The organism is Arthrobacter rhamnosi, from assembly GCF_054510855.1.
Window position 1 is genome coordinate 56,409 of the sequence record NZ_JBTNDT010000008.1, and the last position, 115,343, is coordinate 171,751.

The window sequence follows — 115,343 nt, forward strand, 5'->3', positions numbered from 1 at the left end:
GCCCCTCGGGCTGGGGATCCAGCTGGTGCTCGCGGCCGGGCTGCTGGTGGTCGCCCGGCGCAGGCTCACGATGCCGGCGAGGCGCCTCGCGCAGGGGACGCGCATCGCCTAGCTCCTCGAGATCGTCCTCGTCTACCCCGTGCAATCTGCGATCGGGACAGGGCGTGATCAGGACATGGCGCGGCGGCCCTCGAAGGCGCGGCCGAGGGTCACCTCGTCGGCGTATTCGAGGTCCCCGCCCACAGGGAGGCCGGAGGCGAGGCGGGTGACCGGGATGCCGATGGTCTTGAGCATCCGCACCAGGTAGGTCGCCGTCGCCTCACCCTCGAGGTTGGGGTCCGTGGCGATGATGATCTCCTGGATCTGCTCGTCCGAGAGCCGGGCGAGCAGCTCCCGGATACGCAGCTGGTCCGGTCCCACCCCGGCGATCGGATTGATCGCACCTCCGAGGACGTGGTACCTGCCGCGGAAGGACCGCGTCCGTTCGACGGCGATCACGTCCTTGGACTCCTCGACGACGCAGATCATGGTCGGATCGCGGCGAGGGTCGCGGCAGATCGCGCACTTCTCCTGCTCCGCCACGTTCCCGCAGATGGTGCAGAACTTGACGCGTTCCTTGACCGTGGTGATGGCCGTGACGAGGCGCTTCATGTCGTCCCCGTCCGCCTCCAGGATGTGGAACGCGAGGCGCTGGGCCGATTTCGGACCCACGCCGGGCAGGCGCCCGAGCTCATCGATCAGCTCCTGCACTGCGCCTTCGTACACGGTGGTCCCTCTTCTACTCTCAGGTGATGGTGCCGGCGATACAGCCGGCCGCCCTACTTCTCCGGCGCGGTGGCAGGGAGTGTCCCCTCCATTGTCCGCCCTACCGAGCCGCGGATCGGTCGCCGCGCAACGCGGCGGTTAAGCCCTCAGCGTTGCCCGCCTGACTGCCCGTCCGGGCAGGGAGGTCACTGGCCGTCGAGGCTTCGTTCCTCGATCAGGCGCCCATTGAGGATGCGCTCGATCGCCCTGCGGCCGACCAGCCCGGACTCCTCGATGGTTTCGTCGTCGGCGCTGGGCTCGTCCTCGACGAAACGGAGATCGGCGGTTCCCCGGGCAGCAGCAGCCTCCTCGGCCCGCTTCCGTTCGGCCTCGTCGAGAAGCTGCTGGTAACGGCTGACGGGCTTCTGCCGGACATTCTCGGCTGATGCGGGGCGATCCGGCGCAAGCACGCCGGGCCCGGCAGGTGCCGGGCTGCCGGAGCGAGGACCCGTAGTGCTCCCCGGACCGGCAGGAGCCACCGGCGATCCGCTCCCGCCGACGCCGAGTGTTGGACCTGTTGGACCTGCTGGACGTGTCGGGGACGGAACCGTGCCGGCTTCCGGGGCGGAGGGCACCGACCCGATGGCGGGGCTCCACACCACCGACCGGGACGCGTCGGGCTCTGGAACCTGCGGCAGGACCGCGGGTCCGGGACCCTGGGACACGGCCGTCTGCGTGGGAGTGCGGACGGGCGCGGGTGCTGAACCGGGGACGGACGTCCGGTCAGGCGTTCGGCCAGGCGTTCGTTCAGGCGTTCGTTCAGGCCGAACGGAGGGGCCGGCCGTTGCTCCAGTGGAGGGTGCCGGCACCTGCTGGCCGGAGCGCCGGGGCGCCCAAGCTGTCGGAACGGCTCCACCGGCCCGATCAGATGCTGGACCGCCGGCCGGAGGGACTGGTGTTCCCTGTGCGCCCGAGTTCCGGCGCTCATAGGGATCCTCCGGTACTGCGTTCCAGCCGGGACCCGGGTCGAAGGCCTCTTCCGGCGGCTCGACGAGCGCCCATGAGTCATCCGACATCGACGGATCCCAGGCGCTGACCGCTTCGGTCGTCGGGTCGCCGGCTGCAGGGGCTCCGCCGGCACTACGGGGCTTCCCGATGGCCGGCGCTGCAGAGCGGGATCCCTGCAGTCGGCGCCCGCCGGAAGGGCCGTCCGAGGGGTCCGAAGTCGGCGCAGGTGTTCCTGCCGGATGGCTGCCGCCGCGCGACCGCTGGGGGCCCGGCGTGCGGGCAGGGACCGGGCCGTCGGACCCGGAGGAACCGGGCGTGCCGGCAGGTGCCTGGACATCAGGCCCGGTGGCACGGGGTCCAGCGATGACGGGCATTCGACCCGGCCCAGGTGTAGCTGCTCCCGGCAGGGCGGAGGCACCGGTGTCCCCGGCGGGGCTGACTACCGGCTGCCGGACGCCGGCGGTTGCGGACACAGCGGGGCCGGCCGGCCCACCGGCATCGGCGCCGAGGGCTGCAGCGGAACCGCCGGGCTGACTACCGGGCTGGCCGTCGGAATGCGTGCTGGGCCGAGGGCCCGGCTGGGCGTCGGGGTTCCTGCCAGGGGCAGCCGTAGGGCCTGGCTGGCCTGCAGGACCTCTGCCTTCCGGAGGCTGCGGAGAACCGGGGGAACCGCTCGGCGAGCCGCCGCGGAGTGCCGAGGGCGCCGAGGAATCAGGGCCCGGGGTGCTACCCGGGGCCGTCTGGCTGGCCGGTACTTTTGGGCCCGACTCACCCGCCCCGCCGGCGTCGTGGACCGCCTCGATGGAACACGTGAGGCCCAGGACCTTGTGGATGGCCTGCTTCAGGTTGTCCACGTGGGGCCCGCGCTGGAACCCGATGGCGTTGCCCTGGTTGGCGAAGGCCAGGACCAGTTGATTGCCCTCGAACGATCGCGGCTTGGCAGACACGTTGACGATGAGCCAGGTGGCCCGCTTGATCCGGGCGACCTCGTCCATGATCTCCGGCCATGCCCGGCGAACCATCTCGACGTTGCCCCCGGAGGCAGCAGGCCGGCCTTGCGGGGCCGTGTCGGGCCGACGGACCTCCTGCTGCCCCTGGCCGCCCTGCAGTGGTCCCTGCTGTGGGGCGTCGTCCTGGTCCGGTCGCCGTCCTGCTGCGGGCGCTGCGGGCTGCTGCCCCTGCGCCATCGGCTGTTGCACCGCCGGCTGCCGTTGCTGAGGTGTAGCCGTCGTGGACTGCACCGGCGGACCCTGCTGGCCGAATGGAGCCGTGGATCCGGGACGGGGGGATTCCTGCGGGCTCGCCTGCGGGCGCTCCGTCGCGGGAACGTCCGCTACCGGCGGGGCCTGCCCCGCGGGGTTCGCCGGGCCGGCTGCTGCCGGCTGCCCGGACGGCTGCGTTGAGGGCTGCTCGGACGGCTGCGACGGCACCGGGTCGGAGAACGCCGAGTCCGTGGACACGCCCCAACTGCCGCCCCAGTCGGGGGACGAGTCCCGGACGGGCGTGCCGGAGGAGGGCTGGACGCGGGAGGCGGCCGGTGCCGCGGGGGAGGGGACGCCGGGCACAGCAGCCGGAACCGCAGGGGCTTCCGCTGCCGGCTCCGCAGGGGGAAGCGACCAGCGGGCGGCGGCTTCCTCAGCGGTCCGGGGTACGCCGTCGAGTCGTGTGCGTGCTGGTGCCTTCGGTGCGTCGTCCACCTCCGCCGCCGGAGCGCCGGCGGCGTACTCGAGGCGTCGCTCGATGCGGTCCACGCGCGCCAGGGTGCCACGCGCGGTGGCGTCCGCCGCGGGCAGCAGGAGCCGTGCGCACAGCAGTTCGAGGTGCAGGCGCGGGGAGGTGGCTCCCGTCATCTCGGTGAGCGCGGTGTTGGTGACGTCGGCCGCCCGGGAGAGTTCACCGGCGCCGAGCTGGTTCGCCTGGGTGCGCATGCGGTTGAGCTGGTCGTCGGGCACGCCGCGGAGGATGGACGCGGCGCCTTCCGGCACGGCGTTGATGACGATCAGGTCCCGGAACCGTTCGAGGAGGTCCTCGACGAAGCGGCGGGGATCGTGGCCCGTCTGGATGACGCGGTCGACGGCATTGAAGACGGTCGCGGCGTCGCCGGCGGCCACCGACTCGACGACGTCGTCGAGGAGCGTCGCGTGGGTGTAGCCGAGGAGCGAGACGGCGAGTTCGTAGTCGAGCCCGTTCTCACCGGCCCCGGCCATCAGCTGGTCGAGGACCGAGAGGGAGTCACGGACCGAGCCGCCCCCGGCCCGGATCACGAGCGAGAGCACGCCGGGCGCCACCGGCACGTTCTCCTGGTGGCAGAGCAGCTCGAGGTACGCCAGAAGCGGCTCCGGCGGGACCAGCCGGAAGGGGTAGTGGTGCGTGCGCGAGCGGATGGTGCCGATGACCTTGTCCGGCTCCGTGGTCGCGAAGATGAAGAGGATGTGCTCGGGCGGCTCCTCGACGATCTTCAGCAGCGCGTTGAAACCCGCCGACGTGACCATGTGCGCCTCGTCGATGATGAAGATCTTGAAGCGGTCACGCACCGGGGCGAAGGTCGCGCGTTCGCGGAGGTCGCGGGCGTCGTCGACACCGCCGTGGCTGGCGGCGTCGATCTCGATGACGTCGAGGCTGCCCGACCCGTTGCGCGCCAGTTCGACGCAGCTGTCGCAGGTGCCGCACGGCGTGGAGGTGGGGCCCTGGGCACAGTTGAGGCATCGGGCGAGGATGCGGGCGGAGGTCGTCTTGCCGCAGCCACGCGGGCCGGAGAACAGGTAGGCGTGGTTGATGCGGTCCTTGTCGATGGCCGCCATCAGGGGTTCGGTGACATGCTCCTGACCGATGACGTCCGCGAAGGTCTCGGGACGGTAGCGGCGGTAAAGGGCTGTACTCACGAAGAAACCTTATCGGTTGGTACTGACGGTTTGCATGCCGGTGCAGGCGACGGAGGGAACAGTGCTGACGGGTCCACCACCCACGGCTCACGGGGCATCCGGCCGGGATCGAACACGGCCAGGGCTGCCTCGAACGACCCGCCAGGAAGGCCGAGGGAGGCCAGGATGACGTCCAGCACCGCAGGCGGCGCCCAGCCCAGCCGGGCAAGGTCCTCCAGTGTCACAGCGCCGTCCCGTTTTGCCAAGCGGCGCCCCTCCTGCGAGACCGCGAGGGGAACGTGGGCGTAGACGGGGACCGGCAGGCCGAGCAGCGAGGCGAGGTAGGACTGCCGTGGGGCGGAATCGAGCAGGTCGTTCCCCCGCACCACCTGGTCGATGCCCTGCGCGGCGTCGTCGATGACGACCGCGAGGTTGTAGGCGATGACGCCGTCGTTCCTCCGGAGTACGAAGTCGTCGACCGGCGCGGAGACGCGGCCCGCCAGCAGGTCCTCGACGCTCCAGGACTCCACGCCGGACTTCAGGCGCAGCGCCGGACGTCGCTGCACGCGCAGCAGGACGCGTTCGGTCTCACTCAGGCGGCGGCAGGTGCCCGGGTAGAAACCGGGCCGGACGTGGGGCGCGCTTGCCGCTTCGGCCACGTCCCGACGTGTGCAGAAGCACTCGTAGACCAGGCCGCGGTGAAGGAGGCCGTCGAGGGCCTGTGCGTAGCGGTGGCCCTGCTCGCTCTGGCGGATGACGGGTGCATCGGAGCGGATCCCCAGAGCGGCGAGTTCGGCCAGCTGGTCGGCCTCGGCACCGGCACGGACGCGGTCCAGGTCCTCGATGCGGATCAGGAAGTCCCGGCCCGTGGAGCGGGCGAACAGCCAGGCGAGGACGGCGGTGCGGAGGTTCCCGATATGCAGTTGCCCCGACGGGCTGGGAGCGAACCGGCCGGCGCCCTGGTGTGCCACCTTCCGACCTCCCACTGAGTGCGCCCTTAAAGTGAAGACCCCCCATGCACCTGCCAGAGCCCGCTTACCCTTGCTACCTTCCGGTCCTGGGGGAGTTCACAGGATGACACCACATGAGGGGCCGGGAAATAGTCTACACAGTCGGATGGGCCGCTTTCGAATCGGCGGGAACCGCCCCGAAAGGACACGATTCGGCAGTATCCGCTTGTATGGGTATTCTGGTATCTGCTCCAAATGAGGAGGATTCGCCTAGCGGCCTATGGCGCACGCCTGGAACGCGTGTTGGGTTAACGCCCTCGGGGGTTCAAATCCCCCATCCTCCGCCTTGTTGCTACAGACAGCAGGACCCCGGCTCCGGCCGGGGTCCTGCTGTTTAAGCGGACGCCACCCCGGAAGTGCCGTCGGCCGCAGCCCCCGTCACGCGGCGGATGCGCCGCTTCGCGGCCGCCTCGGCCGGCCCCTCGGGTCCGAGGCCCAGCCGGATCATCCCGAGCACCAGCCGCACCGCGCTCCGGAGGGGCAGGGCAATCGGTCCGAGGGACGGCACCCTCAGGCCGAGCATCTCGCGGTGCCTCGGTTGGAGCGTCGCCACGGCCCCGGCGAACAGCACCTGGTACCCGAGGCGCTGGGACCACGGGAGCGGCGGACGGCGGATGTAGGTCAGGGCCTCCCGTACCTGGTCGCTGGTCGTGAGCTCGCCGTCGAACGCCGCGAGCTGGGACCGCAGTTCGGCCTCGGAGCGCGGCGGGTCCTCCAGCCCCATCAGCTCCCCGGCCTGCGCCCACTCGGCCACGTACTGGTCCACTCCACCCGGAATCGGTCCGCCGTAGGAGGCATGGGCAGCCACGAACGCATCGGTGAACGCGAGGTGCACCCAGCGGATGAGGTCGGGGTCGGCCGCGGAATAGGGTTTCTCCTCACCCCGGCTGTCGACGTAGGTGCCGTGCACCCTCGTGTGCAGCCGCTGCACGAAAGCCGAGCCCTCCTGCGCCGCGACCCTGGAGCCGTACGTGACCGTGAAGATCCAGCGGATGGTGTTGGCGAGCCGGCCGAGCGGCTCCTCGCGGAAGCTCGAGTGGGCATGCACCCCCGCCATGGCTCCGGGATGCAGGGCCTGGAGCAGCAGGGCACGGATGCCGGCCACCGTCGGCGTCATGGAGCTGTGCACGGTCCAGACGGCCGAGCCGACCGGGAAATAGCCGGCGTCATCGCCCTTCTCGAACTCGAACTGCCACTGGGGGATGGCGGGATCACCGTCCGTGAAGGTGGTCCGGAGCTGTGTCTTCCACGTGCCGATGATTCCCATACGGTGACCCATCCTGTTCATGACCTGCGGCCGGCCAGGCGCTATGCGCTCGCGGCCGTGCGGCCGCCGTTCCTTCCAACGCATCCCCGTGCCGATTTGCTCCGTAAGCATTCGCTCCGCGCCATAGCAATACGCGTCACAGCCATCCGCGATACGGTGCGGTACGAAGCAGGAGCACACCGACCCACCAGGAGCAGCCATGTCCTCGTCCGACCTGTACGGCATCGACCTCACCATGAATGACGGCAGCCGGAAGTCCTTCGGCGATTTCCGCGGCCGCCCGGTCCTGGTGGTGAACGTGGCATCGAAGTGCGGGTTCACCCCGCAGTACGCCGGCCTCGAGGAGCTGTACGGCAGGTATGCCGAGGACGGGCTCGTGATCCTCGGGATGCCCTGCAACCAGTTCCTGGGACAGGAACCGGGGAACGACGACGAGATCGCCGCCTTCTGCTCGACGACGTTCGGCGTGACCTTCCCGCTGCTGGCCAAGGGCGATGTGCGGGGCAAGGACCAGCACCCGCTGTACCGGCAGCTCACCACGTTCAAGAACGGGGCCCTGCCCGGGCTGGTGAAGTGGAACTTCGAGAAGTTCCTCGTCGGGCGCGACGGCGAGATCGTGGCGCGCTTCGCCCCGAACGTGGAGCCGGACGCTCCCGAGGTCATCGCCGCGATCGAGGACGCACTGGCGCGCGCCGCTGCCTGAGCCTCTCAAGCGCTCCGCGTGGAGGAGCCGGCCTCAGCCCAGCAGGGCGACGCAGCGCGCGAGGAATGCGGCCCCTGCCTCCTCGTGGATGAGCGAGCCCTCCGTGAGGATCTCGTAGGGCTTCGCGGGCACTCCGTCCGCGGGCCGCACGTCGACGTGCGCGACGTCGAAGCCCTGCCCGTGCAGGTAGTCGGCCATCGCGTAGTCCGTGCGGGAATCGCCGACGGTATGCCAGGTCCGGGGGATGTCCAGGAGCGGCGCGACGAGCGTCAGCGCGCGCTCGGCCCCCAGGTCCTTGCCCACGCGCACGGACTCGATGTCCGTGGAGATGATGGTCGGGTCGACCCGGTAGTCGATCTCCCCGTTGCTGTCCGGCTCCTCGCGGTCCAGTCGGCGGGCCCCCATGTCGTGGCTGTGCAGAATGTCGAGGGCGTCGTCGTCGAACGAGCGCTGGGCCGCGAGGTAGTCGGCGTTGGTCGCATCGAGCGACTGCTCCACCGACACCATGGAGAGCTTCGTCTCGTCGAAGAACATGAGATCCGAGTACTTCTCCTCCACAAGGTCCCGTACGTCGTCGGCGAAGCTCCTCGGAAGTGCGAGCTCGCGGTCGACGAAGACCTGGCCGGCGCCGTCTTGCGTGAAGGAGAACCAGGTGGCGCCCTTCTCGCAGACCGCATGGAAGGTGATCCCGGCCGGAATGCCCGTGGCCAGCATCGGCCGCATCACCTGCTCGCGGATGAAGGCGTCGGAGCGGCCCGTGTTGAACACGACGGGCCAGCCGGCGGCGGCGAGCGTGAGCAGGTCGGCAATGATCCCGGCCGGGACCGTCCGGGTGAGCGGGCTCGCCACGGGCCCGTCGACGTCGAGCAGGAGTCCCTGGACGGGCTTCCCCCGCTCGGCGGCAGGGGCGGTGGGGGCGTCGGGCAACAGGTCGATGGGGGCATCCGTAGGCATGGTCCCATTATGTTCCGGAGGTGCGCACTCCACCCATTCGAGCCGGTCGTCCCGGCTGGTCGCCACGTCGTATCGGATCAGCGCATCGACGAGGTGGCGGCATGGCCTGCCGCCGGTCAGGCGGTCCTTACTGCGCGCGTCATGTACGAGCTGTGCGGATCATCCGTGTAGGAGCCGAAGGGTGGGCACGGCTCGAAGCCGTGCCTCGCATAGAGTGCCCGGGCGGATGCGAAGAACTCCATGCTTCCGGTCTCCAGGGAGATACGACCGACGTGGCGTGCTCGGGCATCCTCGAGCACGTGATGCAGCAACTCGGACGCTATTCCCCCCCCCCCCCCCCGCAACGCGGGCTCGGTCCGCATGCTCTTGAGCTCCTCATGCCCTGGCTCCAGCGCCGCCAATGCGCACGTGCCCGCTATCCGCCGTTCGAGCCGGGCGACCCACAGCCTCACACCCGGCTGCCGCAGGGCAGCCAGGTCCAGCGCGTGCTGGCTCTCTGGTGGCGACTCCGGTGCCATATCCGCCAGGTGGTCGTTCAGGAAGACCTCGAGGGCGGGATCTTCGAAGTCGGCGGGCTGGATGGTGCACGTCATGGGAATCAAGGATAGTGGCCCCATTTCAGGAGCATTTCAGTGTCCCCCGCGGACGTCCTTCCAGGGAGCCCCGAGCCCCCCGGATTCACGCCTGCGCGTCCCCGTCGCTGCGTAGGGACTGGATCATCCCGGTGAGCACCCTGCGGGCGGCGGACTGCTCCTCCGGCGTCATGCCGCTCAGCATCCGGACCTCGACGGAGCGGACAGCGGCGGTCGCTCTCTCAAGGCTCTGGCGACCACGGGCGGTGAGCTGGGTAGGGGACACCCTTCCGAGGCGGGCCTCGACCGGCCGTTCCACGTATCCGTCCCGCTCCAGAGCCTGTAGCAGCACGTTCATTGATTGCCGGGTCACGAAGGCACCCCGTGCGAGCTCGGAATTCGACAGACCTGGGCGCTGTGCCAGCAGCTCGAGGCATGAATAGTGCGTCACGGTCATGCCGAGCGGTCGCAGGACTGCTTCCATGGCGGCTCGGAGCTCACTCGACGCCTCCTTCAGCAGGTATCCGAGGGATGTCTCGAGGTTGATGCCTTCTTGACTCATGTCAGAAGTCTGACATACCGTACTTTTTGTCAGATAACTGACACTTACGGAAGAAGCTCCTGATGCCCGTTACCGGCCCCGATTTCATCTCGCTCCAGGTTCGCGACCTGCACGCATCACAAGCGTTCTACGAGCAGTACCTCGGCCTCGTCCGGACCCATGCCGGCCCGCCCCACGCCGTTGTCTTCGAAACGACCCCGATCGCCTTCGCGCTTCGGGAGCTCCTGCCGGGTACCTACCTCACCTCCGCTGTCCAGCCTGGTATCGGGATATCGGTCTGGTTCCATGCCACCGACGTCCAGACCATCCACGATGCTCTCGCCTCTGACAATCACCCGATCGTCTCACCGCCGATCGACGGACCCTTCGGCCGCACCTTCACCTTCTCCGACCCCGACGGCTACTACATCACCCTCCACGACCGGGGCTGAACCCGACAACGCAGGCTAGGACGGTGAGCGGATGCGTTGCGGGTGGCCGGACCGGCAGGTCACCTCTTGTTCATCAGGGCACCAGCGAGTATTCATTAGGGCACCAGCGCGCGGCGTGGCTAGCTTGAAACCTACGCCTACCGTGGAGGCCCGCTGTGAATGAACTCCCAGAACTGCCCGATCACCCATACCGGACTGATGTGCACCTTGCTGTGGCAGGTAGAGCCGCCAGTCGACGCCAGGAGTGGTCTCCCACTCCACCGCGGCCGCGGTCCCATCAGGGGAGCGGGGGACACGGCGAGGTGCCGGAACCGGCGGGATGGCGCGCTGCACCCGGGCCCGCCATCGGCCCGAGCCAGATGAGTCCCGGAGATTTCTTCCCCTCGAGCCTGCGGATGCTCGGTGCGATCGAGCTGGCGGTCTTGCACAGCAGGGCACAGCGAGCCGTGGATGCGGCGACGGATCACGGAACACTGGACCAGGAAATCGCCTTCCGTCTCGAGGAACTCCGCGAGGAACTGGACCTGCGGGATGCTGAGCATGCGCACCAGCTTTCGTGGGTGGATGTGGGCAGCGGCAGGAGTCGTGTGGCGCAATCCGGGCGCCGTCAGCTGGTCGCGTCAATAAACCGTGTCGCAGCAAGGGCAGTCCTTCTGGCGATCGTCTCGGTCGCCCGTCCGGGAGTTCGGAAGCGCCCTCAGCGAAGGCCCGGCGGTTTCGGCACGCCCTGATGTCCGGGGATCAATTCCTGGTCGTATCGTCGGCCGAGCCGGATTTCACCAGCCGGCGAAGGCCGCCCTGGGGAGGTACTGGAACCGGCACGGGCCAGCGGGGCCGCAGGTCATCACCGAGTGTCACGCCCTGGAGCTTCCTGTGGACGAGGGGCACTATCCAGTCATTGATCCAGCGCCGCTGTGCCTGCTCCCACTGCACCAGGGTTCTCGACTGAGGGGGCTGCCAGTCCAGCAGGGTCATGGAGTGCCCTACACCCAGGATGTCGAGGACCTTGGACGCCAGGTATTTGTGGCCGGCCTTGGACATGTGGAGGCGGTCCGGGGCCCACATGCGCGGGTCGCGGTATGCCTCGAAACCCCAATAGTCCACCAGGACGGCGTCGTACTTGTCGGCGATGCGGCGGACACCGTCGTTGTACAGATGGTTCCGTCTCCGGAAGATCCGTAGCGCCGGGGTGACGTCGACGTCGTATCCCGTGAAGAGGAGCAGCGTGGCTCCGGTCGTCGCGAGGCCGGCGACCAGCTCCTCGTAGTGCTGGAGCACACCGGTGATGTTCGTCCGAGCGTCCAGGATGTCGTTTCCACCGGCATAGAGCGTGATCAGGGTGGGCTTCATGGCGAGGGCCGGATCGAGTTGTTCGGCCGCGATCTGCCGCAGGCGCTTGCTGCGGACCGCGAGGTTCGCGTATTCCCATCCGGGCTGGTTCTTGGCCAGCTTCTCCGCCACACGGTCGGCCCAGCCTCGCACGCCGTTGGGGAGATGCTTGTTCGGATCTCCTACGCCTTCCGTGAAGGAATCTCCCAGCGCCACGTACCGGCCGGCCGGCAGGCTCCGTCCCGGGGTCACAGGCGAAGCAGGGCATGGTCGGAGATGGTCTCCTCGTAGTGCTGGACGAGCGATTCGCAGAGCACGGGCCAGGTCCGTCCCTGCACGCTGGCGAAGGCCGCCTGGGAGAATGCGGCACGTTTTGCGTCGTCACCCACGAGGTCGACCACCTGGCTTCGCAGCTGCGCCAGGTTTCCGGGGTGGTACAACCATCCGGTCCTTGACGAGTCGACCAGGTCGAGAGGGCCACCCCGTCCCGTGGCCACCACGGGAACTCCTGAAGCCATCGCCTCCTGAATGGTCTGGCAGAAGGTCTCCAGCTCACCGGGATGGATGAAGAGGTCCAGGCTGGCCACCGCAGCGGCCAGGCGCTCGCCGCCGAGGAAGCCGGTGAAATGGGCACCGGGAAGGGCGGATTCGAGAGCCGGCCGGAGGGGGCCGTCACCGATGATCACCAGACGGGTGTTCTCGATATCCGCAAGGACCCGGAGGTCATCGACCTGCTTCTCAGCAGCGAGCCGCCCCACGTACCCCAGAAGCTTCACTCCCTGCGGTGCGATGCTCTCCCGGAAGGAATGGCTCCGTTTGCCCGGATGGAACCGGGAAGTGTCCACTCCGCGCCGCCACAACCGGACATTGGGAATGCCGCGCACCTCCAGCTGGCGTATGGCCGATGTCGAGGGTGCCAGGGTGCGGGTTGCTCCGCCGTGAATGTGCTCGACCCTCTGCCAGGCCCAGCTTTCGAGGAGAGGTAGGCCGTATCGTGCTGCATACCCGGGGATGTCCGTCTGGTAGACGGCGACCACAGGGATACCGAGTCCTGCGGCCGCGCGGAGCGCACGCCATCCCAACTCGAACGGGGAGGCAAGATGGACGATGTCCGGCGCGAAATCCGCGAGGATCCGCCGAACCCTGCTGACTCCGCCGACAGCCACCCGCACACTGCTGTAACCGGCCAATGGAATCGACGTCAGCCGTACGACGCGGATGTTGTGCTCCAGGCCGGATTCGACCGGGTCTGCGCTGGACGGTGCGATCACCAGCACGTCATCCCCGCGGTCCGTGAAATGGTCGAGCATTCTCTGGATCGAGTGGGTGACCCCGTTGACACTGGGCAGGAAGGTCTCGGCGACAATTGCAATCCTCACCCGTCCACTGTTCCAACCGGTGTTGATCGTCCGGCAGCAGACAGGTATCCGCTCGCCGACAGGTCGGTGAACAGGAAACGCCGGGGAACCTCACCGCCCCCATCGACCCTGCGGTCTAGAACCAGGACTGCGGGAGTGAGGCCCGGAACGGCTGGGACATCGTTTTCAGGTACGTGGCGGTGACGTGGTTGTCGTCCTTGTAGACGATGACATTACCGATCACAGCGGGGCAGCGGTCCGACGGACAGAAGAAGTCCGAGAAATCGAGAAGGTGCAGGCCCGGGACATCGTTGCCGAAGTCCGGCGGCATCGAGTTGTCGGCCAAGGTCGCCGACCTGCTGTTGCCGCACTTCGGATCATCTGGGCCACGCTCTTCGATACAGGAACGGACGTTTCCAGGCATTCTCGGTGTGTCCCGAATGGCGAGAACCTCTATTCCCGCATCCGAGAACTGCCGGATGATCCCGATCCAGGTGGGATCGAGGACTTCTCCTCCACCCGGCAGTGTCTGCGTGCTCGTGGTGACGACCACGTCCGGCTTGCGCTCCAACACGGTCGCGATGAGGTCGCGATTGTGCGCCAGGCAATCCGATCCGACTTCGGGATCGAGGCTCAACGGGCAGAAACCGCGAGTCACCGCTTCTACCGCCCACCCTTCCTCGGCTGCCACCTCGAGGACCGGGGTCGCCCAGACGTGTGCATGTGAGCTCCCGACGACCATCAGGCTGCGCGGTGCCTCCGGCCCGACGGAGTTGTCGCAGATATTGACTGCGGTCGCCACGTCGCTCTGGCAACCGCCGGCGAACACCGGCCAGTCATCCCGGATATCCGAGAGCTCCGGGAGGAGCGCGGCGTCCGCGGCAACTTCATCGACGTATCCGGGCAGAAGCGACAATGCGCCGGGATTGTCGGTGTCCGCCCGAGCCGACGCCTGTTCGGTCTGAACGCGCAGGCTCTGCTGCCAGAACGCCACGGGCGCCGCGACGAGAGCCACGCACACAGCGAGGACGACGACGGCGCGGCGGCGCTTACGATCCGCCCAGCTCAGGGCCCGCATGGGCTGTTCCACGAAACGCGTGGTCAGGTGTGCCAGGACCAGCGACACCCCGATCACGAGGAATCCCCCGACGAGTCCCGGGGATCCACGGTCCTGCCAGACCAACGCCAGCACCAGCACCGGCCAGTGCCACAGGTACAAGGCGTAGGACAGATTCCCGACCCTCACCAAGGGTCTCGACGCAAGGAACCGGTCCGCGCCGAAGCGGCTGCCCGTCTGACCCGCGATGATCACGAGGGCAGCGGCCGTAAGCGGCCACAGTGCCACGTACCCCGGGAACTGCCCCTGAACGTCGAGAACGACACCCGCGCTGAGCATCAGGACAAGACCGACCCAGCCCGCTACGACCCGCAGGAACCGCGGCAACCGGGCGGACGGCAGGGCAAGAGCGAGCAGCGTCCCGAACGCGAACTCCCAGAGGCGGGCCCGGGTATCGAAGTACGCGTATGCCTGACTCGTGGAGGTCTCCCACACCGAGAAGGCGAGCGAGACCACGAACAACCCGCCGAACACGAGCAGGACGACACCACGGAACTTCAACCGGTACCGTCGGGCGACCACGGCACTGAACAGGAACAGGAGGGGCCACAGGATGAACACCTGACCCTGGACGGAGAGCGACCAGAAATGCTGCAGCGGACTCGCGAGGCTGTCGTCCTCCGCGTAGTAATCGACCGCGTTCGACGCAAGCACCCAGTTCTGCACGTAGAACAACGACGCCCACGACTGCTCCAGGATGTCCGGCCACCGGGACCTCTGAACGAGCAGGAACGTGGCAACGAGGACACCGATGATCACGACGACCACAGCGGGCAGCAACCGCTTGAACTGATGCAGCCAGTGCCGCACCAGATCGAAGGGCTTCCCCGACTCGACCTTCCGCATGAAGGAAAGGGACAGCAGGAACGCGGAAATCAGCAGGAAGACATCAACCCCACCGGACACCCGCCCGAACCAGATGTGGTACGAGACCACCATCAGGACGGCAAGCGCACGCAGCCCCTGAACCTCAGGACGGAATCCGCGCCCAGCACTGCGGGACCTACTAGGGGGGAGAGCAATGCTCGCTTCAACAACCGCCACGAACGGCTCTCAGGGTAGACACGAGGAAAGAGTCTATCGTGGCCGGCCCCTCGATCTTCGTAAGCCGGCGCCCGGGCCGCGAGGGCGGGTCGTCTCCTAAGGGGAGACAGGGGCCCACCGGCCTTCCGCTGGGACTACGCTCGGCGCTATGACGACCAACCAGCGCCTCGAGCCGCTGCTCGAGCAGTACGACTGGGCGACGGAGCGACTTCTCAGTCGCCTCGCCGGGCCCACCAGCAACTCAGGTGATGGCAGCGACGTCGACGTACCGGTGCTGACGGACGCCGAGTACCTGTGGGAGCCGGTCGACGCATGCTGGTCGGTGCGGAGGCGCGCCGACGGGCCCGGACCGGGCGCCGTCAAGCTCATCGGCGCGGGGGAGTGGGGGCGGGACGGCGCCCCCGAAAGCCCGTGGCCCCCGCCTCTCACGACAATTGCCTGGCGGCTCGACCACCTTTCCGAGACACTGCTGGGCCGCTCCAGCCACCTCGGGGGCGACCGGACGTTCGATCGGGCGACGTACGAATCACTGCCGGACGCAGCCGGCGCCATCGAGAGGTTCCGCGGGGCCGCGGCCGACTGGCGTCGGGTACTGATCGGTGTGGACGAGTCCGATTACGACCGGACCGGGTTGAGCAGTTACCCGTACGGCAGCGACGCCGAGGAGACATTTCCGACGATCGTGTGGTGGGAGAACCAGGAGATCCTGCACCACGGAGCTGAGATCGCGCTCCTCCGCGACCTCTACGTTCACCGAGCCCGGTAGCGACAACCTGAGGCCCGATGCTGAGCCGCCTTCCTCGGCTGTCGAGCATCGCACCCCGGCTCGTCCGGGCTGGGTCAGTGCAGCTGGGGAGTTTTCAGGAGCTGCGTGTAGAGGGCCAGATGATCGCTGATCATGCGGGGGGTGCTGAACCGTTGTTCGGCGGTCGCCCTGACGCTGTGCCTGTCCAGCTGGGCGGCCCGGCCCAGGAGGAGGGGGAGTTCTTCAGCAGTGGGTGCCAGGTAACCGGTAATGGCGTGTTGGACGATTTCCGGGGCGGCTCCTCGGCACGTCGCCACCACGGGCGTGCCGGTGGCCATGGCTTCGATCATCACCAGGCCGAAGGGCTCGGACCACTGGATGGGGTTGATCAGAGCCATTGCGTTGCCCAGCAGGTCGTACTTCTCCTGCCCGCCGACCTCTCCCAGGAAGTCCACGTCCGGGCCCAGCATCGGTTCGATGGTGTCGCGGAAATACTGTAGTTCTGCGGATTCGTGCATCTTGGCGGCGATCTTCAGGGGGACCCCTGAGGCGCGGGCAACGGTGATCGCCTCGGCGACGCCCTTGTCCGGGCACATCCGGCCGAGGAAGCATGCGTAGCCCCCGCTGCCGGGACCGAGCGGGACGGCGGAGAAATCTATCCCGTGCGGGATCACGGCAGCCACACGTAACCCGGGAGTGCGGCTGACCTGGTCATGGGAGATCGCCACCAGGGCTGTGTCGGAAGCTGCTCGATAGATCTCCTGAAGGTGTGGGGTCATCGGGCCGTGAATGGTCGCAACCACCGGCACGTCGGCTGGGCGGTTCCGGTAGAGCGGACCGGACAGGGTGTGGTCGTGGATCAGGTCGACCCCTGCCAACCCCGCATAGGCCCGCACGATGTGGCCGAGCTCGGACCAGGTGGTCTCCAGGCGGGCCAGGTCCGAGGCGTCCGTGCCCGGCAGCTGCGGAACGGGGCAGGTGCTGTCGGCGGCTGCAACCAGAACCACCTCGTGCCCGGCGTCCGCGAAGCCGCGAGCCAGGGTATCGACCACCAGTTCGACACCCCCGTACCCCGGGGGTGGCACCGGGATCCAGGGAGCGACGATCAGCCCGATACGCATGATCACGGCCCTATCGGGAGGTTCGTTGTCGAGGCGACCCCGGGATCCGGCACGGTGGGTTACGGCACAGGTGGAGGTCGTGATCACGATCGCGGGACACGCGGTCAGGCCTCGGCTGCCGCCTGGGCTGCCGGTTGCGGCGTGAGCGGCGCAATGCGGGATGCATGGCGCGAACTCAGCGTTCGGGGTGGTGTCGGTAGGCCGGGGTGAGCGTTTCTTCCAGTCGCGGGCGAGCATCCGAGCGCAGCACCATGCCGGGGGGAAGCCCGTCGATGGTGGCAGTCGTTCCTTCGGCCCGGATGGTGATGCGGGAGGTGGAGAGGCGGACCCGATCCGCGCGGAAAGCGCCGAACTGGAATGGCAGGATTGGAGCCAGGTGCACCTGACCCTGCGGCAGGATCGGATCGAAGCGCAACAGGGTGCGCATCAGTTGCACCGGTGCTGCGGCTGCCCAGGCCTGGGGGGAGCAGGAGGTGGGGTAGGGCACGGGTGCGTCGTACTCCTGGCGGGAGAACCCGCAGAAGAGCTCTGGCAGCCGCCCATCGAAGTGCTCAGCCGCGGCGAAGAGGCCCTGAGCCACCCGGGCTGCTTCCTCCGCGAAACCGTAGCGCATCAGGCCGGTGGCGATCAGGGCGGTGTCGTGAGGCCACACGGAGCCGTTGTGGTAGCTGACGGGGTTATAGGCCCCCATGTCCGAGGCCAGCGTCCTGATGCCCCAGCCGCTGAACATCTCGGGTGACATGAGCCTCTCGACCACCTGGGGAGCCTTCTCGACGTCCACGATGCCGAGCCACAGGCAGTGGCCCATGTTGGACGCGCACGCATCGACCGGGCGCTTGTCCTTGTCCAGGGCCACCGCGAAGTAGCCCCTGTCCGGCAGCCAGAACCGCTCATTGAACTCGGTCTTCAGGTCCGCCGCGCGCCCGGTCCAGGTCGCAACGCCCTGCTGGTCGCCGAGCTGGGCGGCCAGCAGGGCCCGCCCCAGGTAGGCGCTGTAGACGTAGGCCTGCACCTCGCACAGGGCGATGGGCGGTTCCGCCAGGTGCCCGTCGGCGAAGTTGATCCCGTCCCAGGAGTCCTTCCACCCCTGGTTCACCAGCCCGTGATCGTTGTGGCGGTGGTATTCCACGAAACCGTCGCCGTCGCGGTCCCCGTAGTTCTCGACCCACTCCAGAGCCCGGTCAGCGTTCCCCAGCAAGGTCTCGAGCTGGTCGTCGGCCAGGCCCCACCGGCCCACTTCGGCCAGAAGGGTCACGAACAGGGGGGTGGCGTCGGCGGTCCCGTAATATGCTTGCCCGCCTCCCATGGCCAGGCCTGCACTGGCACCCAGACGCACCTCGTGCAGGATCCGGCCCGGTTCCTCCTCAGTGTCCGGATCGACTTTCGTCCCCTGAAGGGAAGCCAGTGTCTGCAGGGTGCCCGTGGCCAGGGCGGGGTCCACGGACAGGCCCATGTAGGAGGACAGCAGCGAGTCGCGGCCGAACAGCGCCATGAACCACGGCGCGCCCGCGGCCACGGCCACCCTCTCGGGGTGGTCGGTGTCGAAGATCCGCAGTGAGCCGAGATCGGCCTGGCTGCGGGACAACACGTCCTCGACGTTCCGGTCGGTGACCGTCAGGTGTGGGAGGCCCTCCTCCCACTCCGTGTAGCGGCGGGCCGCTTCGTGGCGCACCGGCCCGGCCGCCTCGGTGAACGGGTTCTCGGGCCCCACGCCCTCCACCAGCGGAGTGCAGATGACGCTGGTGGACCAGGCACCCCGCGCTGGGACCTCGGTCTCGAAAACCACCGAGTTCTCCGTCATGGATGCGCCGGGTGCGCTGATCACCACCCCTCGGCGATATCCGGCCCGCGCCGCCTCGATCTGTAGCAGGTTCGGGCGAATGTGCCGGTTGCGGTCCGTGAAGATGGCGGTCCTGCCGCCCTTCACATCGAAGAGGTCGGCCAGATCCGCGTCCACACCGATCTCGACCCGACACGCTACGGGTTCCCGGGAGAAGTTGCGGACCCGGATGTCGTTGCGCAGTCCCGGGCCGACGTGACGCTCCTGCTCCACGACCAGAGCGCTGTCCGCGACTCCGTTCGGATGCCTCGGCCGGCCCACGAACACGGCCCGGTACGGTTCCAGCGTCCGCCCTGTCAGCGGCTCCAGCGGCATGCCGTTCACGGTGAGAAGCCAACGGGAAAGAATCCGCGTGTCCTGGTAGAAGGCTCCCTGAGGCTGGCCCGGGAGGATGTCCGCGCTCTGGGCCGAGATGCAGAACGAGGAGCCTTCCACGACCGTGACTGCGTCCACGCCCGATGAGCCCGTCGCATTGTCCGCGTTCCAAGCGCTCATCGCCGGTCCCTCATCCTCAGTCGGTACCGCAGGGAGACCTGGTCGATGCACCGCATCCGGAGCCCGGGCCTCTTCGCCCCTCCGATGCCGTCCAACCACTCTCCGTTCATCATCCCAACCTCTCTCGGGGCGGGCAATACCTTGGCGAGGTTCATCGACGTCGGCATCCCCGGTGCTCGCAGCGTGGCCCCGAAGCACGGAGCATCCCGGCCGGTAGGCCTCAGGAGCAGAGGGCAGGGGCCGGTCGGAGGAGGTTCCGCGGTCGGAAAGACCGCGTTTGACGGTGGGAGTGATCTGTCACATACTTGTGGAATCGATTCCATGGAATCGATTCCACAAAGACGTAGGGAGCAGCGTGCGGTCAGTGACGATCAAGGACGTCGCCGAGAAGGCGGGAGTGTCCATCGCAACCGCGTCCCGCGTGCTCTCCGGCCACCCGAGCACCTCGCCCTCCGCCCGTACCGCCGTGGAGCGGGCTGTGGCCGAACTGGGTTTCCGCCCCAATGCGCAGGCACGGTCGCTGCGCAAGACCACGACGCAGACCATCGGACTGCTCCTGCCGGACATCCGCAATCCGTTCTTCGCCGACCTCGCCCACGCCGTCGAGCAGCGTGCTCGGGACTTCGGGTACCTGACCCTGTTCGGGAACGCCAACGAGAGCGTCGAGCAGCAGGACCGCTACTTCGACGTCATGCTCTCGCAGCGCGTGGACGGCCTGATCGCGGCTCCCCAGGGAGATCGGGCGAGCCTGGCCGGCATCCTCGAGAGCGGGCTCCCCACGGTCTTCGTGGACCGCGTCATCGAGGGCGCGGGTGTGCCGAGTCTCAGCCCCGACAACCGCACCGGCATCCGGGAGGCGGTTGCGCACCTGACGGGGCTGGGGCACCGGCGCATCGGGTACATCGCCGGCCCGCAGTCCACGTCCACGGGCCGCGAGCGGCTGCAGGCGTACCAGGAGGCCATCCGGGAGTCGCCCGCCGACGACGCCGGCGAGCTCGTGTACATCGGCGACTTCCAGGCTGCCAGCGGTGCGGCTGGTGCGCACGCCCTCCTGGACCTCCCGAACGCTCCGACGGCACTCCTCGCCGCGGACAGCCTCATGTCGATCGGCGCCATCGGGGTCTGCAACGAGCGCGGTCTCTCCATCGGCGCGGGCCTGGCCTTCGTCGGCTACGACGACATCGAGGCCTTCGCGCTCCTGAATCCGGCCCTGACCGTGATCGCCCACGACGTCGACGCCATGGGCCGTGGCGCGGTCGACATGCTCGTGCAGGTCATCGCCGGAGAGCCTCCGCAGTCGCGGGTCCTGCCGAGCCGGCTGATCGTGCGCGGGTCCACCCCCGAACTCTCGAAAGGAACCGGCGCATGAGCACACCCATCCTGTCGCTGGACGGCGTGACCAAGTCCTTCGGCCCGGTCACCGTCATCGACGGCGTCTCCGTGGACGTCCACCCCGGCAAGGTCCAGGTCCTCCTCGGCGAGAACGGGGCGGGGAAGTCCACCCTCATCAAGATGATGGCCGGGGTCTACCAGCCCGACGGCGGACGGATCCTCGTCGACGGCAGGCCGGTCACGCTTCCCGACACCAAGGCGTCCGAGGCGCTCGGCATCGCCACGATCCACCAGGAACTCAACCTGGTCGGGTCCATGAGCATCGCGGAGAACATCTCGCTCGGCCGCATGCCCAAGCGCTTCGGGCTGGTCGACCGCCGGACGATGAAGGAGGACGCCCGAGCGGCCCTCGCCCTGATCGGCCTCGAGCTCGACGTCGACCAACACGTCGGCGAACTGGGCATCGCCCGGCAACAGCTCGTGGAGATCGCCAAGGCGCTGAGCCTGAACGCCCGCATGCTGATCCTCGACGAGCCCACCGCCGCCCTGACCAAGCGTGAGATCGCAGCGCTGTTCGCCGTCGTCGAGGACCTCCGGGCGCGCGGCGTCGGTATGGTCTTCATCTCCCACCACCTCGACGAGATCGCCGCCATCGGCGACTCCGTGTCCGTGCTGCGCGACGGCAGGTTCATCGCGGAGGTCCCGGCGACGACCCACGAGGACGAACTGGTCCGGCTCATGGTGGGGCGCGACATCGCCCAGCAGTTCCCGCGCCGCCGGGAGTACGGGGGACCACCCGAGACGCTCCTGTCCGTCCGCGACCTGTCCACCAAGGGCATGGTCAACGGCGTGTCCTTCGACGTCCGGGCGGGTGAGGTCGTGGCACTGGCCGGGCTCGTGGGAGCCGGCCGTACCGAGGTGGTCCGCGCCATCGCCGGGGTGGATCCCTACCTGAGCGGCTCGGTGACTGTCCGGGGCAGGGAACTGCCCAAACTGGACGTCGGCGCCGCTATCCGGGCGGGTGTCGGCCATGTACCCGAGGACCGCAAGGTCCAGGGGCTCGTCCTCGGTGCCAGCGTGAACGACAACATCGGCTACGCGACCCTGGCGTCGACGTCGAAGGCCGGCGTGGTCGACTTCGCGGGCCAGCGCTCCCGCGCCCAGGGCGTCGCCGAGACGCTCCGCATCCGCATGCGGGACCTCGACCAGCCCGTCGGCGCACTGTCGGGCGGCAACCAGCAGAAAGCCGTCTTCGCGCGATGGATCCTCGCGGAATCGTCCGTGCTGCTGCTCGACGAACCCACGCGCGGCGTCGACGTCGGCGCGAAGGTCGAGATCTACGAACTGATCAATGCGATCACGGCGGCCGGCGGAGCCGTCCTCATGGTCTCGAGCGAACTCCCCGAGGTACTCGGGATGGCCGACCGCGTCCTCGTGATGAGCGGTGGCCATATCTCCGGCGAACTCGACGCCACCACCGCAACCCAGGACGCCGTCATGTCCCTCGCCGTCCGCGACGTGCAGAGGGATCTTGAGGACCAGCAGATGAAGGACGAGGCATGAACGCGACAGCTGTACTGAAGCCCGCAGCCGGCGGCACGAGGAGCACGAAGTTCCTCGCGGACAATGGGGCGCTCGTGGGGCTCTTCGTCCTCGGGCTGGCGCTCTTCATCGCCACGCCGGACTTCCTCACCGGGCCCAACCTGCTCAACATCGGCATCCAGGCATCGGTCATCGCCGTCCTCGCGTTCGGCCTGACGTTCGTGATCGTCGCCGGCGGGATCGACCTCTCCGTCGGCTCCGTCGCAGCGCTCAGCGCGATGGGATCGGCCTACATGTTCAGCACTGCCGCCCTGCCGGGATGGCTCGCCCTGGTCGGAGGGCTGGTGTTCGGGACCCTCGCCGGGGCGGTGAGCGGCCTCGCGGTCGCGTACGGCCGCCTGCCCTCCTTCATCGCGACCCTCGCGATGCTCAGCGTGGCCCGGGGCCTGACGCTGGTCCTGTCCGACGGACGCCCCATCGCCACCGCTCCCGCCGTGTCGTTCCTCGGGGGCAATGTGGGACCGGTCCCGATGCCGATCGTCGTCCTTGTGCTCGCCGGCATCGTCGCGGCACTGATCCTCAACTACACCGTGATGGGCCGCTACATGTACGCGGTGGGCGGCAACACCGAGGCCGCCCGGCTCTCGGGCATCCCGGTGCGCCGTGTGCTCGTCACGGTCTTCGCCCTGTCGGGGCTCTTCGCCGCGCTCGCCGGCCTCCTGCTCTCCGGCAGGCTCGATTCCGCCCAGCCGCAGGCCGCCGCAGGCTACGAGCTGGACGCCATCGCCGCCGTCGTCATCGGCGGCGCCTCCCTCGCGGGAGGAGTGGGCCGCATCAGCGGCACCCTGATCGGCGCCCTCGTCCTCGTGGTGATCCGCAACGGGCTCAACCTGCTCAACGTGTCCTCCTTCTGGCAGCAGGTGGTGATCGGCGTGGTCATCGCGCTCGCCGTCGGCATCGACTCCCTGCGCCGCAAGTCCGGCAACCACTAGTCCTTCCCGCACCATCCGTAACCAGCAAAAGGAACCAACGATGAAGTTCTCCTCCACCACCAGGGCCGCGGCCGCCGCCATGTCACTCGCGCTCCTGCTCGGCACCACGGCGTGCAACCGCGGCGACGCAGCGAGCGACGCGAAGAGCGTCACGCTCGCCGTTTCCACCCTGAACAACCCATTCTTCGTCGAACTGCGTGACGGCGCCCAGGAGGCCGCGGAGGCCGCCGGTGTCGAACTCGACGTCGTCGACTCGCAGAACGACTCGGCCACCCAGACGAACCAGCTGGCGACGGCGGCGACCAGCGGCACCGACGGCGTCATCATCAACCCCGTCGACTCCGATGCGGCGGCAGCCTCCGTCGCACCGCTGGTCTCGGACAGCACACCGATCGTGGCCGTGGACCGCGCGGTCAACGGCGCCCAGGTGCAGTCCCTCGTCTCCAGCGACAACGTGGCGGGTGGCAAGCAGGCCGCCGACGAGCTCGCGAAGGCCATGGGCGGCAAGGGCACCGTGATCGTCCTCCAGGGCGTCGCCGGGACGTCGGCGAGCCGTGATCGCGGAGCAGGCTTCACGGAGGGGATGAAGGCCTACCCGGACATCAGGATCGTCGCCCAGCAGACGGCGAACTTCGACCGCGCGGAAGCCCTCAACGTCGCCACCAACCTCCTGCAGGCGAACCCGGGCGTCACCGGGGTGTTCGCCGAGAACGACGAGATGGCGCTCGGAGCGATCCAGGCACTCGGCGCACGCGCGGGGTCCGAGGTGAAGGTCGTCGGCTTCGACGGCACCACCGACGGTCTCACCGCCATCGAGGCGGGCACCCTGACGGCGACCATCGCCCAGCAGCCCGCCGAACTGGGCAAGCGCTCGGTCGAGGTGCTCGTGCAGCTGCTCAATGACGAGACGGTCGAGGAGGCCATCCCGGTCCCCGTCACCACCGTCACCACCGAGAACGTCGCAGACTTCGCGGGATGAGCACCGCGCCGGGCATCGTCGTCGTCGGGTCCATCAACGCGGACCTCGTGGTCACCCTCGAACGCCACCCCCAGCCGGGCGAGACGGTGCTGGGCCGCACGATGACGGTGCTGCCCGGCGGCAAGGGCGCCAACCAGGCTGTGGCCGCAGCCCTGCTCGGCGCCGACGTCACCATGATCGGTGCCGTCGGAACCGACGCCTACGCCGACGTCGCCCTCTCGGCCCTGACGGCAGCCGGCGCGGACCTGGCCGCCGTCCGGCGGACCGGCGGCGGCACGGGGGTCGCCGTCGTCGAGGTGTCCGACGACGGCGAGAACAGCATCGTGGTGCTGCCCGGTGCCAATGCCGAGGTGACGGCCGTACTCGTCGAAGCCTCCGCCGGAACCATCCGGGACGCAGCCGTCGTCGTCGTCCAGGGCGAGCTTCCGGCGGACGCGACGGCGGCCGCCATCCGGGCGGCTGCGGGGCGCGTGATCGTCAACCTGGCTCCGGTCATCGATGTCGACCGCACGACGCTCCTGCGGGCGGATCCGCTCGTCGTCAATGAACACGAGGGGGCCCTTGTCCTCGGGCAGCTCGGCGGCACCGCGCAGGCGGACCACGAGGCGGTCGTCGCGGCCCTTCTCGCCTGCGGCTTCGCGTCCGTCGTGATGACCCTGGGGGGAGCCGGAGCGCTGGTGTCCGACGGCGGTCCCGTCCTCCGGGTGCCGGCCCCGCGCGTCTCCGCCGTGGACACGACCGGTGCCGGCGATGCCTTCGTCGGAGCGCTCGCCGCACGCCTCGCGGCCGGCGAACCGCTCGACGACGCCGTCCGTTTCGCCGTCCGCGTGGGGTCCTACGCCGTGCAGCATCCGGGAGCACAGCCCTCCTACCCTTCGCTCGGGGACCAGCTCCCCGCCCTACCCCCGCAGGAAACGAGTACGTGAAGAAGACAGGCATCATCAACGCCCCGCTCAGTGGAGCACTCGCCACCCTCGGTCACGGTCACCTCGTGGTGATCGCCGACTGCGGGCTGCCGGTTCCGGCGTCGGCAACCGTCGTCGACCTGTCCCTCGTGCGTGGCACGCCCTCCTTCGTGCAGGTCCTCGACGCCGTGCTCGGCGAGATCGTGGTCGAGGCGAGCATGTGCGCGAGGGAGGCCGCGGAGTCCGAGGTCGAGGACTGGCTCGCCGGCAGAGGGCTCACGCCCCGGCGGATCTCCCACGAGGACCTGAAGGGGCTGCTGCCCGCGGCGCGCCTGATCATCCGGACGGGCGAGGCGACGCCGTACGCCAACGTCGTCCTGCAGTGCGGCGTCGACTTCTAGGCTCCGCCCGCTCCGGGTCGTCTTCGTGCGTAACCATTGGGCCACGAGATGCCGGCCGGAGGGCGTCCGCGTTTCATTGGCAGACGGAATTACCTAGGCTGTAGCAGTGATCTTCAAAGCAGTAGGCGACGGCCGCCCATACCCCGACCACGGACACGTGACCCCCAAGGACTGGGCGGAAGTGCCTCCCCGGCAGGTGCGGCTCGACGAACTCGTGACCACCAAGACCACGCTCGACCTCGAGGCGCTGCTCGCCGAGGACTCGACGTTCTTCGGTGACCTCTTCCCGCACGTGGTGCAGTGGAACGACGTGATGTACCTCGAGGACGGCCTCCACCGCGCCGTCCGGACGGCGCTGCACCAGCGGACCATCCTGCACGCGAGAGTCCTCGTGCTCGATGACTGAGAAGGATTCGCCGCGCCTGCAGCGGGCGGAGGCGAAACGGGATCCCACCGAGTGGCACGGCCACCGGATCGTCACCGAGACGGACCTCGGCGCCGTCTTCGAGGCCGACGACGACGCCCGCTCCCGCCGCGTGTCGACGCGCAGGATCCGCCACGGCATCGTTCTCGTGCTCCTCGTGGGGCTCTTGGCAGCAGCGGTCTATACAGCCCTCGCGCTGGCGCGCGGTGACATCAGCATCGGTCCCCTCGGCGCCTCGGGCGCCTCGCCGGCCCCGACGTCGACCTGCCCGGCCGGGCTGTTCGACTACCAGGACCCGAGCTCGATCACTGTGAACGTCTACAACAGCACGACCATCGACGGACTCGCCGGGACTGTGGCCGAGCAGTTGCGGGGGCGCGCCTTCGTGGTGAAGGACATCGGCAACCGGGAGGTCGGAGCCACGGGGATGACCGCGATCATCGTGTCGGGGGAGGGCGGACGCGCCAACGCCTTCACGGTCCAGCGGACCATACCGGAGTCGATCTACGTGGCCGACGAGCGCGAGGACAGGTCGGTCGACGTCATCCTCGGGTCCTCCTACAAGGACCTCGTCCCGCCGGAGGCCGTCGACACCACGCCGGCAGGGCTGACCTGCGCCCCGGAGGAGGGGGCGGCGCCCACGCCCACGGCGCCGTAGCGCGGCCGAGGGCAGGATGGGGTGACGCCGGCGGCTCAGGTGCGGCGGCGCACCGCACGACGACGAACCGCGAGCGGATAGGCGACCCACAGCAGCACCACCGCCACCAGCAGGACGCCGGTGACGACGAGTCCGGCCGGGCGGTTCACCACGATGTCGAAGATCAGGCCTGCGGTCCCGGCGAGGACGAGCCCCACCAACCCGGTGGTCACCTGGATGATCCTGCCGGTGTGGTGCACGAGGGCATCCTTCACCCTCAGCCCGAACAGGACGCGGTGGAGGTTCACGGCGGAGAGCACCATCGCCGTGATCAGCGCCGAGAGGCAGACGAGGCACAGGTAGGTGATGACCTGCACGCCGTCGAGCTCGGCGAAGCGGCTCTGGAAGGGCAGCGTCAGCAGGAACCCCGTCAGGATCTGGATGCCCGTCTGCATGACGCGCAGCTCCTGCAGCATCTCCTGCCAGTTGCGGTCCAGGCGCTGGTTGCGGCTCTCGCCGCGCCCGTCGTCGTCCGCCGCAGTGCCCCGGGGACCGGCGCCCCGGGGTGTCGCGGCCGGGGGATCGCAGTCCTCCAGCCCGGAAGCGGCCGTACCTGCCGTGCCGTCGCGGGCCGCGCCCGCCGGTGTGCTCACCGTCCTGTTCCGACCGTTACCGGGATGATCGCGCGCCGCCCTGCCATACGGCATCGAACGGGGCGTTGGATGCGACCCGGTTCCGGATGCCCTCGGTGACGAACTCCTTGGCGGTCCGGGCGGCGTCGAGTGGTGCCGCACCCTTCGCGAGCTCGGCTGCGATCGCCGCGGCGAGGGTGCAGCCGGCGCCGCTGACGGCTACCTCGCCCACCTTGGGAGCGGACAGGACCTCCAGCGTCTCGCCGTCGAAGTAGACGTCCACGGCGTCGGGGCCCTCGATGCGCACGCCGCCCTTGGCGAGGACCACGGCGCCGCTCTGGCCGTTGATGATGCGTGCCGCTTCCTTCAGGTCCTCGAGGGATTCGATCGTGATGCCCGAGAGCGACTCCGCCTCGAAGTGGTTCGGTGTGACGAAGGTAGCCAGAGGAAGGATGTTCGCCTTGAGGGCCTGGTCCGTATCCAGTGCGGCGCCGGGCTCCTGCCCCTTGCAGATCAGCACCGGGTCGAGCACCACGTTGTCCCATTCCTGGCTCTTGAGCGCTGAGGCCACCGTGTCGATGGTGGCGGGCGTGCCGAGCATGCCGAGCTTGACCGTCCGGAGGGGGTAGCAGGACTGGATGGCCTCGAGCTGGTCGGCGATGACCTGCTGGTCCACGGGTACGAAGCGGTGCTGCCACTCGTTCTTCGGGTCGAAGGAGACGATGCAGGTCAGCGCCACGATGCCGTACACGCCCAGCTCCTGGAAAGTCTTCAGGTCGGCCTGGGCACCGGCGCCGCCCGTCGCCTCCGATCCGGCAATGGTCAGGGTGGCGGGGGGCGCGGAAGTCTGGGTCTCGGACATTTTCCTAGTCTGCCCGAACCTGCTCCGCGGCTGCCACCCGGTCCCGCCCACGGATCCAATGGAGCTCCAGCCCCGGTGTGCGGTAGGCGCTGTCGCACCGGGTCGCCGGACCGGACCGTCCGACCCTCCGCGCGTCACCTCCGGCGACCGGTGGATCAGGCGGCTGGGAGTGTGCTCCCGTGATCGCTCCGGTGGCGCTACTCAGCGCACACGGACCATCTTCCAGACGCTGGCGCGGGCCACTGCGCCCGCACCGCCGATGATGAGGGCGATGGGGAGGTTCTCCAGCACCACCCGGGAGGGCGACAGCAGGGTGATGATGAGAAAGGCGACGAGCGTGAAGACGCCGAAGAAGACCCCGATGTGCACCCACTGGTTGCGGACGGGCCGGAGCAGGAACCCGAGCATCACGCCGAGCGGCAGGGCCGTGACCGCGCCGAGCAGGCCCCCGTACGCAAGGGCGAGGACGAAGACGCCCGGCGCCGTGTCCCCCGCCCACGGGAGCGAGAAGACCAGCGCGAGGACCGACAGTCCGACGAGGAATCCGACGACGACGGCTGCGGGTCCGAAGGTGACGTGGTGGCGCGGCGGTGGTCCGCCGTCCTGTACGTCGTCGTTCAGCTCGTCGCTCAGCTCGTCGTCGTTGTTCACGTCGTCGTCGTCGGCGGTCACTGCCGCGTGCCCCGGATGAGCTGGACGATGTCCTCGACGATCTTCCGGACCACGGGAAGCCGGGAGAGGATCACGAGTTTGGAGATGAGCGGAGCTGCCTGGTCGATCAGGCGTCGGGTACGGAGCTGACCGGGCGAGGAGTCGTAGACCCAGAACAGGGTGATGGCCATGGACGCGTACCAGAGGAGCTCGGGCAGGTCGTCGCGGATGGCGAGGGGTGGCTGCGGCCGCGACATGGCGACCGCCTGCCGGAACAGTGCGATGGCGCGGGCTCGGGCGACGGCTGATTCGCTGCCGAAGGGGCTCGTGGTCCTGGACGGCCGGATGGAGATGCTGATGAAGTTGGAGCCGAAGTCGTGGTACGGCCCCATGACGTCGATGTGGGTGTTCAGGACTATCCGCAGGAGTTCCCCGAGGTTCTGTCCCTCGCGCAGGAGCGGCAGGGCGCGGGCGCGGTGCTCCTCCTGCAGGCTGCGGTAGAGCTCGTGGACGAGGTCGTCCTTCGAGGCGAAGTAGTAGTACGCGCTCCCCGTCGAGACGCGTGCCTCGGCGGCGATGGTCCGCATGGTCGTCTTCTCGTAGCCGATCTCCCGGAACAGCCGGAGCGCGGTGGAGACCAGCAGCTCCCTGGTCGCTTCGCTCTTGGCAGTGGGCGTCGGCACGGATCTTCCTTTCGAACGTGTTCGATTCGAAGTGTAGTGCTGATTTGAACGCGTTCAGACCGATCGGCGCGGGCCGCCCGTCCTCCTCCACCTTTGTGCCGCCGCGCCGGGTGCCCAGACCCGTTGGTTCTCCTCCCCGGGAATGGCGCTCCGCCACGGATTTGCGCGCTCGGCTGCCCGCGGAAGTGCTCAGCGGGACGTCGAGGAGGTGGTGGGCTGCCTGATCGCCTGCCGCCCTTCGACAGGGAACCTGCGGCTATGGCAGCGCCGTCAAGACCGTGGGGCCCGCGCAGCCCGGGCGGCGGCGCAGTGGAGGGCAGAACGGAGCCGGGCTTCCAGTTCCGCTTCGCGGAAGAGGTCGGCCCACTCGAGTCGAAGCACGGTCCAGCCGATCTCCGTCAGCGCCTTTTCGCGCCGTCGTTCCTGGTACAGGACCTCGCTCGTCGGCGCGGCGCCGAAGTACTTCACCTTCCCGTCGAACTCCAGTCCCACCAGCAGGTCCGGCCAGGCGAAGTCGAGCCGATACCGGCCGAGATGGGTCAGTACATCGACCTGCGATTGGGGAGCGGGCAGCCCGAAGTGCAGCAGCCGGCTCCGGGTCAGAGTCTCGCCGGGCGACTCGGACAATGGATCCGACGCGGCAAGCACGGCACGCGCCCGGGCCACTCCCTTGGCGGGTCCGAGCAATTCGATCCGGGTGATGGCCGCTGCCCGCGAAACGCCGCGAGCGAGGCACTGATCGGCGATGATCAGGGCCTTGTCGAACGGGAGGGTCCGCGCACAGTCCGTTGTGGTCTGGAGGAGTGACGTCACGGGCAGTCCGCGGAGGAGGACGACGTCGTCCGCGGCGAGGCGGGCGCTGTGGTTCAGCACGTCCGCGCCGTGGCTCGCGTTCGAGGTGCGCGTCGGCTGGGTGACATGGACCGCAGTGCCGGGCCTCCACAGGCTGAGGCCGTGGAGTACGGCGGCCGTCTCATGGCTGTAGACGTGCTGTGCCGTCGGAAGGCCCACGAGGGAGTGGTGATGAGCCTCGGCCTGGAGTGCGAGCCGTTGCATCGTTGTGAGCCCGGTCCACTGGAGTTCCGGGACGTAGCAGTTCTTCCGCAGCCGTCGCAGATCACCGTGGGCCACCAGTCGCTGGATCCGCTGGCGGCTCAGTCCCTCGTCGAGGAGTTCCCGGTACCGCCACAGTGTCGGGGTCTCAGTGACATCCAGTGGTGAAGGCATGCTGTGACAGTGGCAGGGTGCGCGCCGCCGATGGCTCCGACGTCGTCCGATGTGGACAAACGACTCTGCGGCTGCGGCCGGACCCGTGGCACAGGCCCCGTGCCGGTGGGGCGCCGCCACGGCCCTGGGCACCCGGCGCGGCGGCCCGACGACGGGGAGTTGCCAGCGCGGCCGGACCCCGACGACGGGGCTAGGCGTAGTACCTCCCCAGCACCTCGTCCTTCAGCTCGTAGAAGGTGCCGTCGTCGATGGCCGCGCGCGCGTCGTCGACCATCCGCACCACGAAGCGCTCGTTGTGGATGGAGATCAACGTAGCCGAGACCATCTCCTTGGCCTTGAACAGGTGGTGGATGTACGCCCGGGTGTAGTGGGTGCAGGTGTAGCAGTCGCATCCGTCGACCAGCGGGGTGAAGTCCCTCTTGAAGCGCGAGTTGGAGAGGTTCCAGCGGCCGTCCGGGGTGTAGAACGCCGAGTTGCGGGCCACGCGTGTGGGGGAGACGCAGTCGAACGTGTCGGCGCCGTTCTCGATGCCCGTGAAGAGGTCGTCCGGTTCGGAGATGCCCAGAAGGTGGCGCGGTTTGTCCTCGGGCAGCTCGTCGCTGCACCAGCCGAGGATCGTCCCGAGGTTCTCCTTCTCGAGGGCGCCTCCGATCCCGAAACCGTCGAAGTTCATGGCCCCGAGGTCCGCGGAGGCCTTCCTGCGGAGGTCCTCGTACTGCGCGCCCTGGATGACGCCGAAGAGGGCCTGGTAGGGGCGGTGGCTGCGCTCGCCCGTGAGCCGCTCGTGCTCGGCGATGCAGCGCAGGGCCCAGAGCCGGGTCCGCTCGAGGGACTCCTCCTGGTAGCCGCGCGAGTTCATGAGGGTGGTGAGCTCGTCGAACGCGAACATGATGTCGGCTCCGAGCTGGTGCTGCACCTGCATCGAGATCTCGGGGGTGAAGCGGTGCCGGTCGCCGTTCAGATGGGACTTGAACCAGACGCCGTCGTCGTCGATGTGCGCGAGGCGCTCCTTGCCGACGGCGATGCGGTCGTCGGCCCCGGCCTTGTCGGCATCCACGGGCACGTCCATGGTGATGACCTTCTTGAACCCGGAGCCGAGGCTCATGACCTGGAACCCGCCGGAGTCGGTGAAGGTGGGGCCGGGCCAGTTCATGAAGGCGCCGAGTCCGCCGGCCTCGTCGAGGATGTCCGCACCGGGCTGCAGGTAGAGGTGGTACGCGTTGGCCAGGAGCGCCTGGGCGCCGAGTTCGGCCATGGCCCCGGGGAGGACCGCCTTCACCGATGCCTTGGTGCCTACGGGGATGAAGGCCGGCGTCCGGATCTCACCGTGCGGGGTGGTGATGGTCCCGGTGCGCCCGTGCCGGTGCCCGCCGTTCCCTGCTCCCGGCGTCGTGTCCTCGAGGCGGTTGGAGACGGAGAAGGAGAACGAGGACTGCTGGGACTGTGGATGCACCACCCTATTTTGCCAGCCCGGAGCAGGCCGCCGGTCCGCGGCGTCAGGCCCCGGTCAGCTGGGCGTTGAGCGACGCGACGGCGGCGAGTTCCGCGGCGATCCGGCGCTCGAGCACCTCACGGCTCAGGGTCTCCGACCCGCCGTGCGCCCGCAGGTACAGCAGGACGCCGATGCGGAGGATCCGCCAGTCGCGTTCGACGTCGATGCTGCCGGCGGCGGAGGCGCGCAGGATCTCCGGGTCGTAGACGTTGGGCTCGTTGAGCTGGCGCTGCCGGTATACCGCGGCGGTCTTGGCGCGCAGCGGGTCCGTCTCGACGTCGTCGGCCGCGCGGATGGCCGCGGAGTACCGGGCCGAGCGCTCCTCGTCGTGGCGGGTGAGGTACGCGGCGATCGCGAGTCCCCCCTCGATCCACTTCCACCGCCCGAAGTTCCCGTCGAACGGGAGTTCCGCGAGCAGGTCGGCGACGGTGAGGGCGGCAGCGGTGTCGCCCTCGTCGATGAACAGCGTGAGGGCGAGCTGCTGGAGGTCCTGGAGGTTGCTGCCGGCCTTGAGGTTGATGCCCCGCGCCAGGCGGGCGGCGATCTCCTGGATGACGCCGCTGTCCGCGTGCGCCTGCGCCATCTGGGCGACGAGCGCCTCCGGCGATCCGTGGTCCGCGGCGACCGCCGAGACGCCGATCTCGGCGTCGGCCGGCTCGACATAGACCATCGATCCGGTGGCGATGGAGATCCGGCGCCCTCCGGCCACGGTCGCGATCACGAGGGCGGGTACTCCGAAGTCGTCGTTCTCGACGGCAACGGCGGTGACCTCCGCCGAATCGTCGCCGTCGGGGAGCGCGAGTACGTTCCCTGCCGCCAGTACCTCTGCCGGAACTGCGCGCAGTCCAGTCCTGTCCAATCTGCCCACCATCATGTACGTCGTGCCAACCTCTGCCAATAGCCCCCCGGATGTCGCCAGCGCTCAGCGCGCCCGTTTCACGATACGGTAACGCGGCGCCCGGCGGGTGCTCCTCCGGCCGGGGTGCGGCTAGCGGCCCCAGCCGGCGTGCGCGAGCGCCTGCCGCAACAGGTCCGCGCGCCCGCCCGAGAACTCCGCCTGGATCGAGGGGCTGAGCGCTTCGGACGGGGTCAGCCAGGACAATTCGAGGGCGTCCTGGCGGGGACTGCACTCGCCGGTCACGGGGATCAGGTACGCGAGGGCGACGGCGTGCTGGCGGTCGTCGGTCAGGCCGGTCTCGGAGGGGGACGGAAAGTACTCCGCGATGGTGAAGGGCACGGGTGACGGCGGGAGCTGCGGGAGGGCGAGCGGGCCGAGATCCTTCTCGAGGTGGCGGAGCAGGGCAGCCCGGATCGTCTCCCGGTACATCACGCGCCCGGAGACGAAGGTCCGCACCATCTCGCCCTGCTCGTTGGCCTGCAGCAGCAGCCCTACCTGGTTGACGTACCCGAGGGCGTCGCACCGGACGGGAATCGCCTCCACGTAGACCATCGGCAGGCGGCGGCGGGCCTCGTACAGGTCATCTTCGGAGAGCCAGCCCGGATTGGGGTCAGGGGTGCGTACGTTCATACCCCCAGTTTTAGCAGACGCTCAGTAGGGGACGGGCCGCACGCGTTCTCCTGAGAATCGCCTGACTTCCGGCCATGCACCGCACGGACATCGAACCAGTCGGCCATGCTGCTGGGATGGTCGGTTCCTGCGGTTGCACTCGATGAGCCGGCCGATTACCTCATTCGGTGGATCAGGAGATCCGAGTACCACGGGCCCGCGCCGACAACCCGAACGAGAGAGACGATTGAGCGTAGACAACCCGTGCGCGGGTAACAGGAATACACCCGTGACCCAAGGAGATCGGGATGTCTGGAAAGAGCCTGATTACCGCCATCGTCGTCACGGCCTTCGCAGCCTTTCCGAGCGCCGCCGGTTGTTCCGCGCTTGCACCGCACGCATCAGCTGCACCGGCACTTGCAGTGCCCACGATGACAGTGGCAGGGTACAGCGTCGACGGCCTGACCTACATCAAGTGGAATGCCAACCGCGCCGCGCTCGGCGACCCCATCGGCAGCAAGGGCTGCGACGCTGTCAGTTGCTCGCAGCGCTTCCAGAAGGGCTACGTGCTCTGGACCCAGAAGACCGGCGCCCAGATGGTGCTCAATTACGCGATCGGCGCGCGGTATTCCGCCGCCGGGTGGACCAGGGGATTCCTGGGTCACCCCACCGGTGACGAATTCAGGCTGACAGTCCGCGGCGGAGCGGTCCAGAATTTCCAGAACGGCTATATCTACTGGTCGCCTGCGACCGGTGCCCGCGTCGTCACCGGTGCCATCAAAGGCTATTACGCGGCGAACCGGTACGAGCGCGGCTTCCTCGGCTACCCCAGATCCGAAGAGATGGCCGTCCCGAACGGCGTCCGGCAGGATTACGAGGGCGGGAAGGTGTACTGGTCGGGCTCCAGCGGCCGGGTGTTCACCACCACGGGCGGTTACATCCAGACCTACTACGAGAACAAGGGCGGCGCACGGTCCTCCCTCGGCCTGCCGACCAGCAACAAGACCGCCTGGCAGGGCGGTTACTACCAGCGTTTCCAGGGTGGCGTAATCACCTGGGGTCCGAACGCTGGTGCCAGGAGCATCGACGCGGGCCACTTCAACACGCTGGCTGTCGACTTCGGCAGGTACGGCTGGCCGACGACGGACACCTGGAAGGATGCCACCGGTACCCACACCCAGTTCCAGAAGGGCATCATCACAACGGGTGCCGCTCCGGCCACTGCACCGCCGGTATCCTCCGTCTACCCGTTCACCGATGTCCGGGCTACCGCGGCGTCGGTGGTGCTCTACGGTGATTCCCAGCTCGACGGCGACTCCTGGAGCGAGCAGGGTGCCCGTGCTCTGGGCTTCACCGACCAGACTTCACACCTGGCTTACGGTGGAATGGGTTACTCGACCTTAAGCTCCTGGGCCGGTGGGACGGGCTGGACCGCGGTTCAGCAGGGGCTGGTTCCCTTCCCGGGAGGGACTCCGGGCTTGGTGCTGGTCACCCTGGGCGGCAACGACGCAACGACATGGAAGACCGATGCACAGGTCATCGCCGACAGCTCAGCCCTGTGGGGCAAGCTGAAACTCATGTACCCGCAGAGCAGGATCGTCATCAACGGTGTCATGTCCCGCAGCGATGATTCGCACGTCCAGCGGCGTCACATCGACGATGTACTGGCAGCCAATGCTGCGAGGGACGGTGTCACCTTCATCTCCGTCGCCGGCCTCGCCAGTACGGCCGCGGCCCAATACCTGGACGATGTCCACCTGGCACAGGCTGGGCACGATGCCGTCGCCATGCTGTACATCCCGAAATTGTCGGCCGCACTCGGTAGGTAATCCGGTCACGACCACGAGGGGAGGTTCCGCGGCCGCTCGCTGATCCGGACCTCCGCGCCCCAGGGAGCGCGGACGCGAAGCGACTGCCCGTGGCTCTCTCCGGCGACCACGGGCCCGAAACCTGCGGCGGTGAGGTCCGCGGCCAGGTCCCGCACATCGCCGTCGTACTCGAAGGCCGGCTCCATCCCGGCGCGCTCCGCGGAGTGGACGGCGACGAGCCCGCCGTTCTTCATGGTGAAGTCGTTCCGTGTGCCGGAGCTGCTCCTCGGTCTGGCGCCCATGTCCTTCAGGACGCGGACCGCGGCGGTGACGTCGGGCGTCTGCCAGAGGGCGAGGACCACCAGGGGCGACGCCGGAGCCCCCGTCTCGCGCGGACCCGCCTCGGCGGGGAGGGAAGCCCCGTCCGGAGCGGGCACCCGGGCGACGAGGCCGTGCTCCCCGGTGAGCTCGACGGGCGTGCCGGCTTCGGCGGTCCTCCGCGCGAATTCCCGCACGTCGCCGACCTCGAACGCGAGGGCCGTGGTGCCGTCCCCGGGGCTGCCGGCCGGACAGGAGCGAAGCGCCAGCCGGCCGCTCCCGGCGTCGAAGACGGCATACGAATCGTTCGGTGCCGGGTCCTGGGCCGCGCTGAGTCCGAGTGCGCGGAGGAATACGGCGCCGTGGGCGAGGTCGGAGGTGGAGACGACGGGACGGACGCGAAGCATCGGTTCTCCTTCGGATGAGGGACGCCCGTCCGTCGCTGCGGACGGGGAGTCGCTGGTAGGGAGTTGCGGACGGGGAGGCGCTGGTAGGGAGCTGTGGACAGGGAGCCACCGGCAGGAGGATACGGACGACCCGTTCCCGGATGGCGCGGGTCGTCCTAGGGTGATTGCATGAAGGCCGAACTTCCCGAACTCCTGCTGCCCGACGCGGCGGCCTGGCGGCACTGGCTCGAGGAGAACCACGACGCCTCGCCCGGCGTCTGGCTGATCGAGCACAAGAAGGGCGGAACGACGACGCTGCTCACGTATGCGCAGGCGGTCGACGAGGCGCTCTGCTTCGGCTGGATCGACGGGCAGGCGCGGGCACGTGACGACGGCAGCTACTTCCAGCGCTTCACACCCCGTGGGCCGCGCAGCATCTGGTCCACCCGTAACCAGGGCCTCGTCGAGCGGCTGCGGGCCGAAGGGCGCATGCGCGCGGCGGGGGAGCGTGCGGTCGCGGCGGCACAGGCCGACGGCCGGTGGGAGCGGGCCTACGCCGGGCCCGCGACGGCCGAGGTCCCGCCCGAGCTGATGGCCGCGATCGAGGCCGACGCCGCCGCGCTCGCCACGTTCCGCACCCTGTCCTCCCAGAACCGCTACGCGCTGATCTTCCGCCTCGCCCAGCTCAAGACGGATGCAGCGAAGGAGCGGAACATCACCAAGTTCGTCGCCATGCTGGCCCGCGGTGAGACCTTCTATCCGCAGGGCAGGAAGCAGGACACTAAGCAGGGCGGGAAGCAGGACACTAAGCAGGGCGGGAAGCAGGACACAGAGCAGGGCGGGAAGCAGGACACTAAGCAGGGCGGGAAGCAGGACACAGAGCAGGGCGGGGAGCGGGACAGGGAGCAGGACGGCTAGCGGCACGCCCTCTCGGCCTCCAGGACCGTCCAGGCCTGGAGTTGGGACGACAGGCTCACCGGTCCCTCCTGCGGCGGCGGAAAGAGGAACACGCCGGGGCCCGCCTGCATCCGGGCCGTCCAGAGCCGCTCAGCGGTGGTCCCGAGCAGGGAGCGGCCGGTAGCGGCTGTGCCCGCGCCGATCCCGGGCGTCGAGACCGCCAGGGCGAGGTAGCGCCCTAGGATCCCGGTGAACAGGCCGCCGTCGCCGCTGGATCCCAACGTCAGTGCGCCGTCGTCGTCCGCTGTGGAGCGGGAGACCGCGTCCACCAGGTCCGCCGCATGCTCCAGGTTCTCCCGGCCGCCGACGGCGACGAGCGCACCGAGCACCGTGCCCTGGTTGTAGGTGTACACCCTCCGGTCGACGACGCCGCCGGCGGATCCGTCCGCCTTCACCCCGTCCAGGTACAGCCCCGTGGCCGGGTCGTGTACGCGGGTGCGGAGCCAGCCGAGCAGTTCCTGCGCCCGGCCGAATTCGCCGGCGCGGGCGAAGAACAGGGCTGCCGGCGCCGTGGTCGCGGTGTTCTTGTAGTCCCTCGTGGTGTTCCAGAAGATGCCGCCGCCGAGCTCGTCCGTGTGCGCCGACCGCAGGGCGTCACCCAGGACGCGCACGCGGCACCGGGGCCGTCGCCGCCCCTCCACCGCGTCGAGGCGCTGGAGGGCCAGGGCGAGCCATGCCATGTCGTCGTAGTAGGAGTTGCGCCAGCGGCCGCCGTTCCGCAGCCAGATACCCCGAGCCAGCTTGCGGGCCTCGGACAGGGCGTTCCCCGCGGGATTCCGGAGGTGCTCGTCCAGCAGGCAATCGAGGAAGTGTGCTTGCCACCAGTAGTGCCAGTGATGCCTGCGACCGTTCGGGGCAGGGAAGGCGATTGCTCCGAGCCTCGTTCCGGGGACGTGCAGGCTCCGTCGGGAGAACAGGTGCCGCACGCTGCGGGCGGCCGACGCAGCGGCCTCGTCGGGAATGGGCATATGACCACCCTAGCCACAGGTCGTGCCCCCCGCGTTGGGCAGGATGCGCAATCGACCGCCGTCCGGGTGCGCAGTGGTCCGCGTCACAGTACGCTGGGCGCGTGGATGGACCAATGGCGGCCTTCCCGCAGTGGAAGGATCAGGCATGGATATCAGGGGAGCAGTAGCCCTCGTCACCGGCGGCGCATCCGGACTCGGCTTCGCCACCGCCCGCAGGCTGTTCGACGACGGCGCCTCGGTGGTACTGGTCGACCTTCCGCAGTCCGCCGGCGCCGATGCGGCAGCCGGCCTCGACCCCGCCGGCACACGCGTCCGCTTCGTCGCCGCCGACGTCGCCGATCCCGCCCAGGTCCAGGCCGCGGTCGCTGCGGCGTCGGAGCTCGGCCCGCTGCGCATCGTGGTGAACTGCGCCGGCATCGCCACGCCGGGGAAGGTCCTGGGGCGCGACGGCGTCCTCCCGCTGGAGCAGTTCGCGCGCGTCATCACCGTCAACCTGGTGGGAACCTTCAACGTCCTCCGGCTCGCCGCCGAGGCCATGGCGGCGACCGGCACGGTCAGCGGGCTCGGCGGATCGGAGGAACGCGGCGTCATCATCAACACCGCCTCCGTCGCCGCCTTCGACGGCCAGATCGGACAGCCCGCCTACTCGGCCTCGAAGGGTGGCGTCGCAGCGATGACACTGCCCCTCGCGCGGGAACTCGCCCGCTCCCTGATCCGCGTCGTGACCATCGCCCCGGGGATCTTCGAGACCCCGATGATGGCCGGGCTGCCGCAGGAGGCCCAGGACTCGCTCGGCGCGCAGGTGCCGCATCCGTCACGCCTCGGCAAGCCCGCGGAATACGCCGCGCTCGCGGCACACATCATCGAGAACCAGATGCTCAACGGCGAGACGATCCGCCTCGACGGCGCCATCCGCATGGCGCCGAAGTAGCCGTTCCACGACCTCCCGGTCTCAACCGAAAGGACGGCTCGATGGAGAGCCAGTTGCCTACCGCCGATCTCCTCGGCTTCGAGTCCCTGCTGGCCGCCCATGAGCGGGAGAAGCTGCAGGACGTCCGGGATTTCCTCGCCAAGGAGGTCTCGCCGCACGCCATCGAGTGGTGGAACCGGGCCGAGTTCCCGTCCGGGATCCTGCCCAAGCTGGCCTCGCTGAACCTGAGTACGCCTGTGCAGCAGGGGTACAGCCACCTGTTCAGCGGCTTCGTGATCGCCGAGCTGACCCGGGCCGACACCTCGATCGCGACGTTCTTCCTGGTCCACCACGACCTCTTCGTCGAGGCCCTCCACATCTTCGGGAGTGAGGAACAGAAGGCCCGCCTCCTGCAGGACGCGATGAACCTCAGGATCACCGGCGCGTTCGCCCTGACCGAGCCGCAGCACGGGTCCGACGTCGCGGGCGGCATGGCCACGACGGCGACGCGCGACGGCGACAGCTGGGTCCTCAACGGGGCGAAGCGGTGGATCGGCAACGGCACGTTCTGCGACTACATGCTGCTGTGGGCGAGGGACACCGCGACAGGGGACGTCCGGGGCTTCATCCTCGACGCCTCGCTGCCCGGGGTGACCCGGACGGCCATCGACAACAAGATCGCGCTGCGGACGGTCCAGAACGCCGACATCACCCTGACGGACGTGCGGATCCCCGAGGCGGACCGCTTCGCCGGCATCGAGTCCTTCGACGACACCCGCCAGCTCCTGCTCGGATCGCGCATCCTCGTCGGCTGGCAGGCCGTGGGGCAGCAACTGGCCGCGTTCGACGTCGCACGGCAGTACGCGGTCGAGCGCCACCAGTTCGGCAGGCCGATCGCAGGCTTCCAGCTCGTCCAGGACCAGCTCGTCACCATGATGGGCAATACGACGGCGAGCCTGGCCGTCATGGCGCGCATCGCGCAGCTGCAGGAGGGCGGGGCGTCCGACATGGTGCAGGCCGCCTTCGCCAAGTCCTTCACGACGGCGCGCATGCGGGAGACGGTCGCGCTCGGGCGGGGCATCCTGGGCGGGAACGGAATCGTGACGGACTACGCCATGGCGAAGATCTTCGCCGATGCCGAGGCCGTCTACACGTACGAGGGGTCGTACGAGATCAACAGCCTGATCGTGGGCCGGGCGCTGACGGGCATCTCCGCCTTCGCCTGACGCGTCCTCTGCCGGCGCCGCGCCGTCGTTCCCGGCTTTTGGCTCTCGAAGAGCGTGTCGGGCGGCAACACGCCGGCGTTCGACCGCGTTGCCGTCAGGACCCAGGAACGACGGCGGAGGGTGCGGCCCGAGCGCCCCGCCCGCGCCGTCGTGCACGCGTTTCAGCGAGGAACTGCGTGTCGGGCGGCGACACGCCGGTGTTCCGGTTCCGTCGCCGGGTGAAGCCGTGCACGACGCCGAAGGAGCCAGCGCCGGGAGGTGTACTGCGGAGCGGCCGCCGCCGTTCCAGGGCTGCGTGCGCCGGCCGGTCCGGTTCACATGGCGGACCGAGTGAGGCCCACGCCACATTACTGGGTAGTATCCCAACAGCAATCCGTCGTATCCAGTGCCGCATACGCCCCGTTTTCCGTGCCCTGAAAGCAGGCTGTTGTGACAGTGCCCCTCGAAGTGTCCCCCGCGCAAGCCGCCGACCAGTTCGGCGAAGCCGCGGGAGATCTCAGTTCCGATCTCCGTGCAGACGTGCGCCGCGTCAGTACCCTGCTCGGCGAATCGCTCGTCCGGCAGCACGGGCAGGATCTCCTCGACCTTGTGGAGCGCGTCCGCCTGCTCACCAAGGAGTCCAAGGAGTCCGGCACCGTCAGCGATGCCGGCGAGCGTGCCGTGCTCGCGGAGCAGGTCCGGGAGCTCCTCGCGGCACTTCCCATCGACCAGGCCACCGAGCTGGTCAGGGCCTTCGCCGCCTACTTCCATCTCGCCAACGCAGCGGAGCAGGTGCACCGCGTCCGCGGACTGCGGACGCGCTCCGAGGAGGACGGCTGGCTCGCGCAGACCGTGTCCCGGGTCGCGGCCGACGCCGGTCCCGGGGCGCTCGCCGATGTCGTCCAGGAGCTCGACGTCCGCCCGGTCTTCACGGCCCACCCCACCGAGGCCTCGCGCCGTTCCGTGCTCGACAAGCTGCGCCGGCTCTCCGACATCCTCGCCGAGGCGACCGCGGAGGGCTCGCAGCAGCGGCGCCGCCAGGACCGCAGGCTCGCCGAGGTCATCGACCTGATCTGGCAGACGGACGAGCTGCGCCAGGTACGGCCCACGCCGATCGACGAGGCTCGCAACGCCATCTACTACCTCGGTGACATCCTGACGACGTCGATGCCCGAGCTGCTCGAGGACCTCTCGGACCTCCTCGCCGAGCACGGCGTCACCCTTCCCGCCGCCGGAGCGCCTGTGAAGTTCGGCTCCTGGATCGGCGGGGACCGCGACGGCAATCCCAACGTCACCGCCGCCGTCACCCGGGAGATCCTGCAGATCCAGAACCAGCAGGCCGTGCGGATCGCGATCCACTTCGTCGATCGGCTGATCTCCTCGCTGTCCTCGTCGACCGCGATCGTCGGAGCGTCCGCCGAGCTGACGGAGTCCATCGAGCGCGACCTCGCCAGCCTCCCGCGCCTCGACAAGCGGATCCTCGAGCTCAACGCTCAGGAGCCGTACCGGCTCAAGCTCACGTGCGTGAAGGCCAAGCTGCTCAACACCGCGACGCGCGTCCAGCACCAGACGGCGCATGAGCCGGGCCGCGACTACAACGACACCGCCCAGGTGCTGACGGACCTCCAGCTGGTCGGGGACTCGCTCCGGCAGCACGCCGCGGGCCTGGCGGCCGACGGCGCCCTCGCCACGGCGTCGCGTGTCATCTCGTCCTTCGGCCTGCACCTGGCCACGCTCGACATCCGTGAGCACGCGGACATGCACCACGACGTCGTCGCGCAGCTGACCGACCGGCTGGGTGAACTGGAGGTGCCCTACCTGGAACTGGACCGGGAGGCCCGCCTGGGCGCGCTCTCCCGCGAACTGGCGTCCCGGCGTCCGCTGGCGACCATCAACCCGCCGCTCGACGACGGCGCCCGCCGGACCTTCGATGTCTTCCGCGAGATCGCCTCGGCGCTGGAGACCTACGGACCCGACGTCATCGAGACGTACATCGTCTCCATGACGCGCGGCGCCGACGACGTCCTCGCCCCCGTGGTGCTCGCACGTGAAGCCGGCCTGGTCGACGTCGTCGGGAACGGCTCCGGTGGCCCGGATTCGGGTGCCTTCGCGAAGATCGGATTCGCCCCGCTGCTCGAGACCGTGGACGAGCTCCGGGTCTCGGCGGAGATCGTCGACACCCTCCTCTCCGACCCGACCTACCGTGAGGTGGTGCGCCTCCGGGGCGACCTGCAGGAGGTCATGCTCGGCTACTCGGATTCCAACAAGGAGTCCGGCGTCGTCACCAGCCTCTGGGAGATCCACAAGACGCAGCGGCGCCTGCGTGACGTCGCGGCGAAGCACGGCGTCCGCCTCCGCCTGTTCCACGGCCGTGGCGGGTCGGTGGGCCGCGGTGGCGGGCCTACCTACGACGCGATCCTCGCGCAGCCCAACGGCGTGCTGGAAGGGGAGATCAAGTTCACCGAGCAGGGCGAGGTCATCAGCGACAAGTACTCGCTGCCGGCCCTGGCCCGCGAGAACCTCGAACTGTCCCTGGCCGCCGTCATGCAGGGTTCGGCGCTGCACCGCACCCCCCGCACGTCCGACGACGACCGCGACCGCTGGGCGGAGGTGATGGAGACGGTCTCCGATGCCGCTTTCACCCGGTACCGCTCCCTGATCGACCACGAGGACCTCCCGGCGTACTTCCTCGCGTCGACGCCGGTGGAACAGCTCGGTTCGCTCAACATCGGGTCGCGTCCCTCGAAGCGGCCGGACTCCGGCAGCGGCCTGGGCGGGCTCCGGGCCATCCCCTGGGTCTTCGGGTGGACCCAGTCCCGGCAGATCGTCCCCGGCTGGTTCGGCGTCGGTTCGGGGCTGCGGGCTGCGCGCGAGGCAGGCCACGAGGGCCTGCTCGCCGAGATGCTCGAGCGCTGGCACTTCTTCCGCACCGTGGTCTCGAACGTCGAGATGACGCTCGCCAAGACGGACCTCGAGATCGCGGCCCACTATGTGGAAGCCCTGGTGCCGGAGGACCTGCAGCACCTCTTCGGCGTGATCCGCGAGGAGTACGAGCTGACCCTCGCGGAGATCCGCCACCTCACGGGCGAGCACGAACTGCTCGACAACCAGCCCGTGCTGAAGCGGTCGCTGGCGGTGCGGGACCAGTACCTCGACCCCATCTCCTACCTGCAGGTCGAACTGCTGCGCCGCGTGCGGGCGGAGGCCGACGGCGGCCGCCCCGACGGGCAGCTCCAGCGGGCCATGCTGATCACCATCAACGGTGTCGCTGCGGGGATGCGCAACACCGGCTGATCCCCGGCGGCGCGTGTCCCTTCCCGACTGAGAGACACGCGCCGCCGGAATACGTGTCGGGACGTGCCGGTTGCCGCCTCTGGAAGCTGACGCCGGCCCTCGGCCGGATCACCTGCGAGGAGGAGCACCATGAAGGCAGTGTTTTACGAGAAGTACGGCGATCCCGACGTCCTGCAGTACGGGGACCAGCCCGATCCGAAGGTGGGGCCGGACTCGGTCCTCGTCGAGGTGCGTGCATCCTCGGTCAACCCGGTGGACTGGAAGATCACCGCTGGCTACCTCGACGCTGCCCTGCCGACCTTCTTCCCGGTGATCCCGGGCTGGGATGTCGCCGGCGTCGTCGTGCAGCCCGGGCCGTCGGTGACGGAGTTCCAGGCCGGTGACGAGGTCATCGGGTACGTCCGCATGGACACCGTCGCGTTCGGCACGTTCGCCGAGCAGGTCGCCGCGCCCGTGCGGGCCCTGGCCCGGAAGCCCCGCAACGTCTCCTGGGCCGAGGCCGCCACCATCCCGCTCGTCGGGCTCACGGCGTATCAGTCGCTCCGGTCCATCGGTGTGGGCGAGGGTGACACGGTCCTGGTGCACAACGGAGCGGGTGGCGTCGGGAACTACGCCATCCAGATCGCGAAGGCGTGGGGAGCGCGGGTCCTGGCGACCGCCTCGGAGAAGAACCACGACTTCCTGCGATCCCTGGGCGCAGAGCCGTTGACCTACGGCGAGGGACTCGCTGACCGCATCGCGGCGGCGGCTCCCGAGGGGCTCGACGCCGTCGTCGACTTCGTGGGCGGCGACGACGTGCCTGCCTCCCTCAAGCACCTGAAGACCTGGGACCGGGTTGCCTCCGTGGTCGATGCAGGGGTCAAGGACAGGGGCGGGCGCTACATCTTCGTCCGGCCGAACCCGGAGGACCTGCTCGCCCTGACCGAACTCGTGGAGGCCGGCAGCGTGAAGCCCGTCCTCGCCGGGACCTTCCCGCTGGAGCGCGCCGCCGATGCCTTCCGCAGCAGCATCGAGGGCCACGTGCGCGGCAAGATCGCCGTCACCGTCGGCGACCAGGGCTGACCGCGCGGAAGAGACGCAGTACCGGAGGCCCGTCCGAGTGACGCATCACTCCAACGGGTTCCCGGGCGCGAGCGCGGAATGCCCGGCCCGCCGCGGCTCAGGAGCGCGAGTCCTCGTAGCCGCCGCCCAGCAGGTCGAGGGGTTCGCGCTTGGCGTCCTCCTCGGCCCGGAGCCAGCGGCGGTAGGCGTGGTCCACGCGGTGCCGGCGCGATCCCGCGGTGATCAGCAGCAGGAAGATGGCCGCAACGGCAGCGAAGGCGATGTCCACCGCGAACGGCTCGCCCAGCACCCGCTCGACGGCGATCCAGAGCAGCCCCCAGGAGGCCGCCGCAGCCACGGAGAGGCGTCCCCGGTCCGTGGAGCAGATGACCGCGGCAGTCAGGAGGACCGCGAGGATGCCGAGGATCGCCCACGTGCTGCCCTTCCAGCCGAACAGGTCGGTGTTCCTGTCCGTGAGGAACGCCGCCGCGTTGGCCGCGGCGGCCACGAGCACCCACCCGAGGTAGAGGCCGATCGGCGTATCCACGAGGGCGCCTTCGAGGCGCGTCTCGGTCGGGTGGTCGTTCAGGGTGCGGACGGCCGACACCAGGGCGACGAGCAGCAGCAGGATGACCAGGAGGCTGAGGGCCAGGCGGTTCGCCTGGGCGCTGAGGATCCAGGCGAGGTTTAGGAGCATCGAGGCCGCGACCGCCCAGCCGAGCCGCCGTTGGCGCTCGCTCATCCGCTGCGAGGGCAGCCACTGGAAGGTCGTGTAGGCCATGAGCCCCGCGTAGATGACGCTCCAGATCGAGAAGGCCGACGACGACGGCGCGAGCAGCGTCGCGTCCGGAGCGAAGAGGCCGCCGGCGGCGTCGCGGATGGACGGGCCGCCGAAGGCCCCGACGCCTGCCGCAGACCCGAGGATGCAGGCCGCCGCGCTCAGGGTCACGGCGGACTGCCGCACCGTGTCCGGGTGCCAGGACCCGACGTGGCGGACCGTGGCCGTGCTGCCCCGGCGGATCGCCGTTCCCGTCACGCGCGCCGCGGCGTTCGCCCTGTCGGCCGCGAGGCGGAGCCGCTCACTCCGGGCCGCCGCGAGACGGAGCCGCTTACTGCGGAGGGCCACGAGACGGAGCCTGTCACTCCCGGCCGCGCGGAGACGCCCACCGCGGCCGGCCCCGGGGCGGCCAGGGCCCGACGCGCCCTCGCCCCGGCCGACGCCGGCGCCGCTTCCCCCGGAGGGGAGGCCCCCGTTCGCAGCGCCCGGCGCCGCCGTCCGGCCGGCTCCCGTGCTCGCGGCGGTCGCCGCGTCGGAGCGCACTCCGGCTGCTGCGCCCCCGGTCGTCCCGGGGGCGGCGGGCTGCGCGGCCTTCAACCGGTCGAGGACGCTCGTCGTCGGGGTGGAGGCAGGAGCCCCACCGGCGATCATCGGCGGACCGGCCGGCCTGTCAGGAAGCCTGGGGCCCGGGTTGTTCGGGGTGCTCATGCGCTTTTCTGGCCTTCCGGTGTTTCTTGAGGGCGAGGACTGCCGCCGTGATGGCTCCCACCAGCGTACCCACAGCCATTCCGAGCAGAGCGCTGACCCCCGCAGGGAAGCCGGTGGACGCCCCGGCGACGAAACCGAGACCGACCAGCCAGGCGGTCCACAGGACACCTCCGGCCGCCGCGGCGAGCATGAACGGGCGCAGCGGAAGCTCGGCGATGCCCGCGGCCGCCACGCTCGCGGTCCGGCCACCGGGAAGGAAACGGACGGCGACGACGGCCGCGTACGTGGGTGAGGTGCCGGCCTTCTCGATGGTGTTGCGCAACCCGCGATGGATGGCGCGGCCCCACCGGAACCGGTCGAGGAGGTGCGTCAGCTTGCGCCGGAACAGCAGGAAGATGGCGACGTCGCCGATCCAGCTGCCCGCGAACACGACGACGATCACGAACGGAAGGAGCACGATGCCGTGGGCCGCCATGGTGCCGGCGCCGATCACCAGGAGTTCGGAGGGCACCACGGGAGCCACCACGTCGACGAAGATGACGGCGAACATGACGAGGAGGTAGAGCGGTGCTGGGATGTCCGTACCGGGCAGGTCCACCCTGCAAATCTACCGTCCGGACACCGGAAATCCCGGGGGCCGGACGATAATCGGGTGAAGGTCAGGCGAACTCGGCGAGCGTGAGGCCCGACTCGAAACTCCGGTCCGTACCGTCCACGGGGTCGGTGAAGGCGATGCTGTGCGCCAGGAGCTGCAAGGCTTTGGCGTAATCGTCCGGGGCCTGCGGGTGGAGGACGGGGTAGAACGGGTCGTTGAGTATCCCGAGTCCGAGTGATGCCATGTGCAGCCGAAGCTGGTGGGTCTTGCCCGTGTGCGGCTGGAGCCGGTACAGGCCCCGGTCGCCGCGCTGGTCGAGCAGACTGACGGTGGTGTGCGTGTTCGGGGGGCCCTCCACCTCCTGCGCCAGCAGGTAGGTCCGCGACTTGACGATCCGGCTCCGCACGTCGAGGGACGCGGCGTCGAGCCCCAGGTCCGGGCGCACGGGTGCGACCGCCCGGTACTCCTTGCGGATGCGCCGGTTCTCGAAGAGGAGCTGGTACGCGCCGCGCGTCCCCGGATCGACGGAGAACATGAGGATGCCCGCCGTCATCCGGTCGAGGCGGTGCATGGGGATGAGGTCCGGGAGATCCAGCTCCACCCGCAGCCGCACCAGGGCCGATTCCGCCACGTACATGCCGCCTGGCGTGGTGGGCAGGAAGTGCGGCTTGTCGACGACGAGCAGGTGATCGTCCTGGTACAGGACGGACAGCTCGACGGGCAGGCGTTCCTCCACCGGAAGTTCCCGGTAGTACCAGACGAAGGTGTGCTCGCCGAGGGGAGTGGACCGTGTGAGGACCTCCCCGCCGAGTGCGACCACCTCGCCGCGGTCGAAGCGCTCGCCGATGCCCTCCGGATCCACGTGGTCGAAGCGGTCGAGGATGTACTCCAGGGCGGTGCCCCAGGGGCCCTCGGAGGGGAGGCGGAGGCGCGTCGCGTTGACCCCGTTGCGCACGGGCAGGGGGGACTTCATCGCCATCAGCGCATCACCGGTCGGATTCCGTCCACTCAGTCAGGGTAGGCCGCTCCTGCCGGGGCTTCCAATCGGGGCTGGCAGTGCGGGCAGTAGTACAGCTCCCGGAGTTCGGTGTCCTTGTCCCCGAGCTGCTCGAGCGCCACCGGCGTACCGCAGCGCAGGCATCCCCGCCGGGTGCGGCCGTAGACCCAGAGGGTGTCGCCGCGCAGCCGGCCGGTGGTGGCCCTCGTGCTGCGCGCCTTGTTCGCTTCGAGGAGCTTCTTCGACAGTTCGACCATGCGCGGGAGGTTGGGTACCTCACCCACCGGGGTGAGCGGGTGGACGCCCGCGAGGAAGCACAGTTCGCACCGGTACACGTTGCCGATCCCGGCGAGGTTCCGCTGGTCCAGCAGGGCCAGGCCGATCGGCCGGTCCGGCTGCTCGAGCAACCGGCGCAGCGCCTCGTCCGGGTCCCAGTCGGGCCCGAGGAGGTCCGGGCCCAGGTACCCGACGGCGTCCTCTTCCTCGGATCGTGGGATCACGCGCAGGAACCCGAGTTCGAAGCCCACGACGACGGCGTCGTCCGTCTCGAGGATGCAGCGGGCCTTGAACGCGGGCCTGCGCCATTTCTCCCCGTGCGCGTAGACGTGCCAGAGCCCTTCCATCTTCAGGTGCGAGTGGATGTCCCAGCCGTCGTCGCCCCCGCCGCGGATGAGCAGGTGCTTGCCGCGGGCGACGGCCTCCTGGACGGTGTCGCCGGTGAAGTCCACGGTCGCGAAGCGCGGCACGCGGATGTCGCAGCGCGTGAGGACCTTCCCGGCGAGGGCGCTGTGCAGTTCGCGGGCTGCACGCCAGACGGTGTCCCCCTCAGGCACGGATCCTCAGCCCCCTCGGCGTCGTGTAGAACCCGGCGTCCGCGAGGGCACGTCCGATGTCCGTGTCCAGGATCTCGCCGCCGTTGACCTTCTCCACGGCCATCTTGTCCGCCGCCCCCCGGCGGATGACCGTGACCAGGGCGAGCGCGGCGGCCCGCAGGACGTCGGCGTCCTCCGTGAACGTCAGGAGCGTCTTCCCGCCGCGCTCCACGTACAGGGCGAGTGCCCCGTCGACGAGCACCACGAGGGCGCCCGCCTTCCGCCCGGCGCGGTGCCCGCCCTCGGCCTGCGGCCAGTTGAGCGCCGCACCGTAGGGATTCGCCGGGTCCGTCGCTGCCAGTGCCACGGCCTTCAGGGGCGGGGTTTCACCGCCGAGGACGTCCTGCGCGGTGGGCAGCTGGTTGTCCGCGCTGAAGGAGCGCAGGCGGTCGACCGTCGCGGGCACGGCGAACTGCGCCGCGCCGAGGTGCTCGATGAAGTAGCCGCGGCGGCACCGGCCCATCTCCTCGAGCCGGGCCAGCACCTTGTACATGAGGCCGAAGCCGCCGGGGATGCCCTCGTTGCCGACGGCGCCGCGCGTGACCACGCCGTAGCGGTCGAGCAGCAGCTCCGCCGTGGCGTGGGCGTGCAGCGTCGTCTCGGCCTCCACGGCGGGCAGCATGTTCCAGCGGCCGGCGGCCAGGGGAGGGGTTGCACGCTGGTAGCCTCCGCTTCCGGCGTCGTCCCCGGCAGCGCTCAGCCGCATCGACGCTCCCGTGAGCGACTTGCCCGGCGCGCGGCCCAGCCGTCCTGCCCGCGACGTGCGTGCGCGTGCCGGTGCGGGCCGTTGCTTGTGCGCGGTCTTGCCGTTGGCGAGGAGCGAGCGCACCGGCGTGAACGTGTCGTTGCTGATCCGGCCCGCCCACACCAGGTCCCAGAGGGCGGTCACCACCGCGGTGTCCGAGGGCGCCTCCTGCACGTCGAGCAGGTTGGTCAGCTGGCGCAGGAAGTAGCCGCCGCCCCCGGCGAGCAGGTCGAGCAGCGCCGTGTGCAGCGAGGACGGCTCGAACGCGGGGTCGGGCCGCAGCGTCAGCGGGGCGTTCTCCGCCAGGTGCAGCGCGATCCACCCGTCATTGCCCGCCAGCGAGCCCGCGCCGGACCAGAGAACCTCGCCCGTCGCGGTCAGCTCGTCGAGCATCGCCGGGGCATAGTTGGCCACGCGCTGCGCGAGGATCAGCGGCTCCCACGCGGAGGCGGGGATCGGCACGCCGGACAGCTGGTCGATGACGGTGACCACCCCGTCGAGGCCCCGAAGCCCCGAGCCGATGTGCTGCCAGGCCGGCAGGAACCGGCCGTAGGCCGTGGGGTCCACCGGTTCCACCTCCTGCCGCAGTGCGGCGAGGGAGCGACGGCGCAACCGGCGGAGCACCTCGACGTCGCACCATTCGCTGGAGGCGGGAGCGTGCACGGTGATGGTGCCAGGAGCCGCTCCGGACGCCTCGGAGATATCGAGCACGGGGACCGATTCCGCCGGCCGGAATTCGCCCTCGACCACACGCCCGGCACCTGCGAGGCGCTGCAGTGAACCTGCGACGACGGCCACCCCGAGGCCCAGGTGCGACGCCGCTTCCGCCGCCGTGAACGGCCCGTGCGTGCGGGCGTACCGTCCCACGAGGTCCCCGAGGGGATCGGCCACGGGTTCGATGAACGCCAGGGGGATGCCCATAGGCAGCGGGACGCCCAGCGCATCGCGCAGCCGCGCGGCATCCTCGACGGCGGAGACGCGCTCCACGCCCGCGATGTGCACCGTCAGGGCGCGGTTGGCCCGGACCAGCGCGGCGACGTGCTGCCGGACGACGTCGGCGGACGCACGCCCGGGGCCAGGAACAGCGACCTCGCCGGCAGGAGCATCGCCGGAAGGAGAATCGCCGGCAGGGGCTTCGAGCCGCCGGGAGATCTCGTCGACCGTCAGCGGTCCGAGCAGCCGCAGCAGATCGGCGACGCCCTCGAGCCCGCGCGCCAGGCGGTCCGGCTTGAGGCGCTGCAGTTCCAGCTCGGTATCGGCGATGACCTGCGCGTCCAGCAGTTCCCGCAGCTCGGCGCGGCCGAGCAGCTCGTTGAGGAGGGTCGGGTCCAGTGAGAGGGCGGCGGCCCTGCGCTCCGCCAGCGGGGAATCGCCCTCGTAGAGGAAGGACGCGACGTAGCCGAACAGCATGGACCGTGCGAACGGGGAGGGCTGCTGCGTGGTGACCTCGACGATGCGCAGCTCCCGGCGCTCAAGCGATGCCGCGATGTCCTTCAGCGCGGGGAGGTCGTAGACGTCCTGCAGGCATTCGCGCACCGTCTCGAGGACGATCGGGAACGTGGGGTACTTCTTGGCGACGTCGAGCAGCTGCGCCGAGCGCTGGCGCTGCTGCCAGAGCGGCGTCCGCTTGCTCGGGTTCTGGCGCGGGAGCAGCAGGGCCCGCGCCGCGCATTCGCGGAACCGTGAGGCGAAGAGCGCCGATCCGCCGACCTCCGCGGTGACGATGCCGTCGAGCTCCTCCGCGTCGAAGAGGAAGAGGTCGGCACCGGGGGGCTCGTCGTCCATGAGGGGCACACGGAGCACGATGCCGTCGTCGGAGGCCATCGCCGAGCCGTCCATCCCGTAGCGCTGCTCCAGCCTGGCTCCGACGGCGAGCGCCCAGGGCGCGTGCACCGGCATGCCGAACGGGCTGTGCAGGACCACGCGCCAGTCGCCGAGCTCGTCGTGGAAACGCTCGACGACGAGCGTCCGGTCGCTCGGAACGACTTCCGTGGCCTCGCGCTGCTCCGTCAGGTAGGTGATCAGGTTGCCGGAGGCCCAGGCGTCGAGCCCGATCCTCGCGCAGCGTTCCTGGGCCTTCTCCGGGGTGGCCCCGGACATCTCGCGCACGAAGGCGCCGAGGGCCCTGCCGAGTTCGACGGGCCGGCCGAGGGAGTCGCCCTTCCAGAACGGGAGCTTGCCCGGCTGTCCGAACGCGGGGGAGACCAGCACGCGGTCGTGCGTGATCTCCTCGATGCGCCAGCTCGTGGCCCCGAGCGCGAAGACGTCTCCCACGCGGGATTCGTACACCATCTCCTCGTCCAGTTCACCGACGCGGCGGCCTCCGGCGCGGGGTCCCTCGCCCTCGGAGCCGACGAGGAACACCCCGAAGAGGCCCCGGTCGGGGATGGTGCCGCCGGAGGTGACCGCCAGCCGCTGCGCACCGGGGCGGCCCGTGATGGTGCCCTCGACGCGGTCCCAGATGATGCGGGGCCGCAGCTCGGCGAACTCGTCGGACGGGTACCGCCCGGCGAGGAGGTCGAGGGTCGCGTCGAACGCGGAGCGCGGCAGGGTGGCGAACGGCGCGGAGGTCCGCACGACGTCGAACCATTCCTCGACGTCGATGGTGCCGAGCGCCGCGGCCGCGACGGTCTGCTGGGCCAGGATGTCGAGCGGGTTGGTGGGGATATACAGGGGTTCGATCTGCCCCGCGAGCATGCGCTCCACCGTGACGGTGGTGTTGACGAGGTCCCCGCGGTGCTTGGGGAAGAGGACGCCCTGCGACACCTCGCCCACCTGGTGCCCGGCCCGGCCGACGCGCTGCAGGCCGCTGGCCACGGAGTGCGGCGACTCGACCTGCACGACGAGGTCCACGGCACCCATGTCGATCCCGAGTTCCAGCGAGCTCGTGGCGACGACGCAGCGCAGGCGCCCCGACTTGAGGTCGTCCTCGATGAGGGCGCGCTGGTCCTTCGAGACGGAACCGTGGTGGGCCCGGGCGAGGAGCGGCTCGGCGCCGGTGGTCTGCCCGGCCTGCGCCATCATCTGCGCGGGCGTCGCGGTGGTGTGGGCGAACGACGGCGCGGCCCCGGCAGGCTCGACAGCGGCCGGTTCGCCACCTGCGGCCCACACGGCCTCGCGTTCGAGCCGTTCGGCGTGGATCTCGTTCAGCCGCGCCGTCAGGCGTTCCGCGAGCCGCCGGGAGTTGGCGAACACGATCGTCGACCGGTTCTGCTCGATGAGGTCGACGATCTTCTCCTCGACGTGCGGCCAGATGCTCGCCTGGGGCACGGCGTCGCCGTCGTCGTCGGTGTTGGCGGCCGCCCCGCCGAGCTCCGTCATGTCCTCCACCGGCACGGTGACCGTGAGGTCCCACTGCTTCCTGGAGGGCGGGGCCACAATCTCGACCGGGGCGTTGCCCGAGAGGAACCGGGCCACTGTCTCCTTCGGCTCCACCGTCGCGGAGAGGCCGATACGCTGCACGGGCTTCTCGAGCAGCGCATCGAGGCGCGCCAGCGACACGGCGAGGTGGGCCCCACGCTTGGTGCCCGCGACGGCGTGGACCTCGTCGATGATGACCGTGTCCACCTCCAGGAGCGTCTCGCGCGCCTTGGAGGTGAGCATGAGGAACAGCGACTCGGGAGTGGTGATGAGGATGTCCGGCGGCCGCGTGAGCATGGCACGGCGCTCGGCCTGCGGAGTGTCGCCGGACCGCACTCCCACGGTGATGCTCGGCGCCGGGAGGCCGAGGCGCTTCGCGGTCTGAGTGATGCCGATCAGCGGAGCCCGGAGGTTCCGCTCGACGTCGACGCCCAGCGCCTTCAGGGGGGAGATGTACAGCACGCGGGTGCTGCGCTTCGGCGCAGCCGCCTTGCGTCCCTTCGCCGGCGCTGCGGGCTCCGGGCCGTCCGGGTCGTTGCCGCCCTCGCCCGAGGCGATCAGCCGGTCCAGGGCCCAGAGGAAGGCCGCGAGCGTCTTGCCGGACCCGGTGGGCGCGACGACGAGCGCGTTCGAGCCTGCGGAGATGGCCCTCCAGGCGCCTTCCTGGGCAGGGGTGGGCTCGGAGAAGGCCCCCGCGAACCATTCAGAGGTTGCGGGAGTGAACCTCGTCAGCACCTGCGTCACTCCCTCATCATGCCCCAGCCCACCGACACTTGATCCCCGTCCCGGACCCGGGAGGTGCGAAGGGAGGTGCATGGGAGGTGCACAGGGAGGTGCACGGGCATGCTTCCAGGGACGCGGACGGCGGAGGCACGCGCAGGCGCACCGGGAGCAGGTAGAGGAGCAGGCCGCCCCCGCGAGGGCCGGGTGAGGCTAGGAGGCGGGCTGCAGTGTCCCGACGGTCATCAGGACGATCGACGTCGCCGAGCAGGCCGGGATCGCCTGCGGCAGGACGAGCGAGTCGGTGGCTCCCGGAGGGTAGACCCGGAGTCCGGCGGCCGGCGTGATGCCGCAGTCGGAGCCGTAGTTCTGTGCGTTGGTCTGCCGGAGGGTCGTCGTGACGGACCCTCCCGGAGCGAGCGTCACCGGGGCGGCCGCCGAGCCGTCGCGGTCCGCGGCGGCACCGATCTGGATGCCCGCCGCATCGACGAAGGACACCCCGGGGTAGCCGTCGACGACGCACTCCTGGTCGGAGGCATTGGTCAGCACGAGGGTCCGGTAGACGCTGCCCGCCGCACCGCCACCGGGCTGGTCCTGAACCGCGCCGGCCAGCTGGGCCGCGGAGCAGATCCCGGCAGTGGCAGGGGGAGAAGCGGGAGCGCTGGGGGAGGGCGACGTCGCCGCACCCGTCGGCTCGCCCGCCGGCTCGGACACCGGAGCGGACGCCGACTCGGACGCCGCCGACGATGCCGGCTCAGACGCCGGCTCGGACGCCGCCGGCGATGCGGAGGCGCCGGCAGAAGCAGGATCCGGCGTCGCCGGGGAGGTGGCGCCCGGCTCCGTCGTCGGTGCCTGGCTCATCGGTGCCGTGCTCACCGCCGGGGTCGCCGCGGACGGCGAGGCAGAGCCGGCCGGCTCGAACAGCGCGCAGCCGCTCAGCGCGACAAGGGCTCCGGTGGCCGCAACGGCCGTGATCCAAGGTTTGCTCCCCAGCAGATTAGTCATGGCCTCACCCTATGTCCGGCGCTCTCCGCGTCCGGCAGGCGGACCGTGGCGTACCACGATCGTTATCGGCGGGGCTTCACTCGTGGTGGTACGAGCGGCCACCGGCTATCTCCTGAGCCCGGTACACCTGTTCGGCGAGGATGAGGCGCACGAGCTGGTGCGGGAACACCAGCGGTGACAGGGACCAGACGAAGTCCGCCCGCTGGTGCACCTGATCGTCCACGCCGTAGGCGCCGCCGATGATCACCGTGACGCTGCGGGACGCTTCGAGCGGTCGCAGCAGGGTGCGGGACAGCGTCGGGGAATCGATGGCCTTGCCGCGCTCGTCGAGCAGCACCACGAAGTCGTTCCCGAGCCGGGCGAGGAGCCGCTCGGACTCCTCCTTGCGGGCGGCGTCGTGCTCCCGGGCCGAATGAGCGATCAGCTGCCAGGACAGGTCGAACGGCTTCTTAAGCCGCTTCGCGTAGCGCTCGATCCCCTCCGACACCCAGCTTTCGTGCTTGCGGCCCACTGCGAGCACCCGGATTGCCATGTCCTCAGGGTATCGCGGGGTTCTCACCCCACTAAGAGCGGGGTGCGGACCCCGCTGCGGGTGGAGGGAAATGCCGGTGAAAGTGGGGTGGAAAGCCCCTGAAAAGGGGCGGAAACGGGCCGGGAAGAGTGAACGGCCGTCGAACGCTAGGCAAAGAACAAGCGCTTGCACAAGTACTTCGCCTCCCGAACATAACCTGTCCAACCACCCCTGCCGTCAGTACGCTGGCTGAATTCTGGGAGAACCACGAATGGGACGAAGGGGGCGGCAATGTCGACCATCACCGGCGGAATGGACGCAGCAAACACAGCGGGCAACGAGGCACGCTCCCGACGACGAACGGTCGGCGTGGTCCTCGCAGGCGGTGTCGGCACGCGCATGGGGCTGGAGATCCCCAAGCAGCTGGTGCCCGTCGCCGGCCGGACCAGCCTCGAGCACACCGTGGACATCTTCCAGCAGTGCCCGTTCATCGACGAGATCATCGTCATGATGGACCCCGGGTCCATGGACCGCGCCGAGAAACTGGTGACCCGTGAGCGCTTCCCGAAGCTCACCGGCCTGCTGCCGGGCGGCCGTGACCGCAACGAGACCTCCTATCTGGCCCTGCGGGAGATCGCGACTCCCGGCGCCAAGGTGGTCTTCCACGACGCCGTGCGTCCGCTGGTCGATCCGAGCATCATCCGCGCCTGCGTCGACGCACTCGACACCTACGACGCCGTGGATACCGGCATCCCCTCCGCGGACACCATCATCGAGGTGGACGAGAACGACATCATCCGCTCGGTTCCGCCGCGCGCCTCCCTCCGCCGCGGGCAGACCCCGCAGGCGTTCCGGTGGGACACTCTCATGGAGGCCTACGGGCACGCCCGCACCGATGCGGAGTTCGCCGCCACGGACGACTGCTCCGTCGTCCTGAAGTACTGCCCGGACGTCCCGATCATCGTGGTCCCGGGCCACGAGGCGAACATCAAGATCACGCACCCGATCGACATCCACCTGGCCGACAAGCTGTTCCAGCTCAAGCACCAGCACGTCGATCCGGTACCGTTTCCCGCCTCGTCCCTGCGCGACGCCGTCGTCGTGGTGTTCGGTGGCAGCTCCGGCATCGGCGGCGAACTCGGACGGCAGCTCCGCGACGAGGGCGCGCACGTGGTCTCCCACAGCAGGACCGGCAGCGGCACCTTCGTGGAGGACCGCGCCTCCGTCTCGCGCGCGCTCGCCGGCGCCGCGGCGCAGTACGGACGCATCGACCACGTGGTGCTCACCGCAGGCGTCCTGACGATCGGCGACCTCGTGGACCTCTCCGACGAGCAGCTCCAGCACGACGTCGGCGTCAACCTCATGGCCGCCTTCGTCGTCGCGCAGGAAGCCCACTCCTACCTCGCCGAGTCCTCCGGATCGCTGCTGCTCTTCTCCTCCAGCTCCTATACCCGCGGCCGCGCCAAGTACACGGTGTACTCGGCGACGAAGGCTGCACTGGTCAACCTGACGCAGGCACTGGCCGACGAGTGGAGCGGCGACTCCATCCGCGTCAACTGCATCAGTCCCAGCCGTACGGCCACGCCGATGCGCGAGAAGGCGTTCGGCCATGAGGACGAGCACACCCTCGTGCAGGCCGCCGACGTCGCACGCGTCAGCGCCCAGGTCCTCGCCTCCGACATCACGGGGCAGGTGTTCGATGTCCGCCTTCCGCAGGTCGATCCGCTGCCGACGCAGCTTGAAAGTGTCCGGTGACCGCCCCCGCCCTGACAGCCGACACCGATCGGCTGGTGATCACCGGCGCGCGGATTCCCTCCGGTGACGCGCTGTCCGTGCTGCTCGCCGGACGGCGGATCTGGACGGTCCGGGCGCCCCGGCCGGACGACGACGGCGTGCTCAGCGTCCCCTGGCCTCCGGCGCTCGCCGAGCGCTTCACGGGGAGCGCGCGTCTCGCGGTCGAGCATGCCGGCCGTGAGATCGCTGCGTCGACGGTCGTGTTCGAGGACGGCGCCTCCGACTTCGACCTGAGCGAACCCGGCACGGGCATCCCCCTGGTGGTCAACAAGTGGGGCCGGATCGCACGGTCCTTCGAGGGCCGCGACGCCGCGCTCGTCGAGCACGTCCTGGACGAGGCCGAGCACCTGATCGAGGTGCTGCGCCGGTCGGTCGGCGTCGAGCTGTTCGTCACCGGAGGCACGCTGCTCGGGCCCGTCCGCAACGGCCGCATCATGGCGCACGACGACGACGCCGACCTCGCCTATCTCAGCGTGCACACCAATCCGTCCGACGTGATGCTGGAGAGCTTCCGGATCGAGCGGGCACTCGTGGACGAGGGGTACGAGGTGGTGCGGCATTCCAACGGCCACCTCCAGCTCATGTTCCCGGGTGGAACGGTGACCGACCGCTTCTACCTCGACATCTTCACCTACTTCGAGTGCAACGGCTGGTTCTATGGGACCTTCCACGCACGCGAGCCCGCGGACAGGGTTACGATCCACCCGATCACGCCGCTCCCCGTGAACGGGCGGCTGCTGCCCGGTCCGGCGGAGCCCGCACAGCTCCTTGCGGCGATCTACGGGCCGTCCTGGGAGGTGCCCGATCCCACCTTCACGTTCGTCACCCCGCCGGCCGCGCACCGCCGCTACTACTGGTGGCTCAACCACTTCGACGTCGACCGCGAGAACTGGGAGGACCACCACCGCGCCGAGATCGAGGCCGGTCCCGCCACGACGCCGTCGCGCCTCGCCGTCACGACCGCGGAGCAGCTGCCGCCGTCGTCGACCGTGCTAGACCTCGGCTGCGGGCTCGGCGCGGATGCCCGCCACCTGGCGGACCGCGGACACCGCGTCCTCGCCGTCGACTTCAGCCGGCCGGCGCTCGTCTGGGCTCAGGAGAATGTCGGGCACGACGACGCCGTCCTGTTCGAACGCGCCAACCTGACCATGGCCCGCTCCGCGCTGCACCTGCGCAAGCGGTGCGCGGAGCTCGGCGGGACGGTCCACGTCCACGCCAACCACCTGTTCAACGCGCTGAGTCCGCTCGGCTGGGACACCACGCTGCTGCTCATCAAGCACCTCCTGGCGGTGCCCGGCAGCCGAGCGTTCCTCGAGGTGGGTGTGGCCGACACGGAAGGATCGGCGAGCTGGTCCGAGTACCGGCCCGTCGACTGGGCAAGGTTCCAGGACCAGCTGCGCAGGTACTCGCTGAGTGCCGAGGAGCAGGACGACGGAGCAGGCGCGGCTACAGGCCGGCGCGTGCTCGTGAGGAGGGAGATGACATGACACAGACCACGGTATGGAAGGTCGGCAAACGATTCGCACGATGGAGCGGTGTCGCGGAGCCCTTCCTGGCGCTCCGGAACGAGGTGGAGCAGTTGCGGGCGCAGGTCGTCCGGCTGGACGCTGACCTCGCCCGCCTCGACGCGGACCTCGACGAGTCACGCCGGCTCAACCTCAGGGCGGCCGAGCTGCTCGACGTCGTCTACGAGGAGCTGGGCGCACGGCGACCCGTAGGGGAGGGAACACCATGACCGCCTACGAGGAGATGCCTTCGCTGGAGATCATCGGCGGCTTCGAGAGCACCTTCATGCCCGCACACGACCGCGACATTTTCGAGACCACCGAACACGATGTCCGCTGGCGTGAGGATCTGGACCTGCTCGCGAGGTCGGGCATCACGAGGCTGCGCTACCCCATCCGGTGGCATCGCATCGAGGAGACCGAGGGCCGCTACGACTGGTCCTCCACGGACGAGGTGATGGGCTACCTGCGGGAGCACGGCTTCCGGCCCATCGTCGACCTCGTCCACCACACGAGCTACCCCGCCTGGCTCACCGACGGCTTCGCCGACAGCCGCTTCGGTCCCGCCTACCTGCGGTACGCGGAGGCCTTCGCCCGCCGCTATCCCTGGGTGGAGGAGTACACGCTCTTCAACGAGCCGTTCTCCACGCTGTTCCTGTCCGGGCACGAGGCCATCTGGCCCCCCTACCACTCCGGGCTGCAGGGGTTCGTGGACCTCATCCTCAACGTGATGCCCGCCGTCGCCGAGGCGAGCCGCCTGTACCGGGAGCTGCTGCCGGGCGCCCGCCACGTCTGGGTGGACACCTGTGAGTTCCATACGGGCTCCGACGCGTCGGGGCAGCGGTACGCGGACATGGCCAACGACCGCCGCTTCCTCGTGATCGATGCCTTCCTGGGCAGGGGGTACGACGTCGACAGCCGGCTCGGGCGGGACCTCGCACCCGTCGGCGGGGAACGGCTGCTGTCCCTGCCCGCCGGCAGCATCGACGTGCTGGGCCTCGACTACTACGCGCACTGCCAGTGGAACTTCTCGGAGGAGGGTGGTACGGTGCCCACGCCCACCCCGCTGCCGCTGGCCGACCAGATCCAGCAGTACTGGGAGAGATACTCCCTGCCGTGCATGCTCACTGAGACCAATCTCCGCGGGCGTACCTCGGACCGCGCCACCTGGCTCAAGTACGTGCTCGAGCAGTGCGAGGAGGCGCAAGCGCGCGGCGTGGTGCTGGACGGTGTGTGCTGGTTCCCCGTGGTGGACTCCACCGACTGGAACTCGCTGCTCTTCCGCTGCGAGGGCTCCGTGGATCCCGTGGGCGCGTACTGGCTCGACGAGGACCTCGAGCGGCGCACCTCGGTCATGGCGACGTCGTACGCGCTCGCCGCCTGCGGAGCCCGCTCGGGCGACCTGCCCGCCTACGTGCTCGCTGAACCCGTGGCCACCTGGCTGCAGGGCTATCGAGCCCAGATGGCCCACTGGGACTGGCAAGAACCTCCCGGAACCGATCTCGGTTCGAGTCTTCCCCGTACAAATACCCGAATTGAATTGAGGATCGTCGATGCAAAGTGAACTCATTGTTTTGTCGCACCTGCGGTGGGATTGGGTCTGGCAGCGGCCTCAACAGCTCATGTCGCGCCTGAACAAGGCGCCCGGACGGAAGACCTGGTTCGTGGAGGAACCCCTCACGCCGCGGGGCGTCGAGGTTACGCAGAACCGCCTGGGCACCGCGGAGGTGGACGGCCTCACGCGGGTCTGGCTGGAGATCCCGGAGCAGGGCAGGCACGTCGGCTTCTTCGACGAGGTCATGCCCGACTACGTCGCGCAGCTGCCCGAGCTCATCGGGCCGCCTTCGGGTGACCGTGTCGTCTGGATCTACACTCCGCTGGCACTCGAGGCGGCGCTCGCGCTCGAACCGACGACGCTCGTGTTCGACGTCATGGACGATCTCGCCGCCTTCAAGAACGCGGCTCCCGAGCTCCTCGTGCGGCAGCGCCAGGCGCTGCGCGCCGCCGACGTCGTCTTCGCCGGCGGCCGCTCGCTCCACCGCTCCGTGGTGAAGCAGGGGCGGGAGGACGCCCACCTCGTCCCCAGCGGTGTGTCCGTGGAACACTACGCCGCCGCCGCGCGGGCAGCGGACCCCGACCGCAGCAAGCCCGTGGCGGGCTATGTCGGGGTGCTGGACGAGCGTCTCGACCTCGACCTGGTCGCCGGCCTCGCGGAGCGCCTACCCGACTGGGAGATCCGCATGGTCGGTCCCATCTGCAAGATCGAGGAGTCGGACCTGCCGCAGGCACCGAACATCACCTACCTCGGCCAGCAGGCGTACGTGGACCTGCCGGGCTACATGGCGCAGTTCGACGTCGCCCTGATGCCTTTCGCCCTCAACGAGGCCACGAAGTCCATCAGCCCCACCAAGACGCTCGAATACCTGGCGTCCCGGTTGCCGGTGGTCTCCACGCGCGTGGCCGACGTGGTCGCTGACTTCCCCGGCGTCGTCGACCTGCAGGACGACGCCGAGGGCTTCGCCGCCGCCTGCGAGGCCCTGCGGGGGCGCGCCGGTGAGTTGCCGTCGCCCGAGCTGCGCAGGTTGCTCCGACGCCACGACTGGAACAGGATCGCGGAGCTGATGGACAAGCTGATCTTCGATCAGGAGCGGTCGACGCCGGAGCGCGCCACGGCCGAGGCAACCGCCTAGCGCCCATGCCAAACACCAGCAGGCGGGCGGATGCACCCCATTCCCGGGAGCATCCTCCCCCCGACCACCTCCTCCTCCACTTCAGCGACACCCACTTCGTGGCCCACGGATTGCTCCACGGCGGAGTGGACGCCCGGGAACGGCTCGTCCAGCTCCTGGCCGAGATCGGGAAGTCCGGGGTCCGGCCGGACGCCCTGATCTTCACGGGCGACCTCGCGAACGCCGGGGAACCGGACGCCTACGCGGCACTGCGCAGCGTCGTCGAGCCCTTCGCCGAGCAGCTGGGCGCGCCGGTGATCTGGCTCCCGGGCAACCATGACAAGCGCCCGGCCCTGCGCGTGTCACTACTCGGGGAGCCGCCGGAGGAGGAGCCGCTGCACCGCAGCTATCAGCTCGGCGGGCTGCGGGTCATCACGCTCGACACCTCCGTGCCCGGGTACCACCACGGAGAGCTCGACGACGCCCAGCTCGCCTGGCTGGAGGCCGAGCTGTCCCGGCCCGCACCGGAGGGCAGCATCCTGGCCCTGCACCATCCGCCGATCCCCATGGTGCAGGACCTGGCGGTGCTGACGGAACTGCGGCGCCAGGACCGGCTGGCCGAGATCGTGGCGGGCAGGGATATCCGGCTGATCCTGGCCGGGCACGTCCACTTCCCGTCCTCGGCCCTGTTCGCGGGCACCCCCGTGTCCGTGGCCTCGTCCACCTGCTACACCCAGGACCTCAACGTCCCGGTGGGCGGCATCCGGGGGATGGACGGTGCGCAGGGCTTCAACCTGGTGCACGTCTATCCGCACACGATCGTCACGTCCTTCGCGACACTGGGTTCCTTCGCGACCGTGGGGGAGTACGTGGACCCGGAGGAGGTGCGACGACGCCTCGCTGCGGCGGATGCCGGCTCTGCGTCGGGAGGCCGGCCGCGGCGCTGAGCAGCAAAAAACCCCGCACACTCCGTCTGGAGTGTGCGGGGTTTTTCGTTACTGCGGCGCGGTGACGGTGGGATTTGAACCCACGTTGGCTTTTACACCAAACAACATTTCGAGTGTTGCACCTTCGGCCGCTCGGACACGTCACCAACGCCGCTACTTTACCGGGTGGGACGCCCGAGTCCCAAAACGGGGGCGGGACGAGGGCGCAGGAGGGGGCGCTAGGGCAGCTCGATGACGTCGTTCTTGCCGGAGTCGGGCTTGCTGCCGGTCACGAGGCCCTTGACCATCTTCACGGCCGAGACCACCCGCGGAGCGTCCATGGACCAGTACTCGGCCGTGTGCGCGTCGACGTGGATGAGGGCGACGGCGGGGTCGTCGCGGCCGTTCTCAAACCACGCGGAGACCGAGGGGCCCCACAGCTCGTCGATCTTCGCCTGGTCCCTGGACAGGGTCGCCGTGCCGGCGATGGAGACGTACCCCTTGCCCGTACTCGCGGAGACGTTGACCTGGGGATTGGCGCGGATCTCGTCGGCCTTGGGGGAGGGGTCCTCGGTGAAGAACCAGAGGTCTCCGTCGAAGTCCTTGCCGTGCAGTGCGAGCGGCCGGCTCACGAGCTGCCCGTCGAGATTGATGGTGGTGAGGATCGCGATGTCGGCCTTGCCGAGGATCTGCTGTACTTCCTTCAAACCGTCCTGCTGGTCTGCCACGTTCACTCCTTCGAAGGGGATGCTGCGGATCCGATCAGCCTACGCAGTATCACCGGGTGCCGGAACCGGACCGTTGCGCCGCGAAGAAGTCCTTGAGCAGCAGCGCGCACTCGTCCTCGCGGACGCCCGCGAAGACCTCGGTCCAGTGGTTCAGCCGGCGCTCGCGGAGGACGTCGAAGACCGAGCCCGACGCCCCCGCCTTCTCGTCCCAGGCGCCGAACACCACGCGGGGGATGCGGGCCAGGACGGACGCCCCGGCACACATGGCACACGGCTCGAGGGTCACCACCAGGGTGCAGCCCTCGAGCCGCCAGGCGCCGAGGAGCGCTGCCGCCGCGCGGATGGCCCGCACCTCCGCGTGCGCCGTCGGGTCGCCGAGTTCCTCGCGCTGGTTCCAGCCCGTGCCGAGCACGCGGCCGCCGGGGCCGATGACGACGGCACCGATCGGCACGTCCCCGCTCGCGTGGGCCCGCGCGGCCGCGTCCAGCGCCAGTCCCATCCACGCCCGATGCTCGGGATCCACGGGAGGACGGAAGGGGGCCATGGGCACAATGGTACTTTTGACCCATGCGCGTACTGGTAGTCGACCACCCCCTGGTAGCCCACAAACTCACGGTTCTCCGGGACAAGAACACGTCGTCACCGGTGTTCCGCCTCCTCACGGAGGAGCTCGTCACCCTGCTGGCCTACGAGGCCACGCGCGACGTCCGCGTCGAGACCGTGTCCATCGAGACCCCCGTGACCACCACGCAGGGGACGGGCCTCGTCAAGCCGACCCCCCTCGTGGTCCCCATCCTCCGCGCCGGCCTCGGCATGCTCGAGGGCATGACGCGCCTGGTTCCGACCGCGGAGGTCGGGTTCCTCGGCATGGCCCGCAACGAGGAGACCCTCGAGGCCATCACCTATGCCGAACGGCTGCCCGACGACCTGACGGGACGCCAGGTGTTCGTGCTCGACCCGATGCTCGCCACCGGGGGCACCCTCCGCGAGGCCATCAAGTTCCTGTTCGCCCGTGGCGCCGCGGACATCACCTGCATCTGCCTCCTCGCCGCGCCCGAGGGTCTCGCGACCCTGCAGGAGGAGCTGGACGGCCGCAACGTCACGATCGTCCTCGCCTCGATCGACGAGAAACTCAACGAGAAGTCGTACATCGTGCCCGGCCTCGGCGATGCGGGAGACCGGCTGTACGGCGTCGTCGGCTAGGCGGATCCCCTCGCCATCCGAGCGGAAGGCCTTCCGCTAGCAGGCCGCCCGGTTCTTGGCACCACCTGCGCAACAATCAGCGAAAAAGTGCCAGAGGGTTGTGCAACCCGAGGTGACGGATTCGAATAGGGCGATGACAAAGGACATCAGCACGGCCGAGCCGAGTACCGAGGGCGGACTGAAGCGGGCGATCGGCACACCGCTCCTGTACGCATTCATCGTCGGTGACACGTTGGGGGCCGGCATCTATACGCTCGTCGGCACCATGTCCGCCGACGTCGGGGGCGTGATCTGGCTGCCGCTGCTCATCGCGCTGGTCCTGGCGCTCCTCACCGCGGGCACCTACGCGGAGCTCATCACCAAGTATCCGCACGCCGGTGGTGCGGCACGGTACGCCGAGCGAGCCTTCGGCATCCCGTACGTGTCGTTCCTCGTCGGGTTCCTGATGATGGCATCGGGCATCACCACCGCGGCTGCCCTTGCCAACGCGTTCGCCGGCGACTACCTCGCCGCGCTCATCGACGTTCCCGCAGCTCCGGCGGCCGTGGTCTTCATCGTCCTGCTGACCCTGATCAACCTGCGCGGGGTACGGGAATCGCTGACCGCGAACCTCGTCGCGTCCGTCATCGAGGTGAGCGGGCTCGTACTCGTCATCGTGCTCGCCGCCGTCGTGCTCGGCAGCGGCAATGGGGAGCCGGCGCGGCTCCTGGAGTTCGCTCCGGACGTGGCTCCCCTGCAGGGGGCTCTCGCGGCATCCGTCATCGCCTTCTTCTCCTTCCTGGGATTCGAGGCGGCCGCCAACATGGCCGAGGAAGTACATAGCCCCTCGAAGGCGTACCCCCGGGCCCTGTTCGGTGCCATCGGGACCGCGGCAGTCGTCTATCTCCTGATCGCCCTCGGCGCGGTGATCGTCCTCCCTCCGGCCGACCTCGCGGAGTCCACCGGGCCGCTGCTCGACGTGGTGAATGCAAGCGGCGTCGGGATACCGCCTTGGCTGTTCGGACTCATCGCGCTGGTAGCCATCGCCAACGGCGCCCTGCTGTTCATGGTGATGGCCAGCCGGGTCGGCTACGGTCTCGCGGAAGCGGACCTTCTCCCACGTGTTTTCGGCCGCGTGCTGCCGAACCGCCGCACGCCGTTCGTCTCGATCCTCGTCGTCGCCGCGCTGACCATCGTGCTGACCCTCACCGGGGAGCTTTCCACGCTGGCCGAGACCACCGTGCTCCTGCTGCTCCTGGTCTTCCTGTCGGCCAATGTGAGCGTGCTCGTCCTCAAGAAGGACAAGGTTGCCCACGCCCACTTCTCGGTGCCCCGGATCGTACCGATCCTCGCCATCATCGCCAGCATCGCGATGCTGACCCAGCAGACCGGCGTCGTCTGGCTCGGCGCACTTGCATACGTGGTGGTCGGGTCGCTACTGTTCCTCGCCGCCCGGGCCGGCCGGAAGCGCGAGGCGCGCGTCTCGCGATAGCGTGTAGCGGAAGGAGCGACGTCCTACCGCAGGGGTGCCCCCTGCGGTCTCCCGTCCTGCTGCAGTGTCTGGTGCCGCTGTTCCAGGCTGTAAAGTACGCTCCGCTGTCAGGAGATGTCTGGACGGGAGGCGTCAGAAACCCAGCAGTGCTGGACACTTCGTCGACGGAGCGCTGCAGAGCGGTCCGCTGTCGCCCGTCCGTCCACGGCCGAACCGGTCCACATGGTGGACGTTCAGGCAATGTTACTTGCGCGTAGCGGATTGTTACATGCAATAATTCGACACGTGAACACGAACTCACTCGCATCTGCAGCCGCAGTTTCCTCGGACGTCCCGTCCGCAGCGAACTTCCGCTGTTGTCGAATGCACGCGTAACGGTTACACCCAGACCTTTCTTACGCACTTTCAGCCCAACGGCGGGCACTTCTCTTCATCCCGACCGGGCACATCCCGCATTCGAGCCGCGATGACGGCACACTTCACGAGGTTGCTTCCATGTCAGTAAATCCGGGCTACGTCCATATCTCCCTCCGCTCCCCCCAGAACCGGCAGGCACGCCAGCAGTTCGCGCCCTCCTACACGGCGCACGCCCCCCAGGTTCCCCACCAGCATTCCCGCCTCCAGGCACTGCCGGGCGGGGACGCGGCACGGCCGATGAGTGAACCGGTTCCCGTCGTCGCACCCAACGGAGTGCCGGGGCCGCAGGCTGTCACCGGCGATACGACGGCGCGCGGTTTCGTGCTCTACGTCGCGCTCGACGAGGCCACGGCGGCTGCTGCAGGCACCACGTTCTCCAAGCTGGCCCAGGACGTCCGCAACTACGTGCGGTCCCTCGTGCCGACGGCGGAAAGCCATGCCGCGGTTGCCCTCGCGCCGGCCGACGCCCGTGGGTCCGACATCGACGTCGTCCGTGCGGCGCTGGGCGACCCGACGGTCACCCGCCGCCCGCGACCGGAAGCAGTCCCCGCCCCGTCGCAGGCCCAGCCTGCCCGGCCCACCGGCGTCCTCATCGATCTCTCGCGCCGCGAGGTCCACCTCGACGGCGAGACGCTGAACCTGACCTTCAAGGAGTTCGAACTGCTGAACTACCTCGTCGAGAACGCGGCGCGGACCGTGGGTCGCGAGGAACTGCTCAGCGGGCTGTGGCGCAACGCCGACGAGGTGCCGAACGAGCGCACGATCGACGTCCACATCCGGCGGCTGCGCTCGAAGCTCGGACGCCTGGCCAACACCGTGCGGACCGTGCGCGGCCAGGGCTACCGGTTCTACGACCACCCCGAAGTGGTCGTCTGGGCGGCACCCGAGTACTCCATCTAGTTCGCCCTGGCTTAGGCTCTGAAGCATGGCCGCCCATCTGAAGAAGCTCCTGCTGCTGCGCCATGCGAAGGCCGAGTTCCAGGAGGGTGTGCCGGACCACGAGCGCTCGCTCAGCTCGAGGGGCCATGCCGACGCACCGCTGATCGGCCGCTGGATGCTCGAGCACGACGCCGTCCCCGACTTCATCCTCGTGTCCACGGCGCTGCGCGCCCGCCAGACCTGCACCTGGGTCTGCAAGGAGCTCGGTGACAAGGCGCCCACGCCCAAGCTGGAGGACGACCTGTACGCGGCGCGGCCGACGGAGATGCTCACGCTCATCAACCACGTCCCGCCGACCGTGACCAGCCTGCTCGTCATCGCCCACAATCCCGGTGTGCAGGAGCTCGCGATGCGCCTCGCCTCCGTGCGGTCGAGCGAGCCGGCCGTCATGGATCTCGCCACGGACTACCCGACCGCGGGCCTCACCGTGATGACGTACGACGGCGACTGGGCCGAACTCGACGGGCGTGACGCCGACGTCACCGACTTCGTGGTGCGCCGGGCGTCGACCCTCCGCTGACGCAGCGCCGCGGACGGTGGCGCGGGGAGTCGGACTGTGGTTCGGGACTTATGGCCCTACCCCGGCACGCCCCTGGGGCATAGCGTCTCGACCAAAGCTCGCATGTCTCGTTCAGCACCAAGGGGTCATAATGCGCCGGTCCCGATTCGCCGTCCTCGGAATGGTCTTGGCTCTCGTCCTCGGTGGTGGCCCCGGGGGCACGGCTCTGGGGCCGCCGGCGGCCGCCGCATCAGCGGTGGCTGCGCAGCGGAGCGCTCCGGCGTTGATGGTGGTCGAGCAGGCCGGCGACGACGCGATCGTCCAGCACTACGTGCAACTCGGCGGCAGCGCTTCGTTCCTCGGCACGCCAGTCGGCAGCACGTACGACATTGCTGGGGGCCGCGCCCAGGACTACACCGCCGGCACGATCTACTGGAGCTCCGGCACCGGAGCGCGCGAGGTGCACGGGGCCCTCCGCGGACGCTATCTCGTGCTCGGCGGACCGGCCGGCTTCCTGGGCTTCCCGCTCACGGATGAGACCGCCACTCCGGGCGCCGCGGGTCGGTACAACGACTTCGCCGGAGGGTCGGTCTACTACAGCTCCGGCACTGGGGCGCGCGAGGTGCACGGGGCGATCCGCGGACGCTATCTCGCGCTGGGCGGGCCGGCCGGCTTCCTGGGCTTCCCGCTGACGAACGAGGCCGCCACGCCGGGCGCCGCGGGTCAGTACAACGACTTCGCCGGAGGGTCGGTCTACTACAGCTCCGGCACTGGGGCGCGCGAGGTGCACGGGGCGATCCTCGGACGCTATCTCAAGTTGGGCGGGCCGGCCGGCGTCCTGGGCTTCCCGCTGACGAACGAGACCGCCACCCCTGACGGGGTCGGCCGGTACAACCACTTCAGCGGCAAGAACGCCGCCGCGTCGATCTACTGGTCGCCCGCCACGGGAGCCCGCGAGGTGTACGGAGCCATCCGCGCCCGGTGGGTGGCTCTCGGTTGGGAGCGCAGCCGGCTCGGCTACCCGACCAGCGGCGAGTACGGCATCACGGGCGGGCGCCGCGGCGACTTCCAGCGCGGTTCGATCCTGTGGCACGCGGCCAGCGGCAGGACCGAGGTCATCTACACCGGCGTTCCGTCGACGCTCCGGGGCGTGGACCTCGAGCGCATTCCGACCACGCGGAAGGTTGTCGCACTCACGTTCGACGCCGGCGCCAATGACGCCGCCCTCCGATCGATCCTCGCCACCCTCAAGGCCAACGGCGTTCCGGGCACGTTCTTCCTCACCGGAAACTGGGTCAACCAGTTCCCCTCCGACCCGGCGCTGATCTACAACGCGGGGCATCGGATCGGCAATCACTCCATGACCCACCCGGACTTCACGACCCTGACCGACGCCCAGATCGCGACCGAGATCAGCAGTGCGCAGAGGGCCATCAGGGCCGCTGGAGGCGAGCCGCTCCCGTTCTTCCGCTTCCCTCTCGGCGCCCGCGATTCCCGCACGATCGCAGACGTCAACGCCGCCGGTTACGCGGCGTTCCGGTGGACTGTCGACACCCTGGGCTGGCAAGGCACCGTGAACGGAACGCGCGGCCCGAGCTTCATCGTCCAGCGCGTCATGGCTTCCGCGCAGCCCGGGGAGATCGTCCTGATGCACCTCGGCTCGAACCCCGACGACGGCTCAATGCTCGACGCCGCGGCCCTCCCACAGGTGATCTCCCAGCTCCGGGCGGCAGGCTACGGCTTCGTCACCCTCGACGCCGCCCTATGATCCTTCTGGCTGTTCCCCACCGATGATCAGGCTACTGCCCGTACTTCTCCAGCAGCCGTAGCCAGATCTCACTGACGGTGGGGTAGGCGGGCACCGCATGCCACAGACGGTCGAGGGGAACCTCTCCGACGATGGCGATCGTGGCGGCGTGCAGCATCTCGGACACCTCGGGTCCCGCAAAGGTGACCCCCACGAGCACCTTCCTGTCCTCGTCGACGACCATCTGCGCCCATCCCTTGTACCCGTCGGAGTGGAGGGAGGAGCCGGCGACCGCGATCTCGAGGGAGGTCTCCGACGCGTTGACGCCGTCCTTCCGCGCCTGCTCCAGGGTGCGGCCCACCATGGCGATCTCGGGGTCCGTGAAGACCACCTGGGGGACGGCGCCCCGGTCCGCCGTCGCCGCGTAGGGGCTCCATGCCGGGGCGGAGTCCCCGAGGATGCCCTGAGCGCGGGCCGCGATGGCGTCACCGGTCATGCGCGCCTCGTACTTGCCCTGGTGCGTCAGCTGGACGATCCCACCCACATCGCCGACGGCGTACAGCCAGCCGCCGGCACCGGGGACACGCCCCGTGTCGTCGCGGCTCAGCTTCTTCGGGTCGAGGCCCAGGGCCTCGAGGCCGATGTTCGACGTGTGCGGGTGGCGGCCGGTCGAGACGAGCAGCTTCTCCGCCGTGACGGTCCTGCCCTCGACCTCGAGCACGAATCTGCCGCCCTCCTTGCGGACCGCGTTCGTGGCCGTGTCCGTCAGGATGGTCACCCCCTCGCCGCGGAGCGCGTCGAGGACGAGGTTCGAGGCCTCCTTCGGGTAGCTGCCGAGGATGCCGCTGCGGGCGATGACCGTGACCTCGGCGCCGAGCCGGGCGTAGGCCTGCGCGAGTTCGATGCCGGCCACCCCGCCGCCGAGCACCGCGAGGCTCGCGGGCACCTCCTTCGCGGAGGTGGCCTCCCGGGTGGTCCAGTAGTCGAGGTCCGGAAGCCCGTCGATGGGCGGGATGATCGGCGTCGAGCCGGTGGCGAGGACGACCGCCTGGGTGGCCCTGAACACGGAGGTCGAGCCGTCGTCGTGGGAGATGGTCACCTCGCGCTCCCCGGAGAGCGTCGCCCAGCCCCGCTGCAGCTCGATGCCTGCGGAGGCCACCCATTCCTCCTGGGAGGCGTCGTCCCAGTCGGAGGTGAACGACGTGCGGCGTTCGAGCACCTGCTGGGCATCGAGCGTGCCGGTCACTGCCTCCCGTGCGCCGGCGACGCTGCGGGCCGCATTGAGGATGGTGCCGGGACGGAGGAGCGCCTTGGACGGCATGCAGGCCCAGTAGGAACACTCGCCGCCGACGAGGTCGGACTCCACGAGCACTGCGGAGAGGCCTTTCTGGACCACCCGTCCTGCTACGTTCTCGCCGACAGCGCCGGCGCCGATCACGATGACATCGATGGTGCGGGGTTCACTCATAGGCAGAGCTTCCCATCGGACAGGCGGGGGAGCAACTGACGAGAAAGGCCCCGGCCGGAGCCGGGGCCTTCCTTGATGGTTCGGATGAACCGTGGTGCGCGCGAAGGGATTCGAACCCCCAACCTTCTGATCCGTAGTCAGATGCTCTATCCGTTGAGCTACGCACGCATCCGTAGTCCGTCGATCCGCGGTGCGAATCCGTCCTACAAGCGGGCCGTTTGGCCGTAGACAACTCTAGCGGACATCGGCGGGGACGCCTAATCGGCACTGTTGCCCCCACTAGGAATAGACCGGTCTACGTGACCTTCGTCACAAGAAGCTGTTACGTAAGCGCTCGACTTCCCCGTGCTCCCGCGGTTCGTGGGAATACCCTTCCGAATGTTTCGAAATGCGGGACGTTGCCTGAAATGTGCCACCCCTAGCATCGATACACACCGAGCACCCAACGAAGGGAAGAGTAATGGGCGATCCTGTGCGCCAGCTTGACGAGGTCGACACGCCACCCACGAGCCCCCATGACGCCGCGCTGCCGGAGGCTTCCGGTTCCGCGCCGACGACCCATGCGGCACTCCTCGCCTGGGTGCGGGACGTGCAGCAGCTGACACAGCCTGCCGACGTCGTGTGGATCGATGGGTCCGAGGAGGAGAACAAGCGCCTCACGGACGGACTCGTGGAGGCCGGGACCTTCGTGCGGCTGAACCCCGAGACGTTCCCCAACTCCTTCGCCGCGTTCTCGGACCCCAAGGACGTGGCCCGGGTCGAGGAGCAGACGTTCATCTGCTCCAAGGACGAGAGGGAAGCGGGCTTCACCAACAACTGGATGGACCCCGCAGAGATGAAGGCCAAGCTCACGGGCCTGTTCTCCGGTGCCATGCGCGGGCGCACCATGTACGTCATCCCCTTCGTGATGGGCCACCTCGATGCCGAGGACCCGAAGTTCGGGGTCGAGATCACCGACAGCGCCTACGTGGTGACGTCCATGCGCATCATGGCGACCATCGGCTCCGCGGTCCTGGACCGCATGACCGAGCTCGACGCCGACTTCGTCCCGGCCCTGCACTCCCTGGGGGCACCGCTGGCCGAGGGTGAGGCGGATGTGCCCTGGCCGTGCAACGACGACAAGTGGATCGTGCATTTCCCCGAGGAGCGTTCCATCTGGTCCTACGGCTCCGGCTACGGCGGCAACGCCCTGCTCGGCAAGAAGTGCTACGCGCTGCGCATCGCCTCCGTGATGGCACGCGACGAGGGCTGGCTCGCGGAGCACATGCTGATCCTCAAGCTCACCTCCCCGCAGGACAAGACCTACTACCTGTCCGCGGCGTTCCCCTCCGCGTGCGGCAAGACCAACCTCGCGCTGCTCGACCCGACCATCGAGGGCTGGAAGGTCGAGACCCTCGGGGACGACATCACCTGGATGCGCTTCGGGAAGGAGGGCGAGCTGCGTGCCGTCAACCCCGAGGCGGGACTGTTCGGCGTCGCACCGGGAACCGGCTGGCACACCAACCCGAACGCCATGCGCGCCATCGCCAAGGGCAACTCCGTGTTCACCAACGTCGCGCTCACCGATGACGGCGGCGTGTGGTGGGAAGGCATGACCGAGGAGGTGCCGGCGCACCTGACCGACTGGCAGGGACGGGACTGGACGCCGGACATGGACCACCCCGCCGCGCACCCGAACGCCCGGTTCTGCACGCCCATCGACCAGATCGACATGCTGGCGGAGGAATTCAACCGGCCCGACGGCGTCGAACTCTCTGCGATCCTCTTCGGCGGCCGCCGCAAGACGACCATCCCCCTGGTCACGCAGTCACGCAACTGGGCCAACGGGATCTTCATGGGCTCCACGCTCTCCTCGGAGACCACGGCCGCCGCCGCCGGGGAAGTGGGCCGGGTCCGCCGGGATCCGATGGCGATGCTGCCCTTCATCGGGTACGACGCCGGGGACTACCTGCGGCACTGGCTGACCCTCAGTGCGGCGGCGGACCAGTCCCGCCTGCCCAAGATCTTCCTGGTCAACTGGTTCCGCCGCACCGCCTCCGGAGGCTTCGCCTGGCCCGGGTTCGGCGACAACTCCCGTGTCCTGAAGTGGGTCATCGAACGCCTCGAGGGCACCGCGGACGCCGTCGAGACCCCCATCGGGTACGTGCCCACCGGGGATGCCCTGGACCTCACCGGCCTGAACATGACCCCCGCCGAGGTCGAGGCCGCCGTCCACGTGGACGCCGTCGAATGGGCCCAGGAACTGGCGGGCATCGAGGAATGGTACGGCCGCTTCGGCGACTCCCTGCCCGAGGAGCTCAAGGGCCAGCTCGAGGAACTCAAGGAACGCTTCCACGCCGTCTGATCCGGTGCGCTGATCCCGTGCGCTGGTCCCGTCAGGGATCCGGCTCCCGGAGATGCGAAAGGCCCCTTCCACCCGGAAGGGGCCTTTCGCCGTTCTGCGCCCGGTCGTGCCGGGACGGCTACGCGCGGATCACGGCGAGGACGCGCTGGACGACCTCCTCGAGCGTCTCCGGGTCCACGGCTTCGGCATTGAGGCGGAGGTAGGGCTCGGTGTTCGAGGGGCGGAGGTTGAACCACCAGTTGCCGTGATCGGGCGTGAAGGTGAGGCCGTCGAGGTCGTCGACCACCACGCCGTCCTGCTCGAACTCGGCACGGGCCCGGGCGATCGAGCCCTGGAGGTCCGCCACCTTCGAGTTGACCTCGCCCGAGGAGAAGTAGGGCTCGTACTCGCGCCCGAGCTCCGAGAGCGGGCCGTCCTGCTCACCGAGGGCGGCCAGGACGTGCATGGCGGCCAGCATGCCGGTGTCGGCGTTCCAGAAGTCACGGAAGTAGTAGTGGGCCGAGTGCTCACCGCCGAACACCGCGCCCTCCTTGGCCATGACGGCCTTGATGAAGGAATGGCCCACGCGGGTGCGGACAGGGCGGCCGCCGTCGTGCCGGATCAGTTCGGGGACGGCCCGGGAGGTGATGAGGTTGTGGATGATCACGGGCTCGGACTCGCCGGCAGCCTGGGCACGTGCGATCTCCCGGCGCGCGACCATCGCGGTGATGGCACTCGGCGAGACCGGTTCGCCCTTCTCGTCGATGATGAAGCAGCGGTCCGCGTCGCCGTCGAACGCGATCCCGATGTCCGCGCCGTGCTCGACGACGGCGGCCTGCAGGTCGCGCAGGTTCTCCGGCTCCAGCGGATTGGCCGGGTGGTTGGGGAACGAGCCGTCGAGCTCGAAGTAGAGGGGGACGATCTCGAACGGCAGGGCCGGCAGGAGGCGGTCACCGAGGACGGCGGGAGTGGTCAGGCCCGCCATGCCGTTGCCGGCGTCGACCACGATCTTGAGCGGCCGGGACGAGGAGAGGTCCACCTGGGTGCGGAGGAACCGTGAATACTCCTCGAGGATGTCCCTCACGCTGGTCTCGCCCCGGACCTCGACGGCGGGGATCGTGCCCTGTGCGAGGTAGCGTTCGGCCCGTTCCTGGACGTCCTTGAGGCCGGTCTCGGACGAGACGGGGACCGCTCCGGGGCGCGTCATCTTCATGCCGTTGTACTGGGCGGGGTTGTGGCTGGCGGTGAACGTCACGCCGGCCGCGTTCAGGGTACCGCTGGCGTAATACAGCTCGTCCGTGGAGATGAGGTCGAGGAGGACGACGTTCGCACCGCGCAGGGTCGCGCCGTCCGAGAATGCCTTCGAGAATTCGGGGGACGACGGGCGCATGTCACCGCCGACGAGGATGGTTTCCCCTGCGAGTTCCAGCGAGTCCACGAAGGCTGCTCCGACCGCGCGGACCGAGTCCACCGTGATGGTCTCGCCGACGATGCCGCGGACGTCGTACGCCTTGAAGGATGCAGAAAGATCGAAGGTTGTATTCACGTTCCGAAGTGTATCGGGTGGTGTCCGGGCGCGGGCCGTCCACAGGGGCGACCCGCCCGCAGGAAGTGGGGGAGGCTGCTGGGATACTGGGGAAATGTCGCCGACCACCACACTCAACGAGCAAGCAACCGCCCTCCTGCACACCCTCGTCGGGTCACCGGACGCGCAGTTCCACGAGGGGCAGTTCGAGGCCATCGAGGCCCTCGTCGAGGGCGGGCGGCGTGCGCTCGTCGTCCAGCGGACGGGGTGGGGCAAGTCCGCCGTGTACTTCGTGGCGAGCCTGCTGCTGCGCGCTCGGGGTGCGGGTCCCACACTGATCGTCTCGCCGCTGCTGGCGCTCATGCGGGACCAGGTCGCCGCCGCGGCTCGGGCAGGCGTCCGTGCGGAAGCGATCAACTCGGCCAACCAGACCGAGTGGCAGGAGATCACCGCCAAACTGCAGGCCAACGAGGTGGATGTCCTCCTCGTCTCACCCGAGCGCCTCAACAACCCGGCCTTCCGGGAGCTGTACCTGCCCGAACTCATGCGGCGCACCGGCCTGCTCGTCATCGACGAGGCGCACTGCATCTCCGACTGGGGGCACGACTTCCGGCCGGATTACCGGCGCCTGCGCGAACTGATCCTGGGGCTCCCGCAGGGCGTTCCCGTGCTGGCGACCACGGCGACGGCGAACTCCCGCGTGGTGAAGGACGTCGAGGAACAGCTCGGCGCAGGCGGCACGGATGTCTTCACGCTGCGCGGCGAGCTGGCGCGCAAATCGCTGCGGCTCGGGGTGCTCCGCCTGCCGAGCCCGCGGTCGCGTCTCGCCTGGCTGCTGACGCACCTGTCCGACCTGCCGGGCAGCGGCATCATCTACGCCCTGACGGTCTCGGCCGCGGAGGACACCGCCCGCCTGCTGCGCGAGAACGGGCATGCCGTCCGTGCCTATACGGGCCGCACCGACCCGGCGGACCGCGAGGCCGCGGAGTCGGCCCTCAAGAACAACGAGGTGAAGGCACTCGTGGCTACGAGCGCCCTCGGCATGGGCTTCGACAAGCCCGACCTCGGCTTCGTGGTGCACCTCGGCGCCCCGTCCTCACCTGTCGCCTATTACCAGCAGGTGGGACGCGCCGGCCGCGGGACGCCGAACGCCGATGTCCTTCTGCTGCCCGGCGCGGAGGACCGCGACATCTGGGAGTACTTCGCCACCGCGTCGATGCCCTCCCAGGATGCCGCACTGCGGGTCCTCGACGCACTGGAACCCGGTGTCGTCCTGTCCACGCCGGCGCTCGAGACGCGCGTCAACCTGAAGCGCTCGCCCCTCGAACTCCTCCTCAAGGTGCTCGACGTGGACGGTGCGGTCCGCAAGGTCACCGGCGGGTGGGAGAGCACCGGCGAACCCTGGACCTATGATGCCGAGCGGTACCGCCGCATCAGCGAGGCCCGCATCGTGGAGCAGCGGGCGATGCTGGATTACGAGAACACCCCGGGCTGCAGGATGGAATTCCTGGCGAGGTCCCTCGACGATCCCGCCGCGACGCCCTGCGGTCGCTGCGACAACTGCGCGGACCCCTGGTACTCCGACGAGGTGGCGCACGAGGCGTCCGACTCCGCGAGCCAGGCGCTCAGCAGGGTGGGCGTGGAGCTGGAGCCGCGCGGCCAGTGGCCCAGCGGCATGGACAAGCTGGGTGTGCCCCTCAAGGGGAAGCTCAAGCCGGGTGAGGTCAGCCTGCCCGGCCGGGCCCTGGCCCGCCTGACGGATCTCGGCTGGGGCAACCGGCTCCGGGAGCTGATGGCGGACGCGACGCCCGACGCACCGCTGGATCCGGCGATCGTCGAGGCCGTGGTGCGGGTCCTGGCGCAATGGGGCTGGGACGAGCGGCCCGTCGCCGTGGTCAGCGTGCCGTCACGGCGGCGTCCGCAACTCGTCGGATCCCTGGCGCAGGCGCTCGCCGGGGTGGGGCGGATCCCCTATCTGGGGCAGTTGACCACGCCGCACGGCTTCCCGCAGGGCCAGCCCGGAGGCAACAGTGCGTTCCGCCTCGCCTCCGTCTGGGACCACTTCGCCGTTCCGCCGGAGGGTGCCGCCTGGTTCGCAGCGAACCCCGGACCGGTCCTGCTCGTGGACGACTTCGCCGACAGCCGGTGGACCATCACCGGGGCGGGCAGGGCACTGCGTGCTGCAGGAGCCTCGGGTGTGCTTCCGTTCGCCCTGGCGCTGAAGGCCTAGCCGGACGGCTTCCGGGGCGACGGGGCCGGTACGAGAGGGGCCGGAACGCAAAGGACCCCCTGTTTCCAGGGGGTCCGTTCGCGGAGACGGGGGGATTTGAACCCCCGGTAGGCTTTAGGCCCACACTTCATTAGCAGTGAAGCCCATTCGGCCGCTCTGGCACGTCTCCATCGGCTATCTCTAGCCTCCCAAGGTTACCCAGAAGGGGAGGGCAAGAGCAAAACGCCCCATCCCGTCGCGGCCGTGCCGCGCACGCGCCCGCAGGACCGCGCCGCAGGAACGATCCGCCGGAACGATCCGTCAGAGCGAACCGGTGAGTGCGCGCCACAGGAACTCGAAGCTCATGGCATGCATCCTCGCCGCCTGCCGGTTGTCGGACGCGCCGGCATGTCCACCCTCCAGCGCCTCATGGAACCAGACGTTCTGGACGCCCAGATCCTTCATCCTCGCCGCCATCTTGCGGGCCTGCACGGGGCCCACCCGGTCATCACTCGTCGCCGTCCAGATGAGGGTCTTGGGATACGCCACGTCGTCCCGGAGGAGGTGATAGGGCGAGAACGTCTGCACGTACTCCCATTCCTCGGGCTTGTCCGGGTCGCCGTACTCGGCGATCCAGGAGAACCCGGCAGACAGCTTCGTGTAGCGGCGCATGTCCAGCAACGGGACCCCGCACGAGATCGCGCCGAACAGGTGCGGGTACGTGGTGAGCATGTTGCCGACCAGCAGCCCTCCGTTGCTCCGGCCGGTGCAGCCCAGCAGCGCGGGCGAAGTGACACCCCGCTGCACCAGGTCGCCGGCGATGGCCGCGAAATCCTCGTAGGCGCGGTGGCGGTTGGAGTGCAGGGCGGCGGAATGCCACCGCGGTCCGTACTCTCCTCCACCCCGGATGTTCGCCAAGACGTAGACGCCGTGCCTGCCGTCCTCCGTCACGCGTTCGAGCCACCCCCGGCCGATCACACCGCTGTAGGCGGGGGTCATCGAGTGCTCGAACCCGCCGTAGCCGGACAGCAGGGTGGGGTTGCCGCCGTCGAGCTGCAGGTCCTTCGACGCGATCTGGAAATAGGGAACCCGTGTGCCGTCGCTCGACACCGCGAAGTGCTGCTCGACGCTGTACCGGTCCTCCGCGAAGTAGGACGGTGAGGACTTCACGGCGGTGGAGTCCCCGCCGATGGTGCCGCGGTACAGCGTCGACGGGGTCAGGAAGCCGGTGGCGACGAGCCAGTAGTCGTCGCCGGCGTCCTCGTCCTCGTCGCCGACCGCGTACGCATCCACCGAGTGGAGGGGCGGGCAGGCGTCCAGGACGTCGGCGGCCCAGTCCCTCGCCGGGTCGACGATGCGGATCTCGGAGGACACGTCGTGGAGCAGGTTGAGCAGGAGGTGGTTGCGTGTCCAGCTCCAGGACTGGAGCGAGGTCGAGGCCTCCGGGGCGAAGACCGTCACGAAGGAGCGGTCCCCGCCGAGGAAGGAGGCGAGGTCGATGACGAGCAGGGATCCCGCTCCGTACGTGCTGCCCCCGGTGATCCAGTCCGTGCGGGGCCGGACGATCAGCCATTGCCGGTGCAGGGAGATGCTGGCGTCCTCGGGGACCTCAATGAGGCGCCACCCGCCGTCCTGCCGCAGGTAGGTCCGGCGGGTGTAGAAGTCGATGGTGTCGACGGCGAGGTCACGCTCGAAGCCGGGCGTCGGATCGTGCACCACGAGGGCCATCATGTGGTCCCGATCCACCTCGAAGTACTGCTCGGCCGCCGCGAGGTCCCCGCCGCGCGGCAGGATCCGGACGGTCCGGGGGTAGGAGCTGGACGTCATGGAGCCCGGACCGAAATCCGTGCCCACGTACAGGGCGTCCGGGCCGGCCCAGCTGATCCGGCTCTTCGCCGTCGGGATGTCGAAGCCGTCGTCGACGAAGGCCAGCCTGCCGAGGTCGAACTCGCGGTAGCGCGTCGCGTCCCCACCGTCCGGGGAGAGGGCGACAAGGACCCGTTCGTGGGGCGCGCCCTCAGCCGGACGAAGGAAGAGGGCGCCGGCCCACACCCACTCCGTTCCCTCGGCGGCGCTCAGCGCATCCACGTCGAGCAGGAGTTCCCACGCGGGCTCCGCCGAGGCGTAGCTGTCCCACGTGGTGCGGCGCCACATGCCCTGCCTGTGCTCGGCGTCCCGCCAGAAGTTGTAGTAGAAGTCGCCGTGCTTGCCCGCCATCGGGATGCGGTCGGTGGAGTCGAGCACCTCGAGGATGCTCCGCTCGCGCTGCTCGAAGTCCGGCGTCACGAGGGCGTCCTCGGTCAGCGCGTTCTCGGCGCGTACCCACGCGAGCTGCCGGTCGCCGTAGATGTCCTCGAGCCAGAGAAAGGGGTCGTCCGTTGTCGCGGTGGTCTCCGTCGCGTGCGTCATGGGCCCATCCTATGCAGGGCGCGGGAAGCACAGCACCGCGAAGAAGTCCCTGGCCGGCCGGGGGCAGCGGCCGCGTTGGATAGTCTTGACGGGTGAAGAACCAGGAGGCAACGCAGGTCGCCATCGTCGGAGGCGGGCCCCGCGGCACCTCGGTGGTGGAGCGACTGATCGCGAGGCATCGAGCTCTCGGTGACGCTGCTCCGGACATCGTCATACACCTCATCGAGCCCCACGAGCCCGGTCCCGGGCACATCTGGAGGACCGACCAGTCGCGGCTCTTCCTGATGAACACTCCGTGCCTCTACCCCACCGTGGTGCCGGTCGGCTCCGTCGCCGGGAGTGTCGCCGCAGGACCGGTGGCGCTGTCCTTCGACGAATGGCGCGCTCGCGGCAGGGAAGGACTCGTTCCCGGCCTCGATGACTCGGACGTCGAGGAGTCCACGAGGCTCGCCTCGAGGGACTTCCCGAGCAGGGCACTGTACGGGCGGTATCTCACCTGGGTGTTCGGCGAACTGGTGCGACAGGCCGGGCCCGGGGTCAGTCTGGTGCACCACCGCAAGGAAGCCGTCGGCATGGCGCCTGCCGGTGATGACGCCGGTGACTTCAGCGGTGACTTCAGCGGCGCCGGCGGTGACCCCAGCGGTGACTCCGGCGCGGATGCGAGGAACGGCCGCGGCGCTGCAGCCGGGGCCGCGCGGCGTTGGCGGATCGTCCTCGACGACGGGTTCCAGCTCGAGGTCGACGATGTCGTCCTGGCTGTCGGCCACCTCGCCGCCACGCTCACCCCCGAGCAGGAGAAGCTGCAGGACGCTGCAGCCCGCTACGGGCTGCAGTACTGGGCGCCCGCTGTTCCGGCGGACGTCGCCTGGCACCGGCTGCCCGCCGGGAAGACGGTGCTGATCCGCGGGCTCGGGCTCAACTTCTTCGACGCGATGATCCAGCTGACGGAGGGCCGTGGGGGACGGTTCTCGCAGCGGGACGACGGCCGGCTGGACTACGAGGCATCCGGCAGGGAGCCCCGGCTCGTCGCGGCCTCGCGGCGCGGGGTGCCGTATCGGGCGAAGGCCGAGCTCGACTCCTACATCCCCCGCAGTGTCACACTGCGCTTCTGCACACCCGACCGCGCGCTCGCGTTCCGGCGATCGGGCGTCCAGCCGGGCTTCGATCACGACATCTGGCCCCTGCTGCACCGTGACGTGCTGTGGGCCTACTACTCGACGCTATGCCGTACCGAGGCACGGGTGCTGCAGTCCTGCGACGCATTGCTCGAGGAACTCGACGGGGCCCTTGCCCTGGAGGGCTCCGGGTGGGAGGCCGCAGCCGGTGCCGTCGTCGCGCGCCGGGTGCCGGAGGACCTGCGCCTGGACGTCGAAGCCCTCGCGCACCCGTTCGCCGGGCGCCGCTTCGAGGACGGCGAGGAGTTCGCCGCGGCCGTGCTCGCCTATCTCGACGCCGATGCCGCCGGTTCCGCCCGTGGCGAGGACGATCCGCTCAAGATGGCGATCGGGGCCATGAATGCCGGCCGGTCAGTCATCAAGCAGGCGGTGGCGGACGGCGGTATCTCCGCGACGTCATGGAACGCCGAACTGCGGGGATGGTTCGAACCACTCGTCGAGGGTCTCGCGAGCGGACCGCCACCGGTGCGCATCGCCCAGCTCGCGGCGCTCGTCCGCGCCGGGATCGTGCGCTTCGTCGGGCCGAACCCGAGTTTCGGCTTCGACCCGGACGAGGGACTCTTCCGCGCCACGTCTCCCTGGGTCCATGGCGATTCGTTCTCGGGGCGCTACCTCGTGGAGGCGATGATGCCCGCCAACCGGATCTCGACGAGTCTGTCCCCGCTCATGCGCAACCTCCTGGCCACGGGCACCGTCCGGCCCAGGACCTCGATGGCCGAGGACGGAGTGCCGGTGACCTCAGCAGGGCTCGACGTCTCCGCTCCTCCCTACCGCGCCGTCGACCGTAGCGGGAAGGAACAGGAATCGCTCTTCGTGATAGGTCTCCAGCTCGCATCGGTGCAGTGGGGAACGGCCATCGCGGCGGAGGCCGGAGCACCCCTGGAGGCGGGTGGCAGGACCCTGCTGGACGCCGACGCGATCGCAGGCGCCATCCTGACGCGGGCCGCAGCCGCCTGACACGCCCCTCCGGGAACCGGACGCGGCACGGTGCTCCCGGATCCGGTGCCGAAAAAGGGGACCTTCACCATGCCGGTGAAGGTCCCCTCGATTCTGCGGGCTGGAGCCCGGCGGTCTACCTAGCCCTCGAGGCAGCGGTGGTAGTTCGCCAGGTGGGCACGGTAGCTCGCCCAGCTGCCGTTGTTCGCCCCCTCGGCAGGCAGGGCCGGCTCGGAGCAGGCGGGCTTGCCCGGCTTGATGGGTTTGCCGGGCTTCTCCGGCTTGCCCGGCGTGGGCGGTTCGACCGGAGGAACCGCTTCGACCGTGACCGGAAGAGTCACCGTCGTCCCGCTGGGTGCCGCCGTCAGGACGATGCGTCCCTGCCCGCTCGCAGTGGCCGGAACGGTGAGGCTCACCGTGGCGCTCCCGCCCGTGACGGGGACGGAGCCCAGCGGCGTCGTGGTGCCATCGGCGGCCACGAAGCCGGCAGCCAGCGTGGTGTTGACCGGGCTGCCCAGTGACGTCAGGTCCAGCTTCGACACGGCGAAGGACACGGCGGCGCCTGCCTTCACCGTGGTCGGAGCGCCCTGCACCTGGACGGTGCGACGGTCGAAGGACGGCGACAGCGGGCTGTTGGCCCGGATGTAGTCGATCCAGGCGTCCCGGTCCACCAGTCCGGAGTCGCGGGTGTCGGTCCCTTCACGGAACACCGTGAAGTTGTCGCCACCCTGGGCCAGGAAACTGAAGGTTCCGATCCTGTAGTCCTTGGCGGGATCGAGGGGCGCGCCGTCGATCAGGACCGAGGTGATCCTCGAGCCCCGTGCCAGCGTCGGGTCGTAGGTGACGCTCACGTTGTCCGACAGTCCGAGTGCCAGGAAGGCCCTCGAGCTGCCGTCCGGCTGCCACTGCTGCTCGAGCATCGCCTTGAACTCCGCACCGGTCAGGGTGGTCGTCCAGAGGTTGTTGACGAACGGCAGCACCGCATTCGCCTCTGCGAAGGTCACGACGCCGTCTGGTGCGTAGTAGAGCTCATTGCGGAGCCCGCCCGGATTGACGACGCCGATCTGCGCTCCGCCACGTTCGGCGGGGGAGAGGCTGGCCCGCAGGGAGTCGGCCACGAGATTGCCCAGCGTCGACTCCGAGGTGCGGTCATCCCGCGTGGTGCCGGTGAAGGCTGTCGTGATGTCCCCGGTGACCGACCCGACGGGCCGGCTGCCGATGACCGACGCCTGCGCGATGGCCGCGTCGACGATGCTCTTGACCTCGGCGACCCTCGGGAAGGCGCCCACGAGCGCGGCGTCCGCGTCGGTGGTCCGGGCGACGTTGCGGGCCGTGTAGGACTCGACGTCTCCGGTGGTGGTGTCGACGGTCAGTGTGATCTGGCCGATGAACTCACCGTAGGAACCGGTCTGCAGGATCGGGCGAGTCTCGCCGGAGGCCCCAGGAACGGGTGCATCCCAGGCGTACTGCTTGTGCGTGTGGCCCGTGAAGATCGCGTCCACCAGCGGGGTCGTCTCCGTGACGATCCGGGCGAACGAACCGCCGGCGGCGATCTCCTGCTCGAGCGTCGCGCCCTCGACGACGCCGTCGCCGGCGCCCTCGTGGTACTCGGCGACGATGACATCGGCGAGGCCCTGATCCTCGATCTCCTCCGCGACGCGGTTGACCGCTTCCACGGGGTCGCCGAAGTCGACGTTCGCGATGCCGCCGGGACTGACGAGCGTCGCCGTCTCCTCGGTGACGACGCCGATCACTGCGACATCGACGCCGTCGACGGTGATGATCGAGTATTCATCCAGTGCGGGCTCGGTGGTGCCCTTGGTGTAGACATTCGCACCGAGATAGGGGAAGTCCGCCGTGTCGGCGACGCGTCCGGTCAGGTCCCCGAAGCCCCTGTCGAACTCGTGGTTGCCCACGGCCGACGCCCGGAGGTCCAGCGCGTCGAGGACATCGAGGGTCGGCTGATCGTCCTGGAGGGCGGAGGCGAACAGCGACGCACCGATGTTGTCACCGGCCGAGAGGAAGGCCGTCTTGTCCTCGCCGAACTCGGCGCGCAGCTTCTCGACCGTCCCCGCGAACCGGACCGTGTTGGCGTCGATCCGACCGTGGAAATCGTTGATGTTGAGCAGGTTGAGCTCCGCGGTCGTGTCGGCCGGTGCCAGGTCCATGCCGACGACCACGGGGTCGTGGTCGCTGGCGCGATACGGGTCGGCCACGTAGTAGTCGGTGACGTTGTTGTTGAAGCGGCTGTACTCGAGGGCGACCGACTCCACCGAGTTGATGTTCCACGTGTCCACGCCCGTGACGGTGGCGTCCGCCGCCGGTGACGCAAGGATGTGGTCGAGGGATCCGCTGAGGCCCGAGAAGACGTAGGAGTACTTGCCGTCCTTCTTGCCCTGGTCGACATACTCGGCGTCGTAGAGGACCTGCATGGGATCCTCCATCGTGTAGGCGTTGAAGTCGCCGGTCAGGAAGACCCTGTCGGTCTTCGCCGCCGCCTTCATGGAGTCGGCGAAGCCCACGAGGGCCTGTGCCTGGGCGACGCGCGCGGCGTTCCAGGCGCCCTGGCCGTCACCGGTATCGGTGTTGCCGCCGGAGCTCGGGCCGGAGCCCTTGGACTTGAGGTGGTTGACGATCGCGAGGAAAGTCTCCGCGTCGCTGCCGCCGACCGGCTTGAAGGCCTGTGCGAGGGGCTTGCGGGCATTCGAGAACGCCACGGTGTCGTTGAGGATGACCGACTCGCCGACGGGTTCCGCGACGGCCTTCTTGTAGATCAGTGCGGTGCGGATGAAGTCCTCGTCGGCGAGGGCGGGGACGGCCGCGGGGGAGCGGACGTAGTCCCAGGTGCCGGGGGCCTTCTCGTTCAGCGCCTCGACGAGGGTGGCGAGGGCGAAGTCGCGGTCCTTGCCGAACTTGGCGGAGTTCTCGACCTCCATGAGGGTGACGACGTCGGCGCCGAGGCCATTGATCGCGGCGACGATCTTCGCTTCCTGGCGCTCGAGGTTCTCCTTGTTCGCGGCGCCGCGGGAGTCGCAGCCGCCGTCGACGGTGATCGGGTTGCCCGCGCGGTCCGTGAAGTACTTGCACCCGGCGAGCTCCTCGCCGGTGGTGGGGAAGTAGTTCAGCACGTTGAAGGAGGCGAGCTTCAGGGAGCCGCCGACAGGCTGGGGCGCGGCCGGGCGTTCGCCGGCGAACTGCACGGGCTGAGCGTCGGGGTTCGCGCCGTCCAGTTCAGCAAGCGGCTGGAACTTCCATGCGCTGTTGCGGTAGTCGAGGATCACCGGCGAGGTGAACGCGGCGCTGTAGCCCACGCTGACCGGCTGGGACGCCGTGAGGTACGGGAGTACCTTGCCGCGGTTGGCCTGCGCGAAGAAGTTGGTCGTGGCGCCGTCGTCGAGCCGGACGCTCCGGGCCGCGTTGTCGGCGACGACCGCTGCGTTCTCCGGGGTGCCCGGACGCGCGACGTCGGTGGGCTGGAGGAGGCGCTCGGTACCGGCCGCGAGGGTGACCTCGCCGTACTGGTTGAGCGTGTAGTTGTCGGCGACCGTGTAGGCGCCGGCGGGCTGGAAGAGCATGCCCTCGACGGCTTCCCGTGCGGCGTCGGTGGCGGGCAGGGCGATGCTGGAGGCCTTGGGCTCCTCGGCTGCCTCGGTGAGCTTCATGGTGCCGCCGGCGGGGACGGTGAGCTGTGTCAGGTTGAAGAACTCCCCGGCGGTGCCGGTGACCTCCACGTAGTCACCCACGGCCACGGACGCGACCGTGTCGGGGGAGAAGACGAAGAGTGCGTCCGACGCGGTCTGGTCGGCTGCTGCCGAGCTGCCCGCCGTCTGGAGGTAGAAGCCGGCGAATCCGCCCGTGGGGTAGGCCGCGGTGACCTTGCCGCGCGTGGTGACCGTCTGGCCGGAGAGCGGCGTGGCGGTCCCGGTGCCCTGGATGTCACGGATGGGGACCACCGCGCCCGGCGTGGGAGGAGCCGTCGGAGTGGGCGTGGGCGTCGGTGTGGAGCCGGCGGCCGACGCGCTGTTCATCGGCGTCGTGTCCTGCAGCGTGAAGTCGGCACCGTTGTCGTCCGTGTCGGCGAAGCCGGTGCGGTTGGCGGACTTCGTGCTTCCGGCGCCGGGTGTCGGTGCGGCCGTGCCCTCGAACGCGTTGGCCGTGCCATAGCCCAGGGCATCGACGACGCCGGGCGTACCGACGATGCTGCCGATACGGAGGGCGCCGACGGTCGCGGCCTGATCGGACAGCACGAGGACGCCGCCCGCGGCGCCGGGGTTGAGGCCCGTCGCGAGGTCAGGGGTGGGCAGGGCGGACCCGGCCGTGCCGTTGGAGCCGCCCTGGACCAGGAAGTAGCCCTTGGCCGGGATGATGCCCCGGAGTGCGGTCGCAGCGGGTGTCGCGGTGGACCCCGGCGCACGGTACTGCAGCGACCACCCGTCGAGGCTCACCGGTGCGTCGGTCGGGTTGTAGAGCTCCACGTACTTGTTGGTGAACGGCGTCCCCGCGGAGCCACCCGACAGATAGGCCTCGTTGATGATGACGCCGGTGCCCGCGGCAGATGCCGTTGCCGGTGGTGTCTCCACGGCGTTGGCCGGCAGTGCGATCATCGGTGAGGCGATCAGCCCCACCGACAGCGCCGCACCGAGCGCTCCCTTCCATGACGAATAAACCATTCGTTCGTTCTTCTCCTTGACGAAGGCTGCCCAGCAGCCGCGAGTGAAGCCCGCCGACCCTCGATGGGTGGCGTGTTGGCAGAAGCACCCTATGTGACACAGGTGACAATTCCGTCCCCGGGAGGAGCCAACCAGAACATCGTTAACAATGGGTTACTAAAAAGCCAGAGGGCCCGGAACATCAGGAGTTATCGGTGGGGATCCGTGGACGCATCGCACTGTCGACCCGCGTCCTCGGGCATTCCGTCCACTGGAGTGTCCTCCGCATCATGCGTTCCCGACGCAGCACGGGTCTCCCGGTCGGTGTCCGCTTCCTGCCGAAAAGGAAGGAGGCCCCGCCATGCGGGGCCTCCTGATGAGCGGAAGGTAAGGGATTCGAACCCTTGAGACGGGGTGACCGCCCACTGGTTTTCAAGACCAGCTCCTTCGGCCGCTCGGACAACCTTCCCGCCGCTAGTGTTTCACGAAGGGCGGTGACGCCCAAATACCGAGGGACTGGAGGATCGCATGCGCGCAGTGGTGATCGAGGGGGCAGGTGGGCCGGAGGTCCTCTCCGTGCAGGAGGTCGACGATCCGGTGCCGGGCGCGGGCGAGGTACTCATCGACGTCGTCGCGGCCGGGCTGAACCGGGCCGATGTGCAGCAGCGGCGCGGCTATTACCCGCCGCCCGCGGGTGCGTCCGCTGTGCCCGGTCTCGAGGTGTCCGGCACCATCGCGGACGCGGGCAACTCACAGTTCGCCGAAGGGGACGCCGTCGTCGCCCTGCTCGCAGGTGGAGGGTACGCGGAGAAGGTGGCGGTGCCGGCCGGGCAGGTGGTCCGGGCACCGGAGGGCGTGGGCCTCGTCGAGGCCGCCGCGCTTCCCGAGACCGCCGCGACCGTGTGGTCGAACCTCGTCCTGCAGGCCGGCCTCGCGCCGGGCGACGACGTCCTGATCCACGGGGCGTCCGGTGGCATCGGCGTGATGGCCATCCAGGTGAGCCTCGCACTGGGAGCGGTGCCGCATGTGACCGCCGGTTCCGCCGCGAAGCTCGATGTCGCCCGTTCCCTCGGCGTACGGACCCTCGTCAACTACCGGGAGCAGGACTTCGTCCAGGAGCTGATGGCGGCGACCGACGGCCGGGGTGCCGACGTCATCCTCGACGTCGTGGGCGCGAAATACCTGGCACGCAACATCCAGGCCCTCGCCACCGGCGGACGGCTCGTCGTCATCGGACTGCAGGGCGGAGCGACGGCCGAGCTCGACCTCGGAGCGCTCATGGGCAGGCGGGCGAGCATCGCGGGAACCACCCTCCGGGCACGACCCGTCGCCGAAAAGGCAGCCATCATGGCAGCGGTGCGCGAGAGCGTCTGGCCGCTCGTGGCGACCGGTGCCGTCCGGCCGTTCGTGGACCGGACCTTCCCCCTGGCGCAGGTGGCCGAGGCCCACACCTACTTCGATGCCGGGGAGCACACCGGCAAGATCCTGCTGCTCATGCCCTAGGAGCACCGCGCACGGCCACTGCGGGCGATGTGCCCGGAGACTCCTGCCCGTGGGACGAAACGACCCGGTCAGCGGATGCCTCGCCGATTAAACTGGGGAGAGCACTCCTGGCCCTTCCGGGCCGGCACAACCAAGGTGGTACCGATGCTGCTGTCCGTCCTGCAGGCCCACGCCGACGTCCTGAACGTCAAGGCGAATCTCCGGACCATCGACGAGGCCGCCGGGCGCGCCTCGCAGGCAGGGGCGGACATCCTCCTGACACCGGAGCTCTTTCCGGTCGGGTACGCACCCCGGCGGCTCGCCGCCGAGCTGGATCCTGCGGTGCTGCCGGAGGTTCGGCAGCGCCTCGCCGGGATCGCGCGGCGGCACGGCATCGGCCTGGTGTACAGCCTTCCCGCCACACCCGAGCAGCCCGAAGGCAGCTCCGACGGCAGCTCCAACGGCAATGGGTGGCAGATCACGGCCACCCTCCTGGACGCCGCCGGGGTCCAGGTCCTCCACTACGGGAAGGTCCACCTCTTCGGCGCGGAGGAGCGTGCAGCGTTCGTCCCCGCCCAGGATCCTCCCGGCGTCGTCGAGTTCAAGGGAGTCCGGACGTCCCTGCTGATCTGCTACGACGTCGAGTTCCCCGAGGCAGTGCGGGCCGCGGCCACGCGGGGCGCGGAGCTGCTGCTGGTGCCGACCGCCCTGTCCGCCGGGTTCGAGTCCGTGCCGCAGGTAATCATCCGGTCCCGGGCCCTGGAGAGCCAGCTCGTCGTGGCGTACGCGAACCACAGCGGCCGCGAGGACGTGTACGACTTCGAGGGCGGAAGCGTCATCGCCGGGCCGGATGGCTCCCTCCTGGCCGCGGCCGGACACGCCCCCACCCTCCTGTTCGCCGAGATCGCACCGGACGCTGTGCGCGCCGCGCGCGACGGCGTCCCCTACCTCAGGGAGCGCCGCCCCGAGGTGTACAGGACCTGGGAGAACAGCGCCTGAGCACACGGGGCCTTCCGCGGAAGGCCCCGTGTCGTTCCTCGTCGGGATGCCCCTATTGCCCGGGCGGCGGAGCGGGCCTAGTCCGTCTCCGGGCCGGAGCAGTACTCGCAGCGGGGCGTGCAGGGCGCATCCGCCGGCGGGGTGCCGTCGTCGGCGGGCGCCGGGGGGTTCGCTGCGGGAGCGGGGAGGACGGACGACAGCATGGGGGAGCCTTTCGTTCGGGGGGTGTTGCCGGCACGCTGATGACGAGGTCAGTCGAGGCTGATCGGCCCGATCGCGTCGAGCAGGTCCCCGGGACCGGGATTGCCCGGTGCGGACGACCCGCCCAGGTGGTTCACCACGCCCCACACCGCGTTCAGGCCCGTCGTCACGGCGCCTTCCGCCCAGCCGGCGGTGAAGGAGATGTCGTCACCGGCCAGGAAGATGCCGCGCTGGCCCTCCGGGAGGGCGTCCTGCTTGAAGTGCGTGAACAATCGCTGCTGGTACCGGTAGTGGCCCGGCAGGTTCGCCTTGAAGGCGCCCATGAAGTTCGGATCCGCCTCCCATGAGACGGTGATGGGCTGTCCCACGATATGGCCGGCGATGTCCACGCCCGGGTAGATCTGCTCCAGCGAGTGCAGCATGAGTTCCACGCGCTCGTCCGCGTCCAGGGCCAGCCACTTCAGGGCGTCATCGTTCCAGGTGTAGGACAGCAGGATGACGGCCGGCTTGTCCGGTCCGTTGTCCAGCAGGTAGGTGGCGCGGTTCAGCCGGTCGGTGAGGGTCATGGACAGGACTTCCTGGCCCGTCTCCGGGTCGATGTCCTTCCAGAAGGGCCGGTCCACCATCACGAAGGTCTTCGACGACTGCATATAGTGCGACCGTTCCATCGCGGTCCAGAGGTCGGCAGGGAACAGCGCTTCCTGGGTGTGGATCCGGGTGGACAGCAGCCAGGACTGGCACGTGGTCACGACGGCCGGGTAGCTGGCCTCGCGACCCCACCGTTCGCGGACGCGCAGGTCGCCGTCGGGGTCCCGGCTGATCCTGCCCACGGCGCCGTGGGGTGAACCCGAGTGCAGGGACGCGAGGGAGGTCCCCTCCGGCCAGTGCCTCATCCCCGACGGCGCGTGGTGCCACAGGGCCTCCGGCAGGCGCTGCGCTCCTCCGCGGATGAGGCGGTGCTGGTCGTCCGCGTCCGTGTACACCACCCGGAGGATCTCCAGGATGGAGTTGGGGAAGTCCGTGTCCCAGCCTCCGGTGCCGAAGCCCACCTGCCCGAAGGCCTCCCGATGGGCGAAGCCTGCCTCCTTGAAGGCCTTGCTCGCGGCGATGAAGCCGTAGAAGGTCTGCTCGTCCATTCGCGGCAGCAGGTCGTTCCAGAGTTCCTTGATCCGGACCGTGTCCCGCGAGCGGATGGCATCCTGCATCTCGGTGAACCTGGCGCCGTCGTTGATCGCTGCCTTCCAGGCGTCGGCCACCTCCTGGAAGAAGGGGGGAAGGTCCTCCGGTGTGGTGGCGTAGTGCTTCTTGCCGGCCAGTTCGATCACGGTGCTGGAGGAGGCCGACGAGAGCGGGTTGGGGAAGTCCTCGGTCTCCACTCCCAGCAGGTCCACGTAGTGGTAGAAGGCCCTGCCGGATACGGGGAAGCGCATGCCTCCCAGGTCCGCCACGACGCCGGGCGCCGCGGGGAAGGCCGCTGTCCGGAGGCGTCCACCGATCTGGTCCGCCTCGTAGACCACCGGCCGCAGCCCCAGCTTCATCAGCTCGTAGGCCGTGACGAGGCCGGAGAGGCCGGCGCCGATGACCGCGACCTCGGTACCGAGCAGTTCCTCCGGGACCGACCCCAGGCCGTCGGGATGGGCGAGGTAGTGGTCGTAGCTGAACGGGAAGTCCGGGTTCAGCATGGTGATCGGGGAGGCCGCCTTGCGGGCGGCGGCGAGATCGTCGGCCGGGAGTTCGGTGGCGGTGGTCACGGGTGCGTCTCCTGCAGGGTCGAGGGCTTGGCGGTCAGTGTGCGGTAGTCCAGTTCGCTGAGGGCCGCGACCTTGGAGTTCCGGCGTCCGTAGCCGACGTAGATGCCGATGCCCACGAGCATCCACACACCGAAGACGAGCCACGTGGCGGCGCCGAGGTTGGCCATCAGGTAGGCGCACATCAGCGTTCCCAGGATGGGTGTGACGGGGTAGAACGGGACGCGGAAGCTGCGCGGGAGGTCCGGCCGGTTGCGGCGCAGGTAGACTACCGCGACGTTGACCAGCGCGAAGGCGAAGAGGGTGCCGATGCTGGTGGCGTCGGCAAGCTCTCCGAGCGGGACCAGTCCCGCGGTCACGGCGACGACGGTGCCGACGATGAGCGTTCCGGCGACGGGTGTCCCCGTCCGGCGTGAGACACGCCCGAAGACGGGCGGAACGAGTCCGTCGCGGGACATCGACAGGAGGATGCGTGTCTGGCCGTACAGGACGGTCAGCACGATGCTCGCGATCGCGAGCACGGCACCGGCGGAGAAGACGAGGGCGATCCATGGCCGGCCCGTGAGCTCCTGCAGGATCTGCACCAGCGCCGCTTCCGTTCCATCGAACCAGCCCCATGGGCGGGCCCCGATGGCGGCGACGGCGACGAGGACGTACACGCTGGTCACGATGAGCATGGACAGCAGGATGGCGCGGGGGAGATCGCGCTTGGGGTTCCGGGCTTCCTCACCGGCGGTGGAGGCGGCATCGAAGCCGATGTAGGAGAAGAAGACGCGGGAGGCCGCGGCCGAGACGCCGGCCGCACCCATGGGCAGGAGCGGCTCGAAATTGCCGGCGTCGAAGGCGGTGAAGGCCACTGCGCAGAAGAACAGCAGGATGCACACCTTGATGACGACGATGGCCGTGTTGATCCGGGCGCTCTCACGCGCGCCCCGGACCAGCAGGACCATGGAGAGCAGCACGATCGCCATCGCGGGGATGTTCACGACGCCGCCGTCGCCCGGGGGCTGGGACAGTGCAGCAGGCAGGACTTGGCCGAACCCGGCCAGCGTCTCGTTGACGTACTGGCCTGCGCCGACCGCTACGGCGGCGACGGACACCGCGTACTCGAGCACCAGGCACCAGCCACAGATCCAGGCCATCCCTTCACCCATGGTCGCGTAGGAGTACGAGTAGCTGGAGCCGGCGACGGGAACCAGCCCGGCCATCTCGGCGTAGGAGGCGGCGGAGAACAGCGCGGCCAGACCGGCGAGGACGAAGGAGATCCAGATCGCCGGACCTGCCAGCGGGACCGACTCGCCCAGGATCACGAGGATGCCCGTGCCCAGCGTGGCACCAACGCTGATCATGGTCAGCTGGAGAACCCCGAAGCTGCGCACGAGGGGCGCACCTCCGCCGTCGCTTCCGGCTTCGCCGACCATCTGGTCGATAGGTTTACGCCGGAGCAGCTGGGCGCCCAGGCCCGGCCGGCCCTCGCCCGGGATGGTTGTCTTCTCAGCGTTCATAGGCAGAGTCACCTGTGGACGTCCCTTCACAGTAGTTTCTTTCCGGGAACCACCATGGCATGTGAGCCGAGTCTCACCCTGGTGCGAAATGACCTAGAGTGGTCGTTCATGGGACGTATTACACCGGACGAGCAGGTTCCCGCCCCGGCCCGCCCGGGTGTCGTCACGCTCGAGCAGTTCGTCGAGCAGCTGCGGCCCGAGTTGAGGCTGCTCCACGACGGCGGCAGCGGTTCCGAGCTGCTCCGGTGGGTCGAGCCGAGCGAACTCGAGGATCCGACGCCGTACCTTCCCGAGGGCGAGTTCCTGCTGACCTGCGGGTTGCCGTTCCTGGGGGACGGCGGCTCGGAAGCCGGCGTGGATGCCTATGTCCGGCGCCTGGTGGACGCCGGCGTGCCGGCCCTCGGCTTCGGGATCCAGCCCTACTTCGATGCGGTTCCGGACGTGCTCGTGAGCGCCTGCCGACGCCGGAACCTGACCTTGTTCGAAGTCCCCTCGACACTGCCGTTCGCGGCCATCGGACTCGAGTTCTCGCAGCTGCTCGAATCCGAGAACGCCCGGGCGTTCCGCCAGCTGGCGGACACCAACCGGCAGCTCATGCGGGCGGTGCTCTCCCCGAGGCCGGAACATGAACTCCTGGGTGCGCTGGTGCAGAAGGTGCCCGTGTGGGCCCTCCTGGTAGGGACGGACGGGCGGATCCGTGCCCGCGGGAACAACCCGGAGATCGACCCCGTACTGCTGGCGCCTCTGGTGGAGCGGCTGTTCTCGGGTAGCGGACCCCGTGTGGAGATGGACGGCTTCGAGCAGCCGGGTTCCGCGCTGGTGTACGGACACCCGTTACGGAGCACCAAGGATGCCAACCTCGGTGCCCTGATCCTCGGCTGTGACGCACCCCTGACCGCCGCCCAGAACAGCGTGGTCCAGGCGGCGATCGGCCTGCTGGAGCTCCTGGTGCGGCAGAGGACCAGCGGCTCCCTGGCTCCGAGCCAGCTGGCAACGGCCGTCCTGCTGCATCCCGACAGCCTCACGAACGGTGACACCCGGCAGCTGAACGTGCTCAGGGACCTGCTCGCCCAGAGCCTCTCCTCGACACGATCCGCGCCGATGCGGGTGGTACAGGGCATCAGGGCCGATCCCGCCGATGGCCTTCCGGGTGACGGGCCTATCCGGGAGCTGCTGCAATGGCGGCGGCTGTTCGACACCAAGCTGGTGGAGATCACGGACTACGGTTTCGCCGCGATCACGCGGCTCAGGGTCGACTCCTCCCTCCTGGCCGATATCGAGAGGATGGGCTGGCGCCTCGTCGTCGGCGAGGGGACGGAGCTCTCCGGCCTGGCTGCCGCCTACCAGCGGGTCAGCTCCCTGCGCGCGCGTGTACAGTCCAGCGGGAGGAGTGTCCGGGCGGACGACGTGACGTGGTCGGTGGCAGGGCTTCTGGGCCGTGAGGCAGGCACCGCCCTGGCAGAGCGCCTCCTGCACCCGGTCCTCTCCCTGGAGCCGCACCGCCGCGACCCCCTGCTCACGGTCCTGAACGGCTGGCTCCACGAGAACGGCAGCTGGGACGGCGCGGCGAAGCGGCTGCAACTGCACCGCAACAGCGTACGGCGGCAGATCGGCGTGCTGGCCGAACTGCTCGGCATGGACCTCGGGAGCGCGCCGGTCCGGGCCGAACTGCTGATCGCCCTCCAGTATCTGGACGAGGTGAACCCCGCGCCGGCGGCGGGCTAGGCGCCGCGTGCGGAAAGCTGCACGGCACGCTGCCGGAGATGTAGGGCCAGCACGAGCGCGATGCCGACTCCGGCCCCGATGAGGGTCTCGACGGCACGATCCGCGAGGAGCACCGCCGGATCGCTCGGGTGCGCCAGTTCCGTGCTGACCAGGGCGAGTGGCGTGACGAACGCCTGCGCGAGGGCGTACTGCCGCAGGATGAACATCTCGGCCGCGAACTGGGCGACGGCGATCACGAGGACGAACTGCCACGCAGCCAGCCCCGGCAGGAGGATCAGCGCCGTCAGGACGAGCCCGGCAACCGTGCCGAGGATCCGCTGCAGCCCCCGGTTGGTGCGTGCCCGTGCCGTCTGTCCCACGAGGGGCACGGTCGCCGCGACCATCGCCCAGTAGGTGTGGCCGATCCCGAGCGCCGTGGCCGCGCTGCCGGCGAGCAGGGCCGCGACGACGTACAGGGCCGACTCCCGGGCCAGTCCGGCCAGGTGCCGCAGCGTGGGCCGGTCCGCCGCCGGGCGCTGCCAGCCCGTGCGGTGACGCGGCCAGAGTGCGCCCGCCTGCCCCAGGAGCACGGCGAACACGACGGTGGCGACCGCCGTGCCGAGTCCCTGCAGCAGCGGGAGCTGCTGGGGGACGGAGGCGATCGCCGCGAAAGCGAAGATATGGAACAGGGAGCCTCCCGGCCGGAGGCGGAACAGTCCCGCCGCGAAGGTCCCGAGCCCGGCGACCGCGCTGGTGAGCAGGACGAGTCCCCAGGGCCCGACGTCGCCGCGCGAGGCCAGTGCGGCCGCCAGGATCACGGCGAGCATGAGCCCGCCGCCACGGATCTGGGTGGCGAGGCGCTGGCGGTGCGGTTCATTCCGCCCGTAGATGCCGGCGAAGGCCCCGAACGTGGCGAAGACGGCAAGATCGAGGCGTCCGATCAGCAGCACCACGAGCAAGGGGACGCCCACTCCGATCGCGCAGCGCAGTGCCGGGTGGTGGTCGTCGGCGGAGGGGGTGATGCTCACCAGGTCGCGGAGGAGGTGCACGGACTGCGGGCTTTCGGTCGGAGGAATCGACGGCGCCGCTGGCATCGGATGGCACGATGCCATCGATCAACCCTACTCCCGTCCGGGCCCGGCCGGCAGGCGCGGAAGCATCATCAGCATGCTTTCGATTCGGCCGTGGCTGTGCAAAGGTTGCAGGACAGTCAACCGGAAGGAGCAGCACAGTGAGCACGCATCACGGCCACGACGGGGACGAGGGCGGACTGGCGCAGGCAGCCGACAGCTTCGCCGAGAACCTCGGCGACCAGGTGCCGGACGGCATCGACAACGGACCGACCGACGACGCGGACGAGCCCGCCGACAGCCGCACCAGGACGCACGCGAGCATCAGCGAGGGCATGAACGCCAACGACGACGAGCCGCCCGCCGTGCTCGGCGACGACGACGGCCCCCGCAGGTCGTCCTGACCGACCGGGTCGGGGAGCGCCGGCCCACCTGCCGCAGGGGCGGGTGCGTTCGGCGCATTCCGTCGCCCGGCAGGCTTGCCATGTGACGCGGCGCTCACTACGTTGCTACCTTCGTGTGCATCACACTCTCGCACCCGAGGAGCATCATGAGTAAGAAGCAGAACGGAGCCCACCGGCACGCCGACGTGCTGGTGACGGATCCGGACCTGCCCGCGGTCGCCGTCGACCCGCAGCAGGCTGAAGCAGAAGACCGCCGGTGGACCCCGGCGAAGATCGCGCTGTGGGTAGGCGTCGCACTCCTGGGCGGTATCGCCTGGACCATCCTGGCCATCGTCCGGGGCGAGACGGTGAACGCCATCTGGTTCGTCTTCGCCGCCGTCTGCACCTACCTCATCGCCTACCGGTTCTACTCCAAGTTCATCGAGCGGAACCTCCTGAAGCCCGACGACCGGCGGGCGACCCCCGCCGAGTACAAGGCCGACGGCAAGGACTACGCCGCGACGGACCGCCGCGTCCTGTTCGGCCACCACTTCGCCGCCATCGCCGGCGCGGGTCCGCTCGTGGGCCCCGTCCTCGCCGCGCAGATGGGCTACCTGCCCGGGACCCTCTGGATCATCATCGGCGTCATCTTCGCCGGGGCCGTCCAGGACTACCTCGTGATGTTCTTCTCCATGCGCCGGGGCGGACGCTCGCTCGGCCAGATGGCGCGCGAGGAGCTCGGCGTCATCGGCGGGACCGCGGCGCTGATCGCGACCCTCACGATCATGATCATCATCGTCGCGATCCTCGCCCTCGTCGTCGTGAACGCCCTCGGTGAGAGCCCGTGGGGCGTCTTCTCCGTCTCCATGACCATCCCGATCGCGCTGTTCATGGGCGTGTACCTGCGCTACCTGCGCCCCGGCAGGGTCACCGAAGTCTCCCTCATCGGCTTCGTCCTCCTCCTGCTCGCCATCATCGGCGGCGGCTGGATCGCGGAGACCGGCTGGGGCGCCGAGCTGTTCACGCTGGACCGCGTCACGATCGCCTGGGGCATCATCATCTACGGCTTCATCGCCGCCGTCCTGCCCGTCTGGCTCCTGCTCGCTCCGCGTGACTACCTGTCCACGTTCATGAAGATCGGCACGATCGTCATGCTCGCCGTGGCCATCGTCATCACCCGTCCCGAGATCAGCGTCCCGGCCGTCAGCGAGTACGCCAGTACGGGCACGGGACCGGTCGTCGCGGGGCCGCTGTTCCCGTTCCTCTTCGTCACGATCGCCTGCGGTGCCCTCTCGGGCTTCCACGCCCTGATCTCCTCCGGCACCACCCCGAAGATGATCGAGAAGGAGCGCCAGACGCGCTTCATCGGCTACGGCGGCATGCTCATGGAGTCCTTCGTCGCGATCATGGCGCTCGTCGCCGCCCTGTCGATCGACCGGGGCATCTACTTCGCCATGAACTCGTCCGCCGCGGCGACCGGCGGCACCGTCGAGGGTGCCGTGGCATTCGTCAACGGCCTCGGCCTCACCGGGGTCAGCCTCACGCCCGACGTCCTCTCGACGCTCGCCTCCAACGTGGGCGAGGAATCGATCGTCTCCCGGACCGGCGGAGCCCCGACCCTCGCGGTCGGCATCGCCCAGATCATGCACGGCGTCTTCGGCGGTAGCGGCATGATGGCCTTCTGGTACCACTTCGCCATCATGTTCGAGGCGCTGTTCATCCTCACGGCGGTCGACGCCGGAACCCGCGTCGCCCGCTTCATGCTGCAGGACAGCATCGGCAACTTCGTGCCCCGCTTCCGTGACACCTCGTGGCGGGCCGGAGCATGGATCTGCACGGCCATCATGGTCGCCGGCTGGGGAGCGATCCTCATCATGGGCGTGACCGACCCGCTCGGCGGCATCAACACGCTGTTCCCGCTGTTCGGCATCGCCAACCAGCTGCTCGCGGCCATCGCGCTCGCGGTCTGCATGGCCATCTGCGCCAAGCGCGGACTCTTCCGGGTCCTCTGGATCCCGGCACTCCCGCTGGCCTTCGCCGCGGCGGTGACCATCACGGCGTCGTTCCTGAAGATCTTCTCGCCGGTCCCTGCCATCGGCTACTGGGCGCAGAATGCGGCCTTCCGCAATGCCCTCGCGGCGGGCGAGGAGAGCTTCGGCACCGCGAAGACCGTGGCCGCCATGGAGGCCGTGGTCCGCAACACCTCCATCCAGGGCACGCTGTCGATCATCTTCGTGGTGCTCTCGATCATCGTGATCGTGACGGCGATCCTCGCGACCATCAAGGCCTACCGCAACGGTGGCGGCACGGAGACCGAGGACTCCCCGGTGGCGTCCCGCATCTTCGCGCCGGCCGGCCTGGTGGCGACTCCGGCCGAGAAGGAGCTGGAGTCCCAGTGGGCCGACCTCGCACCGGGCAGGCGCCCGGCACGGACAGGACACTGATGAGCGTGCCGCAGGTCCTGCACCGGGCCCGGGACACCGCGCGAGAGCTGGCCTGGCTGTTCAAGGGGGTCATGGGGGAGAACGCCTACCAGGCGTACCTCGACCACCACGAGCGCACCCATCCGGGCGGGCCGCCCATGACCGAGCGTGAGTTCTGGCGGGACAAGACCGACCGCCAGGACGCCAATCCCGAGGGCCGCTGCTGCTAGGCGGCCCGGCACGAAGCCCGGCGCATCCGCAAGGAGCGCCGGGCTTCGTCGCGTGTGGCGGTGGTCCTGGGCGACACCGATCCGGAGTGCCCGGCGGGCGGCGGTTGTGGGAGCATAGCGTCATGACGGAACAGCAGCCGGCCAGCCCCTTCGACCCCGTTCCCGGTACCGTGCACGACGCCCCGGGCAGCGCTCAGGGGGGTACCGCGGGCGACGGCCAGACGGACGGCCAGACGGAGGGCGCCCCGGGCGGGCGCCCCACATCCCTCGCGGAGCTCGTGGACCAACCCGCGAAGGTCATGCGCATCGGCACCATGCTCAAGCAACTGCTCGAGGAGGTCCGCTCCGCGCCGCTCGACGACGCCGGCCGCACCCTGCTCGCCTCCATCCACGAGCGTTCGGTCAAGGAGCTCGAGGACGGCCTCGCTCCCGAACTGGTCGAGGAGCTGCACCGCATCAACCTGCCCTTCGGTGACGACTCCGTACCGACCGATGCCGAACTGCGCGTCGCGCAGGCCCAGCTCGTCGGCTGGCTCGAAGGCCTGTTCCACGGGATCCAGGCGGCGCTCGCTGCGCAGCAGATGGCCAACCAGCAGCTGGCCGCGCGGCTCCAGCTCCGCCAGCTCCCTCCTGGCACAGTGATCGCCCCCGGCGTCGTCATCGGTGAGGACGGCGAACCACGGCGCACCCCGCCCGCACGTCATGCCCAGGCAGCCCCGGCGGACAGCCACGGGCCCGGGCAGTACCTGTAACGCCTAGGTGGCATTCTTCGCGGCGGCGCGGCAGGGACGGAAGGACGACGCCGAGCTGGGTACAGGGGTGTGGCGGCGGGCGCACGACCGTTTCCGGCGGGGGCTCGACCGGTACCACCAGATCCTCGAGGGCATCGAGGACGACGACGTCTACAACGAACTCGTGGTCGTCGCCAACGACCTCGGCGACATGCTGCCCCGCGTGCGGGCGATCTGCGTGAGCGCCCAGGCGTCCTCACCGAGCAACGGGCTCGACATCCCCGGCGCTCTCATGCAGGTACACCGGGCGCTGTCCCGCGCGGGCAACACCCTCGCGACGACGGCGGAGGCGGCCGCGATGACGAGGCTCGACGGCGAGCGGTGGGGCATCGCATCCTCGGGGTTGGACAACGTGCGGCGCCGGGCTCAGCTGGTCGCCGACGACGTCGAGGAGGCGGAGCGCTCCATGCCGGGTGCCCGGTAGGACGGCAGTAGGGAGGACGGCTCAGGAGGACACGCTCAGTAGTACAACAGCGTGCTCGCCGGAGCGACCGCGATGTCCCAGACCCCGAATTCCCGCCCGCCGCACATGCCTCGCTCGCCGGTCGGGACCGCACGGATGAACGGCGTCGGCCGGCCCGAGTCCACGTAGGGGTAGCCGCGCTCGTTCAGGACGGTCAGCACGCGCCGGTCCGGAGGGTCGCCGGCACCGGTCCGGAGGGACGACACCCGCTGGTACGCCGAGAAGCCGTCGGGCCAGCGGATGAGGGCCGCGCGGGAGTTGAACTCGAACCAGACGCAGGCCTCCCCGTCCCGAGCGCTCCCGTGGAAGGTGCCGAGCTGGTGCGCCGGCAGGTTCTGCGCGTCCCGGCCCGGTGGCGGCCGCATGCCGATGATGGCGTCCGGGTCCAGGGACCCCGGCGCCTCACCACTGGTCGCCAGCCGAAGTTCCTCGACCGGCAGCGTCCGGATGGCCTCGCGCAGTTCATTCGGCAGGGGAACGGGATCGCCGGTGACCGTCGTGGCCTCCGGGGACCGGCGGTCGACCAGTGTCAGCACCGAGCCGTTCCCCTCGATCGGGGCGAGGTCGCCGTCGGCGTTCCGCACGAGGAACATCAGCTGGTGGGGCGGGAAGATGTCGCGGGTGTGGGGGCGTTCGAGGGAGCTCCGCCCGGTCATGTCCAGGGTGAGGACGTCCCGCGCCGCCTCGCCCTTCACGACCTGCACCACGGACGCGTGGCGAAGGATCCGTATCCGGCCATTGATCAGCGTGGGCTCCACGCGGGACTGCACCACGACGGCGACGACGTCGGCGAGGGCGAACAGGCGTGCCGTCTCCTGGGCGGGGCCGGGGGCCGGGTGCGGGACCAGAGCCAGGGCGATCGCGGCGAGCGTGAGGAGGCAGGAGCCGCCGACGATCGCCGGGCTCCTCCGGGTCCGCGTCGCGCGCCTGCCGCCGGGTGGGAAGGCCGGATCCGAATCCCCGCAGGGTTGCAGCGGCGTGCGGGCATCGGCGGTGAGGCCGTCGATCGACGCGGCAGCGAGCGGGGTGCTGAAGGCGATATCCTCCGCCGTCACGGCGCGGGCCGGGTCGGCGGCGGAGAGGACGGCGGCGAAGGCCTCCACCGAGGCCGGTTCCGGGAACAGCAGCCGTGCACAGGCGGCTTCGACGACGGGGAGCAGGCCGGCCTCCTGCTGCGAGGCACGTGCGGCCTCCCCGGCACTGAGGCCGTCCCAGTGACAGAGCAGGAGGAGTTCACGCTCGCCGGGGGACAGCGATGCCAGGGCGTACTGCAGGTCCGGGACGCCCTGGACGCGAGGAGGAAGCGCCGGCGGCAGGTACCGTTCGAGGGCTGCGTGCGCCGTCGCCAGCACCGGAAGGCGCCCCGGGATGCCGTCGGAGGCCCCAGCGCAGGGATCAGGTGTCGCGGGGCTTCCGGCGTCCAGCGCCTCGACCGCCTCGAGCGCCACCTCCGAGGCGAGTCGCGTGGACAGCGAGCGCCGGTAGGCGTACCGGTAGGCGTCGTCGTGGAGGGCCGCCCGTACCCTGTCTTCCGTTGCCTGCATATCCCGCCGCCAGCCGACATCCGACCTGCGCGCTCGGGTTCTGTCGGACCAGATGCTCCGCAGGCTGATAGTTGTCAGGGGGAACAGAAATAAATGGGAGCCGCCGCTGGTTCCCGCCTGTATGACTACTTCACCAAATCTTACGCTCAACGACGGCCACGAGATCCCGCAGCTCGGCTACGGAGTGTGGCAGGTCGAGGACACCGTCGCCGAGGATGTCGTGGGCCGGGCCTTCAAGGCGGGGTACCGCCACATCGACACCGCCAGGATCTACGGCAACGAAGCCGGTGTCGGCCGGGCCATCGCCGCTTCGGGCCTGGGCGCCGACGAGATGTTCATCACCACCAAGCTGTGGAACGCGGACCAGGGCTACGACAGCACCCTCAGGGCGTTCGACGAGTCGATGGAACGCCTCGGACTCGAGACCCTCGACCTCTACCTCATCCACTGGCTGCAGCCCAAGCAGGGCAAGTACCTCGACACGTGGAAGGCCTTTATCGAACTGCAGAAGCAGGGGCGCGTGAAGAGCATCGGTGTCTCCAACTTCACCGTCGAGGCACTGAACGAGATCATCGACGGGACCGGCGTGGTTCCCGTGATCAACCAGGTCGAGACCCACCCGTACCTGAACCAGTCCGAGCTCCGGGCCTTCGAGGCCGAGAAGGGCATCCTGCACGAGTCCTGGTCACCCCTCGGCTCGGGCAAGGGACTGCTCGACGACGCCGTGCTGCAGGAGATCGCCCGCAAGCGGAATGCCACTCCCGCGCAGGTCGTCCTCGCCTGGCACCTTGCGCTCGGCAATGTCGTGATCCCGAAGTCGGTCACCGAGTCCCGCATCGTCGAGAACTGGGAGTCCCTCGACGTGACGCTCGAGGACGAGGACATCGAGGCCATCAACGGACTCGACAAGGGCCCCGCGGGACGCATCGGCGCCGACCCTGCGACGTCCGACTTCGCCTAGCCCCATCCCTGGCAGATCACGACTGCCGACCGAAGGAGCCGCCCGGCACTGCCGGGCGGCTCCTTCGTGTCCGGGAAGGGTCTGCGTGGGCCCGGGGCTAACAGACTCTCCGCACACTGGCGAGGGGTCCGGGTACCCGGAATTCCCCGTTGCCCATCGAAATCAGCGCGACTAGCCTGTCCCCACCTGTTCGGACACCCTGCGGCGAGTACCTCCGGGTGCCCGCCGCATCCGTCGTGCCGGGAATCAGGGCATGGAAAAGCCCCGGCGGGGTACCGTCCGGGGCTTCGGTGGAGCCTCCTGCCAGAGTCGAACTGGCGACCTTCTCATTACGAGTGAGACGCTCTACCGACTGAGCTAAGGAGGCAATGCTTCCTGGTCCGGGCGATGCCCGGGGCCGATCCACAAGCCACAACTTTATAGGAGGTTCCGGCCCGGGGTCAAAATGGGTGCGTCCCGGGCGCCGGCGGGACGTGCCGGGCGGTCAGCAGCGCGCCCCGTCCTCCGGGACCGTTCCGTCGGTGAAGTAGGAATCGACGATGTCCAGGATGCAGTCGTTGGACCGGCCGTATGCGGTGTGTCCTTCGCCCTCCCACGTGACGTGCACGCCGGACTCGAGCTGCTCCGCGAGCGCGGTGGACCACTCGTAGGGGGTTGCAGGATCGCCCGTGGTGCCGATGACGAGGATCGGGTCCGCGCCTTCCGCCCGCAGGGGGGCCGGCCCGAGGACCGGCGGGTACTTCCACGGTGCACAGGTCAGACCGCCGTAGGCCAGGAACCGGCCGAACGTGGGCGACGCGGCGACGAGCTCCCGCTCGTCCGCCCGCATCTGGTCCGGGTCGCTGGTCATCGGGTAGTCGAGGCAGTTCACGGCGAGGAAGGCCGCCGACGAGTTGGTCGCATAGGTGCCGTCCGGCTCGCGCTCGGCTGAGAGGTCGGCGAGGAACAGCATGCTGGAGGCGTCACCGTCCAGTGCCGAGCTGACCGCCTGCGTCAGGGTGGGCCAGTTCCCGTTGTCGTAGAGCGGCAGGATGAAGCCCTGGACAAAGGTGAAGATCGGCACGAGGCGGCCGTCCTCGGCCTTCATCGGCTGCCGCTCCACGGCGGCGAACAGGTCCTGGATCTGGCGCACGCCGTCGTCGACCGTTCCCGGATAGGGGCACTCTGCGCCCTGCTGGCAATCGGCGACGTACGCGCGCACGGCCTTCTCGAAGCCGACTGCCTGACCGAGCGTGACGTCCTCGCTGCTGAGCGACGGATCGATCGCGCCGTCGAGGACGAGGCGTCCCACCCGATCGGGGAACAGGTCGGCGTAGGTCGCGCCGAGCTGGGTCCCGTAGGAGAAGCCGAGATAGTTCAGCTTCTCGTCGCTGACGACCGCCCGCAGGATGTCCATGTCGCGTGCCGCCGACTCGGTGTCCACGAACCCGAGGAGTTCCCCCGTGCGCTGGGCGCACAGGTCCGCGTACTCCTTCGCGTCCGCCGCCATGAGCGCCAGGAGCTCGTCGTCCGTCGCGTCGGCCGGGTAGCTCTCCTGTCGCGCCGCATCGGCCTCCGCGTCGGTGTAGCACTTCACGGCGCTGGACCGGTTGACCCCCCGGGGATCGAACCCGAGGATGTCGTAGTCCTCGCGCAGCCGGTCGCTGGCGACGTAGTCCAGTGAATCCTTCACGATGTTGACGCCGGACCCTCCGGGCCCTCCCGGGTTGACCAGGATGGTGCCCTGGGCCTCGCCCGTGGCGTCGGACCGGATGGCGGCGATGTCGATGCTGCTGCGGCCCGGGTCGCTGTAGTCCAGCGGTACCTCGACCGTGGCGCAGGAGAAGGACCCCTCGCACCACTCCCACTGCACCTCCTGCGTGTAGAAGCCGCGGAGGTCCTCGTCGATCTCGCCGATCGCGGCGGGTTCTGCTGTCTCCACGCCGGAGACGGGGGACTCCGCCCGGTTCTCGGGGGCGAACAGCGAGCACCCGGACACGCCGAGCACGACGGCGGCGGCCGCCAGGACCCCGGCGGCACGACGGCGGGGTGTCCTGCCGGGAGGGGCGAGTCGGTGGAGCGGCCCGAGGGTCATCGGTCGAGGTCCTTCCGGGAGAGGAGGCTCACGGTCATCGCTTCGATCGCGAGGAGCGGGGACACGTTGGTGCTGACGAGTCTCGTGCGGACTTCGTTGATGGCCTCGAGCCGCAGGAGGGTGTCCTCCGCGCTCTCCCGGCGGGCGAACTCCTCGAGCTCGGGCCGCAGGGGCTCGTTGACCAGCGACTGCCCGCTGGACACCTGCAGCATGAGCACGTCCCGGTAGAAGGAGATGAGGTCGGTCAGGGCGCGGTCGAAGTAGTCGTTCTTGGACCGCTTGGCCCGCCGCGTCTGGTCCTCCTCGAGGCGCTTGATCTGCGCCCGCATGGACGGCGGGAGGGTGCCGGTCTCCGGAGCGCCGAGGGTTGCGAGCAGGGCGGCCCGCTCCTCGGCGTCGCGCTGCTCGAAGGAACTCTGCGCTTCCGCCTCGGCCAGCTTCACCAGGTCCGCCGCCGCGCGCATGGCACCCGCCACGGAGCGCAACGTCAGCGGCAGCCGGACGATCTGGTTGCGCCGTTCCCGCGCGCCCTCATCGGTGGCAAGCCTCTTCGCCACCCCGATGTGGCTCTGGGCCGCACGCGCGGCCGCTTCCGCCGTCGCGGGGTCGATGCCGTCGCGGGCCACGAGCAGGTCCGCGACATCCTGGACGGGCGGCAGCCGGAGGCCCACCGACCGGCAGCGGGACCGGATGGTGACGAGCACGTCGCCCGGGCTGGGGGCGCAGAGCAGCCAGATGGTCCGCGGCGGCGGCTCCTCGATGGCCTTGAGCAGCACATTGGTGCTGCGCTCCTGCATGCGGTCGGCGTCCTCGACGATGATGATGCGCCAGCGCCCCGTCGAGGGCTTGTCCTGTGCCTTGCGGACGAGTTCACGGGCCTCGTCGATGCTGATGGTCACCTTCTCCGTGGTGACGTTGGTGAGGTCGGCGTGCGTGCCGGAGAGGACGGTGTGGCAGGCCTTGCAGGTGCCGCAGCCGCGCTCGCCGAGCTCCTCGCGCTCGCAGAGGAGCGCCGCGGCGAAGGCGCGGGCCGCGTTGGAGCGCCCGGAGCCCGGCGGGCCGGTGAAGAGCCAGGCATGGGTGGGGGCACCGGACTGGGTGGCGCGGCGCAGCTGCTCCACGACCTGCTCCTGCCCGCGCAGCTCCGCCCACACGCCCGTCGCGGGAAGGCCGTGCGCCACAACGCTCATGCGGTGACCCGGGGCAGGGCGTCGAGGATGGCGCGGTGGAGCTCCTCGGGTGGAGCGGACGCGGCCAGCACGAGGTAGCGTCCCGGCTCCTGGCGCGCGAGGTCCAGAAAGGCGGACCGGATACTGGCGTGGAAGCCGTCGGGCTCGGACTCGAGGCGGTCCTCCGGGGCGGCACCCACGGTGCGGCGGCTGCGGCCCTCCGCCGGGTCGACGTCGAGCAGCACGGTGAGGTCGGGGCGGAGGCCGTCGGTGGCCCAGAGGTTCACGTCGAGGACGGCCTGCGGTCCGAGCCCGCGGCCCGCTCCCTGGTACGCGACGGAGGAATCGATGTAGCGGTCGCACACCACGACCTCGCCGCGCTGCAGGGCGGGAACGATCACCTGGTGGACGTGCGCCGCACGCGAGGCCGCGAACATCAGGGCTTCGGTCCGGGCATCGATATCGCCGTGCCCGTGCTCGAGCACGAGCGAGCGCAGCGTCTCCCCGATCGGGGTGCCGCCGGGCTCGCGCGTGCGCACCACGGTGCGGCCGGTGTCCTCGAGAGCGCGGCACAGCAGTGCCGCCTGCGTGGACTTGCCGGCACCGTCGCCGCCCTCGAGTGCGAGAAAGAGCCCAGGAAGCCCGTGCGGGAGGGGAAAGGTCACGGGCCCAGCCTACCGAGTGGTGGCGACCTTTCCCGGTAACACTTGCAGGGGCCGTCCGGCCCCGCACTAGGCTCGTGCCATGGAACTTGAGCGCTCCGCCCTCGCCCCGGACACCCTCACCGTCGCCGCAGGACGTCCTCCCCGCGAGCACGATGCGCCCGTCAACCCACCCCTCATCCTCTCGACGACGTACCACGAGACCCGCGCACCGGAGGCAGGCGACCGTATCTACGCGCGCGGCTCCAACCCCACGTGGGACCCGTTCGAGGAGGCACTCGGCGCCCTCGAGGGCGCCGACCTGCCGGCGCTCGTCTTCGGGTCGGGACTCGGCGCGGCCGCAGCCGCACTGTCCCTCGTGCCCACCGGCGGTGCGGTCGTCATGCCGCGCCACGCCTATGCCGGATCGATCAGCCTCGCCGCCGACCTCGCCGCCCAGGGCCGCTTCGAACTGCGCATCGTGGACATCGCGGACACCCCGGCCGTCCTCGCGGAACTCGACGCGCTCGCCGCCCGGTTCGACGCCGGCTCGGTGATGCTGTGGCTCGAGAGCCCCACCAATCCGATGCTCGAGGTCGCCGAGCTGTCCGTCCTGACCGACGCCGCCCATGCGACCGGCGCCGTCGTCGTCGCGGACAACACCTTCAACACGCCCATCGTCCACCGGCCGCTCGAAGCCGGGGTCGACGTCGTGCTCCACTCGGTCACCAAGTGGCTCGCCGGCCACTCCGACGTCGTCCTCGGGGCGCTGATCACCTCGGACGCGGCGCTCCGCGACCGGCTCCTGGCACACCGGACCCTGCACGGCGCCATCGCGGGCCCGTTCGAGGTGTGGCTCGCCCTGCGCGGACTGCGCACCCTCGCCCTGCGCATGGAACGGAGTCAGGGGACCGCGGCCTCGCTGGCACTGCGGCTCGCGGACCACCCCGCCGTCCGCCGCGTGCGCTACCCGGGCCTCCCCACGGACCCGGGGCACGAGCGCGCCGCCGCGCAGTTCAACGGCTTCGGTGGCATCGTCAGCATCGAGCTCGACGACGTCGCCACGGCCGACGCCCTCGTCGCCGCCGTCCGCCTGTGGCTGCCGGCCACGTCGCTCGGCGGAGTGGAATCGCTGATCGAACGACGGCGGCGGCAGCCCGCCGAACCGGTCACGGTACCGGAGGCCCTCGTGCGCCTGTCCGTCGGCATCGAGAACCCCGAGGACCTGTGGGCGGACCTCGACTCCGCGCTGCGCGTCGCGGCCGGCCCGCGCGACGGCGGGCTCTGACCTCCCGGAAGCGCGGATAGGCCCGTTCGCGCTGGTCGACATCGCCGGTGCGCGGCCGCAGGCAGGGCCGCTAAGCTGGGTCCGTGGCTCTCGTCTTCGAAATCCAGCGTTACCTGTACCTCGTGCTCGGCCTGATCGCCCTGGGCATCGAGGTATGGGCCTTCTCCGACTGCCTGCGCCGTCCCGGGACGGCCTTCGAAGCCGCCTTCAAGCGCACCAAGGGTTTCTGGCTCGCCCTCACCGGCGGTGCCGTCGTTGTCGGCCTGCTGTCCGCACTCAGCGGTCGGGGCGGCTTCAACCTCTTCCAGCTCGTCGCCATCGTGGCGGCGTGCGTGTACCTCGCGGACGTGAAGCCGGCCGTCAGCCAGACCTCGGGCCGCGGCGGGAGCTACGGCCCCTACGGTCCCTGGTAGGACCCTAGCCGGGCCTCACGGCCTCCCACGCCACGGTGATCTCCCCGAGGCGCCAGCGTGATGCGCCGTCCAGCAGCGGCCAGCCAGCCGCCTTCAGGGCGCCGCACATCGCCACCCACCGCTGCCGATGGCCGAAGGACGCGAGCGCTGCGGCGTCGAGCCAGGCCCGGTCCAGGGCCCGAAGGTAGGCGTGGACCGGCTCGCCCTCCACGTTGCGGTGGATCAGTGCCTTGGGCAGCCGTTCCGCCACGTCGGAGGGGACGGTGAACGCCCCGAACCGCAGCGAGATGCTCAGCGACACAGGTCCGCCGGTGTCCAGGGCAGCCCAGGTGGACCGCCGCCCGATCTCGTCGCACGTCCCGTCGACGAACAGCCCGTCGGGTGCAAGCCGGGAGCGGACCTCGTCCCAGTACGCCGCGTACTCGTCCTCGCCGTACTGACGCAGCACGTTGAACGCGCGCACGAAGACCGGCAGCCGGCCATCCAGCGGAAGCTCGAAGCCGCCCTGACGGAACGTGAGCCCGGGCCGGGCGAGGGGTTCGGCCGCGGCCACGCGCGCCGGGTCGATCTCGATGCCGACCACCTCGACGTCGTCCCGCACGGACCGCAGGCGGGTGAACAGTTCGACGGCGGTGACCGGAGCCGCGCCGTACCCAAGGTCGACCACGAGCGGATCGGCGGCCCGGCGGAGCCGGTGCCCCTGCGGGCCGGCGAGCCAGCGGTCCACCCGGCGGAGCCGGTTCGGGTTGGTGGTGCCGCGGGTGATGGTCCCGAGCGGCTTCGGGGGACGGGGACGCGGGGGCACCCATCAAGGCTAGGGCACGCGCCCGACCGCACTGCCGACGGCCCCGCTTAACACTGGCGGACCAGGGGCGGGCCGGAATGACCGGCGCAGCGCGATACGGCAGACTAGGAGCCATGACCTACACACTGATCCTGCTGCGCCACGGGCAGAGCGAATGGAACGAGAAGAACCTCTTCACCGGCTGGGTGGACGTCGCCCTCACGGAGAAGGGCCGCGAGGAAGCCACCCGCGGCGGCCATCTCCTGACCGAGGCCGGCATCCTTCCCGACATCGTCTACACGTCCCGGCAGAAGCGCGCCATCATCACCGCGAATCTCGCGCTGGAGGCCGCCGACCGCAGCTGGATCGACGTCAAGCGCAACTGGCGCCTCAACGAGCGCCACTACGGCGCGCTGCAGGGCAAGGACAAGGCACAGACCCTCGCTGAGTACGGCGAGCAGCAGTTCATGGAATGGCGCCGGTCCTACGACACCCCGCCGCCGCCCCTCGACGACGCCAGCGAGTACTCGCAGGCCAACGACCCGCGCTACGCGGACCTCGGCGACGACGTCCCGCGCACCGAGTGCCTCAAGGACGTCCTCGACCGCTTCCTGCCGTACTGGGAGTCGGACATCACCGCGGACATCAGGGCCGGCAGGACCGTGCTGATCGCCGCCCACGGCAACTCCCTCCGCGCCCTCGTGAAGCACCTCGACGGGATCAGCGACAAGGACATCGCGGCGCTGAACATCCCCACCGGCATCCCGCTCGTGTACGAGCTCGACGAGGACCTCAAGCCCGTCAAGGCCGGCGGTACCTACCTCGACGCCGAGGCGGCAGCCGCCGCCATCGAGGCCGTGGCGAACCAGGGCAAGCACTAGCCCTTCCGCGTCGGAGCACGGACGAACAGGAACGGCGGCGGCCCCCGAGGGGACCGCCGCCGTTCCGATCCTGCGGGCCCGCAGGCCCGGCAGCGGTCAGTTCAGCGGAGCGCTGGGCTGCCACTCGCCGGTGACGAGGTACGCCACCTTGCGGGCCACCGAGACGCCGTGGTCCGCGAAGCGCTCGTAGTAGCGGCTGGCGAGGGTGACGTCGACGGTCGTCGGCGCGGTCTCGTTCCAGTCCTCCGCGGCGACGGCCCTGAAGACACTGGCGTGCAGTTCGTTCACGCGGATGTTCGCGGTGTCGATCTCGTTGCTCAGCTCGAGGTTCCGGGTCTCCAGGAGTTCGGTGACCTTCGCGGCGATCTGCACGTCGAGGTCGGCGAGTTCGTCGAACGTGGGTCGGATGCTCTCCGGGATCACGTTCGCGGGGTACCGCAGGCGCGCGAGCTGCGCCACGTGCCGGGCCAGGTCGCCCATGCGCTCGAGCGACGCGCTCATCCTCAGCGCACCCACGATCATGCGGAGGTCGGAGGCCACGGGCCCCTGGAGGGCGAGGATGTCGATCGCCCGCTCGTCGAGGGAGTTCTGCAGGAAGTCGATCCGCGCGTCGGCGGCGATGACCTCCTGCGCGAGCTCGGTGTCGGCACCCTGGAAAGCGCTGTTGGCTTTCTGGATGGCCTCGGACACCAGCTGCGAGATCTCGATCAACTCCTCGCCGATCTGGTGTAGCTCGGCCTGAAAAACCTTGCGCACGTGGGCGTCCTTCCCTGGAAGTATCGGTTCAACCGTTGTCACAGTTCTGCCGACGAGCATTCCAGCCAGCGGTGAACTGTTTCCCCGCTTTACGTGAACGTTAGTTGAACCCCTTACCTATTGCCACCGGAGGGGCCCGGGCCCGAAATCGCAGAGCATAAGCTAGGTCCGTGGACCCCCTTCTCCTGACGCTCGTGGCCGGGCTGGTAGGCCTGGCCCTCGGCGTGGGCGGCATGGCAGCCTTCCGTGCGAGCGAGGCGCAGCGGCTCCGGCTCCGCTACGAGGACGAACCCTCCCTGCCCGACGGCGCCGCCGAGGTGCTCTCGATCATCGGGCGCGCCTACGTCATCGTGGACGCGATCGACGGCGTCGTGCGGGCGAGTCCCGCCGCCTACGCCTTCGGCCTCGTCCGCGGGCACACCGTGGTCCACTCCGAACTGCTCGACCTCACGGCACGCGTCCGGCGCGACGGCGTCATCGAGCAGGAACAGCTCGAGCTCCCCCGCGGCCCCTTTGGACAGGGGTCCATCGTGGTGCAGGTCCGTGTCGCCGCCCTCGGCACCGAATACATCCTGATCCTCGCCGACGATCGCACGGAGATCACCCGTAGCGAGGAGATCCGCAACGACTTCGTCGCCAACGTGTCCCACGAGCTGAAGACACCGGTGGGCGCGATCTCCCTCCTCGCGGAGGCCATCGACGACGCCGCCGAGGACGAGGTGGCCGTGCGCCGCTTCGCCCAGCGCATGCACAAGGAGTCCGGCCGCCTGTCCGCCCTCGTCCAGGACATCATCGAGCTCTCCCGCCTGCAGGGCGCCGACGTCGTGCGCCGGGGGAAGCCCGTGGACATCAACTCGGTCATCGTCGAGGCCGTGGACCGCAACAAGCTGCCCGCCGAGAGCAAGCAGATCGACATCGTCGTCGGCGGCTCGGTCTCCCTGCCCGTGTACGGCGATCACGATCTCCTGATGACGGCCTTCCGCAACCTCATCGACAACGCCATCCGCTACTCGCCGGAGGGTACCCGCGTCGGCGTGGGCGTCCGGTCCCGGGACGGCCTCGTCCAGGTCTCCGTCACCGACCAGGGCCCGGGGATCACGCCCGAGGAACAGGAACGCATCTTCGAACGGTTCTACCGCATCGACGCCGCGCGGTCCCGCCAGACCGGCGGCACCGGCCTGGGCCTCAGCATCGTCAAGCACGTCGTGTCCAACCACGGCGGCGAGGTGACGGTGTGGTCGCAGGCCGGCCAGGGAAGCACCTTCACCGTCCGCCTGCCCGAGATGGAGAGCGCCCCCGAGGACGGCGCAACGGGGTCGACAGGGCAGCAGTCCGACCGGAAGACCGTCAAGAGGGGCAGCACCGCTGTCCAGGAGCAGGGAGTCAAGGCGTGAGCCGCATTCTGATCGTCGAGGACGAGGAGTCGTTCAGCGACCCGCTGTCCTACCTCCTCGGCAAGGAAGGCTTCGAGGTGTCCGTGGTGGACAACGGCCTCGACGCCGTCACCGAGTTCGACCGCGCGGGCGCGGACCTCGTGCTGCTGGACCTCCAGCTTCCGGGACTGTCCGGCACGGAGGTCTGCCGCCAGCTGCGCCAGCGCTCCAACGTCCCGGTCATCATGCTCACCGCGAAGGACGCCGAGATCGACAAGGTGGTGGGGCTGGAGCTCGGTGCCGACGACTACGTCACCAAGCCGTACTCGTCGCGCGAGCTCGTGGCCCGCGTCCGGGCGGTGCTCCGGCGCCAGGGCGAACCCGAGGAGCTCGTCTCCACCACCGTCCAGGCCGGGCCTGTCCGGATGGACATCGAACGCCATGTGGTGAGTGTCGACGGCGAGCAGGTAGCCCTCCCGCTCAAGGAGTTCGAGCTGCTGGAGATGCTGCTCAGGAACTCGGGCAGGGTCCTGACGCGCGGTCAGCTGATCGACCGCGTCTGGGGGTCGGACTACGTGGGGGACACGAAGACCCTCGACGTGCACGTCAAGCGGTTGCGCAGCAAGCTGGAGCCGGACCCCTCGAACCCCCGCTACCTCATCACGGTCCGCGGCCTCGGCTACAAGTACGAGCCCTGAGCCGCCCCCGCACCCGGCGCTCCCCTCGGGAGACAGGAATGCCCGCCTCCGATCGATCGGAGGCGGGCATGTCCATCGGTGGAGGTGCTGGCGGGCCTAGCCCTCGTGCGCTCCCTCGGCGGCTTCCTCGGTCGCGGCGGGCTCGCTCGGCCGCGGGGTGTAGCCGCCGGGCACGTACTCGCGGTATTCCTCCAGCGTCCCGTCGAGCACCGGTACCTCGAAGGTCGCCTCGTCGCCCTGGACCGTGAAGTCGACGTCGATCAGCGAGCCCGGGGTGTCGGGAAGTCCCTCGAGCGTGGCGTCGTCCGTCGTCTCGTCCTCGAACGTGAACTCGCCCTGGCCCTCGATCGTGACGCTGGTGGCTGCGCCGCCGGCCTGGATGGAGAGGTCGACCGGCTCGTCGCTCGTGTTGAACACGGTGCCCACCAGGCGGCCCGTGGTCTCGTCGTCGCGACCGACCACCAGGACGTTGCGCAGCTGCACCGGCCCGAGGTCCTTCACGATGCCGTCCGACGCGGCGTACCGCGTCGTCGTCGACTGCTCCGCGGTGAAGCTGCAGCCGGAGACACCCAGCATCAGCAGCACGGCGCCGGCAGCAACGGCCTGCTGCGCTCGGTTCTTCGGTGCACAATTCACAGCACAAACTCCTGGGGTTCAACAGGCGGGACAAGGGTGTGATCCGGTGCGGACCTACCCAACAGACTATCGGCAATGCCGCGGAACCGTGGTGTTGGTTTCGTCGGCCCGGGAGCGGGCGGATCACCAAAAGCTCTCGCCGTCAAGAGGCGAATGATAGCCAATTGAGCTTGATTCGGCCCTCTGACCTGCGAAAACGCATCGTCGGGCGTGTCGTTGCCGTGATAAACTGATTGACGGGAAAGGGGAAAGTCCACATGGTTTTTGAGGTCGGCGAAACAGTTGTTTACCCTCACCACGGCGCAGCGAAGATCGAAGAGATCAAGATGCGCGTCATCAAGGGCGAAGAGAAGATGTATCTCAAGCTCAAGGTGGCACAGGGTGATCTGACGATAGAAGTACCAGCAGAGAACGTTGACCTCGTAGGGGTTCGTGACGTAGTCGGCAAGGAGGGCCTCGAGCACGTGTTCGACGTCCTGCGGGCCGAATTCACGGAAGAGCCCACGAACTGGTCGCGCCGCTACAAGGCGAACCTCGAGAAGCTCGCCTCGGGCGATGTCATCAAGGTCGCAGAAGTGGTCCGCGACCTCTGGCGCCGCGACCACGACCGCGGCCTGTCGGCCGGTGAGAAGAGGATGCTCGCGAAAGCCCGGCAGATCCTGATCTCCGAGCTCGCCCTGGCCGAGAAGACCGACGAAGAGAAGGCCGCAAGCGTTCTCGACGAGGTCCTCGCCTCCTAGGAGACGGGCACGACGCGAAAGAGGGACCCCCGGGTCCCTCTTTTTTGTTGCCCTGTCATAGGGTGACGGAGTGTCCGAGAAGAATTCGCAGTCCGTCCGAGCCGAGGTCGGCGTCGTCCTGGTCGCCGCCGGATCCGGACAGCGGCTCGGGCAGGGCATTCCGAAGGCGCGCGTGCTGTGCGGTGGGCGGACCCTCCTCGAGCACTCGCTGGAGTCCGTCGTCGCGTCGGGTATCGCGGCGTCCGTGGTCGTGGTCCTCCCCGCAGGCGACGCCGTGCTGTCCGCCGTCGTCGACCAGGCAGGTGCCGCAGGCGTTCGGACGGTGCGGATCACGGCGGTGGCCGGCGGGGCGACCCGGGCCGCCTCCGTCCGTGCGGGCCTCGACGCGCTGCCTTCGTCGGCCGCCGTCGTCCTGGTCCACGACGCCGCCCGTGCGCTCACCCCGCCTGCGGTCTTCCAGCGCGTCGTCGCCGCCGTCGGTGCAGGGGCGCCCGCGGTCATCCCGGTGCTGCCCGTGGTGGACACGGTGAAGGTCGTGACGGGCGACGTCGTCACGGCGACGCCCGACCGCGCCGTCCTGCGCGCCGTGCAGACCCCCCAGGGGTTCGACGCCCGCGCACTGCGGGCAGCTCATGCGAGTGCCACGGCATCCGATCCCGGCATCACGGACGATGCCATGCTCCTGGAGGCCCAGGGCGCCACGGTGCGCGTCGTCGAGGGGGACGCCCTCGCCTTCAAGGTCACCACGCCCCTGGACCTCGTCGTCGCCGAGGCGGTCCTCGCCGCCCGGCAGGCCGGGGCGCACCCCGGAACCCCGCCCGGGACATAGCCCGGGATACAGCCCCCGCCACGCAGCCCTCGGCATCCCCACGCCCCCACTCCCACCGCCGACCAGCAGGAGCAGCCGTGTACCTCAGTGACCACCTCCACCTTCCCCGCACCGGGATCGGCGTGGACGTCCACGCCTACGCACCCGACGGGGATCCCGCACCGCTGTGGCTCGCGGGCCTGCTGTGGGAGGGGGAGCGCGGGCTGTCGGGCCACTCCGACGGCGACGCCGTCGCGCATGCGGCAGCCGATGCGCTGTTCTCCGCTGCGGGCGTGGGAGACCTCGGTACGCACTTCGGCACCGCCCGGCCCGAGTACGCCGGCGCCTCAGGCTCCACCCTGCTGTCGTCGGCCGCCGCGATCGTGCGGGACGCCGGATTCGACATCGGCAACATCGCGGTCCAGCTCATCGGCAACCGCCCGAAGTTCGCGCCCCGCCGCGCCGAGGCGGAGGCAGTCCTGTCCGACGCCGCGCAGGCACCGGTCAGCATCTCGGCCACCACCACCGACGGACTCGGGCTCACCGGCCGGGGGGAGGGTGTCGCAGCGATCGCGACCGCCGTCGTCGTGCGGTCCTCGTCCCCGGCGACGCCCGCACTGCCGGAAGGCTGACGGAACCCGCCGGGTAATCTGGAGCGGTGAGCCTGCGATTCTATGACACCGCCCGCGCCGAGGTGCGCCCCTTCGAGCCACTGGAACCGGGCAGGGCGAGCCTCTACTACTGCGGCGCCACCGTGCAGGGCATGCCGCACGTCGGGCACGTGCGGTCCGCGATCGCCTTCGACCAGCTGACCCGCTGGCTGGAGGCGCGGGGCCTGCGCGTCACCGTCGTCCGCAACGTGACGGACATCGACGACAAGATCCTCGCCAAGTCCTCCGACTCGTTCCGCGAGGGTGCCGCCGAGCGTGACCCGTCGGTGGTGCCGGAGGAGCAGTGGTGGGCCCTGGCCTATCGGTTCGAGCAGGAGTTCCAGCGCGCCTACACCACCCTCGGCGTCCGCCCGCCCACCTACGAGCCCCGGGCCACCGGCCACATCCCCGAGATGCACGCCCTCATCCAGCTCCTGATCGACCGCGGCCATGCGTACCCGGCGCTGGACGACTCGGGGGACGTCTACTTCGACGTGCGGTCCTGGCCCGCCTACGGCAGCCTGACCCGGCAGGACATCGACGACATGCAGGCCGCGCCCGACGCCGACCCCCGGGGCAAGAAGGATCCGCGCGACTTCGCGCTGTGGAAGGGGTCGAAGGACACGGACCCGGCCACGGCATCGTGGACCAGCCCCTGGGGCGCCGGTCGTCCGGGCTGGCACCTCGAATGCTCCAGCATGGTCACCAAGTACCTCGGCACCGAGTTCGACATCCACGGCGGGGGCCTGGACCTGCGGTTCCCCCACCACGAGAACGAGATGGCCCAGTCCCAGGCTGCGGGACATGCCTTTGCGCGATTCTGGATGCACAACGGCATGGTGACGTACGGCGGCGAGAAGATGTCGAAGTCGATCGGCAACACCGTGAGCCCGCAGGAGATGATCGACGCCGCCGGCCCCCGGGTGGTGCGCTACTACCTCGGGCAGGCCCACTACCGGTCGGTGCTCGACTACCGGGAGACGTCGCTGCAGGAAGCGGGCGCCGCCGTGTCGCGGATCGACGGGTTCATCGCCAAGGCCTCCGCCCGTCTCGCGGGACTTTCCTCCGCCCTCGGACCGGCGGGCGCGGCCGACCTGCCGCAGGCCTTCGCCGAGGCGATGGATGACGACCTCAACGTGCCGCAGGCCCTCGCGGTGCTCCACACCACGGTGCGCAGCGGCAACACGGCCCTCGCGGCGGGCGATGACGATGCCGTCCGCAGCAGCCTCGCCGCCGTCCTCGCGATGACCGCTGTCCTCGGGCTCGACGACGCCGGGGATCCGGTGGCCACGGCGAGCGCGGCGGAAGCGGGAGTCGGAAAGGCGCTCGACGCGCTCATCGGAGACCGGCTGGCCGAACGCAGCGAGGCCCGGAGCGCCCGGGACTGGGCGAGGGCGGACGCGATCCGCGACGCCCTCGCCGCCGCCGGAATCACCATCGAGGACTCTGCGGAGGGCGCGCGCTGGGCACTCTCCGGCGACTAGCACGCCGGGCGCCTGCCCCGCTCCGTCCGCCCGTGGCGCCGGTATTCCGGCCGTTGCCGAGAGACGGCATCGGCTCCGCGTAAACTGGGTGAGATTCTTCTTCTATATAAAGGTGTTCTTCCATGGCCAGTCACGGACGTCCAGGCGCGGTTCGCAAAACGAAAAAGGGCCCCACCATCGGCACCGGCGGACACGGACGCAAGTCGCTCGAGGGCAAGGGCCCCACTCCCAAGGCGGAGGACCGCCC

General features: G+C 69.6%; 97 protein-coding genes, 6 tRNA genes and 1 other RNA gene (2 of these 104 cut by a window edge). 52 read left to right on the forward strand and 52 right to left on the reverse strand.

Going from position 1 to position 115,343, the window contains the following annotated elements:
• Positions 1-112 carry the final stretch of an ABC transporter permease gene (locus ACX80I_RS14820; protein ID WP_459345879.1) on the forward strand. 1,025 nt of this gene lie to the left of the window's left edge, so only the last 112 of its 1,137 coding nucleotides appear in the window; its start codon lies off the left edge, out of view; its stop codon occupies positions 110-112.
• A gap of 56 nt (positions 113-168) precedes the next feature.
• On the opposite strand, the gene recR is transcribed toward ACX80I_RS14820, so the two are convergent.
• From recR to ffs, 4 genes are all read right to left on the reverse strand, one after another.
• Complete coding sequence (recR, locus tag ACX80I_RS14825; protein WP_459345880.1) at positions 169-765, reverse strand: recombination mediator RecR; 597 nt, start codon at positions 763-765, stop codon at positions 169-171.
• A 185-nt stretch (positions 766-950) separates the two neighbouring features.
• Entirely contained in the window at positions 951-4,634 is a 3,684-nt protein-coding gene (locus ACX80I_RS14830; RefSeq protein WP_459345881.1) for a DNA polymerase III subunit gamma and tau, read from the reverse strand.
• Positions 4,631-5,584: a tRNA glutamyl-Q(34) synthetase GluQRS gene (gluQRS, locus tag ACX80I_RS14835; protein ID WP_459345882.1), complete on the reverse strand. Its 954-nt coding sequence runs from the start codon at positions 5,582-5,584 to the stop codon at positions 4,631-4,633. Before gluQRS ends, ACX80I_RS14830 begins: the two co-directional genes overlap by 4 nt.
• Positions 5,585-5,614: 30 nt before the next feature.
• Positions 5,615-5,710, reverse strand: an RNA gene (gene ffs / locus ACX80I_RS14840) — signal recognition particle sRNA small type.
• A 112-nt stretch (positions 5,711-5,822) separates the two neighbouring features.
• On the opposite strand from ffs, the gene ACX80I_RS14845 reads away from it, so the two are divergent.
• Positions 5,823-5,907, forward strand: a tRNA-Ser gene (locus ACX80I_RS14845).
• A gap of 50 nt (positions 5,908-5,957) precedes the next feature.
• Here the strand turns inward: ACX80I_RS14845 and ACX80I_RS14850 are convergent.
• Positions 5,958-6,890 (reverse strand): oxygenase MpaB family protein, encoded by a 933-nt coding sequence (locus ACX80I_RS14850; RefSeq protein ID WP_459345883.1) that lies wholly within the window; start codon positions 6,888-6,890, stop codon positions 5,958-5,960.
• Positions 6,891-7,089: 199 nt separating this feature from the next.
• Here ACX80I_RS14850 and ACX80I_RS14855 point away from each other — a divergent pair, with 199 nt between their 5' ends.
• Entirely contained in the window at positions 7,090-7,593 is a 504-nt protein-coding gene (locus tag ACX80I_RS14855) for a glutathione peroxidase (RefSeq protein WP_459345884.1), read from the forward strand.
• A 33-nt stretch (positions 7,594-7,626) separates the two neighbouring features.
• Here the strand turns inward: ACX80I_RS14855 and ACX80I_RS14860 are convergent, their stop codons facing one another.
• The 3 genes from ACX80I_RS14860 to ACX80I_RS14870 all read right to left on the reverse strand — a co-directional run bounded on the left by ACX80I_RS14860 (position 7,627) and on the right by ACX80I_RS14870 (position 9,681).
• Positions 7,627-8,547: a Cof-type HAD-IIB family hydrolase gene (locus tag ACX80I_RS14860; protein WP_459345885.1), complete on the reverse strand. Its 921-nt coding sequence runs from the start codon at positions 8,545-8,547 to the stop codon at positions 7,627-7,629.
• Positions 8,548-8,663: 116 nt separating this feature from the next.
• The gene (locus ACX80I_RS14865; RefSeq protein WP_459345886.1) at positions 8,664-9,140 is read right to left on the reverse strand and encodes a GNAT family N-acetyltransferase; all 477 of its coding nucleotides are present in this window, start codon (positions 9,138-9,140) and stop codon (positions 8,664-8,666) included.
• An 85-nt stretch (positions 9,141-9,225) separates the two neighbouring features.
• A complete protein-coding gene (locus ACX80I_RS14870) occupies positions 9,226-9,681 on the reverse strand; it encodes a MarR family winged helix-turn-helix transcriptional regulator (protein ID WP_459345887.1) in 456 nt (151 codons plus the stop codon).
• Positions 9,682-9,743: 62 nt separating this feature from the next.
• Between ACX80I_RS14870 and ACX80I_RS14875 the strand changes: the two genes are divergently transcribed.
• Positions 9,744-10,112 (forward strand): VOC family protein, encoded by a 369-nt coding sequence (locus ACX80I_RS14875; RefSeq protein WP_459345888.1) that lies wholly within the window; start codon positions 9,744-9,746, stop codon positions 10,110-10,112.
• A gap of 741 nt (positions 10,113-10,853) precedes the next feature.
• Here the strand turns inward: ACX80I_RS14875 and ACX80I_RS14880 are convergent.
• The 3 genes from ACX80I_RS14880 to ACX80I_RS14890 all read right to left on the reverse strand — a co-directional run bounded on the left by ACX80I_RS14880 (position 10,854) and on the right by ACX80I_RS14890 (position 14,960).
• On the reverse strand, positions 10,854-11,693 hold the full coding sequence (locus ACX80I_RS14880; protein ID WP_459345889.1) for an SGNH/GDSL hydrolase family protein: 840 nt from the start codon (positions 11,691-11,693) through the stop codon (positions 10,854-10,856).
• Positions 11,690-12,820 carry a glycosyltransferase family 4 protein gene (locus tag ACX80I_RS14885; RefSeq protein WP_459345890.1) on the reverse strand — a complete coding sequence of 377 codons (1,131 nt, stop codon included), beginning with the start codon at positions 12,818-12,820 and terminating at the stop codon, positions 11,690-11,692. Before ACX80I_RS14885 ends, ACX80I_RS14880 begins: the two co-directional genes overlap by 4 nt.
• Before the next feature lie 115 nt (positions 12,821-12,935).
• Positions 12,936-14,960, reverse strand: coding sequence for an acyltransferase family protein (locus ACX80I_RS14890; protein ID WP_459345891.1), 2,025 nt, complete (start codon positions 14,958-14,960; stop codon positions 12,936-12,938).
• A gap of 148 nt (positions 14,961-15,108) precedes the next feature.
• On the opposite strand from ACX80I_RS14890, the gene ACX80I_RS14895 reads away from it, so the two are divergent.
• A complete protein-coding gene (locus ACX80I_RS14895; protein WP_459345892.1) occupies positions 15,109-15,726 on the forward strand; it encodes a DinB family protein in 618 nt (205 codons plus the stop codon).
• 74 nt (positions 15,727-15,800) lie between these two features.
• Here ACX80I_RS14895 and ACX80I_RS14900 read toward each other — a convergent pair whose 3' ends face one another.
• Positions 15,801-16,826, reverse strand: coding sequence for a glycosyltransferase family 4 protein (locus ACX80I_RS14900; RefSeq protein ID WP_459345893.1), 1,026 nt, complete (start codon positions 16,824-16,826; stop codon positions 15,801-15,803).
• 175 nt (positions 16,827-17,001) lie between these two features.
• Positions 17,002-19,161 (reverse strand): amylo-alpha-1,6-glucosidase, encoded by a 2,160-nt coding sequence (locus tag ACX80I_RS14905; protein ID WP_459345894.1) that lies wholly within the window; start codon positions 19,159-19,161, stop codon positions 17,002-17,004.
• A gap of 355 nt (positions 19,162-19,516) precedes the next feature.
• Here ACX80I_RS14905 and ACX80I_RS14910 point away from each other — a divergent pair, with 355 nt between their 5' ends.
• The 8 genes from ACX80I_RS14910 (at position 19,517) to ACX80I_RS14945 (ending at position 26,394) form a co-directional block, all read left to right on the forward strand.
• Positions 19,517-20,530: a LacI family DNA-binding transcriptional regulator gene (locus ACX80I_RS14910; protein WP_459345895.1), complete on the forward strand. Its 1,014-nt coding sequence runs from the start codon at positions 19,517-19,519 to the stop codon at positions 20,528-20,530.
• Entirely contained in the window at positions 20,527-22,056 is a 1,530-nt protein-coding gene (locus tag ACX80I_RS14915) for a sugar ABC transporter ATP-binding protein (protein WP_459345896.1), read from the forward strand. The genes ACX80I_RS14910 and ACX80I_RS14915 overlap by 4 nt, the downstream gene beginning before the upstream one ends.
• A complete protein-coding gene (locus ACX80I_RS14920) occupies positions 22,053-23,027 on the forward strand; it encodes an ABC transporter permease (RefSeq protein WP_459345897.1) in 975 nt (324 codons plus the stop codon). The genes ACX80I_RS14915 and ACX80I_RS14920 overlap by 4 nt, the downstream gene beginning before the upstream one ends.
• 40 nt (positions 23,028-23,067) lie before the next feature.
• Positions 23,068-24,006 carry a substrate-binding domain-containing protein gene (locus tag ACX80I_RS14925; protein WP_459345898.1) on the forward strand — a complete coding sequence of 313 codons (939 nt, stop codon included), beginning with the start codon at positions 23,068-23,070 and terminating at the stop codon, positions 24,004-24,006.
• The gene (locus ACX80I_RS14930; protein ID WP_459345899.1) at positions 24,003-24,932 is read left to right on the forward strand and encodes a ribokinase; all 930 of its coding nucleotides are present in this window, start codon (positions 24,003-24,005) and stop codon (positions 24,930-24,932) included. The genes ACX80I_RS14925 and ACX80I_RS14930 overlap by 4 nt, the downstream gene beginning before the upstream one ends.
• Positions 24,929-25,312, forward strand: coding sequence for a D-ribose pyranase (rbsD, locus tag ACX80I_RS14935; RefSeq protein ID WP_459345900.1), 384 nt, complete (start codon positions 24,929-24,931; stop codon positions 25,310-25,312). Before ACX80I_RS14930 ends, rbsD begins: the two co-directional genes overlap by 4 nt.
• Positions 25,313-25,418: 106 nt before the next feature.
• Positions 25,419-25,718, forward strand: a complete 300-nt coding sequence (locus ACX80I_RS14940) for a type II toxin-antitoxin system VapB family antitoxin (protein WP_087072852.1) — start codon at positions 25,419-25,421, stop codon at positions 25,716-25,718.
• Positions 25,711-26,394 carry a LytR C-terminal domain-containing protein gene (locus tag ACX80I_RS14945; protein WP_459345901.1) on the forward strand — a complete coding sequence of 228 codons (684 nt, stop codon included), beginning with the start codon at positions 25,711-25,713 and terminating at the stop codon, positions 26,392-26,394. Before ACX80I_RS14940 ends, ACX80I_RS14945 begins: the two co-directional genes overlap by 8 nt.
• A gap of 35 nt (positions 26,395-26,429) precedes the next feature.
• On the opposite strand, the gene ACX80I_RS14950 is transcribed toward ACX80I_RS14945, so the two are convergent.
• The 8 genes from ACX80I_RS14950 to ACX80I_RS14985 all read right to left on the reverse strand — a co-directional run bounded on the left by ACX80I_RS14950 (position 26,430) and on the right by ACX80I_RS14985 (position 33,448).
• Positions 26,430-27,026 carry a DUF6328 family protein gene (locus ACX80I_RS14950; RefSeq protein WP_459345902.1) on the reverse strand — a complete coding sequence of 199 codons (597 nt, stop codon included), beginning with the start codon at positions 27,024-27,026 and terminating at the stop codon, positions 26,430-26,432.
• Positions 27,027-27,042: 16 nt separating this feature from the next.
• Positions 27,043-27,867, reverse strand: a complete 825-nt coding sequence (gene thiD, locus ACX80I_RS14955) for a bifunctional hydroxymethylpyrimidine kinase/phosphomethylpyrimidine kinase (protein ID WP_459345903.1) — start codon at positions 27,865-27,867, stop codon at positions 27,043-27,045.
• A 201-nt stretch (positions 27,868-28,068) separates the two neighbouring features.
• On the reverse strand, positions 28,069-28,539 hold the full coding sequence (locus ACX80I_RS14960; protein ID WP_459345904.1) for a hypothetical protein: 471 nt from the start codon (positions 28,537-28,539) through the stop codon (positions 28,069-28,071).
• A complete protein-coding gene (locus tag ACX80I_RS14965; RefSeq protein WP_459345905.1) occupies positions 28,536-29,201 on the reverse strand; it encodes a TetR/AcrR family transcriptional regulator in 666 nt (221 codons plus the stop codon). Before ACX80I_RS14965 ends, ACX80I_RS14960 begins: the two co-directional genes overlap by 4 nt.
• Before the next feature lie 270 nt (positions 29,202-29,471).
• Complete coding sequence (locus ACX80I_RS14970) at positions 29,472-30,428, reverse strand: type IV toxin-antitoxin system AbiEi family antitoxin domain-containing protein (protein ID WP_459345906.1); 957 nt, start codon at positions 30,426-30,428, stop codon at positions 29,472-29,474.
• Positions 30,429-30,618: 190 nt separating this feature from the next.
• The gene (tgt, locus tag ACX80I_RS14975; RefSeq protein ID WP_459345907.1) at positions 30,619-31,881 is read right to left on the reverse strand and encodes a tRNA guanosine(34) transglycosylase Tgt; all 1,263 of its coding nucleotides are present in this window, start codon (positions 31,879-31,881) and stop codon (positions 30,619-30,621) included.
• Positions 31,882-31,924: 43 nt separating this feature from the next.
• Positions 31,925-32,788: a DUF6707 family protein gene (locus ACX80I_RS14980; protein ID WP_459345974.1), complete on the reverse strand. Its 864-nt coding sequence runs from the start codon at positions 32,786-32,788 to the stop codon at positions 31,925-31,927.
• Between the two features lie 120 nt (positions 32,789-32,908).
• Positions 32,909-33,448, reverse strand: coding sequence for an NUDIX hydrolase family protein (locus tag ACX80I_RS14985; RefSeq protein ID WP_087072867.1), 540 nt, complete (start codon positions 33,446-33,448; stop codon positions 32,909-32,911).
• 287 nt (positions 33,449-33,735) lie between these two features.
• Here ACX80I_RS14985 and ACX80I_RS14990 point away from each other — a divergent pair, with 287 nt between their 5' ends.
• A complete protein-coding gene (locus ACX80I_RS14990; protein WP_459345908.1) occupies positions 33,736-35,256 on the forward strand; it encodes a GDSL-type esterase/lipase family protein in 1,521 nt (506 codons plus the stop codon).
• Positions 35,257-35,261: 5 nt separating this feature from the next.
• Here ACX80I_RS14990 and ACX80I_RS14995 read toward each other — a convergent pair whose 3' ends face one another.
• Positions 35,262-35,960 carry a VOC family protein gene (locus ACX80I_RS14995; protein WP_459345909.1) on the reverse strand — a complete coding sequence of 233 codons (699 nt, stop codon included), beginning with the start codon at positions 35,958-35,960 and terminating at the stop codon, positions 35,262-35,264.
• 168 nt (positions 35,961-36,128) lie between these two features.
• Here ACX80I_RS14995 and ACX80I_RS15000 point away from each other — a divergent pair, with 168 nt between their 5' ends.
• The gene (locus ACX80I_RS15000; protein ID WP_459345910.1) at positions 36,129-36,857 is read left to right on the forward strand and encodes a YdeI/OmpD-associated family protein; all 729 of its coding nucleotides are present in this window, start codon (positions 36,129-36,131) and stop codon (positions 36,855-36,857) included.
• On the opposite strand, the gene ACX80I_RS15005 is transcribed toward ACX80I_RS15000, so the two are convergent.
• Positions 36,854-37,864 carry a glycoside hydrolase family 76 protein gene (locus ACX80I_RS15005; protein WP_459345911.1) on the reverse strand — a complete coding sequence of 337 codons (1,011 nt, stop codon included), beginning with the start codon at positions 37,862-37,864 and terminating at the stop codon, positions 36,854-36,856. The two genes, ACX80I_RS15000 and ACX80I_RS15005, sit on opposite strands and share 4 nt — an antisense overlap.
• Before the next feature lie 145 nt (positions 37,865-38,009).
• On the opposite strand from ACX80I_RS15005, the gene ACX80I_RS15010 reads away from it, so the two are divergent.
• The 4 genes from ACX80I_RS15010 (at position 38,010) to ACX80I_RS15025 (ending at position 44,335) form a co-directional block, all read left to right on the forward strand.
• Positions 38,010-38,795, forward strand: a complete 786-nt coding sequence (locus ACX80I_RS15010) for an SDR family NAD(P)-dependent oxidoreductase (protein ID WP_459345912.1) — start codon at positions 38,010-38,012, stop codon at positions 38,793-38,795.
• 41 nt (positions 38,796-38,836) lie between these two features.
• Entirely contained in the window at positions 38,837-40,000 is a 1,164-nt protein-coding gene (locus tag ACX80I_RS15015) for an acyl-CoA dehydrogenase family protein (RefSeq protein ID WP_459345913.1), read from the forward strand.
• Between the two features lie 435 nt (positions 40,001-40,435).
• Positions 40,436-43,273 (forward strand): phosphoenolpyruvate carboxylase, encoded by a 2,838-nt coding sequence (ppc, locus tag ACX80I_RS15020; RefSeq protein WP_459345975.1) that lies wholly within the window; start codon positions 40,436-40,438, stop codon positions 43,271-43,273.
• A gap of 129 nt (positions 43,274-43,402) precedes the next feature.
• Complete coding sequence (locus ACX80I_RS15025; protein ID WP_459345914.1) at positions 43,403-44,335, forward strand: NADP-dependent oxidoreductase; 933 nt, start codon at positions 43,403-43,405, stop codon at positions 44,333-44,335.
• Positions 44,336-44,432: 97 nt separating this feature from the next.
• Here the strand turns inward: ACX80I_RS15025 and ACX80I_RS15030 are convergent, their stop codons facing one another.
• The 7 genes from ACX80I_RS15030 to ACX80I_RS15060 all read right to left on the reverse strand — a co-directional run bounded on the left by ACX80I_RS15030 (position 44,433) and on the right by ACX80I_RS15060 (position 54,626).
• Positions 44,433-45,800, reverse strand: coding sequence for a TspO-related membrane protein (locus ACX80I_RS15030; protein WP_459345915.1), 1,368 nt, complete (start codon positions 45,798-45,800; stop codon positions 44,433-44,435).
• Positions 45,763-46,398 carry a DedA family protein gene (locus ACX80I_RS15035; RefSeq protein ID WP_459345916.1) on the reverse strand — a complete coding sequence of 212 codons (636 nt, stop codon included), beginning with the start codon at positions 46,396-46,398 and terminating at the stop codon, positions 45,763-45,765. Before ACX80I_RS15035 ends, ACX80I_RS15030 begins: the two co-directional genes overlap by 38 nt.
• Before the next feature lie 61 nt (positions 46,399-46,459).
• Positions 46,460-47,368: an RluA family pseudouridine synthase gene (locus ACX80I_RS15040; RefSeq protein ID WP_459345976.1), complete on the reverse strand. Its 909-nt coding sequence runs from the start codon at positions 47,366-47,368 to the stop codon at positions 46,460-46,462.
• A gap of 35 nt (positions 47,369-47,403) precedes the next feature.
• Complete coding sequence (locus tag ACX80I_RS15045) at positions 47,404-48,225, reverse strand: Fpg/Nei family DNA glycosylase (RefSeq protein ID WP_459345917.1); 822 nt, start codon at positions 48,223-48,225, stop codon at positions 47,404-47,406.
• Positions 48,218-53,113, reverse strand: coding sequence for an ATP-dependent helicase (locus ACX80I_RS15050; protein WP_459345918.1), 4,896 nt, complete (start codon positions 53,111-53,113; stop codon positions 48,218-48,220). Before ACX80I_RS15050 ends, ACX80I_RS15045 begins: the two co-directional genes overlap by 8 nt.
• 189 nt (positions 53,114-53,302) lie before the next feature.
• On the reverse strand, positions 53,303-54,094 hold the full coding sequence (locus ACX80I_RS15055) for a DUF4232 domain-containing protein (RefSeq protein WP_459345919.1): 792 nt from the start codon (positions 54,092-54,094) through the stop codon (positions 53,303-53,305).
• A 76-nt stretch (positions 54,095-54,170) separates the two neighbouring features.
• Positions 54,171-54,626 carry a 23S rRNA (pseudouridine(1915)-N(3))-methyltransferase RlmH gene (locus ACX80I_RS15060; protein WP_459345920.1) on the reverse strand — a complete coding sequence of 152 codons (456 nt, stop codon included), beginning with the start codon at positions 54,624-54,626 and terminating at the stop codon, positions 54,171-54,173.
• Between the two features lie 270 nt (positions 54,627-54,896).
• Between ACX80I_RS15060 and ACX80I_RS15065 the strand changes: the two genes are divergently transcribed.
• From ACX80I_RS15065 to ACX80I_RS15090, 6 genes are read left to right on the forward strand one after another with little or no spacing between them, the layout of a single operon-like run.
• Complete coding sequence (locus ACX80I_RS15065; protein WP_459345921.1) at positions 54,897-56,360, forward strand: SDR family NAD(P)-dependent oxidoreductase; 1,464 nt, start codon at positions 54,897-54,899, stop codon at positions 56,358-56,360.
• Entirely contained in the window at positions 56,357-57,886 is a 1,530-nt protein-coding gene (locus tag ACX80I_RS15070; protein WP_459345922.1) for a class I SAM-dependent methyltransferase, read from the forward strand. The genes ACX80I_RS15065 and ACX80I_RS15070 overlap by 4 nt, the downstream gene beginning before the upstream one ends.
• Positions 57,883-58,134: a DUF6752 domain-containing protein gene (locus tag ACX80I_RS15075; RefSeq protein ID WP_459345923.1), complete on the forward strand. Its 252-nt coding sequence runs from the start codon at positions 57,883-57,885 to the stop codon at positions 58,132-58,134. The genes ACX80I_RS15070 and ACX80I_RS15075 overlap by 4 nt, the downstream gene beginning before the upstream one ends.
• Positions 58,131-59,468, forward strand: coding sequence for a family 1 glycosylhydrolase (locus ACX80I_RS15080; protein ID WP_459345924.1), 1,338 nt, complete (start codon positions 58,131-58,133; stop codon positions 59,466-59,468). Before ACX80I_RS15075 ends, ACX80I_RS15080 begins: the two co-directional genes overlap by 4 nt.
• Positions 59,458-60,594 carry a glycosyltransferase gene (locus tag ACX80I_RS15085; protein WP_459345925.1) on the forward strand — a complete coding sequence of 379 codons (1,137 nt, stop codon included), beginning with the start codon at positions 59,458-59,460 and terminating at the stop codon, positions 60,592-60,594. Before ACX80I_RS15080 ends, ACX80I_RS15085 begins: the two co-directional genes overlap by 11 nt.
• Before the next feature lie 5 nt (positions 60,595-60,599).
• Positions 60,600-61,520, forward strand: a complete 921-nt coding sequence (locus ACX80I_RS15090; RefSeq protein WP_459345926.1) for a phosphodiesterase — start codon at positions 60,600-60,602, stop codon at positions 61,518-61,520.
• Between the two features lie 59 nt (positions 61,521-61,579).
• Here the strand turns inward: ACX80I_RS15090 and ACX80I_RS15095 are convergent.
• From ACX80I_RS15095 to tadA, 3 genes are all read right to left on the reverse strand, one after another.
• Positions 61,580-61,666: transfer RNA gene (locus tag ACX80I_RS15095), tRNA-Ser, on the reverse strand.
• Between the two features lie 72 nt (positions 61,667-61,738).
• Complete coding sequence (locus tag ACX80I_RS15100; RefSeq protein ID WP_459345927.1) at positions 61,739-62,227, reverse strand: pyridoxamine 5'-phosphate oxidase family protein; 489 nt, start codon at positions 62,225-62,227, stop codon at positions 61,739-61,741.
• A 49-nt stretch (positions 62,228-62,276) separates the two neighbouring features.
• Positions 62,277-62,771 carry a tRNA adenosine(34) deaminase TadA gene (gene tadA / locus ACX80I_RS15105; RefSeq protein ID WP_459345928.1) on the reverse strand — a complete coding sequence of 165 codons (495 nt, stop codon included), beginning with the start codon at positions 62,769-62,771 and terminating at the stop codon, positions 62,277-62,279.
• 23 nt (positions 62,772-62,794) lie between these two features.
• On the opposite strand from tadA, the gene upp reads away from it, so the two are divergent.
• The 5 genes from upp to ACX80I_RS15130 all read left to right on the forward strand — a co-directional run bounded on the left by upp (position 62,795) and on the right by ACX80I_RS15130 (position 68,524).
• Complete coding sequence (gene upp / locus ACX80I_RS15110; RefSeq protein ID WP_459313886.1) at positions 62,795-63,430, forward strand: uracil phosphoribosyltransferase; 636 nt, start codon at positions 62,795-62,797, stop codon at positions 63,428-63,430.
• A gap of 133 nt (positions 63,431-63,563) precedes the next feature.
• Positions 63,564-64,901, forward strand: coding sequence for an APC family permease (locus ACX80I_RS15115; RefSeq protein ID WP_459345929.1), 1,338 nt, complete (start codon positions 63,564-63,566; stop codon positions 64,899-64,901).
• 495 nt (positions 64,902-65,396) lie between these two features.
• Positions 65,397-66,218 carry a winged helix-turn-helix domain-containing protein gene (locus tag ACX80I_RS15120; RefSeq protein ID WP_459345930.1) on the forward strand — a complete coding sequence of 274 codons (822 nt, stop codon included), beginning with the start codon at positions 65,397-65,399 and terminating at the stop codon, positions 66,216-66,218.
• Between the two features lie 25 nt (positions 66,219-66,243).
• Complete coding sequence (locus ACX80I_RS15125; protein ID WP_459345931.1) at positions 66,244-66,777, forward strand: SixA phosphatase family protein; 534 nt, start codon at positions 66,244-66,246, stop codon at positions 66,775-66,777.
• A gap of 130 nt (positions 66,778-66,907) precedes the next feature.
• Positions 66,908-68,524 (forward strand): polysaccharide deacetylase family protein, encoded by a 1,617-nt coding sequence (locus ACX80I_RS15130; RefSeq protein WP_459345932.1) that lies wholly within the window; start codon positions 66,908-66,910, stop codon positions 68,522-68,524.
• A 31-nt stretch (positions 68,525-68,555) separates the two neighbouring features.
• On the opposite strand, the gene ACX80I_RS15135 is transcribed toward ACX80I_RS15130, so the two are convergent.
• Together ACX80I_RS15135 and ACX80I_RS15140 are read right to left on the reverse strand one after the other, a co-directional pair.
• Positions 68,556-69,971: a dihydrolipoyl dehydrogenase family protein gene (locus ACX80I_RS15135; protein WP_459345933.1), complete on the reverse strand. Its 1,416-nt coding sequence runs from the start codon at positions 69,969-69,971 to the stop codon at positions 68,556-68,558.
• A gap of 92 nt (positions 69,972-70,063) precedes the next feature.
• A tRNA-Arg gene (locus ACX80I_RS15140) sits at positions 70,064-70,139 on the reverse strand.
• Between the two features lie 292 nt (positions 70,140-70,431).
• Here ACX80I_RS15140 and ACX80I_RS15145 point away from each other — a divergent pair.
• Positions 70,432-72,315 (forward strand): phosphoenolpyruvate carboxykinase (GTP), encoded by a 1,884-nt coding sequence (locus tag ACX80I_RS15145; RefSeq protein ID WP_459345934.1) that lies wholly within the window; start codon positions 70,432-70,434, stop codon positions 72,313-72,315.
• 118 nt (positions 72,316-72,433) lie between these two features.
• On the opposite strand, the gene ACX80I_RS15150 is transcribed toward ACX80I_RS15145, so the two are convergent.
• A complete protein-coding gene (locus tag ACX80I_RS15150) occupies positions 72,434-73,840 on the reverse strand; it encodes a phosphomannomutase/phosphoglucomutase (RefSeq protein ID WP_459345935.1) in 1,407 nt (468 codons plus the stop codon).
• Positions 73,841-73,934: 94 nt separating this feature from the next.
• Between ACX80I_RS15150 and ACX80I_RS15155 the strand changes: the two genes are divergently transcribed.
• Positions 73,935-76,049, forward strand: coding sequence for a RecQ family ATP-dependent DNA helicase (locus ACX80I_RS15155; RefSeq protein WP_459345936.1), 2,115 nt, complete (start codon positions 73,935-73,937; stop codon positions 76,047-76,049).
• Between the two features lie 81 nt (positions 76,050-76,130).
• Here ACX80I_RS15155 and ACX80I_RS15160 read toward each other — a convergent pair.
• Positions 76,131-76,218 (reverse strand) — tRNA-Ser (locus ACX80I_RS15160).
• Positions 76,219-76,349: 131 nt separating this feature from the next.
• Positions 76,350-78,437 (reverse strand): prolyl oligopeptidase family serine peptidase, encoded by a 2,088-nt coding sequence (locus ACX80I_RS15165; RefSeq protein ID WP_459345937.1) that lies wholly within the window; start codon positions 78,435-78,437, stop codon positions 76,350-76,352.
• Positions 78,438-78,529: 92 nt separating this feature from the next.
• Between ACX80I_RS15165 and ACX80I_RS15170 the strand changes: the two genes are divergently transcribed.
• A complete protein-coding gene (locus ACX80I_RS15170) occupies positions 78,530-80,569 on the forward strand; it encodes an FAD/NAD(P)-binding protein (protein WP_459345938.1) in 2,040 nt (679 codons plus the stop codon).
• Positions 80,570-80,688: 119 nt separating this feature from the next.
• Here ACX80I_RS15170 and ACX80I_RS15175 read toward each other — a convergent pair whose 3' ends face one another.
• Positions 80,689-85,218, reverse strand: coding sequence for an ExeM/NucH family extracellular endonuclease (locus ACX80I_RS15175; protein WP_459345939.1), 4,530 nt, complete (start codon positions 85,216-85,218; stop codon positions 80,689-80,691).
• A 360-nt stretch (positions 85,219-85,578) separates the two neighbouring features.
• Positions 85,579-85,666, reverse strand: a tRNA-Ser gene (locus ACX80I_RS15180).
• 59 nt (positions 85,667-85,725) lie between these two features.
• Between ACX80I_RS15180 and ACX80I_RS15185 the strand changes: the two genes are divergently transcribed.
• Entirely contained in the window at positions 85,726-86,700 is a 975-nt protein-coding gene (locus tag ACX80I_RS15185; RefSeq protein ID WP_459345940.1) for an NAD(P)H-quinone oxidoreductase, read from the forward strand.
• 144 nt (positions 86,701-86,844) lie between these two features.
• On the forward strand, positions 86,845-87,678 hold the full coding sequence (locus ACX80I_RS15190; RefSeq protein WP_459345941.1) for a carbon-nitrogen hydrolase family protein: 834 nt from the start codon (positions 86,845-86,847) through the stop codon (positions 87,676-87,678).
• 77 nt (positions 87,679-87,755) lie between these two features.
• On the opposite strand, the gene ACX80I_RS15195 is transcribed toward ACX80I_RS15190, so the two are convergent.
• The 3 genes from ACX80I_RS15195 to ACX80I_RS15205 are packed head-to-tail and all read right to left on the reverse strand — an operon-like array spanning position 87,756 to position 91,132.
• Positions 87,756-87,881, reverse strand: a complete 126-nt coding sequence (locus ACX80I_RS15195) for a hypothetical protein (RefSeq protein WP_459345942.1) — start codon at positions 87,879-87,881, stop codon at positions 87,756-87,758.
• Positions 87,882-87,929: 48 nt separating this feature from the next.
• Positions 87,930-89,630: a flavin monoamine oxidase family protein gene (locus tag ACX80I_RS15200; RefSeq protein WP_459345943.1), complete on the reverse strand. Its 1,701-nt coding sequence runs from the start codon at positions 89,628-89,630 to the stop codon at positions 87,930-87,932.
• A complete protein-coding gene (locus ACX80I_RS15205) occupies positions 89,627-91,132 on the reverse strand; it encodes an amino acid permease (RefSeq protein WP_459345944.1) in 1,506 nt (501 codons plus the stop codon). Before ACX80I_RS15205 ends, ACX80I_RS15200 begins: the two co-directional genes overlap by 4 nt.
• Positions 91,133-91,240: 108 nt before the next feature.
• Between ACX80I_RS15205 and ACX80I_RS15210 the strand changes: the two genes are divergently transcribed.
• Positions 91,241-92,857: a PucR family transcriptional regulator gene (locus ACX80I_RS15210; protein ID WP_459345945.1), complete on the forward strand. Its 1,617-nt coding sequence runs from the start codon at positions 91,241-91,243 to the stop codon at positions 92,855-92,857.
• On the opposite strand, the gene ACX80I_RS15215 is transcribed toward ACX80I_RS15210, so the two are convergent.
• A complete protein-coding gene (locus ACX80I_RS15215) occupies positions 92,854-93,885 on the reverse strand; it encodes an FUSC family protein (RefSeq protein ID WP_459345946.1) in 1,032 nt (343 codons plus the stop codon). The two genes, ACX80I_RS15210 and ACX80I_RS15215, sit on opposite strands and share 4 nt — an antisense overlap.
• Positions 93,886-94,067: 182 nt before the next feature.
• On the opposite strand from ACX80I_RS15215, the gene ACX80I_RS15220 reads away from it, so the two are divergent.
• The 5 genes from ACX80I_RS15220 (at position 94,068) to ACX80I_RS15240 (ending at position 98,157) form a co-directional block, all read left to right on the forward strand.
• Positions 94,068-94,310 (forward strand): hypothetical protein, encoded by a 243-nt coding sequence (locus ACX80I_RS15220; RefSeq protein ID WP_297363870.1) that lies wholly within the window; start codon positions 94,068-94,070, stop codon positions 94,308-94,310.
• Between the two features lie 146 nt (positions 94,311-94,456).
• Positions 94,457-96,733 (forward strand): carbon starvation CstA family protein, encoded by a 2,277-nt coding sequence (locus ACX80I_RS15225; protein ID WP_459345947.1) that lies wholly within the window; start codon positions 94,457-94,459, stop codon positions 96,731-96,733.
• Complete coding sequence (locus ACX80I_RS15230; protein ID WP_459345948.1) at positions 96,733-96,942, forward strand: YbdD/YjiX family protein; 210 nt, start codon at positions 96,733-96,735, stop codon at positions 96,940-96,942. Before ACX80I_RS15225 ends, ACX80I_RS15230 begins: the two co-directional genes overlap by 1 nt.
• A gap of 122 nt (positions 96,943-97,064) precedes the next feature.
• Positions 97,065-97,694: a bacterial proteasome activator family protein gene (locus tag ACX80I_RS15235; RefSeq protein WP_459345949.1), complete on the forward strand. Its 630-nt coding sequence runs from the start codon at positions 97,065-97,067 to the stop codon at positions 97,692-97,694.
• 7 nt (positions 97,695-97,701) lie between these two features.
• A complete protein-coding gene (locus tag ACX80I_RS15240; protein ID WP_459345950.1) occupies positions 97,702-98,157 on the forward strand; it encodes a hypothetical protein in 456 nt (151 codons plus the stop codon).
• Positions 98,158-98,192: 35 nt separating this feature from the next.
• Here ACX80I_RS15240 and ACX80I_RS15245 read toward each other — a convergent pair whose 3' ends face one another.
• Entirely contained in the window at positions 98,193-99,740 is a 1,548-nt protein-coding gene (locus ACX80I_RS15245) for a hypothetical protein (RefSeq protein WP_459345951.1), read from the reverse strand.
• Between the two features lie 121 nt (positions 99,741-99,861).
• Between ACX80I_RS15245 and ACX80I_RS15250 the strand changes: the two genes are divergently transcribed.
• The gene (locus tag ACX80I_RS15250) at positions 99,862-100,701 is read left to right on the forward strand and encodes an aldo/keto reductase (RefSeq protein ID WP_459345952.1); all 840 of its coding nucleotides are present in this window, start codon (positions 99,862-99,864) and stop codon (positions 100,699-100,701) included.
• A 291-nt stretch (positions 100,702-100,992) separates the two neighbouring features.
• Here ACX80I_RS15250 and ACX80I_RS15255 read toward each other — a convergent pair.
• The 4 genes from ACX80I_RS15255 to tmk form a co-directional block, all read right to left on the reverse strand.
• Positions 100,993-101,068 (reverse strand) — tRNA-Thr (locus ACX80I_RS15255).
• A 117-nt stretch (positions 101,069-101,185) separates the two neighbouring features.
• A complete protein-coding gene (locus ACX80I_RS15260) occupies positions 101,186-102,775 on the reverse strand; it encodes an alpha/beta hydrolase (RefSeq protein ID WP_459345953.1) in 1,590 nt (529 codons plus the stop codon).
• Positions 102,772-103,965, reverse strand: a complete 1,194-nt coding sequence (locus tag ACX80I_RS15265; RefSeq protein WP_459345954.1) for a DNA polymerase III subunit delta' — start codon at positions 103,963-103,965, stop codon at positions 102,772-102,774. Before ACX80I_RS15265 ends, ACX80I_RS15260 begins: the two co-directional genes overlap by 4 nt.
• Positions 103,962-104,609, reverse strand: coding sequence for a dTMP kinase (tmk, locus tag ACX80I_RS15270; RefSeq protein ID WP_459345955.1), 648 nt, complete (start codon positions 104,607-104,609; stop codon positions 103,962-103,964). Before tmk ends, ACX80I_RS15265 begins: the two co-directional genes overlap by 4 nt.
• 79 nt (positions 104,610-104,688) lie before the next feature.
• Here tmk and ACX80I_RS15275 point away from each other — a divergent pair, with 79 nt between their 5' ends.
• Positions 104,689-105,873, forward strand: coding sequence for a trans-sulfuration enzyme family protein (locus ACX80I_RS15275; RefSeq protein WP_459345956.1), 1,185 nt, complete (start codon positions 104,689-104,691; stop codon positions 105,871-105,873).
• A gap of 83 nt (positions 105,874-105,956) precedes the next feature.
• Positions 105,957-106,286, forward strand: a complete 330-nt coding sequence (locus ACX80I_RS15280; protein ID WP_459345957.1) for a DUF2516 family protein — start codon at positions 105,957-105,959, stop codon at positions 106,284-106,286.
• A gap of 4 nt (positions 106,287-106,290) precedes the next feature.
• On the opposite strand, the gene ACX80I_RS15285 is transcribed toward ACX80I_RS15280, so the two are convergent.
• Positions 106,291-107,091, reverse strand: a complete 801-nt coding sequence (locus tag ACX80I_RS15285) for a class I SAM-dependent methyltransferase (protein WP_459345958.1) — start codon at positions 107,089-107,091, stop codon at positions 106,291-106,293.
• 113 nt (positions 107,092-107,204) lie between these two features.
• On the opposite strand from ACX80I_RS15285, the gene ACX80I_RS15290 reads away from it, so the two are divergent.
• Positions 107,205-107,951 carry a phosphoglyceromutase gene (locus ACX80I_RS15290; RefSeq protein WP_459345959.1) on the forward strand — a complete coding sequence of 249 codons (747 nt, stop codon included), beginning with the start codon at positions 107,205-107,207 and terminating at the stop codon, positions 107,949-107,951.
• 96 nt (positions 107,952-108,047) lie between these two features.
• On the opposite strand, the gene phoU is transcribed toward ACX80I_RS15290, so the two are convergent.
• Complete coding sequence (gene phoU / locus ACX80I_RS15295) at positions 108,048-108,707, reverse strand: phosphate signaling complex protein PhoU (protein WP_459345960.1); 660 nt, start codon at positions 108,705-108,707, stop codon at positions 108,048-108,050.
• A 170-nt stretch (positions 108,708-108,877) separates the two neighbouring features.
• Between phoU and ACX80I_RS15300 the strand changes: the two genes are divergently transcribed.
• Positions 108,878-110,101: a sensor histidine kinase gene (locus tag ACX80I_RS15300; RefSeq protein ID WP_459345961.1), complete on the forward strand. Its 1,224-nt coding sequence runs from the start codon at positions 108,878-108,880 to the stop codon at positions 110,099-110,101.
• Positions 110,098-110,778 (forward strand): winged helix-turn-helix domain-containing protein, encoded by a 681-nt coding sequence (locus tag ACX80I_RS15305; protein ID WP_459345962.1) that lies wholly within the window; start codon positions 110,098-110,100, stop codon positions 110,776-110,778. The genes ACX80I_RS15300 and ACX80I_RS15305 overlap by 4 nt, the downstream gene beginning before the upstream one ends.
• Before the next feature lie 96 nt (positions 110,779-110,874).
• On the opposite strand, the gene ACX80I_RS15310 is transcribed toward ACX80I_RS15305, so the two are convergent.
• Positions 110,875-111,414, reverse strand: a complete 540-nt coding sequence (locus tag ACX80I_RS15310; protein ID WP_459345963.1) for a hypothetical protein — start codon at positions 111,412-111,414, stop codon at positions 110,875-110,877.
• A gap of 257 nt (positions 111,415-111,671) precedes the next feature.
• On the opposite strand from ACX80I_RS15310, the gene ACX80I_RS15315 reads away from it, so the two are divergent.
• From ACX80I_RS15315 to rlmB, 5 genes are all read left to right on the forward strand, one after another.
• Positions 111,672-112,154, forward strand: a complete 483-nt coding sequence (locus ACX80I_RS15315) for a CarD family transcriptional regulator (protein ID WP_028280415.1) — start codon at positions 111,672-111,674, stop codon at positions 112,152-112,154.
• Between the two features lie 70 nt (positions 112,155-112,224).
• Positions 112,225-112,983, forward strand: coding sequence for a 2-C-methyl-D-erythritol 4-phosphate cytidylyltransferase (ispD, locus tag ACX80I_RS15320; RefSeq protein ID WP_459345964.1), 759 nt, complete (start codon positions 112,225-112,227; stop codon positions 112,981-112,983).
• 77 nt (positions 112,984-113,060) lie between these two features.
• The gene (gene ispF, locus ACX80I_RS15325; RefSeq protein ID WP_459345965.1) at positions 113,061-113,594 is read left to right on the forward strand and encodes a 2-C-methyl-D-erythritol 2,4-cyclodiphosphate synthase; all 534 of its coding nucleotides are present in this window, start codon (positions 113,061-113,063) and stop codon (positions 113,592-113,594) included.
• 26 nt (positions 113,595-113,620) lie between these two features.
• On the forward strand, positions 113,621-115,096 hold the full coding sequence (cysS, locus tag ACX80I_RS15330) for a cysteine--tRNA ligase (protein ID WP_459345966.1): 1,476 nt from the start codon (positions 113,621-113,623) through the stop codon (positions 115,094-115,096).
• A gap of 122 nt (positions 115,097-115,218) precedes the next feature.
• Positions 115,219-115,343 carry the 5' portion of a 23S rRNA (guanosine(2251)-2'-O)-methyltransferase RlmB gene (gene rlmB, locus ACX80I_RS15335; protein ID WP_301223959.1) on the forward strand. The gene runs 859 nt beyond the window's last position, so only the first 125 of its 984 coding nucleotides appear in the window; its start codon is at positions 115,219-115,221; the stop codon falls past the right edge of the window.

Coding starts and splice junctions, on each gene's coding strand:
- ACX80I_RS14920 (WP_459345897.1), top strand. CDS start 22,053: ATGAACGCGACAGCTGTACTGAAGCCCGCAGCCGGCGGCACGAGGAGC.
- ACX80I_RS14860 (WP_459345885.1), bottom strand. CDS start 8,547: ATGCCTACGGATGCCCCCATCGACCTGTTGCCCGACGCCCCCACCGCC.
- ACX80I_RS15265 (WP_459345954.1), bottom strand. CDS start 103,965: ATGAGCGTTGTGGCGCACGGCCTTCCCGCGACGGGCGTGTGGGCGGAG.
- ACX80I_RS15210 (WP_459345945.1), top strand. CDS start 91,241: ATGGGACGTATTACACCGGACGAGCAGGTTCCCGCCCCGGCCCGCCCG.
- ACX80I_RS14970 (WP_459345906.1), bottom strand. CDS start 30,428: ATGCCTTCACCACTGGATGTCACTGAGACCCCGACACTGTGGCGGTAC.
- ACX80I_RS15000 (WP_459345910.1), top strand. CDS start 36,129: ATGAAGGCCGAACTTCCCGAACTCCTGCTGCCCGACGCGGCGGCCTGG.
- ACX80I_RS15250 (WP_459345952.1), top strand. CDS start 99,862: ATGACTACTTCACCAAATCTTACGCTCAACGACGGCCACGAGATCCCG.
- ACX80I_RS15165 (WP_459345937.1), bottom strand. CDS start 78,437: ATGACGCACGCGACGGAGACCACCGCGACAACGGACGACCCCTTTCTC.
- ACX80I_RS14855 (WP_459345884.1), top strand. CDS start 7,090: ATGTCCTCGTCCGACCTGTACGGCATCGACCTCACCATGAATGACGGC.
- ACX80I_RS14915 (WP_459345896.1), top strand. CDS start 20,527: ATGAGCACACCCATCCTGTCGCTGGACGGCGTGACCAAGTCCTTCGGC.
- ACX80I_RS15135 (WP_459345933.1), bottom strand. CDS start 69,971: ATGAGTGAACCCCGCACCATCGATGTCATCGTGATCGGCGCCGGCGCT.
- ACX80I_RS15085 (WP_459345925.1), top strand. CDS start 59,458: ATGCAAAGTGAACTCATTGTTTTGTCGCACCTGCGGTGGGATTGGGTC.
- ACX80I_RS15205 (WP_459345944.1), bottom strand. CDS start 91,132: ATGAACGCTGAGAAGACAACCATCCCGGGCGAGGGCCGGCCGGGCCTG.
- ACX80I_RS14925 (WP_459345898.1), top strand. CDS start 23,068: ATGAAGTTCTCCTCCACCACCAGGGCCGCGGCCGCCGCCATGTCACTC.
- ACX80I_RS15090 (WP_459345926.1), top strand. CDS start 60,600: ATGCCAAACACCAGCAGGCGGGCGGATGCACCCCATTCCCGGGAGCAT.
- ACX80I_RS15225 (WP_459345947.1), top strand. CDS start 94,457: ATGAGTAAGAAGCAGAACGGAGCCCACCGGCACGCCGACGTGCTGGTG.
- ACX80I_RS15275 (WP_459345956.1), top strand. CDS start 104,689: ATGGAACTTGAGCGCTCCGCCCTCGCCCCGGACACCCTCACCGTCGCC.
- ACX80I_RS14930 (WP_459345899.1), top strand. CDS start 24,003: ATGAGCACCGCGCCGGGCATCGTCGTCGTCGGGTCCATCAACGCGGAC.
- ACX80I_RS15055 (WP_459345919.1), bottom strand. CDS start 54,094: ATGACTAATCTGCTGGGGAGCAAACCTTGGATCACGGCCGTTGCGGCC.
- ACX80I_RS15010 (WP_459345912.1), top strand. CDS start 38,010: ATGGATATCAGGGGAGCAGTAGCCCTCGTCACCGGCGGCGCATCCGGA.
- ACX80I_RS15290 (WP_459345959.1), top strand. CDS start 107,205: ATGACCTACACACTGATCCTGCTGCGCCACGGGCAGAGCGAATGGAAC.
- ACX80I_RS15015 (WP_459345913.1), top strand. CDS start 38,837: ATGGAGAGCCAGTTGCCTACCGCCGATCTCCTCGGCTTCGAGTCCCTG.
- ACX80I_RS15245 (WP_459345951.1), bottom strand. CDS start 99,740: ATGCAGGCAACGGAAGACAGGGTACGGGCGGCCCTCCACGACGACGCC.
- ACX80I_RS14895 (WP_459345892.1), top strand. CDS start 15,109: ATGACGACCAACCAGCGCCTCGAGCCGCTGCTCGAGCAGTACGACTGG.
- ACX80I_RS14900 (WP_459345893.1), bottom strand. CDS start 16,826: ATGCGTATCGGGCTGATCGTCGCTCCCTGGATCCCGGTGCCACCCCCG.
- ACX80I_RS15130 (WP_459345932.1), top strand. CDS start 66,908: ATGCGCCGGTCCCGATTCGCCGTCCTCGGAATGGTCTTGGCTCTCGTC.
- ACX80I_RS14850 (WP_459345883.1), bottom strand. CDS start 6,890: ATGGGAATCATCGGCACGTGGAAGACACAGCTCCGGACCACCTTCACG.
- ACX80I_RS15040 (WP_459345976.1), bottom strand. CDS start 47,368: ATGAAGTCCCCCCTGCCCGTGCGCAACGGGGTCAACGCGACGCGCCTC.
- ACX80I_RS15235 (WP_459345949.1), top strand. CDS start 97,065: ATGACGGAACAGCAGCCGGCCAGCCCCTTCGACCCCGTTCCCGGTACC.
- tadA (WP_459345928.1), bottom strand. CDS start 62,771: ATGGCCCCCTTCCGTCCTCCCGTGGATCCCGAGCATCGGGCGTGGATG.
- ACX80I_RS15315 (WP_028280415.1), top strand. CDS start 111,672: ATGGTTTTTGAGGTCGGCGAAACAGTTGTTTACCCTCACCACGGCGCA.
- ACX80I_RS15145 (WP_459345934.1), top strand. CDS start 70,432: ATGGGCGATCCTGTGCGCCAGCTTGACGAGGTCGACACGCCACCCACG.
- ACX80I_RS14870 (WP_459345887.1), bottom strand. CDS start 9,681: ATGAGTCAAGAAGGCATCAACCTCGAGACATCCCTCGGATACCTGCTG.
- ACX80I_RS15030 (WP_459345915.1), bottom strand. CDS start 45,800: ATGAGCACCCCGAACAACCCGGGCCCCAGGCTTCCTGACAGGCCGGCC.
- ACX80I_RS15060 (WP_459345920.1), bottom strand. CDS start 54,626: ATGGCAATCCGGGTGCTCGCAGTGGGCCGCAAGCACGAAAGCTGGGTG.
- ACX80I_RS15115 (WP_459345929.1), top strand. CDS start 63,564: ATGACAAAGGACATCAGCACGGCCGAGCCGAGTACCGAGGGCGGACTG.
- ACX80I_RS15025 (WP_459345914.1), top strand. CDS start 43,403: ATGAAGGCAGTGTTTTACGAGAAGTACGGCGATCCCGACGTCCTGCAG.
- thiD (WP_459345903.1), bottom strand. CDS start 27,867: ATGTCCGAGACCCAGACTTCCGCGCCCCCCGCCACCCTGACCATTGCC.
- ACX80I_RS15005 (WP_459345911.1), bottom strand. CDS start 37,864: ATGCCCATTCCCGACGAGGCCGCTGCGTCGGCCGCCCGCAGCGTGCGG.
- ACX80I_RS15195 (WP_459345942.1), bottom strand. CDS start 87,881: ATGCTGTCGTCCGTCCTCCCCGCTCCCGCAGCGAACCCCCCGGCGCCC.
- ACX80I_RS14990 (WP_459345908.1), top strand. CDS start 33,736: ATGTCTGGAAAGAGCCTGATTACCGCCATCGTCGTCACGGCCTTCGCA.
- ACX80I_RS15120 (WP_459345930.1), top strand. CDS start 65,397: ATGTCAGTAAATCCGGGCTACGTCCATATCTCCCTCCGCTCCCCCCAG.
- ACX80I_RS14995 (WP_459345909.1), bottom strand. CDS start 35,960: ATGCTTCGCGTCCGTCCCGTCGTCTCCACCTCCGACCTCGCCCACGGC.
- ACX80I_RS14945 (WP_459345901.1), top strand. CDS start 25,711: ATGACTGAGAAGGATTCGCCGCGCCTGCAGCGGGCGGAGGCGAAACGG.
- ACX80I_RS14985 (WP_087072867.1), bottom strand. CDS start 33,448: ATGAACGTACGCACCCCTGACCCCAATCCGGGCTGGCTCTCCGAAGAT.
- ACX80I_RS15080 (WP_459345924.1), top strand. CDS start 58,131: ATGACCGCCTACGAGGAGATGCCTTCGCTGGAGATCATCGGCGGCTTC.
- ACX80I_RS15185 (WP_459345940.1), top strand. CDS start 85,726: ATGCGCGCAGTGGTGATCGAGGGGGCAGGTGGGCCGGAGGTCCTCTCC.
- ACX80I_RS15075 (WP_459345923.1), top strand. CDS start 57,883: ATGACACAGACCACGGTATGGAAGGTCGGCAAACGATTCGCACGATGG.
- ACX80I_RS14865 (WP_459345886.1), bottom strand. CDS start 9,140: ATGACGTGCACCATCCAGCCCGCCGACTTCGAAGATCCCGCCCTCGAG.
- ACX80I_RS15260 (WP_459345953.1), bottom strand. CDS start 102,775: ATGACCCTCGGGCCGCTCCACCGACTCGCCCCTCCCGGCAGGACACCC.
- ACX80I_RS15065 (WP_459345921.1), top strand. CDS start 54,897: ATGTCGACCATCACCGGCGGAATGGACGCAGCAAACACAGCGGGCAAC.
- upp (WP_459313886.1), top strand. CDS start 62,795: ATGCGCGTACTGGTAGTCGACCACCCCCTGGTAGCCCACAAACTCACG.
- ACX80I_RS15175 (WP_459345939.1), bottom strand. CDS start 85,218: ATGGTTTATTCGTCATGGAAGGGAGCGCTCGGTGCGGCGCTGTCGGTG.
- ACX80I_RS15230 (WP_459345948.1), top strand. CDS start 96,733: ATGAGCGTGCCGCAGGTCCTGCACCGGGCCCGGGACACCGCGCGAGAG.
- ACX80I_RS15125 (WP_459345931.1), top strand. CDS start 66,244: ATGGCCGCCCATCTGAAGAAGCTCCTGCTGCTGCGCCATGCGAAGGCC.
- ACX80I_RS15190 (WP_459345941.1), top strand. CDS start 86,845: ATGCTGCTGTCCGTCCTGCAGGCCCACGCCGACGTCCTGAACGTCAAG.
- ACX80I_RS14905 (WP_459345894.1), bottom strand. CDS start 19,161: ATGAGCGCTTGGAACGCGGACAATGCGACGGGCTCATCGGGCGTGGAC.
- ACX80I_RS15155 (WP_459345936.1), top strand. CDS start 73,935: ATGTCGCCGACCACCACACTCAACGAGCAAGCAACCGCCCTCCTGCAC.
- ACX80I_RS14875 (WP_459345888.1), top strand. CDS start 9,744: ATGCCCGTTACCGGCCCCGATTTCATCTCGCTCCAGGTTCGCGACCTG.